The organism is Klebsiella michiganensis (genome assembly GCF_002925905.1).
GTDB lineage: Bacteria > Pseudomonadota > Gammaproteobacteria > Enterobacterales > Enterobacteriaceae > Klebsiella > Klebsiella michiganensis.
On sequence record NZ_PRDB01000002.1, the window covers coordinates 287,632 to 402,974 of the forward strand.

The 115,343-nt window shown below is 56.6% G+C and carries 93 protein-coding genes, 3 pseudogenes and 1 riboswitch (2 of these 97 only partly in view); of the genes and pseudogenes, 51 read left to right on the forward strand and 45 right to left on the reverse strand.

From position 1 onward, the window contains the following. Together prs and dauA are read left to right on the forward strand one after the other, a co-directional pair. Positions 1–64, forward strand: the 3' end of a protein-coding gene (prs, locus tag CDA56_RS08490; RefSeq protein WP_004103157.1) for a ribose-phosphate diphosphokinase. The gene continues 884 nt to the left of window position 1, outside the view; 64 of the gene's 948 nt are visible here — the last part of the coding sequence; its start codon lies beyond the left edge, outside the window; it ends in the stop codon at positions 62–64. 249 nt (positions 65–313) lie between these two features. Further along, positions 314–1,993 (forward strand): C4-dicarboxylic acid transporter DauA, encoded by a 1,680-nt coding sequence (gene dauA, locus CDA56_RS08495; protein ID WP_102803458.1) that lies wholly within the window; start codon positions 314–316, stop codon positions 1,991–1,993. Here dauA and CDA56_RS08500 read toward each other — a convergent pair whose 3' ends face one another. Then, a complete protein-coding gene (locus CDA56_RS08500; RefSeq protein ID WP_049083990.1) occupies positions 1,994–3,040 on the reverse strand; it encodes a MerR family transcriptional regulator in 1,047 nt (348 codons plus the stop codon). A gap of 209 nt (positions 3,041–3,249) precedes the next feature. Then, complete coding sequence (gene ychH, locus CDA56_RS08505) at positions 3,250–3,525, reverse strand: stress-induced protein YchH (RefSeq protein WP_004103160.1); 276 nt, start codon at positions 3,523–3,525, stop codon at positions 3,250–3,252. Positions 3,526–3,797: 272 nt separating this feature from the next. On the opposite strand from ychH, the gene pth reads away from it, so the two are divergent. From pth to CDA56_RS08525, 4 genes are all read left to right on the forward strand, one after another. Next, positions 3,798–4,382: an aminoacyl-tRNA hydrolase gene (gene pth / locus CDA56_RS08510; protein WP_004121831.1), complete on the forward strand. Its 585-nt coding sequence runs from the start codon at positions 3,798–3,800 to the stop codon at positions 4,380–4,382. A gap of 117 nt (positions 4,383–4,499) precedes the next feature. Beyond that, a complete protein-coding gene (gene ychF, locus CDA56_RS08515) occupies positions 4,500–5,594 on the forward strand; it encodes a redox-regulated ATPase YchF (RefSeq protein ID WP_032749933.1) in 1,095 nt (364 codons plus the stop codon). Positions 5,595–5,669: 75 nt separating this feature from the next. Next, entirely contained in the window at positions 5,670–6,677 is a 1,008-nt protein-coding gene (locus CDA56_RS08520; protein WP_102803459.1) for a tyrosine-type recombinase/integrase, read from the forward strand. Positions 6,678–6,845: 168 nt separating this feature from the next. Beyond that, on the forward strand, positions 6,846–7,463 hold the full coding sequence (locus tag CDA56_RS08525; protein ID WP_102803460.1) for a Fic/DOC family protein: 618 nt from the start codon (positions 6,846–6,848) through the stop codon (positions 7,461–7,463). Here CDA56_RS08525 and CDA56_RS30870 read toward each other — a convergent pair. Both CDA56_RS30870 and CDA56_RS08530 read right to left on the reverse strand, forming a co-directional pair. Further along, positions 7,460–7,630 (reverse strand): hypothetical protein, encoded by a 171-nt coding sequence (locus tag CDA56_RS30870; RefSeq protein ID WP_004900141.1) that lies wholly within the window; start codon positions 7,628–7,630, stop codon positions 7,460–7,462. The two genes, CDA56_RS08525 and CDA56_RS30870, sit on opposite strands and share 4 nt — an antisense overlap. Positions 7,631–7,969: 339 nt before the next feature. After that, positions 7,970–9,754: a sigma-54 interaction domain-containing protein gene (locus tag CDA56_RS08530; RefSeq protein ID WP_048262522.1), complete on the reverse strand. Its 1,785-nt coding sequence runs from the start codon at positions 9,752–9,754 to the stop codon at positions 7,970–7,972. Positions 9,755–10,244: 490 nt separating this feature from the next. Between CDA56_RS08530 and ygeW the strand changes: the two genes are divergently transcribed. From ygeW to arcC, 5 genes are all read left to right on the forward strand, one after another. Continuing rightward, positions 10,245–11,432 (forward strand): knotted carbamoyltransferase YgeW, encoded by a 1,188-nt coding sequence (gene ygeW / locus CDA56_RS08540; protein WP_004851903.1) that lies wholly within the window; start codon positions 10,245–10,247, stop codon positions 11,430–11,432. A 64-nt stretch (positions 11,433–11,496) separates the two neighbouring features. Further along, positions 11,497–12,696 carry a diaminopropionate ammonia-lyase gene (gene dpaL / locus CDA56_RS08545; RefSeq protein ID WP_014229762.1) on the forward strand — a complete coding sequence of 400 codons (1,200 nt, stop codon included), beginning with the start codon at positions 11,497–11,499 and terminating at the stop codon, positions 12,694–12,696. 63 nt (positions 12,697–12,759) lie between these two features. Further along, entirely contained in the window at positions 12,760–13,971 is a 1,212-nt protein-coding gene (locus CDA56_RS08550; RefSeq protein ID WP_004851906.1) for a YgeY family selenium metabolism-linked hydrolase, read from the forward strand. 50 nt (positions 13,972–14,021) lie between these two features. Then, positions 14,022–15,428, forward strand: a complete 1,407-nt coding sequence (gene hydA, locus CDA56_RS08555; protein WP_057174092.1) for a dihydropyrimidinase — start codon at positions 14,022–14,024, stop codon at positions 15,426–15,428. 12 nt (positions 15,429–15,440) lie between these two features. Continuing rightward, complete coding sequence (arcC, locus tag CDA56_RS08560; RefSeq protein ID WP_047723613.1) at positions 15,441–16,373, forward strand: carbamate kinase; 933 nt, start codon at positions 15,441–15,443, stop codon at positions 16,371–16,373. A 112-nt stretch (positions 16,374–16,485) separates the two neighbouring features. Here the strand turns inward: arcC and CDA56_RS08565 are convergent. Next, positions 16,486–17,262, reverse strand: a pseudogene (locus CDA56_RS08565) (XdhC family protein); the annotation flags it as partial. A 531-nt stretch (positions 17,263–17,793) separates the two neighbouring features. Between CDA56_RS08565 and ygfK the strand changes: the two are divergent. Both ygfK and ssnA read left to right on the forward strand, forming a co-directional pair. After that, entirely contained in the window at positions 17,794–20,898 is a 3,105-nt protein-coding gene (gene ygfK / locus CDA56_RS08570) for a putative selenate reductase subunit YgfK (protein WP_102803462.1), read from the forward strand. Positions 20,899–20,900: 2 nt separating this feature from the next. Beyond that, positions 20,901–22,232, forward strand: a complete 1,332-nt coding sequence (ssnA, locus tag CDA56_RS08575) for a putative aminohydrolase SsnA (RefSeq protein ID WP_165795099.1) — start codon at positions 20,901–20,903, stop codon at positions 22,230–22,232. A 95-nt stretch (positions 22,233–22,327) separates the two neighbouring features. On the opposite strand, the gene CDA56_RS08580 is transcribed toward ssnA, so the two are convergent. Continuing rightward, entirely contained in the window at positions 22,328–22,804 is a 477-nt protein-coding gene (locus CDA56_RS08580) for a 4Fe-4S dicluster domain-containing protein (protein ID WP_014229768.1), read from the reverse strand. Continuing rightward, on the reverse strand, positions 22,801–24,741 hold the full coding sequence (ygfT, locus tag CDA56_RS08585) for a formate-dependent uric acid utilization protein YgfT (RefSeq protein ID WP_102803464.1): 1,941 nt from the start codon (positions 24,739–24,741) through the stop codon (positions 22,801–22,803). The genes CDA56_RS08580 and ygfT overlap by 4 nt, the downstream gene beginning before the upstream one ends. A gap of 512 nt (positions 24,742–25,253) precedes the next feature. Between ygfT and CDA56_RS08590 the strand changes: the two genes are divergently transcribed. Both CDA56_RS08590 and fdhF read left to right on the forward strand, forming a co-directional pair. After that, complete coding sequence (locus CDA56_RS08590) at positions 25,254–26,726, forward strand: nucleobase:cation symporter-2 family protein (protein WP_103814090.1); 1,473 nt, start codon at positions 25,254–25,256, stop codon at positions 26,724–26,726. Between the two features lie 136 nt (positions 26,727–26,862). Next, on the forward strand, positions 26,863–29,010 hold the full coding sequence (gene fdhF, locus CDA56_RS08595; RefSeq protein WP_102803466.1) for a formate dehydrogenase subunit alpha: 2,148 nt from the start codon (positions 26,863–26,865) through the stop codon (positions 29,008–29,010). Positions 29,011–29,076: 66 nt separating this feature from the next. Here the strand turns inward: fdhF and CDA56_RS08600 are convergent, their stop codons facing one another. The 3 genes and pseudogenes from CDA56_RS08600 to CDA56_RS08610 all read right to left on the reverse strand — a co-directional run bounded on the left by CDA56_RS08600 (position 29,077) and on the right by CDA56_RS08610 (position 33,432). Beyond that, positions 29,077–29,682 (reverse strand): nucleotidyltransferase family protein, encoded by a 606-nt coding sequence (locus CDA56_RS08600; RefSeq protein WP_102803467.1) that lies wholly within the window; start codon positions 29,680–29,682, stop codon positions 29,077–29,079. A gap of 66 nt (positions 29,683–29,748) precedes the next feature. Next, positions 29,749–30,207: a (2Fe-2S)-binding protein gene (locus CDA56_RS08605; protein ID WP_009651983.1), complete on the reverse strand. Its 459-nt coding sequence runs from the start codon at positions 30,205–30,207 to the stop codon at positions 29,749–29,751. 12 nt (positions 30,208–30,219) lie between these two features. Next, a pseudogene (locus CDA56_RS08610) lies at positions 30,220–33,432 on the reverse strand (molybdopterin cofactor-binding domain-containing protein). A gap of 993 nt (positions 33,433–34,425) precedes the next feature. Between CDA56_RS08610 and CDA56_RS08615 the strand changes: the two are divergent. Together CDA56_RS08615 and CDA56_RS08620 are read left to right on the forward strand one after the other, a co-directional pair. After that, a pseudogene (locus CDA56_RS08615) lies at positions 34,426–35,887 on the forward strand (sugar porter family MFS transporter). Further along, the gene (locus tag CDA56_RS08620; RefSeq protein ID WP_025108434.1) at positions 35,862–36,293 is read left to right on the forward strand and encodes a PTS mannitol transporter subunit IIA; all 432 of its coding nucleotides are present in this window, start codon (positions 35,862–35,864) and stop codon (positions 36,291–36,293) included. The pseudogene CDA56_RS08615 and the gene CDA56_RS08620 overlap by 26 nt, the downstream one beginning before the upstream one ends. A 61-nt stretch (positions 36,294–36,354) precedes the next feature. Here the strand turns inward: CDA56_RS08620 and CDA56_RS30875 are convergent, their stop codons facing one another. Continuing rightward, positions 36,355–36,507 carry a hypothetical protein gene (locus CDA56_RS30875; RefSeq protein ID WP_157835624.1) on the reverse strand — a complete coding sequence of 51 codons (153 nt, stop codon included), beginning with the start codon at positions 36,505–36,507 and terminating at the stop codon, positions 36,355–36,357. Between the two features lie 182 nt (positions 36,508–36,689). Here CDA56_RS30875 and CDA56_RS08625 point away from each other — a divergent pair, with 182 nt between their 5' ends. Continuing rightward, a complete protein-coding gene (locus CDA56_RS08625; protein ID WP_102803469.1) occupies positions 36,690–38,135 on the forward strand; it encodes an MFS transporter in 1,446 nt (481 codons plus the stop codon). Positions 38,136–38,216: 81 nt separating this feature from the next. Here the strand turns inward: CDA56_RS08625 and CDA56_RS08630 are convergent, their stop codons facing one another. Further along, positions 38,217–40,268, reverse strand: coding sequence for a helix-turn-helix domain-containing protein (locus CDA56_RS08630; RefSeq protein ID WP_157835623.1), 2,052 nt, complete (start codon positions 40,266–40,268; stop codon positions 38,217–38,219). Between the two features lie 105 nt (positions 40,269–40,373). Between CDA56_RS08630 and CDA56_RS08635 the strand changes: the two genes are divergently transcribed. The 3 genes from CDA56_RS08635 to CDA56_RS08645 are packed head-to-tail and all read left to right on the forward strand — an operon-like array spanning position 40,374 to position 44,172. Next, complete coding sequence (locus CDA56_RS08635) at positions 40,374–41,633, forward strand: MFS transporter (protein WP_103814088.1); 1,260 nt, start codon at positions 40,374–40,376, stop codon at positions 41,631–41,633. A 12-nt stretch (positions 41,634–41,645) separates the two neighbouring features. After that, a complete protein-coding gene (locus CDA56_RS08640) occupies positions 41,646–43,040 on the forward strand; it encodes a M20 family metallopeptidase (protein WP_064375336.1) in 1,395 nt (464 codons plus the stop codon). A gap of 55 nt (positions 43,041–43,095) precedes the next feature. Continuing rightward, positions 43,096–44,172 (forward strand): porin, encoded by a 1,077-nt coding sequence (locus CDA56_RS08645; RefSeq protein WP_048262544.1) that lies wholly within the window; start codon positions 43,096–43,098, stop codon positions 44,170–44,172. Between the two features lie 253 nt (positions 44,173–44,425). Here the strand turns inward: CDA56_RS08645 and uraH are convergent, their stop codons facing one another. Next, positions 44,426–44,836 carry a hydroxyisourate hydrolase gene (gene uraH, locus CDA56_RS08650; protein ID WP_102803470.1) on the reverse strand — a complete coding sequence of 137 codons (411 nt, stop codon included), beginning with the start codon at positions 44,834–44,836 and terminating at the stop codon, positions 44,426–44,428. A gap of 238 nt (positions 44,837–45,074) precedes the next feature. Here uraH and CDA56_RS08655 point away from each other — a divergent pair, with 238 nt between their 5' ends. Beyond that, entirely contained in the window at positions 45,075–45,602 is a 528-nt protein-coding gene (locus CDA56_RS08655; protein ID WP_102803471.1) for a lipocalin family protein, read from the forward strand. A gap of 78 nt (positions 45,603–45,680) precedes the next feature. Here CDA56_RS08655 and CDA56_RS08660 read toward each other — a convergent pair whose 3' ends face one another. After that, positions 45,681–46,175, reverse strand: coding sequence for a hypothetical protein (locus CDA56_RS08660; RefSeq protein WP_014229779.1), 495 nt, complete (start codon positions 46,173–46,175; stop codon positions 45,681–45,683). A gap of 233 nt (positions 46,176–46,408) precedes the next feature. Continuing rightward, complete coding sequence (gene pckA / locus CDA56_RS08665) at positions 46,409–48,049, reverse strand: phosphoenolpyruvate carboxykinase (ATP) (RefSeq protein ID WP_102803472.1); 1,641 nt, start codon at positions 48,047–48,049, stop codon at positions 46,409–46,411. Positions 48,050–48,364: 315 nt separating this feature from the next. On the opposite strand from pckA, the gene CDA56_RS08670 reads away from it, so the two are divergent. The 7 genes from CDA56_RS08670 (at position 48,365) to CDA56_RS08700 (ending at position 54,901) form a co-directional block, all read left to right on the forward strand. Then, positions 48,365–49,258 carry a LysR substrate-binding domain-containing protein gene (locus CDA56_RS08670; protein ID WP_004851947.1) on the forward strand — a complete coding sequence of 298 codons (894 nt, stop codon included), beginning with the start codon at positions 48,365–48,367 and terminating at the stop codon, positions 49,256–49,258. A 59-nt stretch (positions 49,259–49,317) separates the two neighbouring features. After that, complete coding sequence (locus CDA56_RS08675; protein WP_102803473.1) at positions 49,318–50,004, forward strand: RluA family pseudouridine synthase; 687 nt, start codon at positions 49,318–49,320, stop codon at positions 50,002–50,004. A gap of 178 nt (positions 50,005–50,182) precedes the next feature. Further along, positions 50,183–51,271: an ABC transporter ATP-binding protein gene (locus CDA56_RS08680; protein WP_025108425.1), complete on the forward strand. Its 1,089-nt coding sequence runs from the start codon at positions 50,183–50,185 to the stop codon at positions 51,269–51,271. Further along, positions 51,264–51,893, forward strand: a complete 630-nt coding sequence (locus CDA56_RS08685; RefSeq protein WP_025108424.1) for an ABC transporter permease — start codon at positions 51,264–51,266, stop codon at positions 51,891–51,893. Before CDA56_RS08680 ends, CDA56_RS08685 begins: the two co-directional genes overlap by 8 nt. Next, positions 51,893–52,561: an ABC transporter permease gene (locus tag CDA56_RS08690; protein WP_014229784.1), complete on the forward strand. Its 669-nt coding sequence runs from the start codon at positions 51,893–51,895 to the stop codon at positions 52,559–52,561. Before CDA56_RS08685 ends, CDA56_RS08690 begins: the two co-directional genes overlap by 1 nt. A 41-nt stretch (positions 52,562–52,602) precedes the next feature. Then, the gene (locus CDA56_RS08695; RefSeq protein ID WP_025108423.1) at positions 52,603–53,502 is read left to right on the forward strand and encodes an ABC transporter substrate-binding protein; all 900 of its coding nucleotides are present in this window, start codon (positions 52,603–52,605) and stop codon (positions 53,500–53,502) included. A 61-nt stretch (positions 53,503–53,563) separates the two neighbouring features. After that, a complete protein-coding gene (locus CDA56_RS08700; protein ID WP_086073790.1) occupies positions 53,564–54,901 on the forward strand; it encodes an LLM class flavin-dependent oxidoreductase in 1,338 nt (445 codons plus the stop codon). 1,348 nt (positions 54,902–56,249) lie between these two features. On the opposite strand, the gene CDA56_RS08710 is transcribed toward CDA56_RS08700, so the two are convergent. The 3 genes from CDA56_RS08710 to CDA56_RS08720 all read right to left on the reverse strand — a co-directional run bounded on the left by CDA56_RS08710 (position 56,250) and on the right by CDA56_RS08720 (position 59,270). Then, on the reverse strand, positions 56,250–57,050 hold the full coding sequence (locus CDA56_RS08710; RefSeq protein ID WP_103814086.1) for a phosphate/phosphite/phosphonate ABC transporter substrate-binding protein: 801 nt from the start codon (positions 57,048–57,050) through the stop codon (positions 56,250–56,252). Then, positions 57,043–58,026: a fatty acid desaturase gene (locus CDA56_RS08715; protein WP_014229788.1), complete on the reverse strand. Its 984-nt coding sequence runs from the start codon at positions 58,024–58,026 to the stop codon at positions 57,043–57,045. Before CDA56_RS08715 ends, CDA56_RS08710 begins: the two co-directional genes overlap by 8 nt. A gap of 104 nt (positions 58,027–58,130) precedes the next feature. Then, on the reverse strand, positions 58,131–59,270 hold the full coding sequence (locus CDA56_RS08720) for a Bcr/CflA family efflux MFS transporter (RefSeq protein WP_048263753.1): 1,140 nt from the start codon (positions 59,268–59,270) through the stop codon (positions 58,131–58,133). Between the two features lie 94 nt (positions 59,271–59,364). Between CDA56_RS08720 and CDA56_RS08725 the strand changes: the two genes are divergently transcribed. Further along, positions 59,365–60,132: an AraC family transcriptional regulator gene (locus CDA56_RS08725; protein WP_025106160.1), complete on the forward strand. Its 768-nt coding sequence runs from the start codon at positions 59,365–59,367 to the stop codon at positions 60,130–60,132. On the opposite strand, the gene CDA56_RS08730 is transcribed toward CDA56_RS08725, so the two are convergent. The 8 genes from CDA56_RS08730 to CDA56_RS08765 all read right to left on the reverse strand — a co-directional run bounded on the left by CDA56_RS08730 (position 60,117) and on the right by CDA56_RS08765 (position 70,895). Then, positions 60,117–60,869 carry a proteasome-type protease gene (locus CDA56_RS08730; RefSeq protein WP_025106159.1) on the reverse strand — a complete coding sequence of 251 codons (753 nt, stop codon included), beginning with the start codon at positions 60,867–60,869 and terminating at the stop codon, positions 60,117–60,119. The genes CDA56_RS08725 and CDA56_RS08730 overlap by 16 nt on opposite strands. 18 nt (positions 60,870–60,887) lie before the next feature. After that, positions 60,888–61,703: a transglutaminase family protein gene (locus tag CDA56_RS08735; RefSeq protein WP_014229792.1), complete on the reverse strand. Its 816-nt coding sequence runs from the start codon at positions 61,701–61,703 to the stop codon at positions 60,888–60,890. Then, positions 61,700–62,629 carry an alpha-E domain-containing protein gene (locus CDA56_RS08740; protein WP_004103215.1) on the reverse strand — a complete coding sequence of 310 codons (930 nt, stop codon included), beginning with the start codon at positions 62,627–62,629 and terminating at the stop codon, positions 61,700–61,702. Before CDA56_RS08740 ends, CDA56_RS08735 begins: the two co-directional genes overlap by 4 nt. Beyond that, positions 62,623–64,062: a circularly permuted type 2 ATP-grasp protein gene (locus CDA56_RS08745; protein ID WP_014229793.1), complete on the reverse strand. Its 1,440-nt coding sequence runs from the start codon at positions 64,060–64,062 to the stop codon at positions 62,623–62,625. The genes CDA56_RS08740 and CDA56_RS08745 overlap by 7 nt, the downstream gene beginning before the upstream one ends. A gap of 207 nt (positions 64,063–64,269) precedes the next feature. Next, on the reverse strand, positions 64,270–65,160 hold the full coding sequence (locus CDA56_RS08750; protein WP_101869336.1) for an alpha/beta hydrolase: 891 nt from the start codon (positions 65,158–65,160) through the stop codon (positions 64,270–64,272). A gap of 21 nt (positions 65,161–65,181) precedes the next feature. After that, positions 65,182–67,962, reverse strand: coding sequence for a beta-glucosidase (locus tag CDA56_RS08755; protein ID WP_103814084.1), 2,781 nt, complete (start codon positions 67,960–67,962; stop codon positions 65,182–65,184). 83 nt (positions 67,963–68,045) lie between these two features. Beyond that, positions 68,046–69,437 carry a carbohydrate porin gene (locus CDA56_RS08760; RefSeq protein ID WP_103814082.1) on the reverse strand — a complete coding sequence of 464 codons (1,392 nt, stop codon included), beginning with the start codon at positions 69,435–69,437 and terminating at the stop codon, positions 68,046–68,048. 99 nt (positions 69,438–69,536) lie between these two features. Further along, complete coding sequence (locus tag CDA56_RS08765; protein WP_025106155.1) at positions 69,537–70,895, reverse strand: glycoside-pentoside-hexuronide (GPH):cation symporter; 1,359 nt, start codon at positions 70,893–70,895, stop codon at positions 69,537–69,539. Positions 70,896–71,409: 514 nt separating this feature from the next. Here CDA56_RS08765 and CDA56_RS08770 point away from each other — a divergent pair. Continuing rightward, positions 71,410–73,158, forward strand: coding sequence for an alpha,alpha-trehalase (locus CDA56_RS08770; protein ID WP_103814080.1), 1,749 nt, complete (start codon positions 71,410–71,412; stop codon positions 73,156–73,158). A 104-nt stretch (positions 73,159–73,262) separates the two neighbouring features. Here the strand turns inward: CDA56_RS08770 and emtA are convergent, their stop codons facing one another. After that, entirely contained in the window at positions 73,263–73,874 is a 612-nt protein-coding gene (emtA, locus tag CDA56_RS08775) for a membrane-bound lytic murein transglycosylase EmtA (RefSeq protein ID WP_009651970.1), read from the reverse strand. Between the two features lie 95 nt (positions 73,875–73,969). On the opposite strand from emtA, the gene ldcA reads away from it, so the two are divergent. Then, positions 73,970–74,884 (forward strand): muramoyltetrapeptide carboxypeptidase, encoded by a 915-nt coding sequence (ldcA, locus tag CDA56_RS08780; RefSeq protein WP_103814078.1) that lies wholly within the window; start codon positions 73,970–73,972, stop codon positions 74,882–74,884. 92 nt (positions 74,885–74,976) lie between these two features. Beyond that, entirely contained in the window at positions 74,977–76,710 is a 1,734-nt protein-coding gene (locus tag CDA56_RS08785; protein WP_004851981.1) for a potassium/proton antiporter, read from the forward strand. Between the two features lie 16 nt (positions 76,711–76,726). Here the strand turns inward: CDA56_RS08785 and dadX are convergent, their stop codons facing one another. Together dadX and CDA56_RS08795 are read right to left on the reverse strand one after the other, a co-directional pair. Then, the gene (gene dadX / locus CDA56_RS08790; protein ID WP_103814076.1) at positions 76,727–77,797 is read right to left on the reverse strand and encodes a catabolic alanine racemase DadX; all 1,071 of its coding nucleotides are present in this window, start codon (positions 77,795–77,797) and stop codon (positions 76,727–76,729) included. Positions 77,798–77,809: 12 nt separating this feature from the next. Beyond that, positions 77,810–79,108 (reverse strand): D-amino acid dehydrogenase, encoded by a 1,299-nt coding sequence (locus CDA56_RS08795; protein WP_004851984.1) that lies wholly within the window; start codon positions 79,106–79,108, stop codon positions 77,810–77,812. Between the two features lie 321 nt (positions 79,109–79,429). On the opposite strand from CDA56_RS08795, the gene CDA56_RS08800 reads away from it, so the two are divergent. Then, entirely contained in the window at positions 79,430–80,962 is a 1,533-nt protein-coding gene (locus CDA56_RS08800; RefSeq protein ID WP_103814074.1) for a SpoVR family protein, read from the forward strand. 59 nt (positions 80,963–81,021) lie between these two features. Here the strand turns inward: CDA56_RS08800 and fadR are convergent, their stop codons facing one another. Further along, a complete protein-coding gene (fadR, locus tag CDA56_RS08805; protein WP_004851987.1) occupies positions 81,022–81,741 on the reverse strand; it encodes a fatty acid metabolism transcriptional regulator FadR in 720 nt (239 codons plus the stop codon). Between the two features lie 245 nt (positions 81,742–81,986). Between fadR and nhaB the strand changes: the two genes are divergently transcribed. From nhaB to CDA56_RS08820, 3 genes are all read left to right on the forward strand, one after another. After that, a complete protein-coding gene (gene nhaB, locus CDA56_RS08810) occupies positions 81,987–83,540 on the forward strand; it encodes a sodium/proton antiporter NhaB (protein ID WP_103814100.1) in 1,554 nt (517 codons plus the stop codon). Between the two features lie 128 nt (positions 83,541–83,668). Further along, positions 83,669–84,199, forward strand: a complete 531-nt coding sequence (gene dsbB / locus CDA56_RS08815) for a disulfide bond formation protein DsbB (protein WP_025106150.1) — start codon at positions 83,669–83,671, stop codon at positions 84,197–84,199. A gap of 116 nt (positions 84,200–84,315) precedes the next feature. After that, a complete protein-coding gene (locus tag CDA56_RS08820) occupies positions 84,316–84,660 on the forward strand; it encodes a TehB family protein (RefSeq protein ID WP_004103255.1) in 345 nt (114 codons plus the stop codon). Between the two features lie 8 nt (positions 84,661–84,668). Here CDA56_RS08820 and CDA56_RS08825 read toward each other — a convergent pair whose 3' ends face one another. The 3 genes from CDA56_RS08825 to CDA56_RS08835 form a co-directional block, all read right to left on the reverse strand. Beyond that, positions 84,669–85,115, reverse strand: coding sequence for a YcgN family cysteine cluster protein (locus CDA56_RS08825; RefSeq protein ID WP_064375548.1), 447 nt, complete (start codon positions 85,113–85,115; stop codon positions 84,669–84,671). Positions 85,116–85,209: 94 nt separating this feature from the next. Next, complete coding sequence (locus CDA56_RS08830) at positions 85,210–85,869, reverse strand: fumarylacetoacetate hydrolase family protein (protein WP_004851997.1); 660 nt, start codon at positions 85,867–85,869, stop codon at positions 85,210–85,212. 17 nt (positions 85,870–85,886) lie between these two features. Beyond that, positions 85,887–86,168 carry a YcgL domain-containing protein gene (locus tag CDA56_RS08835; RefSeq protein WP_004138522.1) on the reverse strand — a complete coding sequence of 94 codons (282 nt, stop codon included), beginning with the start codon at positions 86,166–86,168 and terminating at the stop codon, positions 85,887–85,889. 126 nt (positions 86,169–86,294) lie between these two features. Between CDA56_RS08835 and minC the strand changes: the two genes are divergently transcribed. From minC to minE, 3 genes are read left to right on the forward strand one after another with little or no spacing between them, the layout of a single operon-like run. Then, entirely contained in the window at positions 86,295–86,993 is a 699-nt protein-coding gene (minC, locus tag CDA56_RS08840) for a septum site-determining protein MinC (protein WP_004852000.1), read from the forward strand. A 23-nt stretch (positions 86,994–87,016) separates the two neighbouring features. Then, positions 87,017–87,829 carry a septum site-determining protein MinD gene (gene minD, locus CDA56_RS08845; protein WP_004103267.1) on the forward strand — a complete coding sequence of 271 codons (813 nt, stop codon included), beginning with the start codon at positions 87,017–87,019 and terminating at the stop codon, positions 87,827–87,829. 3 nt (positions 87,830–87,832) lie between these two features. Next, positions 87,833–88,102 carry a cell division topological specificity factor MinE gene (gene minE / locus CDA56_RS08850; RefSeq protein ID WP_002910902.1) on the forward strand — a complete coding sequence of 90 codons (270 nt, stop codon included), beginning with the start codon at positions 87,833–87,835 and terminating at the stop codon, positions 88,100–88,102. Between the two features lie 64 nt (positions 88,103–88,166). Here minE and rnd read toward each other — a convergent pair whose 3' ends face one another. From rnd to yoaA, 5 genes are all read right to left on the reverse strand, one after another. Beyond that, positions 88,167–89,282, reverse strand: a complete 1,116-nt coding sequence (rnd, locus tag CDA56_RS08855) for a ribonuclease D (protein WP_004852003.1) — start codon at positions 89,280–89,282, stop codon at positions 88,167–88,169. 81 nt (positions 89,283–89,363) lie between these two features. Continuing rightward, a complete protein-coding gene (fadD, locus tag CDA56_RS08860; protein ID WP_014229806.1) occupies positions 89,364–91,049 on the reverse strand; it encodes a long-chain-fatty-acid--CoA ligase FadD in 1,686 nt (561 codons plus the stop codon). Positions 91,050–91,257: 208 nt separating this feature from the next. Continuing rightward, a complete protein-coding gene (locus CDA56_RS08865; RefSeq protein WP_004852007.1) occupies positions 91,258–91,842 on the reverse strand; it encodes a Slp family lipoprotein in 585 nt (194 codons plus the stop codon). A 43-nt stretch (positions 91,843–91,885) separates the two neighbouring features. Continuing rightward, complete coding sequence (gene tsaB, locus CDA56_RS08870) at positions 91,886–92,581, reverse strand: tRNA (adenosine(37)-N6)-threonylcarbamoyltransferase complex dimerization subunit type 1 TsaB (protein WP_004852009.1); 696 nt, start codon at positions 92,579–92,581, stop codon at positions 91,886–91,888. A gap of 67 nt (positions 92,582–92,648) precedes the next feature. Beyond that, positions 92,649–94,559 carry a DNA repair helicase YoaA gene (gene yoaA / locus CDA56_RS08875; protein WP_014229807.1) on the reverse strand — a complete coding sequence of 637 codons (1,911 nt, stop codon included), beginning with the start codon at positions 94,557–94,559 and terminating at the stop codon, positions 92,649–92,651. 132 nt (positions 94,560–94,691) lie between these two features. On the opposite strand from yoaA, the gene CDA56_RS08880 reads away from it, so the two are divergent. Further along, positions 94,692–95,036, forward strand: a complete 345-nt coding sequence (locus tag CDA56_RS08880) for a RidA family protein (protein WP_004113724.1) — start codon at positions 94,692–94,694, stop codon at positions 95,034–95,036. A gap of 170 nt (positions 95,037–95,206) precedes the next feature. Here the strand turns inward: CDA56_RS08880 and CDA56_RS08885 are convergent, their stop codons facing one another. The 5 genes from CDA56_RS08885 to CDA56_RS08905 are packed head-to-tail and all read right to left on the reverse strand — an operon-like array spanning position 95,207 to position 100,550. Then, positions 95,207–96,346 (reverse strand): alginate lyase family protein, encoded by a 1,140-nt coding sequence (locus tag CDA56_RS08885; RefSeq protein ID WP_014229808.1) that lies wholly within the window; start codon positions 96,344–96,346, stop codon positions 95,207–95,209. Between the two features lie 7 nt (positions 96,347–96,353). Next, entirely contained in the window at positions 96,354–97,448 is a 1,095-nt protein-coding gene (locus CDA56_RS08890; RefSeq protein ID WP_014229809.1) for an ABC transporter ATP-binding protein, read from the reverse strand. 10 nt (positions 97,449–97,458) lie between these two features. After that, positions 97,459–98,298 (reverse strand): carbohydrate ABC transporter permease, encoded by an 840-nt coding sequence (locus CDA56_RS08895; RefSeq protein ID WP_009651976.1) that lies wholly within the window; start codon positions 98,296–98,298, stop codon positions 97,459–97,461. A 9-nt stretch (positions 98,299–98,307) separates the two neighbouring features. Beyond that, on the reverse strand, positions 98,308–99,249 hold the full coding sequence (locus tag CDA56_RS08900) for a carbohydrate ABC transporter permease (RefSeq protein ID WP_025106147.1): 942 nt from the start codon (positions 99,247–99,249) through the stop codon (positions 98,308–98,310). A gap of 11 nt (positions 99,250–99,260) precedes the next feature. Next, positions 99,261–100,550, reverse strand: coding sequence for an ABC transporter substrate-binding protein (locus tag CDA56_RS08905; RefSeq protein ID WP_103814071.1), 1,290 nt, complete (start codon positions 100,548–100,550; stop codon positions 99,261–99,263). Positions 100,551–101,075: 525 nt separating this feature from the next. Here CDA56_RS08905 and CDA56_RS08910 point away from each other — a divergent pair. Both CDA56_RS08910 and CDA56_RS08915 read left to right on the forward strand, forming a co-directional pair. Next, on the forward strand, positions 101,076–102,314 hold the full coding sequence (locus CDA56_RS08910) for an alginate lyase family protein (protein WP_025106145.1): 1,239 nt from the start codon (positions 101,076–101,078) through the stop codon (positions 102,312–102,314). Beyond that, positions 102,314–104,326: a heparinase II/III domain-containing protein gene (locus CDA56_RS08915; RefSeq protein ID WP_103814069.1), complete on the forward strand. Its 2,013-nt coding sequence runs from the start codon at positions 102,314–102,316 to the stop codon at positions 104,324–104,326. The genes CDA56_RS08910 and CDA56_RS08915 overlap by 1 nt, the downstream gene beginning before the upstream one ends. A gap of 14 nt (positions 104,327–104,340) precedes the next feature. Here CDA56_RS08915 and CDA56_RS08920 read toward each other — a convergent pair whose 3' ends face one another. Beyond that, the gene (locus CDA56_RS08920; RefSeq protein WP_004103292.1) at positions 104,341–104,520 is read right to left on the reverse strand and encodes a YoaH family protein; all 180 of its coding nucleotides are present in this window, start codon (positions 104,518–104,520) and stop codon (positions 104,341–104,343) included. A 90-nt stretch (positions 104,521–104,610) separates the two neighbouring features. Between CDA56_RS08920 and pabB the strand changes: the two genes are divergently transcribed. From pabB to CDA56_RS08940, 4 genes are all read left to right on the forward strand, one after another. After that, complete coding sequence (pabB, locus tag CDA56_RS08925; RefSeq protein ID WP_104011305.1) at positions 104,611–105,966, forward strand: aminodeoxychorismate synthase component 1; 1,356 nt, start codon at positions 104,611–104,613, stop codon at positions 105,964–105,966. 3 nt (positions 105,967–105,969) lie between these two features. Further along, a complete protein-coding gene (locus CDA56_RS08930; RefSeq protein ID WP_004852034.1) occupies positions 105,970–106,548 on the forward strand; it encodes a CoA pyrophosphatase in 579 nt (192 codons plus the stop codon). 162 nt (positions 106,549–106,710) lie between these two features. Continuing rightward, a complete protein-coding gene (sdaA, locus tag CDA56_RS08935) occupies positions 106,711–108,075 on the forward strand; it encodes an L-serine ammonia-lyase (protein ID WP_102802995.1) in 1,365 nt (454 codons plus the stop codon). A gap of 131 nt (positions 108,076–108,206) precedes the next feature. Then, positions 108,207–109,772: an EAL domain-containing protein gene (locus tag CDA56_RS08940; protein WP_046878459.1), complete on the forward strand. Its 1,566-nt coding sequence runs from the start codon at positions 108,207–108,209 to the stop codon at positions 109,770–109,772. A 38-nt stretch (positions 109,773–109,810) separates the two neighbouring features. Here the strand turns inward: CDA56_RS08940 and yoaE are convergent, their stop codons facing one another. Beyond that, complete coding sequence (gene yoaE, locus CDA56_RS08945; RefSeq protein ID WP_004852040.1) at positions 109,811–111,370, reverse strand: CNNM family cation transport protein YoaE; 1,560 nt, start codon at positions 111,368–111,370, stop codon at positions 109,811–109,813. Between the two features lie 446 nt (positions 111,371–111,816). On the opposite strand from yoaE, the gene manX reads away from it, so the two are divergent. The 4 genes from manX to CDA56_RS08965 are packed head-to-tail and all read left to right on the forward strand — an operon-like array spanning position 111,817 to position 115,022. Beyond that, on the forward strand, positions 111,817–112,785 hold the full coding sequence (gene manX / locus CDA56_RS08950) for a PTS mannose transporter subunit IIAB (protein ID WP_004103303.1): 969 nt from the start codon (positions 111,817–111,819) through the stop codon (positions 112,783–112,785). A gap of 60 nt (positions 112,786–112,845) precedes the next feature. Further along, positions 112,846–113,646, forward strand: a complete 801-nt coding sequence (manY, locus tag CDA56_RS08955) for a PTS mannose transporter subunit IIC (RefSeq protein WP_004103305.1) — start codon at positions 112,846–112,848, stop codon at positions 113,644–113,646. A 12-nt stretch (positions 113,647–113,658) separates the two neighbouring features. Next, positions 113,659–114,510: a PTS mannose transporter subunit IID gene (locus tag CDA56_RS08960; protein WP_004103307.1), complete on the forward strand. Its 852-nt coding sequence runs from the start codon at positions 113,659–113,661 to the stop codon at positions 114,508–114,510. 53 nt (positions 114,511–114,563) lie between these two features. Further along, positions 114,564–115,022 carry a DUF986 family protein gene (locus CDA56_RS08965; RefSeq protein ID WP_004852044.1) on the forward strand — a complete coding sequence of 153 codons (459 nt, stop codon included), beginning with the start codon at positions 114,564–114,566 and terminating at the stop codon, positions 115,020–115,022. A gap of 198 nt (positions 115,023–115,220) precedes the next feature. After that, a riboswitch (yybP-ykoY riboswitch) is annotated at positions 115,221–115,343 on the forward strand (it continues 33 nt past the right edge of the window).

A 115,343-nucleotide genomic window follows, 5' to 3' on the forward strand; every position in this document is an offset into this window, starting at 1 on the left:
GCTGGCCGAAGCGATTCGTCGTATCAGCAACGAAGAATCTATCTCTGCTATGTTCGAACATTAATCGAGCCCGGCTCAAAAACCCGCTGCGGCGGGTTTTTTTGTCTCTGAACCTTTTATTCTCCACAAAATCATTCGGCATGCGTCAAGGCGGCAAGTGAATGAATCTCCGGCAGCGTACAGGCAGTACGAGACCGGGATAAATGAACGCAGCCAACACAGAGGCATCCCGAAGGATGACGTGGAAATGACCGATGCCTCCTTCACCTGCCATTTAGTTGACAGATGATGCGCTCATGGATGAAACATTATTGTGAACAGATTATTTTCCTCACATGTGATGCCTTTCCGCGCCCTCATCGACGCTTGTTGGAAAGAAAAATATACCGCTTCGCGGTTTACTCGTGATGTGATTGCCGGAATTACCGTCGGGATTATCGCTATCCCGCTGGCGATGGCGCTGGCAATTGGCAGCGGGGTGGCGCCGCAGTACGGTCTCTATACCTCCGCGGTGGCGGGGATCGTAATTGCGTTAACCGGCGGCTCGCGCTTCAGCGTGTCCGGGCCAACCGCCGCTTTCGTGGTGATTCTCTACCCGGTCTCGCAGCAGTTCGGGCTCGCCGGGCTGCTGGTCGCCACCTTGATGTCGGGGATCTTCCTGATTCTTTTCGGCCTGGCGCGCTTTGGCCGCCTGATTGAGTATATTCCGCTATCGGTCACCCTCGGCTTCACCTCCGGGATCGGTATCACCATCGGTACCATGCAAATTAAAGATTTTCTCGGTCTGCAGATGGCCCACGTGCCTGAACATTATCTGCAGAAAGTCGGCGCGCTGGCGATGGCGCTGCCGACCATTAACCCCGGCGATGCCGCCATCGGCGTTGTCACGCTGGGCACGCTGATTATCTGGCCGCGTCTGGGGATTCGTCTGCCGGGCCATCTGCCGGCCCTGCTGGCGGGCTGCGCGGTGATGGGCGTGGTCAACCTGCTTGGCGGACACGTCGCCACCATCGGCTCTCAGTTCCACTATATTCTCGCCGACGGCAGCCAGGGCAACGGTATTCCGCAGCTGCTGCCGCAGCTGGTGCTGCCGTGGGATATGCCCGGTTCAGACTTCACCCTCAGCTGGTCCTCGCTGCAGGCGCTGCTGCCGGCGGCGTTTTCCATGGCCATGCTCGGGGCGATTGAGTCCCTGCTGTGCGCCGTGGTGCTGGACGGCATGACCGGCACCAAACACAAGGCCAATAGCGAGCTGATTGGCCAGGGGCTCGGCAATATCGTCGCGCCGTTCTTCGGCGGCATTACCGCCACCGCCGCTATCGCCCGCTCGGCGGCCAACGTTCGCGCCGGGGCGACCTCGCCGGTTTCCGCCGTGATCCACGCGCTGCTGGTGATCATGGCGCTGCTGGTGCTTGCCCCTCTGCTCTCCTGGCTGCCGCTTTCCGCGATGGCGGCGCTGCTGCTGATGGTGGCATGGAATATGAGCGAAGCGCACAAGGTCGTTAACCTGCTGCGCTATGCGCCAAAAGACGACATTATCGTCATGCTGATGTGTATGTCGCTGACCGTCCTGTTTGATATGGTCATCGCTATTAGCGTCGGTATTGTGCTGGCTTCCCTGCTGTTTATGCGCCGGATCGCGCGGATGACCCGCCTCGCGCCGGTCAACGTTGAGGTTCCCGATGACGTACTGGTGCTGCGCGTCATTGGTCCGCTGTTTTTCGCCGCCGCGGAAGGGTTGTTTACCGATCTGGAAACGCGGATTGCTGGCAAGCGTATCGTCGTGCTGAAGTGGGATGCGGTGCCGGTGCTGGATGCCGGCGGGCTGGATGCCTTCCAGCGCTTCGTGAATAAGCTGCCGGAAGGCTGTGAGCTACGCGTGTCGAACCTGGAATTTCAGCCCCTGCGTACCCTGGCGCGGGCAGGCGTTAAGCCGATTCCGGGCCGCCTGAGCTTCTTCCCGGACCGCAGCGCCGCGCTGGCGGATATTTAATTACCCGGCGGCAGGCCCCGGCGCCTGCCGCATCATTACGCCAATCGCCTGCTGAAGCCAGCCAAGCACCTCCGGCGTCATCCACGTTCCCTTCATCAAATGCGGCTCCCGCTCCATGGCATAACGAAACTTCTGCTGCGTGTGCGGATCCTTTCCCGCGTAAGACTGGAACAGCGCCAGCCAGCGCTGCGCCAGCTGCTGACCTTCCGCGGAGGCAGGCTCCCGCTTCTCACGACAGGCCCGATGCAGCTCGGCCACCAGCGCCGGCCACTCCATCAGGCGATCGAAATAGTGCTGCCGTGTAAAAGCCAGCTCTTCGGCGTTCAGATAGCGCGCCCAGATGGCCAGCTTGCTTTCGGCAAAAGCACGGGTAATGAAATCAATCATCTCCGGCGTCACCCCGGTTTGTTCGCGCATCTGCGGTTCGGCGGCGTGCATCTCATTCAGGCGAGTGAGAAACTCCGGCCTGCCGGCGGTATCCTGCTCCAGCTGCGCCATCCAGCGGGTGGCCAGCGCAATCGCCCGAGGCTCATCGGCCGGACAGCGTTCGCCCATAAGCTGCTGCGCTTCACCCACCAGCTCCAGCCATATCTGGTTACGCTGCGCATCCTGCTCTGCGAACGGCAGCACCTGTAATTCCTGTTGACTAAACCAGCGATCGTACATTTTCATCAGCTCCAGCGTTTGTAGCCAGGACTCCAGGTCGGGCTCGTCTCCGCTGTCCAGCTCTTCACGCAGCAGCGCCAGGCGCTGGCGCAGCGTGGAGAGGGTTTGCAGCTGCCGGTCGAGGGTGGCGATCTGCTTGACCAGCAGGTCGGACAGCGAGAAGGCGTCCCGGTCGAGATAGTCCTTGATAGTGGCGAGCTCCAGCCCGGCCTGCGCCAGCGCTTTGATCATATGCAGTCGCTGAACGGCCGCCAGATTATAGAGCCGGTAACCCGCCGCGCTTCTGGCCGAAGGCGTCAGCAGTCCCGTTTGTTCATAGTGATGTAGCGTGCGGACGGTTATGCCGGCGCGCTTCGCCAGTTCACCCACCTGAATTAACATGACTGCTCCTTTCGTTTACCAGTGGCGCCACTCTGCTGCCTGACGTGACGTCAGGGTCAAGCGTTCTGTACAGGAATTGTATTAGGCAGACGGCGGCGAAGAAAGACGAAGAGAGAAAGGAGGATTTGAGACACCAACAGGCGGGCAGCCTGATCGGGCGGCATAAAAACGCACCAGCCGTTCACAACGGCTGGCGGTCTGGAATTCACTCAGCTGTGGCGATGCTGATCGCGGCGGCAGCGTTTATCGTAGTGGCGTACCCACCAGTATCTGTCGCTAACCTGTTCATGACCGCCGATACGGGCGCCAGCCAGCCACAGTACCGCGCCGACAAAGATACTCAAGATCGCGCCGTGTGCGAAAAACTGCGGCAGGTCAAGCTGCGGAAGCTGGTTTAAAATAGAATAACCAACGCCGACAACCATGACGACCAACCCCAACCCCATCAGCACATTACCGAGTAACGAAGCGTTTCTGCGTTTCATATGTCACCTCCGGAACCTTGGGTTGCATGGGAATATCCCCAAATCTTATAAGTGTAGTATAGACAATGGCCAATATAGCGATTGCGTGGACGATCACAGAAGCGAACATCTTGCCAACAAAAGTTTACAAATAACCCACTGAACAACATCAAATTCTAATTATTCAAACCCGTGATTATCTATGGCAGGTGCGTTTCGCTGGCAGAATTTTGTCAACCGCGCGCGCAGACAGTACACTACGCGCCAGAGAACGATCCAAGCAGGATAAAAAAGTGAGCATAAAATTAATTGTCGGCCTGGCGAACCCCGGCGCTGAATACGCAGCGACCCGGCATAACGCCGGCGCCTGGTACGTGGATTTACTGGCTGAACGCCACCGCGCGCCGCTGCGCGAAGAGAGCAAATTCTTCGGCTACACCTCGCGGATTAACCTTGCCGGCGAAGATGTCCGCCTGCTGGTGCCGACCACCTTTATGAACCTGAGCGGCAAAGCCGTCGGCGCGATGGCGACCTTCTTTCGCATCAACCCGGACGAAATCCTGGTCGCCCACGATGAGCTCGACCTACCGCCAGGCGTGGCTAAGTTCAAGCTTGGCGGCGGCCACGGCGGCCATAATGGCCTGAAAGACATCATCAGCAAGCTGGGCAATAACCCGAACTTTCACCGCTTACGCGTGGGAATCGGCCATCCGGGCGATAAAAATAAAGTTGTCGGTTTTGTGCTGGGCAAGCCGCCCGCCAGCGAACAGAAGCTGATTGATGAGGCCGTTGACGAAGCGGCACGCTGCACCGAGGTGTGGCTGAAGGATGGCCTGACCAAGGCGACCAACCGTTTACATGCTTTTAAAGCGCAATAACCGGTCGGCGTGCGGAATTTTTGTCACGCACCGTGTATAATAGGCGAAGCTATTTACTTTTCTGCAATCTGTTCACTGTAACAGGTTGATTATCCAAAGATTAAGGTGATTTAAATCATGGGATTCAAATGCGGTATCGTCGGTTTGCCCAACGTCGGCAAATCCACCCTGTTCAATGCGCTCACTAAAGCGGGTATTGAAGCGGCCAACTTCCCCTTCTGTACCATTGAGCCGAACACCGGTGTCGTGCCGATGCCCGATCCGCGTCTGGACAAACTGGCTGAAATCGTCAAACCACAGCGTATTCTGCCGACCACGATGGAATTCGTTGATATCGCAGGCCTCGTTAAAGGCGCGTCGAAAGGTGAAGGCCTGGGCAACCAGTTCCTGACCAACATCCGCGAAACCGAAGCTATCGGTCACGTAGTGCGCTGCTTCGAAAACGACAACATCATCCACGTTAACAATAAAGTGGATCCGGCTGACGATATTGACGTTATCAACACCGAGCTGGCGCTCTCCGACCTGGACACCTGCGAGCGCGCTATCCACCGCGTGCAGAAGAAAGCCAAAGGCGGCGATAAAGACGCGAAAGCCGAGCTGGCGGCGCTGGAAAAATGCCTGCCGCACCTTGAGAACGCCGGCATGCTGCGTTCGCTGAAGAACCTGACCGAAGAAGACAAAGCGGCGATTAAATACCTGAGCTTCCTGACCCTGAAGCCGACCATGTATATCGCCAACGTCAACGAAGACGGCTTTGAGAACAACCCTTATCTCGATCAAGTTCGCGAAATTGCCGCCGCCGAAGGTTCTGTGGTGGTCGCCGTTTGCGCCGCCGTTGAGTCCGATATCGCCGAGCTGGACGATGCCGACCGCGATGAGTTTATGGCCGAGCTGGGTCTCGAAGAGCCGGGCCTGAACCGCGTTATCCGCGCCGGCTACGAGCTGCTGAACCTGCAGACCTACTTTACCGCAGGGGTGAAGGAAGTGCGCGCCTGGACTATCCCCGTCGGCGCCACTGCTCCGCAGGCCGCGGGTAAAATCCACACCGACTTTGAAAAAGGCTTTATCCGCGCGCAGACCATCGCCTATGAAGACTTTATTACCTATAAAGGCGAACAGGGTGCCAAAGAAGCCGGGAAAATGCGCGCTGAAGGTAAAGACTACATCGTGAAAGATGGCGATGTGATGAACTTCCTGTTCAACGTCTAAATAAAATTTGTTGTCTCATGAGGTTTCATTGAACCTCATGAACATCGAAAAAAACCACAAAATCCACGCAATTGCGTGGATTTTTCATTTCAGCAAGCGCGTAAGCAAGTCGCAGATGGAGTTAGCCCGACACAGGCTCGCCAGTTAGATAAGATCCGCAAGGTCAACGACGTCTCCAACACCTTTAAGCTGATCGCTAAAGAGTGGTTGCAGATGAAAGACTGGGCCGAAATTACCAAAACGCGCCGACTGGATATGCTTGAGCGTGTGGTTTTCCCCGCAATAGGTAAGCTCCCAATCAGAGAGGTCACTCCACACCACATCCTTAGAATTCTTCAAGAAACTGCTAAACGAGGAGCACCGACAGTTGCCGCTGAAGCTCGCCGCACCGTTTCATCAGTTTTTGAGTTAGCAGTTGCAACGCTTAGAGCTGATAGCGATCCTGTACGGCCTGTGCGCAAGGCCCTTCCGGCCAATAAGATACAGCACAAACAAGCACTGAATCCTCAGCAAATCGGAAAGTTATTAAACTGTTTTGATAATAGTCGTGGCTCGTACCAGGTTAACTATTGTATGTGGCTTATGTGGTGGACATTGACGCGTCCTGCAGAAGCCACCGAAGCAGAATGGACAGAATTCGATCTTGATAACGCCCTGTGGACAATTCCGGCAGCGCGAATGAAAGCCCGCAGAGAACACGTTATTCCCCTCCCCTCACAAGCTATCAAAATGCTCAGAACACTACAGGGATTAACCGGGCATCGGCAGCACCTTTTCCCGGGCAGGGATAATCCGTTAGGTCCAATGACATCGCACTCGCTGCGCCAGCTACGTAAAAGCCTCGGCTGGAGTGGTACATATAGCCCACATGCAACCCGAACCACAGGAAGTACCCGTTTAAACGAGATGGGCTATCGACCTGATGCTATTGAGGCCCAACTTGCGCACGCTGATACCAACAATGTTCGTCGCACATACAACCATGCAACTTATCTTGATGAGCGAACGGTTATGATGCAGGACTGGGCAAATAAACTTGAAGAATGGGTAGGAAGCGCGCGCAGCACTATTGATGTTTCGTAAACCATGATGTATTGGTCTGTTAATGCTGATTATTAACGATAATTTCCCATCAGATTATAAAAACTATATTTCAGCCTACGGTTTTGTAACTATCTGATTATACGACCATTGTTACTCTCCTCACCCAGCGTTATAATTTCTTAGCACCCATTAGCGCAGGATGTTCCCATGAGCCGATACCGTGTCTCTGGCAGTGAAGGACAATATGAGAAAAACTCCGATGAGCAAGTTCTGGCAAATAAGCTGGGGATTGCTGATTCTGGTGAGATGGACGAAGCGAAGCTTGTGCTGTTAGAGAAGCTCTATCACTGCATTTTTGAAGAGCAGTTTCCAGCAGGGCAGATCACCATTGCTTTGCTGAAAAGCTGGCATCGCCGCTGGCTGGGAAACATCTATGAGTGGGCCGGGCAAGAAAGGACTGTCAATATCAGCAAAGGGGGCTTTATGTTCGCGCCCTCTGCACAATTGCCAAAACTAATACACGATTTCGACGCTAAATACCTTGCCCGATATACACCATGCACTAACATGAGCGAAGAACAGATCATAGAGGCTATTGCTATAACCCATGTAGAGCTGATACTCATCCATCCATTCCGGGAAGGCAATGGACGTTTATCACGACTTTTAGCTGATGTGATGGCGGTTCAGGGGGGACACAGGCCGCTGGATTATCAAAGCTGGGAGCAAAACAAAGCCGAATATATTTCGGCTATCCACGCAGGTATGTCAATGGACTACGGCCCGATGTGTTATTGGGTCGGTACTGCGTTAAGACGTGATTAAACAGCAAGACGAAGATGGGCGAACTTTTTGCGCGTCGCTTCAAGCGAAGCTTCGATCTTCTCAGAAGACTGCCCCGTCTCAACGGCGGTTGACGTTGCTACCGAGCGAACAATGTCAGCGCGAGACGGTTTAACGTAATACACCTGCGTTTTCTTGTCATTGCTCATCGCGATTCCTCAGCTATCGAATGTGTAATCTGTACTCATTATATCAAGGTTTCGACACGACTTCACATCATCTGTAGCCCGACGTCATCAAGGGGCCATCTAGCTCTGATTTAGCACTGCACTGAATTTGGGTCAGTGTCAGTGGTAACTAGCCTCAGATAGCAGCATCAACTAAAGTGAGTACAGACATGAGTATGAAAATAAAAATCAAAAATAAAAACATTAAATATCAATTCAATAAATATCAAATCACGATTCAACGTCTAAGCATTTCTTCGCCGTGATGCCCTCCACAAAATCCACGCGCTCGCGTGGATTTTTTATTGCCCGCAGTTCCCGTCAGTTCTGACCCGCCGCCAGCGAATATTTCTTTATTTTGCGATACAGCGTGGCGATGCCGATGCCCAGCTCATCCGCCGCCTGCTTTTTATTACTGTAGCGAGAGAGCGCATCGCGGATCATCTGCCGCTCCATCTCCTCCAGCGCCGTCACGTTCTCCTCCTGAGTGAGTGTCGCTGACGCTGAAGCCGACGACGTCGCCTGGCTCGCCGCTTCACCGCTGCTTAACAGATTCGGCGGCAGCAGCGACATATCGATGATTTCTCCCGACGGCACCACGTTAACCAGGTACTCCATCAGGTTGCTGAGTTCACGAATATTGCCCGGCCAGCGATAGCGCTTAAGGAAATCGATCACGTCCTGCGCGACGCCGGGATAAACCAGATTGAGACGACCGGTATGCAGATGCAGGAAATAGTGAATCAGCAGCTCAATGTCCTCCTGACGTTCGCGCAGCGGCGGCAGGCGCAGCGGAATCACGTTCAGACGATAGTAGAGATCTTCGCGGAACTTCCCTTCCGCGATGTACTGTTCCAGGTTTTGATTGGTCGCGGATATGATACGAATATCGACCTGAACCGGATGGCTGGCGCCCACCGGCTGAATCTCACGTGACTCAATGGCCCGCAGCAGCTTGGCCTGCAGAGTGAGCGGCATATCGCCAATTTCGTCAAGAAACAGCGTCCCGCTATTGGCCGCCTGAATCAGGCCGGTCTTACCGTTTGCCGATGCGCCGGTAAACGCCCCCTTCACGTAGCCAAACAGTTCGCTTTCTAACAGCTGCTCGGGTATCGCGGCGCAGTTAATCGCGATAAAGGGCTTCGCGTGGCGATCGCTGAGCTTGTGGATAGCGCGGGCAACCACCTCTTTCCCGGTCCCGCTTTCACCGGCAATCATTACGCTGGAGGGGCTCGGGGCCACGCGGCTGATCAGCTTTTTAAGCTGCCGCATAGGTCGACACTCTCCCACCATCGCCTCAATCTGCGGCCCTTCCTGCCCGCAGCTGAAATCGGCCGAAGAGTGCGACTGATGGAACGCCATTAAAAATAACCACTGATCCTGCACCGCGTGCAGCTGGCCGATAATGAGCTCTTTGCGATCGTCAAAGGAGATAATGTGCTGCATATGGCCGTGCTTGAAATTATCTTCGAAGGTCAACGGCTGAAACTGGATTGACTTACCAATCACCTGTCCCTGAGTGACGCTCATTATTTTCAAAGCGGCCTGGTTGGCAAATTTGACTCTTTGATCGTTGCCCACGACCAGTACGCCCTGATCCATATTTTCGATCATGGTTAAAAATATTTTATGGATATTGTCGCCGACCGCCCGCTCCTGCAAAAAGCGGGAAACGAATATGGTTGAGACATGACGAACATAATCAGAAAACTCCTGGATATTCGCATTTATACGTTCCTGCTGCTCGCGCGTCAGCGCAACCAGGCTAATAACGCCGACGCAGCGGTCGTGATACATCACCGGCGTGCCAAGAAAGGCTTTCTCTTCGCATTTCTCCTTATTGTTACAGTCTTTACACAGGGGGTCGAAGCGGGAATGGGTGACGACCTTCTCGGTCTGTGTTTCAATAATGTAACGCAGAAGCCGTGAATTTGAATTTAATTTATAGCCAATCTGTTTACTATAAGCGCCAGTTCCGGCGACCCGGTATAATTCGTTATCAACAATCTCGACCTCCAGCTGCAGCACGCTGGATAGCATCCTTGCAAACTTTTGAATTGTAGGCTGAATCTGCATTAAAATGGAGGGTGCTTTGGACGGTATCATGTCTATCGGCCTTCTATTATTGCTCACCTGTTCGGCGTCAAGCGAAGCGGCTTTATTTATCTGCGGGGAATGATACCACTCCTTTTAGCCACCCGCGTTGATATAGATAGGGCCAATTCCCCCACCTTATCTTAAATATGCAAGAGCTATCACAGTTTCTTATCATTATGATAAATTTGCAGCGGTTTTTATCATATTGGCGCAATGTGAAGATGATAATCGCATTATTTACGGCGGCAACCCGCGCCTGTCCCGCTGAAATGGACGGCGGGGGGAAAAATTTCACCTTTCCCTTCCCGGGATAACTCGCCTGAATTCGTGACAGACCTGGCATAATCTTAACTATTCAATCCTCTCCGCCGCCTCTCCCGGAGGATTTGGCACGCTTATTGTTAGTGGTAATACAGCGCTGGCAGTCGCTAATTCGGCAACTCTGCATATCCGACCGCACAGCAATCAATAAGCCGTCATTCACGACCAGGATTGAAACATGAAAACTGTTAACGAACTGATTAAGGATATCAATAAACTTAACTCTCATCTCAGTGAGAAAGACTTTCTGCTGACCTGGGAACAATCGCCGGATGAGCTGAAACAGGTGCTGGACGTCGCCGCCGCGCTAAAAACGCTACGCGCTGAAAATATCGCCACCAAAGTGTTTAACAGCGGATTGGGTATTTCCGTGTTCCGCGATAACTCAACCCGCACCCGCTTCTCCTATGCCTCCGCGCTCAACCTGTTAGGTCTGGCGCAACAGGATCTGGATGAGGGGAAATCGCAGATTGCCCACGGCGAAACGGTCCGTGAAACCGCCAACATGATCTCCTTCTGCGCCGACGCCATCGGCATTCGCGATGACATGTTCCTTGGCGCTGGCAACGCCTACATGCGCGAAGTCGGCGAAGCGCTGGACGACGGCCACAAGCAGGGCGTCCTGCCGCAGCGACCGGCGCTGATCAATCTGCAGTGCGATATCGACCACCCGACGCAATCCATGGCCGATCTCGCCTGGCTGCGCGAGCACTTCGGTTCGCTGGAGAATCTGAAAGGTAAGAAGATCGCCATGACCTGGGCCTACTCGCCGAGCTATGGCAAACCCCTCTCGGTGCCGCAGGGCATTATCGGCCTGATGACCCGCTTCGGTATGGACGTCACCCTCGCCCACCCGGAAGGGTACGACCTGATCCCTGACGTTATCGAAGTGGCAAAAAACAATGCCCAGGCCTCCGGCGGCAGCTTCCGCCAGGTGAACAGCATGGAAGAAGCCTTTAAAGACGCCGATATCGTCTATCCGAAATCCTGGGCGCCGTACAAGGTAATGGAAAAACGCACCGAACTGCTGCGCGCAAATGACCATGAAGGTCTGAAGGCGCTGGAGAAAGCCTGCCTTGAGCAGAACGCCGGCCATAAAGACTGGCACTGTACGGAAGAGATGATGAAGCACACCCGCGACGGTGACGCGCTGTATATGCACTGCCTGCCGGCGGATATCACCGGCGTCTCCTGCGACGCGGGCGAAGTCACCGAGGGAGTCTTCGAGAAGTACCGGATCCCGACCTACAAAGAGGCCAGCTGGAAGCCGTATATCATCGCCGCGATGATCGTCTGCCGCAAATACGCGAACCCGGGCAAGGTGCTGGAGCAGCTGCTCAAGGAAGCGCAGAAACGCATCAAATAATCCCCAGGCTGGCCTGCGGGCCAGCCCCACGACTTTCGCATTTCAAAAAGGATAAGGATCGAGTATGTCTGCTTTCTCACTGAAAATGGATATTGCCGAAAACCGTTTTTTTAACGGAGAGATTTCACCGCTTTTTTCACGCCAGCAGGCGCAGCAGGCTCGCCGCTTTCATCAAAAGATCGCCGGCTATCAGCCTACGCCGCTGGTGGCGCTGAACGAACTTTCCGCGCTGTTTGGGGTACAAAAAATCCTCGTTAAAGATGAATCCCGGCGCTTTGGCCTCAACGCCTTCAAAATGCTCGGCGGCTCTTATGCTATCGCCCGACTGCTGTGTGAAAAATATCATTTAGATATCAACGATCTTTCCTTCGAAACGCTCAAATCCAGCATCAAAGAGAAGATGACGTTCGCCACCACGACCGACGGCAACCACGGCCGCGGCGTGGCGTGGGCAGCCCGCCAGTTAGGCCAGAACGCCGTCATCTATATGCCGAAAGGCTCCGCGCAGGAGCGGGTTGACGCCATACTGCGCCTCGGCGCCGAGTGTATCGTCACCGACATGAACTACGACGACACCGTCCGCTTTACCATGCAGACCGCGCAGAAAAACGGCTGGGAGGTGGTGCAGGACACCGCCTGGGAAGGCTACACGAAAATTCCGACCTGGATTATGCAGGGCTACGCCACCCTCGCCGATGAAACGGTAGAACAGCTCTCCTCAATGGGTATCGCCCGTCCGACGCACGTGCTTCTGCAGGGCGGCGTGGGGGCGATGGCGGGCGGCGTGCTGGGCTACCTGGCCGATGTCTACGGCGCGAAGCATCTCCATTCCATTATCGTCGAGCCGGAGCTGGCCGACTGTCTCTACCGCTCTGCGCTAAAGGGCCAGATCGTCAACGTCAGCGGCGATATGGCCACCATTATGGCCGGTCTCGCCTGCGGTGAGCCCAACCCGCTGGGCTGGGAAGTGCTGCGCAACTGCGCCACGCAGTTTGTCTCCTGTCAGGACGCCGTCGCCGCCCTCGGCATGCGGGTGCTGGGAAACCCGGCGGGCCAGGATCCGCGCGTTATTTCCGGCGAATCCGGCGCCGTCGGTCTCGGCCTGCTGGCGGCGATTCATTTCCATCCGCAGCGCGAAGCGCTGATGCACAAGCTCAAGCTGGATAGCGATTCCGTGGTGCTGGTGATTAGCACCGAAGGCGACACCGACGTTAAGCACTATCGCGAAGTCGTCTGGGAAGGCAAACATCCGGCCGCGCAGTAGCCGATTGATCAACATTCCTCCCGCCCGGCGGGACCCCCGTATTCAGAACTGGAGAACATCCTTATGGCTAAGCAAATTCCGTTCAACGCGATCCTGGAAAAATCAAAACAATACGAAAAAGAGATGACCCGCTTCCTGCGCGATATGATCGCCATCCCCAGCGAAAGCAGCGATGAGAAGCGCGTGGTGCACCGTATCAAAGAGGAGATGGAGAAAGTCGGATTCGACAAAGTGGAAATCGATCCGATGGGTAACGTGCTGGGCTACATCGGCCACGGCCCGCGTCTGGTCGCCATGGACGCGCACATTGATACCGTCGGCATTGGCAACATCAAGAACTGGAACTTCGATCCGTACGAAGGTATGGAGACCGATGAGCTGATCGGCGGACGCGGCGCGTCTGACCAGGAGGGCGGAATGGCCTCCATGGTTTACGCCGGTAAAATCATTAAAGATCTGGGCCTGGAAGATGAGTATACCCTGCTGGTGACCGGTACCGTTCAGGAAGAGGATTGCGACGGCCTGTGCTGGCAGTACATTATTGAACAATCCGGTATACGTCCGGAATTCGTGGTCAGCACCGAACCTACCGACTGCCAGATTTACCGCGGCCAGCGCGGGCGTATGGAGATCCGCGTGGAGGTTCAGGGCGTCAGCTGCCACGGCTCCGCCCCGGAGCGCGGCGATAACGCCATCTTCAAAATGGCGCCCGTTCTCACCGAGCTGGAACAGCTTTCGCACAAGCTGGGCGATGACGAGTTCCTCGGCAAAGGCACCCTGACCGTTTCCGAGATTTTCTTCACCTCGCCGAGCCGCTGCGCGGTAGCGGATAGCTGCGCCGTCTCCATTGACCGCCGTCTGACCTGGGGCGAAACCTGGGAAGGCGCGCTGGAAGAGATCCGCGCGCTGCCGGCGGTGAAAAAAGCCGCCGCGGTGGTCTCGATGTACAACTACGAGCGCCCCTCCTGGACCGGCCTGGTCTACCCGACCGAATGCTACTTCCCGACCTGGAAAGTGGAAGAGAACCACTTCACCGTTCGCGCCCTGAGCAACGCCTATGAAGGTCTGTTCGGCAAAGCGCCGGTGGTGGATAAGTGGACCTTCTCCACCAACGGCGTCTCCATTATGGGCCGCCACGGCATTCCGGTTATCGGCTTTGGGCCTGGGAAAGAGCCGGAGGCGCATGCGCCGAATGAGAAAACCTGGAAATCGCATCTGGTAACCTGCGCCGCGATGTATGCCGCTATCCCGCTGAGCTGGCTGGCCACGGAGTAATTGTTCGTCCTGTCTGCCGCCGCGCTCTGCGGCGGTATGTTGAGGTTTCTATGCGCGTACTGATTAAAAATGGCCTCGTCGTCAACGCCGACGGACAGCTAAAGCAGGACCTGCTCATTGAAGATGGCCTCGTCAAGCGCCTTGCCAGTTCTATTGAGGCAGAACAACCCTGCGAAGTGATTGACGCCGAGGGCTGCTACGTGATGCCCGGCGGCGTCGACGTTCATACGCATTTCAATATTGATGTGGGTCTCGCCCGCAGCTGCGATGATTTCTTTACCGGCACCCGGGCCGCGGCCTGCGGCGGTACCACCACCATTGTTGATCATATGGGCTTCGGGCCCGTCGGCTGCCACCTGCGCCACCAGTTCGAGGTCTATCGCGGCTACGCCGCCTATAAAGCCGTTATCGACTACAGTTTTCACGGCGTTATCCAACACGTTAACCACGGCATTCTCGACGAGATCCCGATGATGGTGGATAGCGGCATCAGCAGCTTTAAGCTCTATCTGACCTACCAGTACAAACTCAGCGATGATGAGATATTGCAGGCGATGCGCCACCTGCAGCGCGCCGGCGCGCTGACGACGGTGCATCCGGAAAACGATGCCGCCATCGCCCTGCGCCGGGCGGAATTTATCAACGCCGGTAAAACCGCACCGCGCTATCACGCCCTGAGCCGCCCGCTGGAGTGCGAGGCGGAAGCCATCGCCCGAACGATCAACCTCGCGCAGCTGGCGGGAAACGCGCCGCTGTATATCGTGCATCTTTCCAACGCCCTGGGCCTGGAGTACCTGCGCCTGGCCAGAAGACGCCACCAGCCGGTGTGGGTGGAGACCTGTCCGCAGTATCTGCTGCTGGACGAGCGCTGCTACGAGCGCGAAGACGCGCTTAACTATCTGCTCAGCCCTCCCCTGCGCAACGCCAGCAACAACGATGCGCTATGGCGCGGTATCCATGATGGAGATATTGACACGGTCGCCACCGACCACTGCGCGTTCTCTGCGCAGCAGCGCAGGCAGATCTCCGGCGGCGACTTTAGCCGCTGCCCGAACGGCCTGCCGGGGGTGGAAAACCGGCTGCTGCTGCTGTTCTCGCACGGCGTGATGACCGGGCGCATCACCCCTGAGCGCTTTGTGGCGCTCACCAGCGCCAACCCGGCGAAGCTGTTTGGCCTGTGGCCGCAGAAGGGGCTGCTGGCGCCCGGCGCCGATGGCGACGTGGTTATCATCGATCCGCAGCGTACCACCACCATCCGTCATGCCATGCTACACGACAACGCCGACTATTCACCCTATGAAGGCTTTATCTGTCAGGGCGCGATTCGCCAGACGCTCTCCCACGGCAGAGTGATCTTTGATAACGGCACCTTTACCGGCATCGCCGGACAGGGCCGCTTTTTACGCCGACAACCCTTTTCCACCGCTCACCAGGCCGTCAGCGGAACAGAAACGTAATGAGAGGAAGCTATGAGTAAAAAAATTGTTCTCGCTCTCGGCGGGAATGCGCTGGGCGACGATCTCGCCGGACAGATGCAGGCCGTACGACACACCGCCCGGACGATCGTCGATCTTATCGCCCTTGGCCACCAGGTGGTGGTCACTCACGGCAACGGTCCGCAGGTGGGCATGATCAACCAGGCTTTCGAGGCCGCGGCAAAAACCGAGGCCCATACGCCCATGCTGCCGATGTCGGTCTGCGTGGCCCTGAGCCAGGGCTACATCGGCTACGACCTGCAGAACGCGATTCGTGAAGAACTGCTAACGCGCCAGCTGGATATCCCGGTGGCGACCCTGATAACCCAGGTGGAAGTGGATGCTAACGATAAGGCATTTCTTAATCCGACCAAGCCCATCGGCTCGTTCTTCAGCAAAGAAGAGGCCGAAAAGCTGAGCCAAAACGGCTACATCATGAAAGAGGACGCCGGGCGCGGCTACCGTCGCGTCGTCGCCTCGCCCATGCCGGTAGATATTATCGAGAAACAAACGGTAAAAGCGCTGATGGATGATTGCCACGTGGTGATCACCGTCGGCGGCGGCGGCATTCCGGTGATTCGCGAGGGTCACCATCTGCGCGGCGCCAGCGCGGTTATCGATAAGGACTGGGCCAGCGCGAAGCTGGCGGAGATGATCGACGCCGACCTGCTGATCATTCTCACCGCCGTAGAAAAGGTGGCGATCAACTTCGGTAAACCTGACGAGCAGTGGCTGGATAACCTCTCCCTGCGCGATGCCGAACGCTTTATCGAAGAGGGGCACTTTGCCAAAGGCTCAATGCTGCCAAAAGTGGAAGCCGCCGCCGCCTTCGCCCGCTCAGGGCCGGGGCGTAAAGCGCTGATCACGATGCTGAGCAAAGCCAAAGAGGGGATTGAAGGAAAAACGGGCACCATTATTAGCCAATAAGCTGTACGCCACGGGTTGCCGGGAACCTCCCGGCAACATTTCCCCTCGCAGAAGCTCAGACCTCAACCGCCTCAGCCAGACAATCCGGCTGGCATGCTTGCCTCACCTGGTTCATCAGCCCCCCCGGCGCGCCGTTTTTCACCTGCAGGATCTCCGCCAGCACGCTGATGGCAATCTCGTTTGGCGTCTCGGCGCCGATGTCATAGCCAATCGGCGCCCGCAGACGGCTGATATCCGCCTCCGTTACGCCGTTTTCCCGCATCTGGCGGACAAAGGCCTGCACTTTCCGCCGGCTGGCCAGCAGCCCCAGCCACGCCACCGGCTGGGTTATCAGCCTGTCCAGCGCCTCCCGATCCTGGTTGTTGGTGGCAATCAGCACGAAATCCTGCGGCCTGACCGCCATCGCCTCCACCACGTCCGTAAAGCTGGCAGCGTGCACCAGCCGCGCCGAAAGCGGAAAAGCGTCGGGGCAAAGGCTGGCGGAATAGATATCGCCGACGCAGATGTCAAAATCCACCCGCGCCGCGGCGTGGGCAACCGCGCGGTTGACGTGCCCGGCGCCGACCAACAGCAGGCGCGGGCGCAGGCCGTGCACGCTGATATAAACCGACATCGCGCCGCCGCAGTCGGAGCCCACGGCGTCGCTACCGGTGCGCGCCATGCGGCCGTGGAACATTCGCGACGCCCGTTCGCGCAGCGCCTCCAGCGCCGCATCGATGACTTTACGCTCCACCATCCCGCCGCCAATGGTGCCCACAATCGAACCGTCCTCCCGGATGAGCATCTGAGCGGAGTGTCAGGGGGTAGAGCCCCGGCTTTCGACAATCTGCGCCAGGGCAAAGGGACGGTTCTGCTCCTCAAGTCGTGCAGCTTCTGCAAAAATATTCATACCAACCTCAAAGGCGATGTTTACGGCTCTATTTGATTATCTGCGATATTTCCCCGGGTTCTCAGTTTGAGAGTCTACCCGGCGTTGAAATAGCGTCGCAGCGACCCGTAGCAACTATGCAATATTTATACTTAGCTGCCATTTTTCATCGTAAATTGTGAGTCAGGTCATTTCGTTAGCCCTATTGACGCTGCAACGGGGGTATCTCATCGATTATTTCCTCTGTTACCGCAGCAAAAATAAGCCGCCTGCTAAAATCACCGCCGAATAGCCGACATAAATTATCATTCTGATATTCCGGATCTGATTTTGAGAAATCTCGCCGAATGATAAAGCGTATTGATTTGAGTTCTCATTTACCCGCTGTGGAATTATTCACGCATTCGCGTCGAGTTTCGACCTGGTTCACAAATTAATTATTCTACCGCCGCGGTTTGAATAACTGGTGTGATTGTTGCTCCTCTTTCGTTATCCGTCGGGATGATTACCACCGGCAATGTCGATCTTACAATGATATCTAAGGAGAGGGTTATGGGAGATATAATGCGTCCCGTGCCGTTTGAGGAGCTTTTAACGCGCATTTTCGACGAGTATCAGAGTCAGCGGACTATTTTTGGCATTCCCGAGCAACAGTTTTATACGCCGCAGGCGCAGCGGTCGATCGGCGTATTCGGCGAAAGCTGCGCGACGCCGCTCGGCCCGGCAGCCGGGCCGCATACCCAGTTGGCGCAGAACATTATTACCGCCTGGCTAACCGGCGGGCGGTTTATCGAGCTGAAAACCGTACAGATCCTTGACCGCCTGGAGCTGGAAAAGCCCTGCATCGATGCCGAAGATGAGTGCTTCAACACCGAGTGGTCCACCGAATTTACCCTCAAAAAAGCCTGGGATGAGTACCTGAAAGCCTGGTTCACGCTGCATCTGCTGGAGCAGGTCTTTCCGCTGGGCACCCATAAAGAGAGTAAGTCGTTTATTTTCAATATGAGCGTCGGCTACAACCTTGACGGTATTAAGCAGCCGCCAATGCAGGAATTTATCGACAACATGATGGACGCTTCCGCCCATCCTAAATTCGCCCAGTACCGCGACACCCTGAACCGCTGGCTGCAAAATAGAACCTTTATCGACAGCCTGCCAACCTGCGCGCGCAAAGACGGGCTGGACAATCTGGCCCAGCGCGTGCCGGCCAGGCTGGTTCAGGGCGTCACCCTCTCAACCATGCACGGCTGCCCGCCGGACGAGATCGAAGCCATCTGCCGCTATATGCTGACGGAGAAAAATCTCAATACCTTTGTGAAGCTCAACCCGACCCTGCTCGGCTATCAGCGCGTTCGCCAGATCCTCGACGCCTGCGGCTTCGGCTATATCGGCCTTAGCGAAGCGTCGTTTGACCACGACCTTAAGATCGACCGGGCGCTGGAGATGCTGACGCGCCTGATGGCGCTGGCGAAAGCGCGCAGCCTCGGCTTTGGCGTCAAGCTGACCAACACCCTCGGCACCGTCAACAACAAGGGAACGCTGCCGGGAGATGAAATGTATATGTCAGGCCGCGCGCTATTCCCGCTATCGATCAACGTAGCCGCCCTGCTCTCGCGGGCGTTTGACGGCAAGCTGCCGATCTCCTACTCCGGCGGCGCCAGCCAGCTCAACATTCGCGAGATTTTCGACACCGGCATTCGCCCTATCACCATGGCCACCGACCTGCTGAAGCCGGGAGGATATCTGCGCCTGAGCGAGTGCATGCGCGAGCTGGAGAAAGCCGACGGCTGGAACATGACGCAGATCGACGTCGAGCGCCTCAACGCGCTGGCGGAAAAAGCGGTGAGCATGGACTACACCCAGAAACAGTGGAAGCCGGAAGAGCGCATTGATACCGGCGAGCCGCTGCCGCTGCTGGACTGCTACGTCGCCCCCTGCGTGACGGCCTGCGCCATCAAGCAGGATATTCCGGAATATATCCGCCTGCTGGGCGAGCATCGCTACGCCGACGCGCTGGAGCTGATCTATCAGCGCAACGCGTTGCCGGCCATCACCGGTCATATCTGCGACCACCAGTGCCAGTACAACTGTACGCGTCTGGATTACGACAGCGCGCTCAACATCCGTGAACTGAAAAAAGTGGCGCTGGAGAAAGGCTGGGACGAGTACCACAGCCGCTGGCATAAGCCCGCGGGATCCGGCTCCCGGCACCCGGTAGCGGTGATCGGCGCGGGCCCTGCCGGTCTCGCCGCCGGATACTTCCTCGCCCGCGCCGGGCATCCGGTCACGGTTTTTGAACGCGAAGCCAGCGCCGGGGGCGTGGTGAAGAATATCATTCCGCAGTTCCGCATTCCCGGCGAGCTTATCCAGCACGATATCGATTTTGTCGTCGCCCACGGCGTCAAAATTGAGTACGGCTGCGATCCGCATCTGAGCGTGGAAAAACTGCAGGCGAAAGGTTTTCGTTACGTGCTGGTCGGCACCGGTACCGATAAAAACAGCGGCGTGAAGCTGGGGGGCGATAACCAGAACGTGCATAAGTCGCTGCAGTTCCTGCGCGAGTTTAACCGCGGCGCCGAGCTGAAGCTGGGCAAACGCGTGGCCGTGGTCGGCGCCGGCAACACCGCCATGGACTGCGCCCGCGCGGCGCTGCGCGTACCCGGCGTGCAGAGCGCGACCATCGTCTATCGCCGCTCGCAGCAAGAGATGCCCGCCTGGCGCGAAGAGTACGATGAGGCGCTGCTCGACGGCGTCGACTTCGAGTGGCTATGCAACCCGGAACAGTTTAACGCCGACGGGACGCTCGTCGTACGCGTCATGAAGCTGGGCGAGCCGGATGAGAAAGGCCGCCGCCGCCCGGTGGAAACCGATGAGATTCGCACCCTGCAAGTCGACTCTCTGATTACCGCCATCGGCGAGCAGCAGGACGGCGAAGCGCTGTCGGCAATGGGGATCCCGCTCGACCCGCAGGGCTGGCCGGTGGTCAACGCCGATGGCGAGACCAGCAAACCGAACGTTTTCCTGATCGGCGACGTTCAGCGCGGCCCCTCTTCTATCGTCTCCGCTATCGGCAACGCGCGACGGGCCACGGACGCGATCCTGGCCCGGGAAAATATCGCCAGCAGCTACGGAAACAAAGTCTGGAACAACGTCGATCCGGCGAAGGTATACCAGCGTAAAGGCGCCATCGCCGTCACGCTGGTGGATAAAAACCAGCGCGAGGCTTTTGTCGAGCAGGAAGCCAGCCGCTGCCTGGAGTGCAACTACGTGTGCAGCAAGTGCGTCGACGTCTGTCCGAACCGCGCCAATATTTCCGTGGCCGTGCCGGGCTTCCAGAATCGCTTCCAGACCCTGCATCTGGACGCTTATTGCAACGAATGCGGCAACTGCGCTCAGTTCTGCCCGTGGCAGGGAAAACCGTATAAAGACAAAATCACCGTGTTCAGCCTGGAGCAGGATTTTGTCAACAGCACCAATCCGGGCTTCTTCGTCGCGGGCGCCAGCGTCAAAGTGCGTCAGGACGACCAGACGTGGCAGCTGGAAATTAACGACCGCGGCCAGTTTAACGAGGTACCGGCCCAGCTGGACGCCATGTGCCGCATCATAAGCCATATTCATCAGCACCAAAGCTATCTTCTGGGAGGCGTTGAAGTATGAGTATCCTGATCCTGAAAAATGCCACCGCCGCGCAGATCTATCCGGCGAAAGTGTGGGAGAACGTCGATATCGCCATTGAGAGCGATAAAATTCTCGCTGTCGGCCCCGGCCTGTGCCAGCGCTATCCGCAGGCGCAGGTGAAAGAGATGCGCGGGCAGCTGGTGATGCCCGGCATGGTCTGCTCCCACAATCACTTTTATTCCGGCCTGTCCCGGGGGATTCAGGCCAATATCGCCCCCAGCCCGGACTTTATCTCCACGCTGAAAAACCTGTGGTGGCGCCTTGACCGGGCGCTGGACGAAGAGTCGCTCTACTACAGCGGGCTGATCTGCGCCATGGAGGCCGTGCGCAGCGGCTGCACGGCGGTTGTCGATCATCATGCGTCGCCCCACTATATCGCGGGCTCCCTGAGCCAGCTGCGCAACGCCTTCCTCAAAATCGGGCTGCGCGGGATGACCTGCTTCGAAACCACCGACCGCAACTTTGGCAGCCGCGAGCTGCGCGACAGCGTTGAGGAGAACATTCGCTTCGCCAGAGAGATCGACGCCGCGCGCGAAAAGGGCGACCAGCCTTATCTGGTCGAGGCCCATATCGGCGCCCATGCGCCGTTCACCGTGCCGGATGAAGGTCTGGCGATGCTGCGTGAAGCGCTAAAAGCCACCGGCCGCGGCCTGCATATCCACGCGGCGGAAGACCGCTACGATGTCTCTCACAGCCATCACCTTTACGGCAAGGACCTTCTGGCACGGCTGGCGAAGTTCGACCTTATCAACAGTAAGACGCTGATTGCCCACGGCCTGTACATCTCCGATGCCGACGTCGAGCTGCTCAACGCGCAGGACGGCTTCCTGGTGCACAACGCCCGCTCCAACATGAACAACCACGTCGGCTACAACCCCCGCCTGCCGCAGATGCGCAATCTGGCGCTCGGCACCGACGGCATCGGTTCCGACATGTTCGAGGAGATGAAGTTTGCCTTCTTTAAACACCGCGACGCCGGCGGGCCGCTGTGGCCGGACAGCTTCGCGAAGGCGCTGAGCAACGGCAATGAACTGTTGAATCGCAACTTCAGCGCCCGCTTTGGCCGCCTTGAGGCGGGCTATAAAGCGGACCTCACCATTTGCGACTATATGGCGCCGACGCCGCTTATCGCGGAAAACATCGCCGGACATATCGCCTTCGGTCTGGGGGCAAACAGCGTGCGCAGCGTCATGGTGAACGGCGTGATGATCTACGAGGATCGCCAGTTCAGCTTCGACTGCGAGCCGATATTCCGCGAAGCGCAGAAAGTGGCGAAAAAAATGTGGGCGCGAATGGATGCGCTCCCCGCGTAAAAACGCTAAACCGGCCTGGCAGGCCGGTTTTTTTTGCTGACAGAACGCGGGCGTATGAAATTGCCCGGCAGCTTCCGCGCCGCCGGGCGCGAGGTTTACAGCGACAGCAGCGCGGCGGTGGCGATATTGCGCTGCTTTTGCAGCGCGCTGAGCTGCTCTTCGGTCATGATACTCAGCGCCGCCGTCGGGCAGACATCAACGCAGGCGGGGCCGCGCTCCCGGGTGCCGCAAAGATCGCACTTAACGATAACCGGCGTCACACCGGCCTCCACCTCAATGGTAATCGCCCCAAACGGGCAGGCGACCACGCAGCTCTGGCAGCCAATGCAGCGCCCGCCGTCGGCCTCCACTTTCTCCGCCCCCATGCTCAGCGCCCCGGTCGGGCAGGCGCCCACGCAGGGCGCATTCTCGCACTGATGACACATCACCGGCACGCTAAGCTCGTCGAGGCGCATCACCTTCAGGCGGGGATGAAACTCCGCCCCCGGCGCCACGTGTTCCAGCGCACAGGCTACCTCACAGGTCCTGCAGCCGATGCAGGCCTGCGAACTGGCAACGATAAAACGAGTCATATCTCCTCCCGGGCCGTGAATTGCATCAACATCTCGCTGGCCGCCTGCCGCCCGGCAACCATGGCGGTGACCACCAGGTCCGCGCCGGTCACGGCATCGCCGCCGGCAAAGATTTTGTCATGGCTGGTTTGCGTCGTTCCGCGCCCTTTGCCGCCGGTCACTATCTGCCCCCAGCGGTCCAGCTTTATCCCGTGGCCGCGCAGCCAAGGCATCTCGTGAGCCTGAAAGCCAAACGCCATAATGAGCACATCGGCTTTAAGTTCAAACCCGGAATCCGGGATCGGCTGCGGCCGGCGGCGGCCGTCCGGGCCCGGCTCGCCCATCTTCGTGCGGATCATCTCCACCGCGCAGACCTGCCCCTTGCGGTTGAGCTGAATGCGCTGCGGCTGCACGTTAAACTCAAATTTCACCCCCTCCTCCCGCGCGTTCACCACCTCTTTTTTCGACCCGGGCATGCTCAGCTCATCGCGACGGTAGGCGCAGGTCACGCTCGCTGCGCCGCGGCGAACGGCGGTGCGCAGGCAGTCCATCGCCGTATCTCCCCCGCCAAGCACCACCACCCGTTTCCCCTTAATGTCGGTCAGCGGATACTCGGGGCTCTCTTCGAGCCCCATCACCTCGCGGGTGCTGGCAATCAGGAACGGCAGGGCCTGAATCACGCCGGGGGCGTTCTCTCCCTCCAGGCCGGCGGCCATCAGACCGTAGGTGCCCACGCCAAGGAAGACGGCGTCATAGTTTTTCACCAGATCGGCAAAAGCCACGTCGCGCCCCACCTCCTGGTTGAGATGAAAATTGACGCCCATGGCGCTAAAAATGTCGCGTCGCTTCTCAAGCACGTTTTTATCCAGCTTGAACGGCGGAATACCGAAGGTCAGCAGGCCGCCGATTTCCGGATGACGATCGAAGACGTCAACGTGCACGCCCGCGCGCACGAGAATATCGGCGCAGCCCAGTCCGGCGGGCCCGGCGCCAATCACCGCCACCCGCTCCGGGCGCGGGGCCACTGTGCCGATTGTCGGTCGCCAGCCCATCGCCAGGGCGGTATCGGTGATATAGCGCTCAAGGTTGCCAATGGCGACCGAGCCGCCTTCGTTCTTTAAGGTGCAGGCCCCTTCGCACAGCCTGTCCTGCGGACAGACGCGGCCGCAAATCTCCGGCAGGGAACTGCTCTGATGGCACAGCTCCGCCGCCTCGATAATCTTGCCCTCGCTCACCAGGCGGATGAAATCGGGAATATGATTATGTAAAGGACAGGTCCAGTTGCACCACGCTTTCTGCGCGCAGTAGAGACAGCGTTCGCTCTCATACTCCGCATCGCACTCGCTCAGCGGCTGATAGATTTCGCCGAAGTGCTGCATGCGGTCATCGGCGGGCACTTTTTTCGCGCCCACCCGAGGAGGTTTATTGAGTATCGCGCTGCGTCTGGCGCCGCGAACGGCGCCCAGCGGAGTTTCCAGCGCGGAGCGAATCTGCCGCGCGCTACGCAGCCGGTTAACGGCGGCCTCATCCATCAGTTGCAGCGCCTGGGTTGGACAGCTGGCCACGCACGCCTGCTGACCGGAAGGATGCTGGCTGCAAAGATCGCATTTCTGCGCCAGCTGCGGCGCGTCGTCATCGTTGGCCACCATCTCAATGGCCCCAAAGGGACAGGCGATGACGCAGTTTTTACAGCCGATGCACAGCGCCTCTGTAAACTGAACGCTGTCGTTCGCCACGCGCAGCGCCTGGGTCGGACAGGAGCCGACGCAGGGCGCGTCGTTGCAGTGGCGGCAGGTTGTCGCACTGCTGGCGTTGCGGTGGAAGAACACCCGAATGCGCGGCAGAAAGTCGCTGCGCTGCCGGGGCCAGCTGTCCTGGCGATGAGAGGTGACGCAGGCCACTTCACAGGCGTGGCAGCCAATACAGTTTGCAGAATCGGCAACAATAAATTTATTCATTTGCTTCCCTTTATTATTCCAGGACTCACCGGGAAGCAATGCAATAATCAGGCGCTTTTGTTCAGGGTATTCATATGGTGCTTATTTTTGCGAGCCGTCTCAAAAAAACAGGCCCACTCTCGCTTAGCGGCGCGATATATATCCGCTCTCGCTGAACAAAAATTATTCTCCGCGCTCAGGGTTTAATCATGTTGATAATTCAACCTATCGCGCGTGATACCAAAATGAGACGCTACCTGTCTCAATGTGATAGCGCGCGTTTATTCACCAAGAGATTTATTTGAGAAGTTTCTCAGCGCGTCGATATTCCCGCCTTTTTCTCGTGAGTTATTTCACACAATTCTCCTTCAATTCTCCAGGCGCTTATTTTTGGCACAGCTTACGCATATTACTTCTCGTGCGCGCAACACGCTGATGAACGCATCGGCTCAGGGAGGCAGCGGCCTTCGAATCGTAACTTCGGCTCTGTTCATGTTTATATGGAGTGAAGTCGTACAGGAGATAACAACTTCATGAAAGATATCGCCAATTCCGCCTCACAAAACGGGAACTCGACCGCACCGGTCGATGAAATATTACCCGTTACGCAAATGATTCTTTATGGGCTACAGCACGTGCTGGTGATGTACGCGGGCGCCGTGGCGGTTCCGCTCGTTGTGGGTAATGCGGTAGGACTCCCGCCAGAGCACATTATTTTACTGATTAGCGCCGACCTGTTTATCTGCGGCGCGGCCACCATCGTACAGTCGCTGGGGGTCGGTAAGTGGCTCGGCTGTCGGCTGCCGCTTATCCAGGGCTGTACCTTCGCCGCGCTGATCCCGATGGTGTTGATCGGTAAGGAGTACGGGATCGGCGGTATTTCCGGGGCGGTGATCGTGTCCGGTATTTTTATCCTCTGCTGCGCGCCGTGGATTAGCAAGCTCATCCGCTTCTTTCCCAAGGTGGTGATGGGCAGCATCGTCACGCTTATCGGCATGTCTATTATGCCGGTGGCAGGCGGGTGGATTGGCGGCGGTAGCAGCGAAATGAGCGGCTTTGGCGCCCCCTTCTCGCTGCTGATGGCGGCAATCACGCTGGTGATTATTCTCAATATTTACACCTTTGCCTCCGGCGTCGTGAAAAACACGTCGGTGCTGATCGGCCTTATCATCGGCACCGTACTCTGGAGCTGCTTTAAGCCTCTCGACTTTAGCCTCGTCCACGCCACCCCCTGGCTCCATCTGCCGACCCTGATGCCCTTCGCCAAACCTGAATTTCATATTATCCCCGTCGCCCTGCTGTCGATGGTGATGGTGGTGGTGATGGTGGAAACTATGTCCTCGATGATGGCCACCGGGGATATCGTCGGGAAAAAGGTGGACGCGAAGATGCTGCGCAACGGCCTCAACACCTGCGGTATCGCGACCACTATCTGCGGCTTCTTCAATCTGTTTCCCTACGCCGCGTTCGCGCAGAACGTCGGCCTGATCGGTTTAACCGGGGTGCGCAGCCGTTTTGTGGTGTCGGTCTCCGGCATCATTCTGATTCTGATGGGTGTGTTCTCGAGGATGGCGGCGCTGGTGGTGCTGATACCGAAACCGATCCTCGGCGGCGCGGGCATTGTCATGTTCGGTATGGTGGCGGTGTCCGGTATTCGTACCCTGGGACAGGTCAACTACCGCAACAATAATAACGGTATGGTGGTGGCATTAACGCTCGGCCTCGGCATGATGCCGGTGCTGGTGCCCAATCTGTTTACCCAGTTTCCGCCGATGGTTCAGCTGTTTCTGCACAGCGGGATTACGATTGGCACCCTGACGGCTATCGTTGCCAACCTCACCCTCAACGGCAGCGTGCCCTTCCGCGTTAACCACGAAACGCCGGTCCCCGATCCGGCCCCGCCAAGCTCGGCGGCGCGCAACATGGCCGTCAGAACCGTCAGAATGTGGCTCCTGCTGCGCAAAGTTCAGAAGGGGAGACAGCCTGAAGAAGCGCAGGAGGGGTAATGATGCTCACCAGACTCCTGTTTGCCTTGATCACCCTGCTGCTGCTGGCGATCCCCGTCGTGCAGCAGGGTATCGCGCAGGGCCTGAACGGCCGCTTTAGCTATGCCCTGCTGTTCTAAGTTTAAGGACCACTGCTATGAAAAGAGTCACGACCGTCTGCCCCTACTGCGCCTCCGGCTGCAAAATGCAGCTCACGGTAGAAGAGGGAAAAATTACCCGCGCCGACGCTGCGATGGGGAAAAATAATCAGGGCACCCTGTGCCTGAAGGGCTACTACGGCTGGGATTTTATTGACGACCCGCAGATCCTCACCCCGCGCCTGAAAACGCCGATGATCCGCCGCAGGCGCGGCGGTAAGCTGGAGTCCGTCTCCTGGGAGGAAGCGCTCGATTACGTGGCAAGCCGCCTCAGCGACATAAAAGCGAAGTACGGGCCGGATGCGATTCAGACCACCGGCTCTTCGCGCGCCACCGGCAATGAAACCAACTACATCATGCAAAAATTTGCGCGCGCCGTTATTGGTACCAATAACGTCGACTGCTGCGCACGCGTCTGACACGGCCCGTCGGTTGCAGGTCTGCACCAGTCGGTCGGCAACGGCGCGATGAGTAATGCCATCACCGAGATCGATAATACCGATCTGGTGTTTATTTTCGGCTATAACCCGGCGGATTCGCACCCGATCGTGGCGAATCACATCCTCAATGCCAAACGCAACGGGGCCAAAATCATCGTCTGCGATCCGCGTAAAATCGAAACCGCGCGCATCGCCGACCTGCATCTGGCTCTGAAAAACGGCTCCAACATTGCGCTGCTCAACGCCATCGGGCAGGTAATTATCGAAGAAGATCTCTACGATAAATCCTTCGTCGCCGGGCGTTCCGAAGGCTTCGAAGCGTATCGCAACATCGTCGAAGGCTATACGCCGGAGTCGGTGGAAGCCATCACCGGCATCAGCGCCAGGCAGATTCGCGAATGCGCGCGGCTGTACGCCACCGCCGGAAACGCCATGATTCTGTGGGGGATGGGCGTAACCCAGTTCTGGCAGGGCGTCGAAACGGTGCGTTCCCTGACCAGCCTGGCGATCCTCACCGGGAATCTGGGGAAACCGCACGTCGGCGTCAATCCGGTGCGCGGCCAGAACAACGTCCAGGGCGCCTGCGATATGGGCGCGCTGCCGGACACCTATCCCGGCTATCAGTACGTGAAATTCCCTGAAAACCGGGAGAAGTTCGCCAACGCCTGGGGCGTTGAGAGCCTGCCGGAGAACCCTGGCTATCGCATCAGCGAGCTGCCGCACCGCGTGGCGCACGGCGAAGTGCGGGCGGCGTACATTATGGGGGAAGATCCGCTCCAGACCGACGCCGAGCTTTCCGCCGTACGTCAGGCCTTCGAAGAGATGGAGCTGGTTATTGTCCAGGATATCTTTATGACCAAAACCGCCGCGGCGGCCGATGTGATTCTGCCCTCGACCTCGTGGGGCGAGCATGAGGGCGTCTATACCGCAGCGGACCGCGGCTTCCAGCGCTTTTTCAAGGCGGTGGAGCCGAAGTGGGATCTGAAGACCGACTGGCAAATCATCTGCGAAATCGCCACCCGGATGGGGTATCCAATGAAGTACGACAACACGCAGCAGATCTGGGATGAACTCCGCCATCTGTGCCCCAACTTCTTCGGCGCGACCTACGAGAAGATGGGAGAACTGGGCTACGTGCAGTGGCCGTGCCGCGACGAGTCGGAGGCGGACCAGGGCACTTCGTATCTGTTTGCGGAACGGTTCTCCACGCCGAACGGGCTGGCGCAGTTCTTCACCTGCGAATGGCAGGCGCCGGTCGATAAGCTGAGCGATGCCTATCCGCTGGTGCTCTCCACGGTGCGCGAAGTGGGCCACTACTCCTGCCGTTCGATGACCGGCAACTGCGCTGCGCTGGCCAAACTGGCGGACGAACCGGGCTACATCCAGATCAACACCGCCGACGCCAAACGGCTCGGCATTGAGGACGAAGAGCTGGTGTGGGTTAACTCGCGCAAAGGCAAGGTGATTTCCCGGGCGAAAATCAGCGACAGGCCGAATAAAGGGGCGGTCTACATGACCTATCAGTGGTGGATTGGCGCCTGCAACGAGCTGGTCACCGAGAATCTCAGCCCGATAACCAAAACCCCGGAGTACAAGTACTGCGCCGTTAACGTTGAGCGTATTGCCGATCAGCGCGCCGCCGAACGGTACGTCAGTGAGGAATACAGCCAGTTGAAAGCCCGTCTGCGCGAAAGCGCCGCGGGGTAAAAAATATCGCCCCGGCGCTGTGCGCCCCGGGGCGATTATTGTCTTTTCTTCTTCCTTTCGCCAGCGTTAACCGACGGCGGCCAGATCTTTGCGGCAGCGGCGCGCGACCTCAAGATACTGCTGCGGAGTGTCAACATCCCAGTGAATCCCCTGATTCGCCACGGGGATAACGCGCGCCGCCATCTGACCGATAACGTCCCGCAGGGTGGCCCCTTGCGGCGCGCTACGAATCAGAGAAATCGCCCGCTGGGGCAGAAGAACCGGATGGCCTTTACCGCGATCGTAGGCCGGTATAATGCAGCTCCCGGCGTCGGCGTTGGCCCACAGCCGGCGGTAGACGCCCGGCGTGACCTCCGGCATATCGCCCAGCGCCAGAAAGAAGCGCGAAGCGCGAATATGGCCTACCCCGCACTGAATAGAAGAGAACATACCGTCCTGATATTGCGGGTTAAAGACCACCTCAACGCCCGGATGATCCCGATAGCACGCGGCCAGTTCGTCGCCGCGAAACCCCGTCACCAGCACCACCCGATCGCAGAACGCCAGGGCGCTGGCAAGGGCGCTATCGAGAATCGTTCCCTCGCCCCACGGCATCATCATTTTCCATTTGCCCATCCGGCTGGAGAGCCCGGCGGCCAGCATAACGCACTGTTTATCCATTTTTTTGCTCATCGTCATCCTCCCCCTGAAGACGAATACAACGCCGCCGTCGGCTGGCGACGGCGGCGCTTGCGGCGATCAGGATTTCAGCACCGCTTTAATCGAGGTAATGATCGGCTGATATCCCGTACAGCGGCAGATATTCCCCTCCAGCGCCTCTTTCAGCTCATCGTCGCTGGGGGCCGGGTTGGCATCCAGCAGCGCCTTGGCGCTCATCAACACGCCGGGCGTGCAGAAGCCGCACTGAACGCCGCCGTGACGAATAAAGGCGTTCTGCAATTTTTTACCGACCGGATCGTGATGCAGCGCTTCGACGGTAGTGACCTCCGCCCCGTTGCACTGGGCAGCCAGCAGCAGGCAGGAGCAGACGGATTTGCCGTCCATAATCACGGTGCAGGCTCCGCACTCGCCCACCGAGCAGCCCTCTTTGGTGCCGGTGAGCTTCAGCTCCTCGCGCAGAAAATCGATCAGGCGGACATTGTCTTTCACATCGCGGGCAATGCGGATGCCATTCACTTTTAGCTCAATATGGTTCATGTTCATGGCTCCTTATTTTTTCTGCTCTGTCATAACTTCCTGCAGCATCTGCCGGAACATATCGATAAATACGGGGACTTTATAAGGCGCAGACCAGCGTCCGCCGATGGCTTTTTCTACCTTGTCGTGCAGTACCCCGGCCGCATAGTCAATGGCGGCGGCGTCTAACGCCTTCCCGGTGAGCGCCTGCTCAACCTCAGTCAACCGCTGCGGTTTGGCCATCAGCGCGCCATCCACCAGACGGCACAGGCGAACCACGCCCTTATCGACCATAAACTGCCCGGTTAAGCTCTGGCGCGTAATGTTCAACGCATTGCGCCGGCCAAGCTGCAGATAGCGATTGATCAGCGGCTGCTGCGTCGGCGCCGGCAGGATAAAGCGGACAACCAGCTCATCGGGCTCAAGAAGGGTGCGATAGCCGCCCACGACGAATTCGCTGACCGGCATCCGGCGCGTTCCGCGCGCGCTGCGCAGCTCTACTTCCGCGTCGTAGATAATGAGCGGCGGCATGGAGTCCGCGCACGGGGCGGCGTTGACGATATTGCCGCCGATCGTTGCCCGGTTGCGCAGCTGCAGGGAGCCGACGGTTTTACAGGCCGTAACCAGTAGCGGATAGCGCTGCTGAATCAACGGATGCTTAACCAGGTCGGTAAAGCAGACGCCGGAGCCAATGGAGATCCCGCCCTCAACGTCAAAAATCTCTTTCAGCTCCGCCAGTCCGGCAATGTTGACGAGCGGCACCTCGCCGGACAGCATCCGGGCCTGCACCAGCACATCGGTGCCGCCGGCAATAGGCATTGCCCCCTTCTCGGCCATCAGCGTCAGGGCCTCTTTCAGGGTTTGCGGGACGCTCAGCGATAGGGTGTTGAGGCGGTGAACCTGTTTCTTATCGCCAGACTCCAGCATCTGCTCGCTCTGGCGCTCCGGCTTCTTGAGGTTATAACCCAGGCGAACCTGCTCGAGGGTCAGCGGCAGGATCCGGTTGGGGCGGTCGATGGCGAAGCTCACCGCGTTATTGAGAGCCGCAGCGCCCAGTTCAAGTACCGGTTCGCCGATAACTTTCGCCCCCATCGGGCCCGCTTTATCGTAGTTTTCCACCGCAATGATATCGATGTGCGGCATATCCTTGATGGTCGGCAGCAGATAGGTATCGAAGTTTTCCGATTTCACCACGCCGTGCTCGGTGTTGAAATCCTCCAGCATGCCGTAGCCGATCATCCCCTGCAGCACGCCGCCGTAGACCTGGCCGCTAAAACCAACCGGGTTAATGACTTTACCGACATCGTGGGTGGCGACGACGTTATTGACGGTGATTTTGCCGGTGCGCATATCCACCGCCACGTCGGCCAGCTGGCAGCCGTACACCTAGGTGAAATAGGGGCTGCCGCAGCCCTTCTCTTCATCCCAGTGAATATTCGGCGCCACGTGCCAGCCGTAGGCGGAGAGGTTTGCCCCGGTAGCCCGGGTCATATCGCACACCTGCTGGAAGCTGAGGCTCAGCGCCGGGCTGTGGCGGTTGAACACTTTGCCATTTTGCCAGGCGATATCGTCGATGCTCCGCGCTTTCAGCGTTTCCCTGACGGCGTCCGCCATGCGTTGTTTAATTTTGTTCGCCGCGCTCAGGATCGCCTGCCCGCCCATCAGGGTACCGCGCGAAGCGACCGTTGAGCCGCCGTCGGCGATCATCGCGGTGGCCGGTTCGCTAAACATCACCCGGTCGAGCCCAATACCAAAGGCTTCCGCCGCCAGCAGCGACATGGTGGTCTGCAGCCCCTGCCCGTTCTCGGATACCGAGGTGGAGATGTTCACGCTGGCGTCGGCATTCACCTGAATCAGCGCCGAGGACGCATCCAGCCCCTCGGCCCCCAGAGAGCAGCCGCGATGGCTCAGCGCGAAGCCAATCCCGTAGCGGATCGGGCCGCCTTCCGCGTTAAGCTTTTTGTAGTGTTCGCGTTTGGCCTCGTATTCGGCCTTGAGCAGCGTCTTCTCCAGCACCTCCCGCGCGGAGACGGTGTGCTCGCTGAAGACCTGCCCGGCCATGCTGGTATCGCCCTGCTTGAGAATATTGCGCAAGCGGAATTCAACGGGCGACAGGCCCAGTTCGCCCGCCACGTCATCCATCAGCGATTCGTTGGCGAAAATGACCTGCGGCGCGCCGTAGCCGCGGTAGGCCGAGGTATAGTTGTTGTTGGTGTAAACGCCCACCAGATCGACGCGTACGTTAGGAATGTTGTAGGGGCCCGCCGCCTGCACGGAACTGCGCCAGGTGACAAACACCGTCTGGCCGCAGTAGCTGCCGCCATCGGCGATAATGTCGATTTTAATCGCCTGAATGCGCGCGTCGTCGTCCACGCCAATGCGGTATTTCATCTTATAAGGATGGCGCTTGTAGCTCTCGCGCATCGACTGTTCGCGGTTATAGGAGATCTTAACCGGCCGTCCGGTCAGGTGCACCAGCAGCGCCGCGCGGCAGGAGACGTTATCGATAATGTCATCTTTACCGCCGAAGGAGCCGCCGAGGACGGAGCGCTTAATGTTGACCTTCGCCTGGGGCAGGTCGAGATATTTGGCAATCACCGCCCGGGTGCGGTGAGCGTTCTGAATCGACCCTTCGATGGTCATGATCTGTTCATTATTGTCCAGGTAGGCGGTAATCGATTCCGGCTCAATATAGCCGTGCTCCTGGAACCCCACCTCATACTCACGTTCGAAGATATGGGTGGAGGCGGCAAAACCGGCATCGATATCGCCCTTCGCCGTGTGGTGGCGGTTGATGATATTGCTATCGAGTTCGCTGTGAATAAGGCGCGCCCCGGGCTTCATCGCCTCTTCCGGGGAGGTAATCGGCTCCCACGGGGTGTAGGTGATTTTGATTTTATCGACGGCGATGCAGGCTGCCTCGTAGGTTTCCGCCGCCACCACGGCAACCACGTCGCCGCGGTAGGCGATCTCCTTGTCGATAATCGGCGGATGATCGGGAACAATCGCTCCCAGCTTGCGCTGACCGGGGATATCGTTCCAGGTGGCAATACGCACGACGCCGGGCACTTTTTCCGCCTCCGACAGGTCGAGCGCATCGATGCGCCCGGCAGGAATATCCACGTAGCGACAAACGCCATACAGCATATTGTTCATAATAATGTCATCGCCGTAGACCGCTTTACCCGTCACCTTGGCGAGCCCGTCTACGCGGGGCACCTCACTGCCAACTAGCAATGTATCCATATTTTTCAGTCTCCACTCACAAAGAAAGATAACGGATTAAAGCAATGGCTATGCCACCTATAAATAAAGGGTTATTTCAGGCTGAGTTATGTGAGGCGTATCTAAAAATAGCGGCCGGTTAACGAATAAAAAGCGCATGAGGTCGCCGCTGATTATCAAAACGAGAGCATGAGTATCACTATGATAATTGGCGGTTCTCAATTGTGTTTCCAGGGTGATGCCAGCGGTGCATCCGCAGCTCCTGCCGCCGCCGGGCATTGAGCGCAACCGTCACCCTGCGGCAAAACGCGTATCGAGGTGATGAAGCTTTTTGACGCCCCTCAAATTTCGAATAAAAAATAAAACAAACACAATAATGAAATTTAAATTTCATAAACAAGCATGTTAACAAATGTGATATATATCATAATTTTAACAATTCATTTTCCTGCCATCGGGCTATCTCTCCGTAAACAATCCAAAAAATTGCCATGCATATCAATTAATTATAAAAATAGCCATTCTATACACAAGGCTGTTACACATAACCCACAAAACCAAACCGAAATAAAACTTTCAAAATGTGATCTGTTTGTATTTTTATTTCACTTATAGCGGTAATAATCACCTCTCACTAAACGCACTCTGCCCGCCTTGATGGCGCAGCAGAAATCCTAACCCCCCGGAGGATGCAATGAAGGAAGTGAGATCAGGACTTATCCGAACCGTTTATATTGGCCCGCCCCTTTTCCACCCTCACGCTGCCGGGGACTTTCTGAACGTCAACCACCCCGGAGGCCCCAGCCCCGCATCTACCAATGATTCATCATTAATCAAAAAGAAACCTCTTTGATCGGTTTTATTTAGCGCATAGCAATCGCGCTAAATAGTTGCACTAAGAACAAAAAAACATTTCATCCCGGCCGTGCTTCGCCAGGCGCAAAGGCATGCCGTGACGAGGATGGGATGACACGTTTTTATCTCGTGCCGTTAATCAAAACAAAAGGTATAAAAATGTCTCTTATTATGAATCTGAACCTACAGCAGAGAAAACGATTACACCAGATAACCCTGGTTGCGACATTTGGCGGCCTGCTATTCGGTTATGACACCGGCGTTATTAATGGCGCATTTTCCTCTCTGAAACAATATATGGCCCTGACCCCGACTACAGAAGGTCTGGTCATGAGCGTATTGCTGATCGGCGCCGCGTTAGGCAGCGTATTCGGGGGAAAATTCGCGGACTTCTTTGGCAGAAGAAAGTACCTGCTCTTTTTATCCTTTATCTTTTTCATCGGCGCATTAATGTCCGCTCTGGCGCCGGATATCACCGTACTGCTTATTTCACGTTTCATCCTCGGCTATGCCGTGGGTGGCGCCTCGGTGACCGCCCCCACCTTTATTTCCGAAGTGGCGCCAACCGAAATGCGCGGTAAACTGACCGGCTTAAACGAAGTCGCCATTGTTATCGGGCAGCTCGCCGCATTTGCCATCAACGCCATTATTGGCATCCTCTGGGGCCATCTCCCCGACGTCTGGCGCTATATGCTGATGGTGCAGACCATTCCCGCCATCTGCCTGTTTATCGGTATGCTGCGATCGCCGGAAAGCCCGCGCTGGCTGATCAGTAAAAACCGTCATGAAGAAGCGCTGGAAATATTAAAGCAAATCCGCCCTCTGGAACGCGCAACCAAAGAATTCAACGATATCACCACCTTAATTAAGGCCGAAGCGGACAAAAAGCTCCATTCGCAGAACGCCTTTGTCACCATTCTCCAGACGCCATGGATTTTCAAACTCCTGCTGGTGGGCGTCATTTGGGCGGCGCTGCAGCAGACCACCGGGGTCAACGTCATTATGTACTATGGTACTGAAATCCTCAGCAGCGCCGGATTCTCAGAAAGAACCTCCCTCATCTGCAACGTACTCAATGGCGTGTTCTCCGTCGGCGGCATGCTATTTGGCGTGCTGTACCTCGTCGATCGTTTTAAACGTAAAACCATCATTATTTATGGTTTCGCGATCATGGCTACCCTGCACCTTATCATTGCCGGCGTAGACTACACGCTGGTCGGCGACATCAAAGCCACGGCCATCTGGCTGCTCGGCGCGATGTTCGTTGGCGTTATGCAGGGAACGATGGGCTTTATCACCTGGGTGGTGCTGGCTGAGCTGTTCCCGCTCAAGTTCCGCGGACTGTCGATGGGCATATCGGTATTTTTCATGTGGGTGATGAACGCCATCGTCAGCTATCTGTTCCCATTATTGCAGGCCAAGCTCGGGTTAGGTCCGGTATTCCTGATTTTTGCCGCGATTAACTACCTGGCGATTGTTTTTGTCATCGCGGCGCTGCCTGAAACGTCCAATAAATCGCTGGAACAGCTGGAAGAGGAGCTTTCAGCAAATAAATCTGCAGCGGGATTCAATACGGCCACCAAGGAAAACGGATTATGATCGATACTATTACGCAGGATAATCTCCATCTGTCGTGCCGGGCGAAAAATAAAGCAGAAGTCCTGGCCATGATTGGCGCTGAATTTAAATCTAAAGGCTATGTCAGTGAAGATTGCGTTACTTTTCTTGCTGAAAGAGAGCGCCAGGTCTCCACCTTTTTAGGCAATGGCATTACGCTGCCGCACCTGCCTAAATCAGCAACCAATATCATTGCTAAAACCGGGGTTGAAATTTATCAGTTCCCCGATGGCGTTATCTGGGACAGAAGTAATGTCATGTTCATTGCCATTGGCGTGATTGCCAAAGAAAGTGAGCATATTGATGTACTGAGAGAAGTTGCTTCTATTTTTAGTGATGAAATTATCGCCAAGGCGCTATCATTAATCTCCAGCAAGCAGGATTTCCTGCGGATCCTGCAACAAAACTGAGGGTGGAGGATATATTTGATACGAACAGAAATTGAGTGTCGTAGCCAACCCCAATGATTCATCATCGGTCAAAACGCTTAGTATATCCATGTAATCCCTGTAAAAAGCCTGCTCGCGAGCAGGCTTTTTTACTGACGTTGACCAAACCAAATACGCTTATCAGGGCCATCCCACCCAAAATCATCTTCCGCGCTGAACCGATATCAATATTCATATAATTTACCTTGGTGATGGTAACGGATTGGTATCTATAAAACGCGTACATTCATTGCCCAATATCAAGATTTATATAACAGGGTTTAAAAATGAGTTCTCAGCAAATTTACTTATTTGGTATAACAACTTCCCATCTTGTCACACCTTTACCACGTCGTAGCGAATCGCTGAGGACGGTATATGGCTTTAACAGATTCATCGCGGGACGAAACGCCCCGGCAGGAACGCTCTGGCTCAGGGAGGATTTCGGGGCTAGCGCTGCTGGTTGCCAGCGCATTTTTTATGGAGTTTCTTGATGGAACGGTGATTGCTACTGCTCTGCCGGATATGGCAAAGGCGTTTGGCGTCACAGCGATAGACCTTAATATTGGTATCAGCGCCTATCTATTAACTCTGGCTGTGCTGATCCCGGCCAACGGCTGGGTTGCGGAGCGTTTTGGCGCACGAAACGTCTTTACTCTGGCACTGTGCATTTTTACGCTTTCATCCCTGCTATGCGGTCTGACCCATAATGTGACTGAGTTCGTTCTGATGCGTATCCTTCAGGGGATTGGCGGCGCGATGATGGTTCCTGTAGGACGTCTGGTCGTTCTGCGCACCACCCCGAAAGATCGGCTTATTAAGGCCATTGCCACGCTAACCTGGCCCGCGCTGGTGGCCCCCATCATTGGGCCGCCGCTTGGTGGATTTATTACCACCTACGCCAGCTGGCACTGGATCTTCTTTCTCAACGTCCCCCTGGGGCTGATCGCCATTGTACTATCATTGCAGATGATGCCAAACCAATCGGCTAGCGAACGCAGACCGTTTGATTTTACAGGATTTGTCGCCACTGGCGTAACGATGCTGTGCCTGGTTGCAGGGCTGGAAATGCTCAGCCAACAAAACGTTAGCCTGATCGGGGCAGCAGTAACCATTACTGTTGGCTTCGCTACCCTGGTCTGGAGTATTCATCATCTTTTGACCAGTAAAACGCCGCTGATTGGCCTGTCATCGCTCTCAGTCCCCTCATTTCGCATCAGCATGCGCGGAGGATTTATCCTTCGTGCGACGATTAGCTCAGCCCCCTTTATGCTGCCTCTGATGTTTCAGGTTGGTTTCGGAATGAACGCGTTTGAAGCCGGCTCGATGGTACTGGCCGTTTTTGCAGGCAACCTGGCGATGAAACCCGCTACAACGCCGCTAATTCGCTATTTTGGCTTCCGTAAGCTGCTTATCGGTAACGGTGTCGCCTGCGTATTGACGCTGTTACTCTGCGCACTGCTAACGCCTGACTCGCCGCATCTGATAACGCTGGTGCTGTTGTTCCTCGGCGGATTAAGCCGTTCCATGCAGTTCACCGGTATCAGTTCACTGGCCTTCGCTGAAGTTCCGTCACAGGAGATGAGCTCAGCCAATACCCTGTTCAGTACTTCACTTCAGCTCGCCAGCGGACTGGGAGTGACAATGGGAGCGCTAAGTATTCGCATGGGCAGCATCCTCAGTGAGGATCTTGGTTACGCCACTGTTCCTGGAATGGGGTTTCGCCTGGGATTTGTCGTCATCGCGATTATCACTGCGCTCGGAGTGTATGATATGACGCGGCTTGCGCCGAATGCGGGTATCAACGTCTCACAGAAAAAATAGCTTAACGCCGGTCAGCCGATTGCTTTTCATTGCGTGCTCGCTCAACGACAGGATGCATGACAATCAGTTACCGGCTACCATTTAACTAAGATAAAACCGACTCATATGGCACGTCAGGGCAATCATAATAAATTCGTCTGCATTATTGAGGCTTAAACCGGTTAGCGTTTCGAACTTCTTAATCCGTTGATACAGCGTATTGACGTGAATGCCCATCTCCTCTGCAGTATTCACTGCGGACTGCCTGTTTTTTAAAAAACAGATAATCGTCACCAACAATATACCAGGTTTGTTATTCTCTTCCAGCACAGGTGAAAACAGATCCAGGATAAAGTCTTTTAGTTCCTCAGGGGTATGTTTTATAAACAAGCGATCAATACCTGAATGACGAAAACTCATTACGCCACTTTTATTTCTGGTTTTAAGAACATCAAGCGCAGTATTAGCTTGTTTAATGCTGGTGATAACCTCCTGGCGTCGCAGAACTGAACTCACCCCCACTTTATAAAGCTTGTCCTGCTGATAGCGCGCGATTACTTTTTCCTCAAGAGCGAAAAGCTTTTGCTCATTCATATCAAATATGATTAACGTTATCACGTCAGCGTCAAAATAATGAAAAACGTTTTTCAATGCGAAGTCTCTGGTGAGAACGTTGATTGTCGACAAATAGTGTATTTCATCGCTGGTCACTTGTGGTGCTGTTAGCTTAATGCACAGTACTGATTTATGCAGAACGATGCCCCTGCGGGCAAATGATATTTCACTTTCTGCCGTCAATCCAATCACCATAATCTCAGCGATAAGATCCAGATTCTTTTTATTCTCCAGCGCAACAGAACCCGCCTGCTTGACGATCTCCATTATCACAAACTCTTTTAGTCTGGAGATAATCGATGATACATGTTCATTTAAGTCCGGGTTTCGCATGATAAAAAAGGCGAGCAAGCGCCCCTCATTTTCAAGAGGAAGCAGACAATAGTCTCTACCGCCCACAATGATTGTCGACACATTTTTTTCGCCAGCAGAGGCGCGCAAGTGACTCCACGTCAATGCACTAAGCGATTCACTTAAACTCTGGTTTCCCAGTACATCCAGATAGTTAAGATCCAAAGAGAGATGTGAAGCGATCGCCGCGATAAAATCACCTAGTCTATTGTATTTAATAGACAATGAGACCATCAAATTATAAAAATCCACGCTCGCGTTCAGCAACGTGTTTTGCGCCTGCAGCTGATTGCGTAGGTCTTCAACGACTCGCAGACTTTCCGTGCGTTCATCATAGAGACGGGCATTGCGCCAGGCCAGCGCCACCTGCGATGAATAGGTTTCGAGTAGCGATTTTGCTAAAGAGTTAAATACAAACTGTCGGCTAAATGAAAGCATAGTCAATGTGCCATAGCATGCCGACTGATCGTATACCGGGACGCAAATAAGCGAAGTTGCCAGCGGGTTATCTTTAAGTATTTCATCACGCAAGGAAGAGCTTGCCGTAAAGCTGTGGTTAATTTCTTCCCGTGAGTTTAAGACCGCCGTCTGCATTGATTTAAACACTTTACCGGATATCGATTCATGCAGACCTACAATATAATCATAATAATTATTTTTAAATCCTGTCATTGCAACCGGAACCAGCCGGTCGCTTTTATCATCATAAATACGAAAGATTGCCGCATCGCTATATGCAATAGTCTTCAGCGCGCCGTCAATAACATGCTGCGTAACAACCTCATGCGAAAGCCCGGAGGCGAGATGCCAGGTATTGTCGCTAATCTTCGTGAACATCGTATTTTGATAATTAATTACTTCAGTTAAAAGTAGTATTTTCACTTCACTGAGAAATACTCTGACATTTTCTTCACTTAGTAGCGCGTGTTCCGTCCGGATGGCAATACGCAATGATTCAATATGCAGGCAAATAATATTAATCACCATGCAATCACCATCCCTTTCACGAATTAATATGTACGATTCATTTTTATCTTCAAAACCGGACGTATCTCCCGCCATTAGCGAGTCGTAACGTAAATCGGAATGTTCAATATGCACATTCGACTGTGGAAAATACCGTACAGACACAACACTCAAGGATTTACGTAATGAGTCAGAATTATTATCAAATGTAGGATTGTACATAAAAATCATCTCTTGAGTGTATGGTTACACATAGATATTTATCATCACTTCTGTAAGGGTAGCAAGGACAAAATCACATCATCTCATGTCTTATGAGGGAACTTTATGCTCAGTGCTACATTCAAGAATAAAAACAATTTGATAATCCTGATATTGTTTCTGTGTTGGGTCGTAGGGTTTATCGATAAAGCCGCTATTAATATTGCGATCATTCCAATTTCTGCTGATTTTGGACTGGGAAGTGAACAAACCGGTATGGTCATCAGCGGTTTTTTCCTTGCCTATTCGCTCACCCAGCTTATTGGCGGCTACCTTGTTGACCGGATGGGCAGTAAAACCATCTTAACCGGTGCGGTTGCCCTGTGGTCCGTTGCCACCGCTATGGGCGGAATGGCAAGCAGCGTTTTCACGCTGGCAGTTACGCGTTTTTTTGTCGGAATGGGGGAAGCGGTTTTCCCTGCAGGAAGCTCCGTTGTCATCGCCCAAAGGTTTGAAAGAAGCAAAATGGCGCGCGCTAAATCATTTCTGCAATCTGGCGCATCGGTCGGGTTCGCCGTTGGCTCGGTGGTCGTATCTACGCTGATTACCTGGTACAACTGGCGAATCATGTTCTTTGTTTTGGGTATCGCTGGACTGATTCTGGCTTTCTGCCTGTGGTGCGTCCTGCGCTCCAGCGCCCCGGACACCTCTGGCGTTACGATGCCACAGCCATCCGCAGCGCACGGTAGCATCCCCGAAAAGCAGCGTTTGTTGAATATTATTCGCCGCCCATTAACATGGCAAATCGCCGCCTGCTACTTCTTTACCAATATTGTATTCTGGGGTTTGCAGTCCTGGCTGCCATCCTATTGGGTGAAAGTCAAAGGGATGAGCATGGTATCCATGGGCGCATGGTCAATGCTGCCGCCGGCCCTGGGCTTTGCCTCATTTTTGTTTTGTGGGTGGCTGCTCGACAGGTATTTTCAGGGTCGCGAAAAATACCTGATTGCGATTGGCTCTTCTGTCTCAGCGCTGTTCATCTGGCTGATGTTTAACGCCTCTTCCGTGCCGATTGCCTTTGCCTGGCTTTCGCTATCTAACATATTCCTTAACGCCATCAGCATCAGCGTGTTCGTTACCATCATCAAACAATTTCCAAAGGCCTCAGTAGGTACCGCAACGGGGTTTATTAACTCAATTGCGCAGATAGGTTCCTTCTTATCGCCGCTTATGATCGGATACTTACTGAAGCTGACCCAACAAAACTACGCCACCGCTTTCCTGTCGATCATTGCCTGCGCGGTCATCACCTGCCTGATCGCACTGTCCATTACTCATTCTACTGGCGCGGCTCAGGCCGAAGCGACATCTAATGTATCCCAATAAAAGAGAGAAACGATGAACTACTTATCGATTATTGAACGTACGATTGAACAACAACGTGAACGTATTACCGCCGTTAGCGACAAGATCTGGGAATTTGCCGAAGTGCGCTATGAAGAAGCGCAGTCTGCTGAACTGATGGCGCAAGCGCTTGAAGACAATGGCTTTCAGGTCACACGAAAGGCTGGCGGCATCGATACGGCGTTTGTCGCCACCTACGGCAGCGGCGAACCGGTCATTGCTTTTCTCGGCGAATATGACGCCCTGCCCTCATTAAGCCAGCAGGCCAATTGCGATATTTTTTCTCCCGTCGTCGCTGCGGGAAACGGCCACGGCTGCGGGCATAACCTTCTTGGCGCAGGTGCGCTGGCAGCTGCGCTAGCGACCAAAGCCTGTATGCAAGAACTCGGCCTGGCGGGAACGGTGAAATACTTTGGCTGCCCGGCTGAAGAAGGCGGCGGTGGCAAGGCCTATATGGCGCGTGCCGGGCTGTTTGACGGTGTTGACATCGCGTTCACCTGGCACCCGTGGGACGAGAATCTGGCCTACAACGCCAGAATGCTTGCGACTAACCAGGTGAAATATCTGTTTAAAGGCAAAAGCACCCACGCAGCATTCAGTCCGCACATGGGGCGCAGCGCGCTTGACGGCGTTGAGCTGATGAACGTTGGGGCCAATTTCCTGCGTGAACATATTATTCCTGAAGCGCGGCTCCACTACGCCATCACCAACGCGGGTGGCAACGCGCCAAACGTGGTGCAGTCTGAGGCCCATGTTCTGTACAAAGTACGCTCACCCAAAATGCAGGAAGTTCGAGAAATCACTCAGCGCGTTGACGATGTCGCTCGCGGCGCGGCGCTGATGACCGGAACGGAAGTCACCATTGAATTTGATGCGGCCTCGGCCGATCTTATCCCTAACGTCACCCTCGCCAGCGTAATGAACGAAGAGTTGCTCAAAACTGGCCCGGTCACCTTTAGCCCTGAAGAAAAAGCCTTCGCCCAGGCGATACAAGAGACCTTTTCTGAGGAAGAAAAGCGCAAAGTCGCCAAAAGGGGCCGCACGCTATCCGAAGACATCACGCCGTTTCGCCAGGAACCTGATTTCCTCAATGGCTCAACGGACGTTGGTGACGTGAGCTGGCTGCTGCCTGTCGGCCAGGTCTATATCACCACCTGCGCCTGGGGCACACCACCGCACTCATGGCAGATGGTTACCCAGGGAAAAACCTCCTACGCCCACAAGGGGCTGCTGCTGGCTGGTCGTGTGATGGCCGCCTCGGCAATTCGCGTTCTCACCACCCCAGCGATCATTTCACAAGCGAAGGAAGAACACCTTGAGCAAAGAGACCACGAAGAGTACCGCTCGCTAATTCCTCAAGACGCAAGGCCACGCTCACTAAACAGATAACTAATGCAAAGGCGGTTCCATACCGCCTTTATTCTAAAATGATGAGGCGCTAAAAATGAAAATGTATAAAAACACACTGCTTGCGGTGGTTATTCTTACGTCCGCAGCAGCCCCTGCGGCAGAAATATATAATAAGGATGGCAATAAATTAGATCTATATGGTAGCATTCGTGCTCGCCACTATTTTAGCGATGATACAACCATTGATGGCGATAATACCTATTTCAGATTAGGTATTAAGGGCATGACTAAAATTAATGACGAGCTCACCGGCTTTGGTCAATGGGAATATAATATTCAGGGAAATCGCGCGGAATCTGACGGTTCAGACGGTACCAAAACCCGCTATGCTTATGCCGGGTTAAAATACGCTGACCTGGGTTCCATCGACTATGGAAGAAATTCCGGCGTGCTCTATGACGTCGCCAGCATAACCGACTATGCGCCAATCTTTGACATCATGACCGATAGCTATACCGATGGCTTTCTTACGGGCAGAGCCAACGGGCTGTTAACCTGGCGCAACACCAACTTCTTCGGCCTGAACGATAACCTTAAATTCGCTCTGCAATATCAGGGAAAGAACGGATCCGGGAGTAACAATAGCAGCCGTTCAGTCTATGGTTCTAACGGTGATGGCGCAGGCGCATCGGTTAGCTACGATTTCGACTGGGGCGGCTCTCTGCTGGCCGCTTACGGCAACTCACGACGCACGGCGGAACAGGAGGCTTTGGCCTACGGTGGTGGTAAGCACGCGGAAATGTGGGCTACCGGTTTTAAATACGATTCTGGCAGTCTTTATGCGGCGGTAAAATATTCTCAAGGATATAATATTACACCTATCAAAAATTATGGCTATGCGAATAAAAGTGAAAACTTCGAAGTTTATACCCGCTATGTTTTTGATAACGGCATTATTCCCGGCATTGGTTGGTTCCAGTCGCGAGGAAAAGATATCGAGAATAGCGGTGATATCTATTTAATGAAATATCTCGATATTAACCTGTCCTGGTTCCTGAACAAGAATTTCTTTACCTATGTCGATTACAAAATAAATCAGCTGGATAAAAATACGCCTTTCAGTATTTCGACCGACGACACTTTTGGCGTTGGCATGACCTGGCAGTTTTAATATCCAGCCGCCACGCAAGCAGGTCCGGTCAACGAGCCCAGACCTGTTTCTGGTTTTTAATGTGCAAGGTCTTCTGCGCCATAATCCCCGACAGGGGATGCGGTTGATAGCACGCTTCCAGATAATAATCCAGAGAAGAGGATTTTTTAAGGATCCTCCAGCAGAATCACTAAGCACGGCTATCTCCCGATAGTCGCCCGAAAAAAGCCTGCTTGCGCGCAGGCTTTTTGCTTATTCAGGATGGACGTAGCGATTAGCTGCCTTTGTAGGTGGAGTAACCATACTGGCTGAGCAGCAGTGGAATATGCAGCTTTTCATTGGTGCGCGTGACGGTGAAGAGAACCGAGATCTCCGGGAAAAACGAGGCCAGTTTCTGTTTGCTGAAGTCATCGCCGGTTTTGAAGGTCACTTTATAAATCCCCGGCTGCATATCCCCTTCAGCTGGATAGAGCGATTTAATACGACCATCGTTGTCGGTGACGCCGGTGGCCAGCGCTGTCCATTTATTCGCCTGCTGTTTTTCAAGGGTGACCGTCACGCCCGATGAAGGCAGACCCGTCTGCTGATTGAGAATATGTACGCTGAGCGTCCCGACGGGGGCGCTAAATGCGGCTGGAGCGACAGACATAGCAGATAACAGAATCAGACTGGATAATTTTTTCACGATGTTTTCCCGTTGTGAATAATAACGTTCAAACGTTAGCACCCGGGCCGCGAAAATATATTCAACTTTTTGTGATAATCGCCTTAACGGAAGCAGGACGAGGAAAATAGCGAGCAGGGCAACAGCCCATTCGAAGTGATAGAATTATCTGAATATAAGGGGCATCCCTGGGGCGTGAATAAAGGCCCGCTCGCTTGCGCTATACTTATTTTCCTCCGCGTTCACAAAAGGAATTCACATGAAGATATGGCCAGTTCTGACGGGTGTGGCTATCGCCCTGACGCTTGTCGCCTGTAAATCCCCCACTCCTCCCAAGGGGGTCCAGCCGATAAATAACTTTGACGCAAGCCGCTATCTGGGGAAATGGTATGAGGTTGCCCGGCTCGAAAATCGTTTTGAACGCGGCCTTGAGCGGGTTACCGCAACGTATGGTCAGCGCAGCGATGGCGGCATCAGCGTGGTTAACCGCGGTTACGATCCGCGGAAACAGAAATGGAGCGAGAGCGAAGGTAAAGCGTATTTTACCGCGGCGCCGACCACCGCCGCGCTAAAAGTCTCCTTCTTTGGCCCGTTTTACGGCGGCTACAACGTGATCGCCCTGGATAGCCAGTATCAGTATGCGCTGGTCAGCGGTCCCGATCGCGGCTATCTGTGGATCCTGTCGCGCACGCCGACCATCCCGGAATCCATTAAGCAGGAGTATCTGCGCATCGCGCGGGAACTCGGCTTCCCGGTAGAAAAATTAGTCTGGGTGAACCACGGGTAACAAGCTGAATCCACACTATCTTCAGCGAACCAACGAGCTGAAGATAGTGTGGCGATAAGGCCGGAAGAGGATAAATAATTAGTGCGATGACGGCTGGCTGGAGTCGGCCGCCTCTTCTGCGGTTTTAGCGGGAGCGATACTCTCTTTAATCTCTTTGGTTTTATTCGCCGCATCGTTGGCCAGGTTATTGGCATCAACAATCGCGCTGTCTTTAATTTTTCCCGCTTCCTGCACGATTTGGTCGCTTTTCTGCCGGGCATCCTGCTTAACGGCATCAGCCTGGGCCTGGGCTTGCTGAGCAATAGCTTCCGCTTTTTTATCCGCTTCCGCCTTGATGCTGGAGGCCTGGCTGCTGAGATTGTTCGCCTCGTCCGCCGCCTGTTTTTTTATCGCATCAATGTGTTTATCCGCTTCATCCTTAATTGCTTCGGCTTTATCGGACGCCGCCTCTTTAATTTGCTGCGCGTTATCTTTTGCTTTATCCAGATTTGCATCAACTTTTGATGAATCATCACAGCCGGCGAGAATTAAGCAAACGGCAGAAGCGATCAGCGTTTTACTCCAGAGTTTCATAGTCATTCCTTTATTTATTAATATCAGCGTATCGGGGGAGTCATCGCCGCAGGGTTGCCAGGATAATTCTCATAACAATGATGTCATGAAATTATTTAGCCCCAATACTTAGCCCTGCATCCCTTTATTTATAATCGCTAACCAGGCAGAGTCAAGTTCCTGCGCCACTCCCCCGGCGAGGGCTGACGTAAAAAACCCGGGCGGCTGCCCGGGTTGGTCACTGAAAAAAGAGTTTAGGCGGTGACGGCTGATTTTGTCAGCGTTGGGCCGGCTAACGCCAGCCGGGCGCCGGCATCGGTATCGGTATATTGCTTAAAGTTATCCATAAACAGTTGCGCCAGACTCTCGGCCTTCTCCTGCCATTTGTCGGCAGAAGGCCAGCCGCTACGCGGGTCAAGCAGCGCGCTGTCCACGCCAGGCACGCTTTGCGGGATAGCGAGACCGAATACCGGTACCGTTTCTTCGCGCAGCTCGCCGGTGGTCCCGTTTAAAATCGCGCTGATGATATTGCGCGTGTCGCGGAGCGAAAGGCGCTTGCCTTCGCCGTTCCAGCCGGTGTTAACCAGCCAGGCCTCGGCGCCGGCCTCCGCCATTTTGGCCGCCAGAACGCTGGCGTACTGCGTCGGGTGCAGTAGCAGGAACGCCGCGCCGTAGCAGGCGGAGAACGTTGGCGTGGGCTGAGTGATACCGCGTTCGGTACCGGCCAGCTTCGAGGTAAAGCCAGACAGGAAGTGATACTGCATCTGCTCGGTCGTCAGACGGGATACCGGCGGCAGGACGCCAAAGGCATCGGCGGCAAGGAAAATCACCTTCGACGGATGGCCCTCGCGCGACACCGGTTTCACGATGTTTTCAATATGCGATAGTGGATAAGAGACGCGGGTATTTTCGGTCTTGCTGCCATCGGCGTAATCCACGCTGCCATCGGCTCTGACCACCACGTTTTCCAGCAGCGCGTTACGACGAATCGCGCGATAGATTTCCGGCTCGGCCTGCGGGTCAAGATTAATCGTCTTGGCATAGCAGCCGCCTTCGAAGTTGAACACGCCGTCATCATCCCAGCCGTGTTCGTCATCACCGATCAGCTGACGCAGCGGATCGGTGGAAAGCGTGGTCTTACCGGTGCCGGAAAGACCGAAGAACAGGGCCACGTCCCCCGCTTCACCGCGGTTCGCCGAGCAGTGCATCGAGGCGATGCCCTGCTGCGGGAGCAGGTAGTTCATCACCGAGAAGAGGCCTTTTTTCATCTCGCCGCCGTACCAGGTGCCGCCGATCAGCTGAATTTTTTCGCTCAGGTTAAACGCGACAAAGTTCTCGGAGTTGAGCCCCTGCTCCTGCCATTTATCGTTGGTGCAGCCCGCGCCGTTGAGGACGACGAAGTCCGGCGTAAATTCAGCCAGCTCCTCTGCGCTCGGCGCAATAAACATGTTTTTGACAAAGTGCGCCTGCCAGGCCACTTCGGTGACGAAGCGGACGCCCAGGCGCGTTGCCGGGCTGGCGCCGCACCACGCATCAACGACATATAATTTCTTGCCGCTCAGCTGTCCGGCGACCAGCGCCTTCAGATCTGCCCATATCTCGGTGGATAGCGGCTTATTGTCGTTGCGGCCAAGGCCGGAGTCGGCCCACCAGACGGTGTCACGCGTCAGATCGTCCCTGACAATATATTTGTCGCGCGGCGAGCGCCCGGTAAAGATCCCGGTATCCACGGCAACGGCCCCGGACTCGGTCATGACGCCGCGCGCCGCGCCGGTTAATTCCGGGCTGGTTTCATGCGCAATCAGCAAGTCGTAATCGGGGTTATAAAACAGCTCGCTGCTCTCCTGAATACCGAGCGAAAGAAGAGCGTCTTTTACTGATTCAATACGTGACATGGCACTCCTGACAAACTATTGGCTGGATAAGATGCTATTAGGGTATTTCAACCTGTCAGCTAAGCGGATGGATTTATTTTAATAAAAAAACCATCGTGAAATTAAATAAACAGGATGAACAGACCAGAGCCGGCGATGTAAAATCGTGCTCGTGTAGGGTGTCGCCTGAACTTTAGAAATATCGTTTGCACGAATAAGTCATAAGCTAACTCTGCAAAAAATGTTAACACCTGTAGATAATTATGTTAATTGCATAGTTTCTATGCATCATGCTAAAATTGCATAGCTATTATTGCAGGGCAGAGGAACGGATCGGTGCTGGCGAATCTTGAAGTAAAATGGCTTTACGATGTGATTGCCCTTGAGGAATCCAGAAGCTTTACCCTGGCGGCAAAAAGCCGCAATATTTCCCAGTCCTCCTTCAGCCGCCGCATCCAGGCGCTCGAGGCGTCGCTGGGCTTCAGCATCTTCGACCGTTCGGCAAACCCGCTGCAGCTGACCAACCGCGGGAAGATTTTTGTCGGCTATGCGCGAAATATGCTCGACGACATGGACTTCCAGATTAGCCGAATTAAAGGGCTGAACAACACCACCCAGAAAATAAGAATCGACGCGGCGCCGTCGCTTTCCGTTTTATTACTTCCGGAAATCATCGCCGGTTATACCGACCGAAAGAATAAAACTTTTCATGTTGAATCGATTAACGTCAACGATGCAGTGTTCAACCTGAAAGAAGGCAAAAGTGATTTTATCCTGTCGTTTTATAATGAAGAGCTGATGAACTATCCGTTTATCAATCACAAAATTTTTGACTCGGCGCTGCACCTCGTTTCTCCCTGCGATAAACACGGCAGGCCGCTTTTTCATTTACACCGCGGGGTGCTGCCGCTGATGAAATACGCCAACGACAGCTACATGGGGCGCCAGGTGAATCAGGTGATCGACCGCAAGCCGGAGATCACCTTCTCGCTGACCTTTGTCTCCTCGATGAGCGAGCTGTTAAAACGCATGATCCTCAACGGCGACGGCGTGGGCTGGCTGCCGCAGTACTCTATCAAGCGCGAGCTTGAGGAGGGCCGACTGACGATTATGGATGAGAGCCTGTCGCTGCCGATCGGCGCCTATATTTACCGCTCCGGCGCGCGGCTCAACCAGTCAGCCGAGCGCTTCTGGCAGCATATTAAGTCTATGAATACCGTGACCGCATAACTCGCATGGCGGCGGGAAATTCGCTATCATCCGCATCCACTCTCTCTCCGTGCAGCCTGATGTCTACGATTATCGATACCTTTATCGCCCCGCCGTGCCACGCTGAAATCGACATCCTCTACGAGGATGACCATCTGCTGCTGATCGATAAACCCTCAGGCCTGCTGAGTCTGTCGGGGAAAAATCCGCGTAATCTCGACTCGGTGCATTATCGGCTGGTACAGCGGTTTCCCGGCTGCACTCTGGCGCATCGTCTTGATTTCGGCACCTCCGGACTGATGGTGATTGCGCGCAACAAGGCCATCAACGCCGCGCTCTGCCAGCAGTTCAGCCAGCGTGCGGTGAGCAAAGTCTACAGCGCGCTGCTGTGCGGGCATCTGGCGGATGATGAAGGAACCGTTGACGCTCCGATAGCCAAAGATCCGGCGCTGTTTCCGCTGATGACGATTTGCCCGCGCCGCGGCAAGCCTGCCCGCTCCGGCTATCGGGTGGTTGAGCGCCTGCGCTATCAAGGTAGCGTGCCGGTGACGCGGGTCCATCTGACGCCGGAAACCGGCCGCACCCATCAGTTGCGTATCCACTGCCAGTGGCTTGGCCACCCTATTCTGGGCTGCGATCTGTACGGCGGTCTGTTGCTTGCGGGAACAAAACAGGCGCCGCGTCTGATGCTGCACGCCAGCGAACTGCATTTCGTGCATCCGGTTAGCGGAGAGCGGATCGATGCGATAAGCCCCAGCGGGTTTTAACTCGCCCGCTCACCAGCCCTTTTACCGAATCTCTCCCGCACGCTGATTGACGTCGCCGCTTTAATTCGAATCGCGGCATTGCAAATGCAAATATCATATTTGCTCGTTAATCACCGCCTCTGTAGCTTGTGCTCTATTCATGCTTTTCATGAAAGAACATTCAGGGCGCAACGGCTTTATGATTAAACTCGATAATATTCGCAAGACCTACCCCGGCAGCGCGCATGCGGCTATTCGCGGCCTTAATCTGGTGATTAATAGCGGCGAACTGTGCACTTTCGTTGGCCCCAGCGGGTGCGGAAAAACAACCATTCTGCGGATGATTAATCAGCTGGATATTCCTGACGCCGGTGACGTATACGTTCAGGGCGTTAAGCTTGCCGCTGCCGATATTATTCAGGTGCGCCGCCAAATTGGCTTTGTCATGCAAAGCGCCGCCCTCTTTCCGCATCGTACTGTCGCGCAAAATATAGCCACGGTTCCGCGCCTTCTCGGCTGGAGCAAAAAGCATATCCAGGCGCGCATCGACGAATTAGTGGATTTGATGTCTCTCGACCGCAACGTCCTGCCCCGCTATCCGCACCAGCTTTCCGGCGGCCAGCAGGGGCGCGTGGCGATCGCCAGAGCGCTGGCCGCCGATCCGCCTATTCTCCTGATGGACGAACCTTTCGCCGCCATCGACCCGGTGGTTCGCGAGCGCCTGCAGGACGAGCTGCTGTTGCTGCAACAGCGCCTGCGCAAAACGATCGTCCTGGTGACCCATGATATCAATGAAGCTATTCGCCTTGGCGATAGAATCGCTATCTTCCAGGAGGGCGGCGAGCTGGCGCAGTTCGCCACGCCTGACCATATTTTGTCGCATCCGGCCAGCGACTTTGTGCGCCGTTTTATCGGCCCCGAACCGAATCTGCAGCGGCTGGGGAGAATTCAGGTCGGACAGCTCCCGCGTCATGACGTGCCGCTTATTGATGAGAGCCTCTCCCCCATCGCCAGCCCGCATCCGCCGGTCGCCAGTCCGCTGCGCCTGGTGCTGGACAAAAAACGGCGTCCGCTGAACTGGTTCGATCCGGTTAAGCGCCGGACGCTGCCGGTCGACGCGCCGCTGGCGGCCATCAACACGCTGCGCTTTGCCTACAGCGCGCTGCTGGATGCGCCCGGCGGCGTAGTGGTTCATGTCGATACCGACGGTGAATATCAGGGCAGCATCTCCCACGCTCTGCTGCAGAACGTGCTGGAAGGCCACGTGGATCTTCGCCGCTATGATTGACTGGCCGTGGATCCTCGACAACAAAATCATGATCGGTGAACTGCTCTGGCAGCATGTACAGCTGGTGATCGTTTCGCTGTTTTTCGGCACCCTCTTCACCGGCGTATTGATTAGCCTGACGCTGCGCTGGCCCGCGGCCGCCCAGCCGCTGATCTACCTGTGCGGGATACTGTTCACCATCCCGTCTCTGGCGCTGTTTATTCTATTACTGCCGTTTACCGGACTGTCGCTGATGACCTCAATCATCGGCCTGACGCTCTACTCGCTGCTGATCCTGCTGCGCAACGTTATCGCCGGAATAGAGAAACTCCCGGCGACGGTGCTGGAGTCGGCGCGCGCGCTGGGCTATACCCGCTGGTTTCGTTTTGTCGATATAGAGCTGCATCTGCTGCTGCCCTCGCTGTTCGCCGGGTTACGCATCGCTTCGGTGACGCTGGTCGGGCTGGTGACGGTCACCGCCTTAATTGGCCAGGGCGGTCTCGGGCAGCTTCTGTTAGCCGGGTTTAACCAGAACTTTGTCACGCCTATCGCGGTCAGCCTGGTGCTCAGCGTTGTGCTATCTCTGCTGTTGGATTCGCTGATTGCCCGCGTCGGCTATTGGCTAACGCCGTGGGCCCGCTAATGGATATCCTGCAAGCAACATTTCACTGGTTATTACAACCGCAGCACTGGACAGGCGACGCGGGAATATTACTTCGCCTGCGCGAGCATCTTTATTATGTGCTGATTAGCATCGTCGTTGCCTCGGCGATTGCGCTGCCGCTGGGGATTATTCTCGGCTACTGGCGCAAGGGCGCGTTTGTGATTATTAATCTGTTTAATATTGGTCGCGCCATTCCCTCTTTAGGTTTAATTCTTTTATGCATTATTGTGTTTGGCTTTAATGATATTCCGGTCTTTACCGCGCTGGTGGCGATGTCGATTCCGCCGATCCTCACCAACGCCTGGGTTGGCATTTATCATGCCGACCGTCAGCTGTGCGATGCGGCAAAAGCGCTGGGCATGACGCCACTCCAGAGCCTGTGGCAGCTGCGGATACCGCTCGCCGCGCCGCTGATACTCGCCGGCCTGCGGACCGCGCTGGTACAGCTGATCGCGACCGCCGTCGTCGCCGCCTACGCCGGCCTTGGCGGCCTCGGGCGCTTTCTGATCGACGGACTTGGCCAGCGCGATATTCCCCAGGTCATTGCCGGTTCGCTAGTGGTATCGCTGCTGGCCATCGGCTGCGAGCTGCTTTTTTCATTACTCTCCCGGCGCATCGTTCCGGCGCCGGTCACGCAAATAAATTAATTTCCCAACAACAAAAAACCACCTGCAGGTAAAGAGGTATTATGAAGCAGCTATTTAGCATTTCCGCGCATCGTCGCCGCTTGCGTCTTTCGGTATTCACCGCGGGATTATTAAGCTTAAGTTTTAACGCCCTGGCGCAGGACGTCACCATTGGCGGAGCGAATTTCACCGAAAGTTCAATCCTTGCCAATATTTACGCCAGCGCGCTAAAGAAAAACGATATTGCGGTGAAAACCCGTCTTAATCTCGGTAATCGCGAGATTATTATTCCGGCGCTGCAGAGCGGCGAAATTGATATTGTTCCGGAATATCTCGGTGCCCTGCTGAACTATTATGACGGCAAAACGCTGGCTACCAGCCAGAGCGACGTTAGCGCTGAGTTAGCTAAAGCGCTGCCGGCGGACTTTACGCTGCTCACCCCCTCCCCGGCCTCGTCCATTACCGCCTGGGCCGTGCGCGCGGAAACGGCAAAAAAATATCACCTCAGCAAGCTTTCCGACCTGCAGCCCGTGGCCCATCAGCTGACTATCGGCGGCCCGCCGGAATTCCCGGTACGCGCCCTGGGCCTGCCGGGTCTTAAGCGCGTCTACGGGCTTGAATTTAAGGCGGTGAAATCTCTGGATATGGGCGGGCCGCTGACCCGTCTGGCGCTGAACTCCGGCAAAATCGACGTCGCCACGGTCGTCTCTACTCAGGGCAACCTCGCGAAAGAGGATTGGGTGGTCCTGGAGGATGATAAGCATGAGCAGCCGAGCCAGAACGTGGTGCCGCTGGTGCGCAAAGCCAGCCTGACGCCGAAAATCAGCGAAGTGCTCAATGAGGTCTCCGGCAAGCTGAACAACGCCGCGCTGATCGAACTTAACCAGCAGGTCGATCTGCAGCATAAAGATCCGGCGGCGGTGGCCGAACAGTGGGTCAAAACGCACCTCAACGGCAACTGATTGCCGCCATGCCAGGGAAGGCATCACCTCCAACTGAGCCGAGAAAATGCCAAATAATCCTATGATCCTGAACCTTTTCTTCTTCAATCCCCAGGGTGACTACCGCTTTTCCTGGCGTCACCCGCAGGCGCCGGAGAAGGAAATTTTCAGCCTCAAGTACTATGCCGATCTGGCCCGTAAAGCGGAGGCCGCGACGCTCGACGCCATTTTTATTGCCGACCATATCGCTATCTGGGACACGGTGCCCAGCGGCTTAACCCACTACGCTAACGCCCGGCTGGAGCCCATCACTCTCCTCTCGGCGCTGGCGGCGGTGACGGAACATATCGGCCTGATGGGCACGGCTTCCACCTCTTATAACGAGCCCTATAATCTCGCCCGCTATTTTGCCTCCCTCGATTTTCTCAGCAACGGGCGGGCCAGCTGGAATATCGTCACTTCATGGCTGGAGGAGGAGGCGGCCAACTTCGGCCTTGACCACCTGCCGCAGCACGGCAGCCGCTACCAGCGCGCCGGTGAGTTTATTGATGTGGTCACTCAGCTGTGGGACTCGTGGGAAGACGGCGCGGTGCGCTATGACAAAGCCAGCGGGCTGTTTGCCGATTCCAGCAAGGTGCATCATCTTGATTTCGCGGGCGAGTTCTTCCGCGTGCGCGGGCCGCTGAACGTCCCTCGCCCGCCGCAGGGGCATCCGGTCCTGGTACAGGCCGGCTCGTCGGAGGCGGGTAAAAACCTCGCCGCCGCCTGGTCAGATATGCATTTTGTGTTTATCAAATCTATCGCTGAGGGGCTGGCCTACCGCGAAGAGATGAACCAGCGTTTGCGCAGCCACGGCCGGGATCCGGCGCATTTCAAAATCATCGCCGGCGTTTTACCGGTGGTGGTGAATTCAAACGCGGAAAAGGAAGAGCGCCAGCGGCTTAACGAGCAGCTAATGAGCGACCAGATGGCCATCGACCTGCTCTCTTCCTATCTGCGCATGGATTTATCCGCATATCCCGTCGACCAACCGCTGCCGCCGCTGCCGGAGGAAGAGACCTTTGATGGGATCCGCACCGCCCTCAGGCTGATTCGTGATTACGATCCGCAGTTGACGATCCTGGCGTTGGGCAAGCTGCTGTTGCAAAGCTCCGATAGCTGGCTGCTCATCGGCAGCGCCGAGGAGATCGCCAGCGCGCTGACGGAAACCTGGCGCGCCGGCGCCGCCGATGGTTTTAACCTGATGTTCCCGCTGCTGCCGGGGGACTTCGACCGCTTCGTTGAGCAGGTAGTGCCGATTCTGCAGCGCAGCGGCGCGATGCGGGATCGCTATCCGACCGGCACGCTGCGCGAGAAGCTGGGCCTGCCGGTCGTCGAAAACCGCTTCGCCCGCGGGGATGGCAAACCGCTGGCTTCATAGCGCGGCTGTTCCCCGGCTTGCGCTGCGCTTAGCCGGGCTACGGGTTCACAACCGTCTGCGGATCGGTAGCCCGAACAGGCGCAACGCGCCGCCTCCGGGGAAGGTGCTGTGCCTGAAACCTCGGTGCGGTTTCTTCCCGGCTTGCGCTACGCTTAGCCGGGCTACGGGTTCACCGCCGTCTGCGGATCGGTAGCCCGGACAGGCGCAATGCGCCGCCTCCGGAGAAGGTGCGCTGCCGGATGCCTTGCTGCGGTTTTCTTCCCGGCTTGCGCTGCGCTTAGCCGGGCTACGGGTTCACAACCGCCTGCGGATCGGTTGCCCGGACAGGCGCAACGCGCCGCCTCCGGGGAAGGTGCGCTGCCTGATGCCTTGCTGCACTTTTCTTCCCGGTGGCGCTGCGCTGACCGGGCTACGGGTTCACAACCGTCTGCGGATCGGTAGCCCGGACAGGCGCAACGCGCCGCCTCCGGGAAAGGTGCGCTGCCGGATGCTTTGCTGCGGTTTTCCTCCCGGTGGCGCTGCGCTGACCGGGCTACGGGTTCACAACCGTCTGCGGATCGGTAGCCCGGACAGGCGCAACGCGCCGCCTCCGGGGAAGGTGCTGTGTCTGAAACCTCGGTGCGGTTTCTCCCCAGCTTGCGCTGCGCTGACCGGGCTACGGGTTCACAACCGCCTGCGATCGGGTAGCCCGGACAGGCGCAACGCGCCGCCTCCGGGAAAGGTGCGCTGCCGGATGCTTTGCTGCGGTTTTCCTCCCGGTGGCGCTGCGCTGACCGGGCTACGGGTTCACAACCGCCTGCGATCGGGTAGCCCGGACAGGCGCAACGCGCCGCCTCCGGGGAAGGTGCGATGCCGGGTGCCTTGCTGCGGTTTTCTTCCCGGCTTGCGCTGCGCTTAGTCGGGCTACGGGTTCACAACCGTCTGCGGATCGGTAGCCCGGACAGGCGCAACGCGCCGCCTCCGGGGAAGGTGCGCTGCCTGGTGCCTTGCTGCGGTTTTCTTCCCGGCTTGCGCTGCGCTTAGCCGGGCTACGGGTTCACACCGTCTGCGGATCGGTAACCCGGACAGGCGCAACGCGCCGCCTCCGGGAAAGGTGCGCTGCCGGATGCTTTGCTGCGGTTTTCTTCCCGGTGGCGCTGCGCTGACCGGGCTACGGGTTCACAACCGCCTGCGGATCGGTAGCCCGGACAGGCGCAACGCGTCGCCTCCGGGGAAGGTGCGATGCCGGGTGCCTTGCTGCGGTTTTCTTCCCGGTGGCGCTGCGCTTAGCCGCGCTACGGGTTCACAACCGCCTGCGATCGGGTAGCCCGGGCAAGGCGCTTGCGCCGCGGCCCGGGGAAATTGCCGCCTACAGCCGCACGACGCCCCTGGCCGCCGCCTCATCACGCCACGCCAGCAGCGGCTGATAGTCCGCGCGCCGCATATCGCTGTAGCCGCAGATAAACAGCGCTTCGCAAAGCGGCCGGTAGCGTTCATCGCTCACCAGCTGCTGCAATGCCTCTCTCAGCAGCCCCAGCGTCGCCGCGGACGTCGTCGCCGACGTAATCAGCGGCAGACCCGGGGCGAGCGGGCTGCGCGCAATCACCGCCAGCCCCGCCAGCGCCTCCGGCTGATGACGCTGCAGCAGCGCCCAGGTCACGCAATCAATGGCGGCAATATCCGCCGTCCCCTGCTGAAGTTCACGCAGCGACTGGCGATGGCTGCCGCTAAACGCGACCGCCGAGAAGAAACGCCCATCGCGCGACAGCGGCGCGACCATGTTTAACAGCACGTTATAGCCGGACTGGGAATCCGGCGAATTGCACACGACCCGACGCCCGCGAAAATCCGCCAGCGTCTGACCACCGTCCGCCTCACGTACCGCCAGCAGGCTGCGGTAGTTCCGCCCTTCGCATCCGGGCGCGGAATAGTGAAAACAGCCGACCGTTTGCACTGCCGGCAGCCGCATCATCAGCGGATAACCGCAGGTCTGGCTCAACAGCAGCGCCGGATGGCGCCAGTGCGTCAGCAGATCCTCAGGTACCTGATACGACAGCATATCCTCCTCCACCACGCCGCGGGCCGCCAGCAGCTGCCGCACCGCCCGCCAGAGCGCCTGAGTATCCTCGTCATTCACCGCGTACATCGGAAACGCCAGCCTTTCACTCATGCTCTTCATCCGCCTTACCCTGCTGGTTGAACCCGGGATGGGCATTCACCGCCACCGGCCTGGCAAAAAAATGCCGCAGCCATTCACCGTAGCCGCGCACCACAAACCCGGCGTTGCGCCGCTGATACTCCGCCTGATTATGCAGATAGATTTTTCGCAGCCCGTACCACGGTACCCCCGGCAAATCGTGATGCACTGAATGGTAGTTGAGATTGAGGAACAGCACCCGCCAGACCAGCCCCGCCTCGTTAATCACCGAACGGGCCAGCGGATCGTCCGCGGCGCGGTGTTCAAGGAAAGAGCGCACTTTGGTCAACGCCAGCGCCGGGTAGCTGATAGCCAGCACGAAGTAAAGCGGCGAAAAGCCGAGGTGATTCATCCACGCGAACAGCGCCGCCAGCAGCAGGCCGTGAACCAGCCACATCGCTATTGTGTTCACCCGCCGGTGTCGAAATGCCGCCAGCGCGCTGCCGAGCGTCTGGGCAATATCCAGCAGCGGCGCCACCAGCAGCCTGCCGATAAACGTATTGCGCAGATGAATAAGGCTACGCTGCCAGGGGGCAAAACGCTGCCAGCTCTGCGGCGTAAAATAGTAGGATTCCGGATCGTCAACCGGCTGCGTCAGCAAATGATGATGATGGTGCGCCAGGTGCGAGTCGCGGTACAGCCCGTAGGGATACCAGACCGCCAGCGGCAGGGTCCCCAGCAGCTGGTTAAACCATGGTCGCGACGTGGGGTGACCGTGAATAAGCTCATGCTGCAATGACATATACCAGGCGGTGAACCAGATGAGCAGCAGCGTGGCGGGGAAAATGCCCAGCTCGCGCCACCAGGCCAGCGAGGCAAACCAGCCGCCGTAGACGGCAACGATCAGTAGCCAGGTGGGCAGCTCGCTGCGCCACAGCCAGCTACGGGAAAACTGATGAATCCGCTCGCGCTGCTGCGGATGCAGATAGACCGACCTGCTTTTTGCCATTCCTGCCACTGCCTTTTCGCGTTATCGTTTGATCCTCCGAAGATGTGAGATAACGCGTTAAATAACAAAGAATTTAAATCGCTTAGCTTTGCCAGAAAATCACCTTAGCCCTCGTTGAGCACGATGATATAACGCCACCCGGCGAGCATGCTCACGCCCGCGCACGCCAGCAGCGACGCACCCAGCGATTGCCCCCACCCGGCCGCCAGCAGACCGGCGCCAATCAGGACATAATAAAACAGGCCGAAAAAGGCGCCGGCGGTGCCCCGACAGTCGCCGTAGGCGCTCAGCGCCGACCCCAGCACCAGCGGGATCGCCATGGCCCAGGCAAGGGTGACCAGCGCAACCGGCGCCACAAACCAGATTGATTCCCGCAGCACGTACACCGCGACGCCGCCGACTAAGTGCAGAATGCAGGCGATGGCGAGAATCCGCCCCAGCGAGACATTCCGACGCAGCAGCCGGTGGTTAAGCAGCGCGCCGAGCAGCGAACCCGCGGCAAGCGCCATGCCGCTGTAGCCAAACGTCAGGGCATCAAGATCGAATCGGGCGAACAGAAACGGAGCCAGGCTGTAGTAGCTGAACAGGCTGACGTTAAATGCCGCCACCAGGATTGCCGCCAGGGCGATACGCGTATCGCCCACCATCCGCCGCAGCACGTGAAGAAACGGCCCTCTCCTGAGGTTTTGCGGACGCGTTTCCGGCATCAATGCCAGGCAGCCCAGCAGAAGCGCGGCGGCCAAAAGCGCCAGCGCGCTGAATACGCCGCGCATCCCCCAGAGGGCGGTCAACCCGCCGCCGATATAGACCCCGACGGCCGGGCTCACCGCCAGCGCCAGGCCGATAAACGAAAAAATTCCCGCCAGCTGCCGCCCGCGATAGCAGTCCCGCAGGACCGTCTGCGTCACCACTGAACCGGTTGCCGCGCCAGCGGCCGTGACGATCCGTGCCGCCAGCAGCAGCGAAAAATCCGTCGCCCACAGCGCCATCAGGCACCCCAATGCGTAAACCCCTAACCCCGCCAGCAGGGCCGGACGCCGGCCGTAGCGATCGCTGAATCCGCCCCACAGCAAAACGCCGACGGCAAAACCGATAAAGTACACGGAAAGGGTTAGCGCCGCCTGCGGCGCGCTCACGGAAAAACGGGCGCTGATATCGGTCAGCGCCGGGCTATAAATCGTTTCCGCTATTTGCGGAAACATCAGTAGCGCGGTCACCAGCACCAGCGCGGCACGTCCCAACATATCCACCTCCTGATTAACAAGAGGCGCTATTGTAGGGAAGCCGTTTATCGAACATTATAAACATAATGACTTTAAATATCGGAAATCAGACATTATGGCCTGGCTTGACGCTGACGCGGCATTCGATCCGGATGCGTTGAAAAGTAGCCTGATTGGCGTGCAGTCGGCGCTCGGTAACCACGACTCCGGCAGCCACCGGCATAAGATGGCGCAGATCCTGTTTACCCGTCAGGGATGCGTGCGTTTAACGCTCGACGATGGCGCCCTGCTGTGCCTGCTGCCGCCGGGGCGCGCGGCGTGGATCCCCGCTGAAGTCAGCCATCGCGCGGAGATGAAAAACATTGTCGACTATCGTTCCGTCTGGTTTCAGCCGCAGCGTTACCCTCAGTTGCCAACGCAGTCGGCGATACTCAACGTGGTGCCGCTGCTGCGCGAACTATTAGAGCGCATCAGCGCCAGCCCCTGGGATACCGACTGGGAGGCCGAGCCGGCACGGCATCTCGCCGCCCTGTGCCAGGCGGAAATTCGCGCCGCCGCGCGGGAGCCGATGATGCTCGCGCTGCCGCAGGATAAACGGCTGGCGATGGTTTGCGGCGACGCGCTGCCGCCGCCGCTTGGGACGCTCGCTGCCCGCTGCGGCGCCAGCGAAAAAACCATCAGCCGACTGTTTCGCCGCGATACCGGGATGTCCTACCAGCAGTGGCGTCAACAGTGGCGATTAATGAAAGCGGTCGAGATGCTGGCAACCGGGGAGCGGATTACCGATACGGCGCAGGCGCTCGACTTCGCCAGCGACAGCGCCTTTATCTACTTCTTCCGCACCATGACCGGCATGACGCCGGGGCGTTATTTTTCCGCCTGATGGTGGCCGCCCGGCGTGAACGGCGGCAGCTTCAGAAAGGTGCTCTGCAGCCCTTCGGACCACGCTTTGCGAATGGTATTGAAATAGGGATCGTTTTCGGTGATCCGATGCTGTTCGGCGCTGCTCAGGCTACCGCTGCGGTACAGCAGGGTGTCCAGCGGCAGCCCCACCGAAAGATTGCTGCGCAGGGTGGAGTCGATCGAAATCAGCGCGCAGCACATCGCCTGCTCCAGGGGAGTATCGATGGTCAGAACCCGGTCGATAATCGGCTTGCCGTATTTGCTCTCGCCAATCTGGAAATAGGGCGTGTCGCGCGTGGCTTCAATAAAGTTGCCTTCCGGATAGATATGAAACAGCCGGTGCGTTTCGCCGGCGATCTGCCCACCGAGCAGCAGGTTGCAGTTGAAGTTGGTATTGCCGCAGTTCTGCTGATTGCTGCTGTCGCGCTGAATCACCTCCTGTAAGGTTTTGCCGATCAGCATCGCCGCGTCGTATAGCGAGGTCACCTGCATCAGGTTAGGCTCCTGCTGGGTGCGAATGCGGGCGCTGAGCAGGCTAATCACGCTCTGAGTGGTGGCCAGGTTGCCCGCCGACTGCAGGACCATGACCCGTTCGCCATCCTGATGGAAAACGTGCAGTTTTTTAAACGTTGCAATATGGTCCACTCCCGCGTTGGTGCGGGAGTCTGAGGCAAATACCAGTCCATCTGACAAACACATGGCCACACAGTAGGTCATCGTTTTTTGTTCCTGCCGTTATTGCTGCTGCGCCTGCTGCGAATGCTCGCGCACTTCAGCGTTAGTTAACATGATTTCCCCCCCGCCGCCGAGGCGGGTGCCGCGTACCGGGCACGCATCAAGATAGTCCAGCCCGGTCGCCAGCCGCAAATGTTGATTCAGGCTGCGCGTGTTATTGGTGATATCAAACGACTGCCAGCGCTCGTTGAGCCACACTTCGGCCCAGGCGTGCATGGCGACGTGCTCGGCGTTATCGCTGTAAACGTAGCCGCTGACGTAGCGCGCCGGGATCTCCAGCGCCCGGCAGCAGGCGAGAAACACGTGGGTGTGATCCTGGCAAACCCCTTTCGCGCGCGCAAAGGCATCGGCGGCGGAGTCCTGCACCTGGGTGGCGCCCGGCGAATAGGGCATTCTCAGCAGCAGCTCGGCCATTAACCGGTTCAGGCTCTCCTCCTGCGCCTCCGGCTGATACCAGCGCTGAGCGAATTCGCGGATCGGGCCGTCAGCGCGGGTGAGCGGCGTACAGCGCAAGAAAACCAGCGGCGACAGCAGCTCCTGCGGCTCCGCGCCGATGTCGTCCCCCTCTTCGGCGATATCGACGATCCCGCTGGCGCGGATGGTAATCTCTTTATGCGGATTATCCAGCGTCAGCACGTGCAGCACGTTGCCCCAGGCGTCGGTGGTGGCGACGGCGGAACCGTCCGGCAGGGTTAACGTCCAGGCGGTGATCTTCTGCCGACCGCTGCTGCGCGGCGTCAGGCGCAGATACTGGGTCGAAAACTTTACTTCTTCATCGTAGCCGTAGCGGGTCAGGTGATCGATAACCAGTTTCATAACGCCTCCAGATAGGTTTGTCTGATGCTGTCGGAAAGCGCGTTAATCCGCGCCAGCAGTGCATTAAGGGTGACCTGTAAATCGGCCTGCGCCAGATCGTCGCGGGTGCTGAAACGCAGGTCGACGTTGAGCTGGTGCGCCAGCCGCAGCGGCAAGTGCGAGCGGTCGTTGGCAATCTGTTCCAGCTGCCCGACGAGGTCGGAAATACTCGCTCTCAGCGATCTCGGCACATCGTTGCGCAGGATCAGCAGCTCCATCACCGTTTCGCGGCTGACCGGCTGGCGGTAAATGCTGTTGTAGGCCTCGCGGGCGCTGACCGCATTAAGTAGCGTATCCAGCCGGTAGTACTCGCGTACCGGATCGGGATCGCTGTTCAACTGCTGATCCTTAATCAACAGCAGCTGCGCGGTGGCGGATGCCCGCTCGATCAGCGTCCCGATCCCGATAAAGCTCAGGGCGTCGTTACGCAGCAGCGTGCCGAGGATCGCCCCGCGAAACAGATGTACCCGCTCTTTTACCCACTCAAAGAAAGCGTCGTTGCCCAGCTCGCCGATCCCCTGCTGGCGCAGCTTTCGCAGCTCAATGCGCGTGGCGTTGATGCTTTCCCACACCTCCGCCGACAGGCTGCCGCGCACCGCATGGGCGTTGTTCCACGCCATCTCGACGCAGCTGAAAATGCTGTACGGGTTGTTGCCGTCGAGCGCGAAAAAATTAAGCAGGTTGCTCATAGTGAAACGCGCGTGCCGCGCCTGAAACAGCTCATGGGTCAGCGACAGATTCAGCGGCAAGGCTAAATCCCGCGACTGCTGGCTGTGGCGGGGGATCATCGACAGCTTCCAGGTCACGTCCAGCACCCGGGCATAGCTTTCCGCGCGCTCAAGGTAGCGCGCCATCCAGAAGAGTTCACTCGCTGTGCGGCTTAACATGATTCATCATCCTCCATCACCCAGGTATCCTTGGTGCCGCCGCCCTGCGACGAGTTCACCACCAGCGAGCCTTCGGTTAGCGCCACCCGCGTCAGCCCGCCGGGAACCAGGCGGATCTCCTGGCCGGAAAGGACGAAGGGACGTAAATCGATATGGCGGGGCGCCAGCCCCTCGTCGACAAAGGTTGGGCAGGTCGACAGCGCCAGGGTGTCCTGGGCGATATAGTTGGCCGGATTCGCCAGCAGGCGCTGGCGAAACGCATCGCGCTCCTCTTTGGTCGAGCGCGGGCCAACCAGCATGCCGTAGCCGCCCGCGCCGTGAACCTCTTTCACGACCATCAGTTCAAGATTGCTCAGCACGTAGCTGAGATCCTCCGCCTTACGACACTGCCAGGTGGGAATATTGCTCAGGATCGGTTGCTCGCCCAGATAGAAGCGGATCATCTCCGGTACGAAGGGGTAGATCGATTTATCGTCGGCGACGCCGGTACCGATGGCGTTGGCCAGCACCACGCCCCCGGCGCGATACACCGATAGCAGCCCCGGAACGCCTAGCATGGAGTCGGCGCGGAAGGCCAGCGGGTCAAGGTATGCGTCGTCGATACGCCGGTAAATGACGTCCACGCGCCGCGGTCCTTCGGTGGTGCGCATGTACACCGCCCCGGTTTTAATAAACAGATCCGCGCTTTCCACCAGCTCAACGCCCATCTGCTGGGCCAAAAAGCTGTGTTCAAAATAGGCGCTGTTAAACCGCCCCGGGGTCATCACCACCACGCACGGATCGTCCACCGGCGAGCTTTCGCGCAGCGTTTGCAGCAGATAGCTGGGGTAGCGTTCTACCGGCGCAATATGGTGCTGTTCGAACATTTCGGGATACAGCCGCATCATCATTTTGCGGTTTTCCAGCATGTAGGAGACGCCGGAGGGGGTGCGCAGATTATCCTCCAGCACGTAATACTGGCCGTCGCTGTTGCGCACCATATCGACTCCGGTGATATGGGCGTAGGTGTTATTGGGTAAATTTATCCCCTGCATACAGGGTTGATACTGTTCGTTCGCCAGCACCTGTTCGGCCGGGATCAGCCCCGCGCGAAGGATATTTTGATCGTGGTAGATATCGTAAAGAAAAGCGTTGAGCGCTTTCACCCGCTGGCGGATGCCGCGGTCAATCCGCTGCCACTCGCCGGCGGGAATAATACGCGGCACGCTGTCGAAAGGGATCAGTCGTTCGGTGCCCTCATCCTCGCCGTAGACGTTAAAGGTGATGCCGATGCGGTGAAAGAGCAGCTCCGCCTGCTCTTTCTTCTGCCGGATAGAGAATTGATCGGTACTGCGAAACCATTGCCACCAGGCGTTATAGTGCTGACGCTGCTCTCCCTGTGCGGTAAGCATCTCATCATAATAATGCCCGTCAGGAAGCGTTATTTTTATCATGGCCGTCTCCTCCGGTTGTACTCACTTTGAGGTAATCCCGGTAAGAGATAAGCATTAATTATGCCAGGTAACGCAGCGCGGCGGCGCGGCGTTACGCTGTTATGCCATGACGCTGAATTGAATAAAAAACAATCAGACGCTTTGCTTATTTATGGCCTGTTTTTCGCTTAAAGCGCACCAATTTGGGGCATGTCGATTCACGCGATGCTAACGCGCCGCGAGCCACGCTGCGTAGCGCTCGGGCCACTCGACGCTGGGCGTACCGGCCCGGCCCAGCGCAAAACCGTGACCGCCGCTGGCGTAACGATACAGGCTGACCGGGACCTGATGCTGACGGCAGGCGGCGGCCATTATCAACGTATTGTGCGGATCGGAGACATTATCGTCCTCCGCCTGAACCAGAAAACAGGGCGGCGTCCGCCCGCTGACCCAGGTTTGTACCGACCAGGCGCGATCGACCTCCTCCGCGGCGTGAGGCCCGGCGAGGAGCCGATGGGTGGCGGTATGGGTGTACGGAGGTTCGAGGGAAATCACCGGATAAATCAGCGCGGCGCCGTCGGCCCGGGGCGGGGTGTCGTCCACGCCGTCGATCGGCGGGTAAGAGGCAAAATCAGCGCGACAGGCAGCCATTCCCGACAAATGTCCGCCGGCGGAAAACCCCAGAAGGCTGACTTTGGCTTCCCGCTGACGAATCAGGCGCAGCGCCCGCTGAGCGTCCTGCAGCGGAGCAAGGCCGCCCGCTTGCCACCCCTCCCCGGGAAGACGATAGGTCAGCACGTACGCGGTATAGCCGCGCATCGTTAGCCAGCGCGCGGCGGGCCAGGCCTCCTTCGCCATTTCAATGCGTCGATAGCCGCCGCCGGCAGCAATTAATACGCCGTGGCCGCGTGGCGCTGCGGGACGCCATACCGTCAGTTCAGGCTGGGCGATATGGCTTAGCGCGCCGCGTGCCGATAAGCGAACGGGGCCGTCCGGTCCGCCGCCGCCGGGAGGCACGCCAGGCCACAGGCGGATCGTTTGCTGGCTTTCAGCGGCGCGAAGACGACCGCCCGCCAGCAGCGCGGCGGCGCTTAAAAACAAAAAATGGCGTCGGTTCATCGGCGGCTCCTGAGACGGAAATTAGTCATTAACGAGCTTGAGTTCCAGCCAGTCCACCACCAGACCCGGCTTGATAAAATCAAAGCCTACACGATATTTCCCCGACTGTAGCTCAATCCGACACAGCTTCTGCACAATCTCACGACCGAACGTACCGTTGGTCTGGATCGTCGCCACAAATTGTTCATTAAGCAGCAGGTTGCAGGCGGTTTGTGCGAGCGGCGCACCGTTAGCGTGAACGCTCACCAGCACGTCATAAACCGCTGTTCGCTCAACGCTCAGCACCAGTTCCTCGTCGTAGCGCAGCCGCGACTGCTCGGCGATTTTAATTGCGCCAGGACAGGCCCCATCGCACGCAGGATCCGCCGCCAGGCGAATAATCCCCGCCCGCGGCATCTCCCCGCGCTTAAAGACCTGCGTCTGCATCATAAAGTCGAGGATGTTTATCGCGCAGCGCTGAAGCTCACCGAGCGTTAGCTCGCCTGTCGCCAGCGCCGCCAGGGTATTATCTCCCCCCGCATTAACTTCCGCGCCGTTATTATTGACCACCATATAAAGGTCGTTCTGCGCGCGGATCATCGCCGCGGTGTTGTGAGTGCTCGCCGCGCCGCCATCGATGGGATCGTTCATCGTTGCCCACCAGTCGGTCATCACGATCCCGCGAAAGCCCCACTCCTCGCGCAGTACGGTGGTGGTGAGATCGTAGTTGGATGCGGCATGGTGGCCGTTGACCGGGTTATAAGCGGTCATTACCGCATTTGCGCCGCCGGATTTCACCGCATACTCAAAACCTTTGAGATAGATTTCACGCAGCGCGCGCTCTGACACCACCGAATCCGCTTTGGCTCTGGCGAACTCCTGATTGTTGCAGGCAAAGTGCTTGAGGGTGGCAATCCCGCCGCCGCTGCGAATGCCGCGAACCACCGCCGCCGCCATCATCCCGGTGAGCAGCGGATCTTCGGAAAAGTACTCAAAATTACGCCCGTTCAGCGGATGGCGCTGGATGTTCATCCCCGGCCCTAACAGCAGGTCGATACCGTTGCGCAGCAGCTCTTTGCCTTCCATTACGTATAAGCGTTCCACGAGGATCGGGTCCCAGCTGGAGGCCAATAATGTACCACTGGGAAGCAAAGTGGCCTTCGCGCCGTTATCCATGCGAATCCCGGATGGGCCGTCGGCGGTCGATGCCAGAGGAATACCTTTTTCCAGCAGGCTGTCGGCTACGCCGCCAAAAGCCGACGCGACGCCGGGCGTCACTTTGTGGCTACACATGCCTTCTCCGCGCACCAGGCAGGCCAGCTCCTCAACAGACAGCTGAGCAACAAAGGCATTCATCGTGGTACGCCCTTCAGCCACGTCGTTGAGGGTCAGTCCCTGGTTGCCGGTAAGGGTGATAGCCTCTGGCAAACGCTCCTCAATGCGCGCGCGCAGATTAATCTCCCGCCGCGGCACGTCCTCCCACTCGATCTGATAGCGCCCATCATCGCCGTCCGCGACCGGTTTTATACGTACGAAAGGCACCGTCGGCGCCAGCACCTGCTGATGGCAGGAGAGGACTCGCAGCACCTTTTGCGAATACCCCGCCTCGCCGTCAACCGGCAGCGGCTGTAGATCGCGCACGCTGTTACCAAGCAGCAAGCGATAAAGCCCTGGCTCCATTACATAACAGTGTGGATGCCCGGTCGCCCCGCTATCGTCCAGAGAAGCAAAGCGTTCCAGCGGAATTGATAACGTTAAGGTCTCGCTTTCCCCCGGTTGCAACAGGCGAGTTTTGGCAAAAGCCACCAGCACTTTGGCCGGTTTGCCGAGCGCGCCCTGCGGCGCCTGGAGGTAGATTTGCACCACTTCTTTGCCCGCGAAGCGCTCCCCGCGATTGGTCACGGTGACGGTCGCCTTGATCAGGTCGCCAAAGGTCTCCGCCCGCGCCGATTGCAGGGTGAAAGAGGTGTATGAGAGACCAAAGCCAAAGGGGAACTGCAGGCTCTGCGCAGAGAAGGTTTCGAAATAGCGATAGCCAACGTAGATATCTTCCTGGTAGAGATTTTTTTCTTCCGCACCCCAGCAGGGGGATGCCGGATGATCGTCCAGCGATATCACAATGCTGCCAACCAGCTTACCTGAAGGGGTCACATCGCCGTATAGCAACGAGGCTGCGGCCTGTGCGCCGTGCGCGCCACCGTGCCAGACATACAGAAGCGCGCGAATGCGTTGACGCAGCAGCGGATCGTCAGCCCATGAGAGATCGATAAGCCCGGCGGTATTCAACACGACTGCCACTTCATCAAACTCTCGGCATACCTGGTGTAGCATGTGCTTCTCATCGGCCGTGAGCCGGTACCCGCCTTCAACATCGGCATTATCCTGATCTTCACCCGCGGTACGACCGAGGACAATAACAGCCTGGGTCGAGACGGCGCGGGCCTGACGAATCTGCTCATCGCTCAGCGGCATCTCCTGCTGGTACCAGGGTTCCGCTGCCCAGCCCCCTCCGCCGTTGTCGAAGGGATGTTGTTCAATCCAGCTTTCGTAAAGCGCAGCCAGTTGCTCATTGAGCCTGCCCCTGCTTCGCTCCCGCATCGCCTGCAGCAAGGTTGTGCTGCTCACCACGTTAACCGCCCCGCCGGAACCGGTACCGCTGCGATAGTAGTCAATCTGCGTACGGCCAAATAGTGAAACCGGCTGCAGAGGATTAAGTGGGAGCATTCCGCGATCGTTTCTCAGCAATACCGCGCCTTCGGCGGCAGCGGCAGTGGCAAATTCGGCAAACCCTTCCAGCGGAGTGCCCGCTTTACTGTCAAACATGGTGTAGTCCTGTTAACTCGAGCCTCCGCAGGAGGCGTAATGGCATAATGAACAGAGCCCGCACAATGCGGGCTCTGCTTTGATCAGAAGAAATATTTGAAACGTAGACGGCCGCCGTAGCGGGAGTCTTCATGTTTGTCGCCATCCGTTGGTTTCGCTTCAATCCACGAGGCGTAAGCGCCAAGGTAGATGTTGAAGTTCTTCATATCCATGACATTGGGGAACAGGTACGATGCGTGAATGGTGTGGATATCGTAGTCACCCACGTTGGAGATCCAGCAGCCATCGTCGCAGGTAGAGACATAATTAGCCGAGTTAAACTTGTCGATTTTGTTGTGGGCGTAGATGTAACCCAGTTCAAAACGATGCCAGAGGGAGTTGATAGCTGCGGTGAAATCCTTCTCATCGGAGGCATCCATATAGGCCACGTTCAGGTTAGTGGTGACCCCATCTTCCGGATCGGTTTTTTGTCCATTCCATGACATCGTCAAGCCATAGCCGGTACGGTCCGACTGGTCGACCCAACTGCCGCGATTGTCGTAATAACCGTAAGCATTCTTCACGACGTTCTTTTCCATCGCTACTGCGGTAGAGAAGCGACCGCTATTCCACGCAATCACCGGACGTAAATAGGCGACGTTTTTCTCATTTTCCAGGGTATTGCCGTGATAGCTGGAGTCCTGGAACAGCGTACTGCCGTTTTCCACCAGGTTATTAAGTTCGAAATACCAGTTATCTATCGTTTTACTGAGCAGGAAGTTGCCGCCGCTGCTGCTACGGCCGCGGCCCTCTTTCATCATGTAAATATAGCCGTAGCCATCGCTATAGAGGTCGTTAGCCGTGTTGCCGGAATATTCGACAAACGTATCCTGATTCAGCGGGAACATATCGTAGGCCTCGAAACGACCAACTTTCACCTTCCAGTCATCTTCCCTGCCAAAGAAGAATACCGCATCATCAAGGTTCATTTTACCGGTCATATCAGCCAGCGGCTGGGCGGAGAAACCGGCAAAATTGCCGTTATCCATTTTGCGCATACCATCGAAGCCCAGCAGAATACGGCCGTTAATATCCCAACGTTCTTTAGTACCCGGCGCCCAGTTTTTACTCGAAGAGGTTTTTACCGACGTCAGGCTACCGCTACCGCTGGCGCCATCCATATTGAATTCCACATCGCCATAAAACTTCAGGTCGCCATAGCCAGAGAGCGTAAGCTTCGTGGGCGTCGCGCCGGGAGCGACCGGGTCAGCGGCATCGACTTTCACCGCCGGCGCGGTTTTTGCTGCCGTTGTTTGCTGTTGTTTAAGCGTTTGTATCTGCGCTTCCGCGTCGGCGGCGCGCTGTTCAGCGTTAATTAATCTTTGCTCCAGTTGCGCAAGGCGCTGGTCAATATCGGCAGAGGTATTATTTTTTGCTGCTATCACATTAGAGGACATAATGGCGCCAATAGCCAAAGCCATATATTTTATTTTCATTTGAATATCCCTAAATTAATTATTGTTTATTTCATTCAGGATACACCTGTGGCTATGTGAAGATGAATTCACAACGCCACAAGTGTTATTCTGTTATTTTCAGGACTCGGCAAAAGTTCCTTTTTTCAAATCATCAACAATGCCATTCATTCTATTTTCTGTTAAGCCATAGAATTTAATAGAGACTGCGGTAAGAACATAGAAAATTGACGGTACCAGGGTGAACAATAGCACTACGCCATGTACCGCAGAGGCTGGTTGCACCGTGGTGTTAGCCGCGTAATGGTAGTAAGCCAGCACCCATCCAAGAATCGCACCACCAACGGCTACACCGAGCTTAATCACAAAAATATTCGCCGCGACGTTCATTCCAGTGATACGACGCTGGGTTTTCCATTCACCATAGTTATTAACGTCGGTTATCATTGACCACTGTAGCGCGCCGTTGCCGCCCTGAATAATGGAGATCAGAATATGCACGCCGAGCACCAGCACCCAATATTGTACCGGCACCATAAAGCATACGACGCCCAGCGCAGCGGTGACGAGATTAATCCAGAAAGAGAGTCTGACCTTACAGAAACGCGTACCAAACGGTTTTGCCAGCACCGAACCCAGCATGGAGGCAAACATCCCGCCGAGCATGAATATTGTAATAACGTCCGCACCTTTATTCAGTACGCTATTGACGTAATATACCACCGCCCCGCCGCGAATCACCACGGCAACCAGCATCATAAAGTTGTAAACGGAGAGAATACGCCACTGATCGTTGCGGAAAAGAATTTTCACATCGCGGGCAATATTCAGATTTTCTTCTTTGATCGGCTGGACGCGCTCTTTAGTGGTCGCGAAACAGACGACAAACATCAGGCAGCCGATAACGCCAAATATCGCCATGGAGACCTGAATACCCGTCGCCCGATCGCCAGGATAAAGAAGATCAGCCAGCGGTAAAATAAACGCGGTACCCAGCGCGCCGCCAATCGGCGTGATGGCAAAACGCCAGGATTGCAGAGAGAGGCTTTCACGCGGATCGGAAGTCAGCGCCGCACCCAGTGAGCAGTAAGGAATATTAATGGCGGTGTACATCAATGTCATAAATATATATGCCGCAACCGCATAAACCACTTTCCCCGAGTCGGAGAAAGACGGTATGGAGTAAACCAGCACGCAGCTCACGGCAAAAGGTACGCAGATAGCCAGCAGCCACGGACGGAAGCGCCCCCAGCGGGTTGAGGTGGCATCCGCAATCGCCCCCATAATCGGATCGGTAATCGCATCCAGCAGACGAACCAGCAAAAACATCGTCCCCATCACGGCGGGCGGTAGACCATAAATATCGGTATAGAAGTAGGCTAAGATGGCAACGGAGGAGTCAAATACAATATGGCTCGCTGCGTCCCCCAGGCTGTAACCTACTTTTTCTCTGACAGAAATTTTGTCGCCAGCAGACATACATCACTCCTTTACGAAAAAATGAAACCGGTTTCTGTAATGTCTGCATTTTTTACTTTTCTCTCCTACAGATGCCATTATGTTTTTTTATTAATTATTTATGTTTTTTTATTTATGTGATCCTGTCAGCCTTCAATGGTATTAGAACCCGTTTTTTTGTTTGGCAGATCACATGTTTTAATACTTCGCTAACTTTTTTCAGGCGACAGGGATGAGCAGATAAAAATGCCATATAGGAATACCATGCCGCTTGTCTATTTATTTTTCTTATTCGCGGATTATGTTTTTTATCAATTGCCAGATATTCAGCGAAAATATCCCCCGAAGTACCCTACAAGACAGCGCTGTTTTAACCGCCAATATTTTGTCGGTGCGGAACAGAGCAGTGCCCGGTAAATACTCTGTTTTCACTTAAAATGTTACCTCGGACACGCGCAGCGGCGGATATTCGTCTAAGGTTTTCTGATGGCCGAATGCAGTGGCACATAGTCTGCAATGATAAGGAGAACAATCTATGACGAGTCCCGTTTCCCGTCGCCCCGCTACCCTGCCTTTTGCTCTTCGTCTGGCGCTAGGGGGCGCGTTTGTCGCCCTGGCGACGTTGACGGCTCAGGCTGAAGAAACCCGTCCCACCCCGCAATCACCCGATATCCTGCTCGGTCCGCTATTTAACGATGTGCAAAGCGCGAAACTTTTTTCTGACCAGAAAACGTTTGCTGACGCCATTCCGAACGGCGACCCGCTGATGATCCTTGCCGATTATCGTATGCAGAAAAGCCAGACCGGCTTTGATTTGCGGCACTTCGTCGAACTCAACTTTACCCTGCCTCGCGAAAACGACCAGTACGTTCCGCCAAAAGGACAAACGCTGCGCCAGCATATCAACGGATTATGGCCCGTACTGACCCGCAGTACCGTCGACGTCGAAAAATGGGATTCGCTGCTGCCGCTGCCAAAGCCCTACGTGGTGCCCGGCGGACGCTTTCGCGAAGTCTATTACTGGGACAGCTACTTCACCATGCTCGGTCTCGCTGAGAGCGGCCACTGGGATAAAATTGAAGATATGGTGACCAACTTCGCCGCGGAGATCGACGCCTGGGGCCATATTCCCAACGGCAACCGCACCTACTATCTGAGCCGCTCGCAGCCGCCGTTCTTCCCGTTTATGGTTGAACTGCTGGCCACGCACGAGGGCGATGAGGCGCTCAAAAAATGGCTGCCGCAGATGGAGAAAGAGTACCAGTACTGGATGGATGGCGCTGAGGCGCTTGAGCCCGGCAGCGCCAGTAAGCGCGTGGTGCGAATGGCCGACGGTGCCCTGCTCAACCGCTACTGGGACGATAACGACACGCCGCGTCCGGAATCCTGGCTGGACGACGTCACAACCGCCAAAAACAATCCCAACCGCCCGGCCACTGAAATCTACCGCGATCTGCGCTCCGCCGCGGCATCCGGCTGGGACTTCAGCTCCCGCTGGATGGATAACCCGCAGCAGCTCGGCACCATCCGCACCACCTCGATTGTTCCGGTCGATCTGAACTCGCTGATGTTCCACATGGAAAAAACCATCGCCCGCGCCAGTAAAGCGGCAGGGGATAGCGCTAAATCCGCGCAGTATGACGCATTAGCCAACGCCCGTCAGAAAGCGCTGGAGAAATATCTGTGGAACGATAAAGAGGGCTGGTACGCCGATTACGATCTGAAAAGTCATAAGGTGCGCAATCAGCTGACCGCCGCGGCGCTGTTCCCGCTGTACGTCAACGCCGCCTCCAGCGAACGCGCCGCGAAGGTCGCCGCCGCCACCGAAGCGCGACTGCTCAAGCCCGGCGGCCTGACCACCACGACCGTCAATAGCGGCCAGCAGTGGGATGCGCCGAACGGCTGGGCGCCGCTGCAGTGGGTTGCCGCTGAAGGCCTGCAAAAGTATGGCCAGCAGAAAATCGCAATGGAGGTGAGCTGGCGGTTCCTCAGCAACGTTCAGCACACCTACAACAGCGAACAGAAGCTGGTGGAAAAATATGATGTCAGCTCGACCGGAACAGGCGGCGGTGGCGGAGAGTATCCGCTACAGGACGGCTTTGGCTGGACCAACGGCGTCACCCTGAAGATGCTGGACCTGGTGTGTCCGAAAGAGAAGCCGTGTGACTCCGTCCCCACCGCGCGCCCGGCGGCGAATGACGACAACGGCAAAGCGGCGGACGTCTCGGCGCAGCCTGCCGCTCAGCAGCCGGCTGCGGTAGAGGAGAAAAAAGTCGCGCCGTAAACCTCCGCGCGGCGGGGGCCCGCCGCGCGTCTTTATCAATGTGCAGTTCCAGAATCGGCCGGGCCGATGGCTCCCCGGCAAGCTGAGCCTGCGGGGAGCGCCCTTTACATGGCGTCCAGCGCCTTCTGCAGCTTCCAGATATAGCGCGGCGCCTGCGGTGCCGGGTGCTTTTTCACCACGTGCTCAAAGAAATCATCGGCGTCCATATCGTTAATCTCTTCAATCGCATCCTGGCGATTGGACGAGAACGTCCGCAGCAGCGCGCCCGCGCCGTTGGCATAGGACACCACCACCGCATAGCGCATCACCTGCGGGTCTTTAATCCCCGCCAGCGGACCGTTTTCGAGGATGCTGAGGTAGGCCGCCCCCATCGAAATATTGCGCTCGGGATTCTTCAGCTCGCTCACCGAAGGATCCCCGCTCCAGCCCATCCGCCGGTAAACATCGCGACCGGAGGTCGAGGGCTTCAGCTGCATCAGGCCAACCGCGCCGGATTTGCTGACCACCGTCGGGTTACCGCCGGACTCAATGGCGATGATGGCGGTAATCAGCTGGGGATCGACGCCCCACGCCGCACCGGCTTTTTCGCTGATTGGCATCCACTGCATCGCCCGCTTAACCGGGACTTCCGGGTTCCACGGCGGGTTACGATAATCGTGTTTTGAACTACAACCGGCCAACAATACACATAAAAAAACACACCATCTCAATTTCACACATCTATCCTTATTGGCTGAAGTTTGCCGCACGGAGATGACAATAAACGCTCCAGGCGGCATGATAACCCTTTCATTCTTAGCAAGGAATTGTCATGTCTCAGTTTTATCTCGTCGCCCCTTCCGGTTACTGCATCAACCAAGAGGCGGCGTATCGCGGCGTGCAGCGTCTGCAGGAGGCCGGGCACCAGGTCGCGCACCAGGAAGTCATTCCCCGCCGGGCGCTGCGCTTTGCCGGAACTGAGAATGAACGCCTTGCCGATATCAACCAGCTCGCCGCCCTCGCCGGTAAAAACCGCATCGTGCTGGCGGTACGCGGCGGCTACGGCGCGACTCGCCTGCTGCCGCAGATTGACTGGCAGGCGCTGATCGCCCGCCAGCAGCAGGATCCGCTGCTTATTTGCGGCCACAGCGATTTCACCGCCATCCAGCTGGGGCTGCTGGCAAAGGGTAGCATAATCACTTTTAGCGGGCCGATGCTGGCGGGAAACTTCGGCGCTGAAACGCTGAACGAATTTACCGAGCACCATTTCTGGCAGGCGCTGCGCAACCCGGCGTTTACGCTCGAATGGCACGGTGAAGGCCCGGACTGTCGCGCCGACGGCACGCTGTGGGGCGGCAACCTGGCGATGCTGACTTCGCTTATTGGCACTCCGTGGATGCCGCAGATTAGCGACGGAATTCTGGTGGTGGAAGATATTAACGAACACCCGTTCCGCGTCGAACGCATGCTATTACAGCTACTCAACAGCGGTATTCTCGCGCGCCAGCGGGCGATTATCCTCGGCAGTTTTACCGGCGCAAACGCCAACGACTACGATGCCGGATACGATCTGCCGATGGTATACGACTACCTTCGCCAGCAGCTTAACATTCCGGTCATCAGCGGCCTGGATTTCGGTCACGAGCAGCGTACGGTCACCCTGCCGCTTGGCGCCAGAGCATTGCTGGTCAACAACGCATCCATCACCACGTTAAGCATCAGCGACCACCCGGTTCTGGCGGAATAAAAATTCCTCTAACGCATATCCCGATCGGCGTCAGATTGTTAAAATGGTGTAGTTTTTAATTTATCTTCACGCCGGTAAGGAGTACGTCAACATTGGACGCCGCTGCGGTCATCAGTCTGTTTATCCTGGGTTCTGTTTTAGTAACCTGTAGTATTTTATTAAGTTCCTTTTCCTCACGCCTCGGCATCCCGATTCTGGTTATCTTCCTGGCGATTGGGATGCTGGCGGGCATTGACGGTATCGGCGGCATTCCGTTTGACAACTACCCTTTCGCCTACATGGTGAGCAACCTGGCGCTGGCGGTTATCCTGCTTGACGGCGGGATGCGCACTCAGGCCAGCTCTTTTCGCGTGGCGCTGTGGCCCGCCCTCTCGCTCGCCACGGTCGGGGTGCTGATCACCTCGGCTCTGACCGGACTGATGGCGGCCTGGCTGTTTCATCTCAACCTGATTGAAGGGCTGCTGATCGGCGCTATCGTCGGCTCAACCGATGCCGCGGCGGTGTTCTCACTCCTCGGCGGTAAAGGGCTGAACGAACGTGTCGGCTCGACGCTGGAAATTGAATCCGGCAGCAACGATCCGATGGCGGTGTTCCTGACCATTACCCTTATCGAGATGATTCAGCAGCACGAGACCGGCCTGAGCTGGATGTTCGCGGTGCATATCGTGCAGCAATTCGGGTTGGGTATCGCTATCGGCCTCGGCGGCGGCTATCTGCTGCTGCAGATGATTAATCGCATTGTGCTGCCGGCCGGGCTTTATCCTCTGCTGGCGCTGAGCGGCGGGATCATGATTTTCGCCGCCACCACCTCGCTGGACGGCAGCGGCATCCTCGCGGTCTACCTGTGCGGATTCCTGCTCGGCAACCGGCCGATTCGCAACCGCCACGGTATCCTGCAAAACTTCGACGGCCTGGCGTGGCTGGCGCAGATCGCCATGTTCCTGGTGCTCGGCCTGCTGGTCACCCCGTCCGACCTGTGGCCTATCGCCATCCCGGCGCTCATTCTGTCGATGTGGATGATCTTTATCGCCCGTCCGCTGTCGGTGTTTGCCGGTCTGCTGCCGTTTCGCGGCTTCAACCTGCGCGAGCGGATATTTATCAGCTGGGTGGGCCTGCGCGGCGCGGTGCCGATTATTCTCGCCGTCTTCCCGATGATGGCGGGCCTGGAGAATGCGCGGTTGTTCTTTAACGTGGCCTTCTTCGTGGTGCTGGTCTCGCTGCTGTTACAGGGGACCTCACTCTCCTGGGCGGCGAAGAAAGCCAAAGTGGTGGTGCCGCCGGTCGGCTCGCCCATCTCCCGCGTCGGGCTGGATATCCATCCGGAAAACCCGTGGGAGCAGTTCGTGTACCAGCTTAGCGCCGAAAAATGGTGCGTCGGCGCGGCGCTGCGCGACCTGCATATGCCGCCGGAGACGCGGATTGCCGCGCTGTTTCGCGACAACGTACTCCTGCACCCTACCGGCAGTACCCGGCTGCTGGAAGGCGATATTCTCTGCGTGATTGGCCGCGAACGTGACCTGCCCGCGCTGGGTAAACTGTTCAGCCAGTCGCCGCCGGTGGCGCTGGATCAGCGCTTCTTCGGTGATTTTATTCTCGATGCCAGTGCCAGATTTGCCGACGTCGCGCAGATTTACGGCATTGACGGGGGAGAAGAGTTTCGCGATCGCCAGCAGTCGCTGGGTGACGTCATACAGCACCTGTTAGGCGCCGCCCCGGTGGTCGGCGACCAGGTGGAATTTGCCGGGATGGTGTGGACGGTGGCGGAAAAAGAAGAGGATCACGTACTGCGGGTTGGCGTACGGATGGCGGAAGATGAGGCGGAGTGATCCGCCTCAGGCTAAGTTACACCGTCACAACCGGTACGCGCGGCGCGAGCGCGCACATTAATTCATATCCGACGGTGCCGCAGGCGGCCGCGACATCGTCAATTTTGATCTCTTTGCCCCACAGCTCAACCGGCGCGCCGATCCCTGCCTGCGGGCATGGGGTCAAATCCACGGTCAGCATATCCATTGAGATGCGCCCGACCGTCACGGTGCGTATGCCGTCAACCAGCACCGGCGTACCGCTCGGCGCCAGCCGCGGGTAACCATCAGCATAGCCGCAGGCAACGATGCCGATACGCCGCTCCTCCGCCGTGCGCCAGGTTGCGCCGTAGCCGACCGCTTCACCGGCTTTCAGGTTCTGTACGGCAATAATTTCGCTGCTTAGCGTCATCACCGGTTTCAGCCCGGTGTTGGCCACGTCCTGCCACAGGCCGGAAGGCGAGGCGCCGTACAGCACGATCCCCGGCCTCACCCAGTTAAAATGCGACTCCGGATGCCACAAGGTTGCCGCCGAGTTCGCCAGCGAGCGCGGGCAATCCAGCCCTTCCGCCGCCTGCTCAATGCGCCGCATCGGCTCGACAATGCCGTCCGGGTTTTCCGCTTCGGCGAAATGCGACATTAACGTCATTTCGCTGACGTTACCGAGCGCTCGCAGCTGCTGCCAGACGATGTGCAAACGGTCCGGCATAAAACCCAGCCGATTCATCCCGCTATTCACCTTGACGTAAATATCGAGGGGCGCGTGCAGCTTCGCCTGCTGCAGCGCCTTGATTTGCCAGTTACTGTGCACGCTGGTAGTCAATCGGTATTTATCAAACAGCGCCAGCTCATCGGCATGGAAGAAACCTTCCAGCATCAGTATCGGCCCTTTCCAGCCGAGCTCGCGCAGCAGGATCGCCTCTTCAAGATTGAGCATCGCGAAACCGTCCGCGGCGCTCAGCGCGTTCCAGACCCTTGCCAGGCCGTGGCCATAAGCATTGGCTTTGACCACCGCCCACAGGCGCGAGCCGGGCGCCGCGCGACGAACAATGTGTTGATTCTGGCGTAAGGCTGACATATCAATGCTGGCCTTTACAGGACGAGACATGAAAGCTCCTTGTTAATTGTGAACGCCATGCAGATGCTGAGCGCGGGCCGGCGTAAAGCCGCGGCCGTAGCGGGCGACGGCAAGATCGTCATACGGGATCGCCGGCGTACGCCCGGAGATCAGATCGCTGATCAGCTGGCCTGAACCGCAGGCCATGGTCCATCCCAGCGTGCCGTGGCCGGTGTTGAGCCACAGATTTTTATACGCCGTGCGGCCCACCACCGGCGTACCGTCCGGGGTCATCGGACGCAGTCCGGTCCAGAAGGTTGCCTGTTCAACGTGGCCGCCGCGCGGGAACAGATCGCGCACCACCATCTCCAGGGTTTCACGCCGCGGCTGCAGCAGTTCTTTATTAAATCCAACAATTTCCGCCATTCCGCCAACGCGAATACGCCTGTCGAAACGGGTGATGGCGATTTTGTAGGTTTCATCAAGGATAGTCGAAACCGGCGCGCCGTCTTCTTCCGCGATCGGAATCGTTAGCGAATAGCCTTTCAGCGGGTAGACCGGAATATCCACCAGCCCTTTCAGCATGGCCGTCGAATATGATCCGAATGCCATCACGTAAGCGTCGGCTTTGATGATTTCAGCGCCGCACTTCACGCCGGAGATGAGATCCCCTTCATAGAGCAGTTCATCCACCGGTGTATTAAAACGGAAAGTCACGCCCGCCTGTTCCGCCATCAGGGCCAGACGCGTGGTGAAAAGCTGGCAGTCGCCGGTTTCATCATTAGGTAAACGTAAACCGCCCGTCAGTTTATGGCTCACTTCCGCCAGCGCCGGTTCAACGTCCAGCAGGCGGTTTGCCTCCAGCAGCTGGTAAGGCACGCCCGCCTCCTGCAGTACCGCGATATCGCGGGTCGCGTTTTCGAACTGCTTGTCGGTGCGGAAAAGCTGCAGCGTGCCGCCCTGCCGGCCTTCATACTGGATACCGGTGCTCTCGCGCAGCGCCTTCAGGCAGTCGCGGCTGTACTCCGCCAGGCGCACCATACGCCCTTTGTTTTCCATATAGTGGCGAGTGTCGCAGTTGCGCAGCATCTGCCACATCCATTTCAGCTGGAACGGCGTGCCATCCAGCCCGATAGCCAGCGGCGCGTGGCGCTGGAACATCCACTTAATCGCCTTCAACGGTACTCCCGGCGCCGCCCACGGCGCAGCGTAGCCGGGAGAGATCTGCCCGGCGTTAGCGGCGCTGGTCTCTTCGGCTGGCCCCGGCTGACGATCGATAACCGTCACTTCATGTCCTGCCTGGCTTAAGTACCAGGCGCTAGCGACTCCAACTACCCCACTTCCCAGTATGACGACGCGCATAGCGGCTCCGTAATCGTTAAAGAACAATCATCTGATTACAAATTGATAACTCAGATGAAAATATTATTCAACATACGCTTTATTTATGGTGACTTATCTCACAGGGTTCTGCGCCAGCACTGCCCCCGTCGGTTTACCATCTCCTGCTGCGCCTCATTTTTCTACAGAATAAAATCCTGTTTAAACCGTAAAACAACGCCTTTAAGATTGTGAAATCGCGAAGAAAAGAAAATGCGGATGCACGCAGTTTGCGACGCCGTGTTCTATGCTTGTTAAGAGGTTTTCCGTACAGAGAGAACCATCAACAACGAGGGCGCGCTAATGGCTACGATTGATTCCATGAACAAGGACACAACCCGTTTAAGCGATGGACCCGACTGGACTTTTGAGCTGCTGGAGACCTATCTGGCAGAAGTCGATCGGGTGGCGAAGCTGTATCGTCTTGACACCTATCCGCACCAAATCGAAGTCATTACTTCCGAACAGATGATGGATGCCTACTCCAGCGTCGGGATGCCGATTAACTATCCGCACTGGTCGTTTGGTAAAAAATTCATTGAGACCGAACAGGCCTATAAGCACGGGCAACAGGGGCTGGCCTATGAAATCGTCATTAACTCCAACCCCTGTATCGCCTATTTGATGGAAGAGAACACCATCACCATGCAGGCGCTGGTGATGGCGCACGCCTGCTATGGGCACAACTCGTTTTTCAAAAATAACTACCTCTTTCGCAGCTGGACCGACGCCAGCTCCATCATCGACTATCTCATCTTCGCGCGTAAATACATCACCGAATGTGAAGAGCGCTACGGCGTTGATGAAGTCGAGAAGCTGCTCGACTCCTGCCACGCCTTGATGAACTACGGCGTTGACCGCTATAAACGCCCGCAGAAAATCTCGCTGCAGGAGGAAAAGGCGCGGCAAAAAAGCCGGGAAGAGTATCTGCAAAGCCAGGTGAATATGCTGTGGCGCACCCTGCCGAAGCGCGAAGAGGAAAAGACCATTGAAGCGGCACGCCGCTATCCCTCTGAGCCGCAGGAAAACCTGCTCTACTTTATGGAGAAAAACGCGCCCCTGCTGGAGCCATGGCAGCGTGAGATCCTGCGTATCGTGCGTAAGGTCAGCCAGTATTTTTATCCACAGAAGCAGACTCAGGTGATGAACGAAGGCTGGGCGACCTTCTGGCACTACACCATCCTGAATCATCTTTATGATGAAGGAAAAGTCACCGAGCGCTTTATGCTGGAGTTTCTGCACAGCCACACCAACGTGGTGTTCCAGCCGCCCTATAACAGCAAGTGGTATAGCGGCATTAACCCCTATGCGCTGGGTTTCGCCATGTTCCAGGATATCAAACGTATTTGTCAGTCGCCGACGGAAGAGGACAGGTACTGGTTCCCGGATATTGCCGGATCCGACTGGCTCGAAACCCTGCACTTCGCCATGCGCGATTTCAAGGATGAAAGCTTTATCAGCCAGTTCCTGTCGCCGAAAATCATGCGCGATTTCCGCTTCTTTACCGTGCTCGATGACGATCACAACAACTATCTGGAAATATCCGCCATTCATAATGAAGAGGGATATCGTGAGATTCGTTCGAAGCTTTCAGCGCAGTACAACCTGAGCAACCTCGAGCCGAACATTCAGGTATGGAATGTGGATCTGCGCGGCGACCGTTCGCTCACCCTGCGCTACGTGCCGCACAACCGCGTGCCGCTGGATAAAGGACGCCGCGAGGTGCTGAAGCACGTCCACCGCCTGTGGGGATTTGACGTTCTTCTGGAGCAGCAAAACGCCGATGGTAGCGTTGAGCTGCTGGAACGTACGCCGCCGCGGCCCAATCCGCTGTAGCGCGTAAACAGCAAAACGCCCGGTGACAGCACCGGGCGTTGTTTATTCGTGGGCGGGGTCTAGCGCATATTAATCGCCAGGTCACCCGGCAAATTCTTCTGCATACGATGCCAAATCTCCCCGCTGTCATGCCCGTAGCGGCGAACGATTTCATAAACCTGTTCATGAAGCCCTTCTTCACATACTTTCGCCAGCTGATGATAGAAGCCGAGCGCCAGGCTACGCGCTTCCGGGTTGGCAAAATAGTGACGACCTATGCGGGTGTACAGACCTTTCATCCCGTTGAGGATCAGGCCGTAGATAGGGTTACCTGAAGCAAAGGCCAGACCGCGGAAGATATTATAATCCAGCTCGGCAAACGCATCGGCGTGGTCTTCAATTTCACGCGCGCTCGCCAGAACCTCCAGCGCCTTATCCGGGTGCTGACGGAAAGCGGTGCGGATAAAAATAGTCGAAATATTGGTACGCACGGACAGCAGATTATCAATCAGCTGCGGAACGCTGTCGTGATCGAGACGCGCGAGGGTTTCGAGAATATTCAGACCTGACGTTTCCCAGAAGTTGTTCACTTTGGTAGGCTTACCGTGCTGAATGGTTAACCAGCCATCGCGGGCCAGACGCTGCAACACTTCACGTAAGGTTGTACGGGTAACACCAATCAGTTCAGAAAGTTCACGTTCAGCGGGAAGAATTGAACCAGGAGGGAAGCGGTTATTCCAGATACTTTCAATGATGTACTCTTCAGCGAAACCCGCAGGGCTTTGCGCCTTAATGACCATAATAAGATTTCCATTACACAGCGTTGCTATTCGACTCATCATACCAGAGCGGCCATAAGGCAGATAGCGCCAGAAAGTAATTAAAAAGGGATCGCCGTTTCATTTTCAACTTTTCATTTCACACTTTCTGTGGCTAAAGAACGTGATGCGAAGAAAGTTGCGTCTCGTTTTGCGCAACTGGTAATCTTGCGTATAGTTACGCATAAAATCATGTTTCAGAATTTGACGGAGAAAGGATGTCTGTCGTGGAAATGTCGTATGGCCGCGCCCTGTGGCGCAACTTTCTTGGTCAGTCCCCGGACTGGTACAAACTCACTCTCATCATTTTCCTGATCGTTAATCCGCTGGTCTTTTATCTTCATCCGTTTATTGCCGGATGGCTGCTGGTTATCGAATTTATCTTCACCCTGGCGATGGCGCTTAAATGTTATCCGCTGCTGCCGGGCGGCCTGCTGGCTATTGAAGCGGTATTTATCGGTATGACCACGCCCGAGCATATTCGCGAAGAAGTGGCCAGTAATCTTGAAGTCCTGCTGCTGCTGATGTTTATGGTGGCGGGTATCTACTTCATGAAGCAGCTGCTGCTGTTCATCTTCACCCGTTTGCTGCTCGGCATTCGCAGCAAGATGCTGCTGTCGCTGGCGTTTTGCGTCGCGTCCGCTTTCCTCTCCGCCTTTCTCGACGCGTTGACCGTTGTCGCCGTCGTGATCAGCGTGGCCGTTGGCTTCTACGGTATTTATCACAAAGCCGCTTCGGCGCGGCCGGACGATGACAACATGCTCGACGACAGCCATATCGAGCAGCACTATCGCGATGTTCTGGAGCAGTTTCGCGGCTTCTTGCGCAGCCTGATGATGCACGCCGGGGTCGGCACCGCGCTCGGCGGCGTAATGACGATGGTCGGCGAGCCGCAGAACCTGATTATCGCCAAAGCCGCGGGCTGGCACTTCGGTGAATTCTTCATACGCATGCTGCCGGTAAGCTTACCGGTGCTGGTATGCGGCCTGCTCACCTGCCTGCTGCTGGAGAAATTCCGCCTGTTTGGCTACGGCGAACCGCTGCCGCCTACGGTGCGCAAAGTGCTACAGGATTTCGACGATCGTAGCCGTCAGAGCCGCAGCCGTCAGGATCGCCTGCGCCTTATCGCTCAGGGGGTTATTGGCGTCTGGCTGATCGTTGCGCTGGCGCTGCATCTGGCGGAAGTCGGCCTGATTGGCCTGTCGGTCATCATTCTGGCAACGACTTTTTCCGGCGTCACCGACGAACACGCCATCGGCAAAGCGTTTACCGAAGCGCTGCCGTTTACCGCGCTGCTGACGGTCTTTTTTGCCGTCGTGGCGGTGATCATCGATCAGCACCTGTTTGCCCCGGTGATCGAATTTGTTCTCCAGGCCTCGCCGCACGCCCAGCTATCGCTGTTCTATCTGTTTAACGGCCTGCTATCGTCGATTTCGGATAACGTCTTCGTTGGCACCGTGTACATCAACGAAGTGAAGACGGCCCTGGAGCATGGGACGATCGGCCTGCCGCAGTTTGAGCTGCTGGCGGTGGCCATTAATACCGGTACTAACCTGCCATCCGTCGCCACGCCGAACGGTCAGGCCGCGTTTCTGTTCCTGCTCACCTCCGCGCTGGCCCCGCTGATTCGCCTCTCCTATGGCCGTATGGTGTGGATGGCGCTGCCGTATACTCTCGTCCTGACCCTGGTGGGCCTGGCGTGCGTCGAGTTTACCTTGATGCCGGCGACCCAGTGGATGCTGGAGCAGGGTTGGCTGGTGACGCCTCAGCTGCTGAAGTAAAAAGCAATACCCGGATCAAAAATCCGGGTATTCCATATTCGCTTACGTAATATTTTCAGACTAGCTGCTGGCGTCGCTTCGGTTTTCGTTTACACTGCCATGATTTAGCATGTTCCAGGGAAATGATTATGTTGCGATATTTAAACCAGTGCTCAAGGGGACGCGGTGCCTGGCTCCTGATGGCGCTTACCGCGTTTGTTCTTGAATTGGTTGCTTTGTGGTTCCAGCACGTCATGCTGCTGCAACCCTGCGTACTCTGTATTTACGAACGCTGCGCGCTTTTTGGCATTATGGGTGCCGGTATTGTCGGCGCCATCGCGCCAAAATCGCCTCTGCGCTATGTGGCGATCCTTATCTGGCTCTACAGCGCCCTGCGCGGGCTGCAGCTGGCATGGGAACACACCATGATTCAGCTTCACCCTTCCCCCTTCCAGACCTGCGATTTCGCCGCTCGTTTCCCCACGTGGCTGCCGCTGGATAAATGGCTGCCTCAGGTATTTGTCGCAACCGGTGACTGCTCCGTACGCCAGTGGGAATTCCTGACGCTGGAAATGCCGCAGTGGCTGGTCGGGATCTTCGCCGCCTATCTGGTTGTCGGCGCGCTGGTGCTTATCGCACAGCCGTTTAAACCTAAAAAGCGCGATCTGTTTGGTCGCTAAGAACGATTGCTGATAAAGCGCTCCTCCGGGAGCGTTTTTTTTGCCTGCACGTTGACGTCGGTCACATAAAGTTGCATATTAAATGCAACTTATCGATGTTAACTAAGGAGCACATGATGTCTCATTTGCGTATTCCCGCTAGCTGGAAGGTAAAACGCTCCACTCCATTCTTTACCAAACAGAACGTCCCTGCCGCTCTGCTGACGCACCACAACACCGCTGCGGGTGTTTTCGGCCAGCTTTGCGTGATGGAAGGTACGGTAACCTATTATGGTTTCGCCGACGAACAGGCGACAGAGCCTGAAGCAAAGGTCGTTATCAACGCCGGACAGTTCGCGACCAGCCCGCCGCAGTACTGGCACCGCATTGAGCTTAGCGACGACGCGCAGTTCAATATTAACTTTTGGGTTGCAGATGACGCCGACGGTGAAAGCGGGCTATTCCACGCGAAGAAAGGCTAACTGAGCGCCTACTGCGCCCAGTCTGGTTTATTCAGGATATGATCCTGCCAGTCAACCACCGTGGATTCTTTCACAGCAATATGGCGAACCGAGATGCGTTCGCCATGCATCGCCGCCTTCGAACCGGTTAACAGCGGGTGCCAGTGCGGCAGCGGTTGACCTTCCGCCAGCAGACGATAGGCGCAGGTCGGCGGCAGCCATTCAAACGTAGGCAGGTTGTCGCGGGTGAGCTTAATGCAGTCCGGTTCATATTCGAAACGGCGCTCATAGTTACGGCACTGGCAGGTTTTGATATTAAGCTGACGGCAGGCTACGTTGGTGAAGTAGATTTCGTCGGTATCCTCATCCATCAGCTTATGCAGGCAGCACTGTCCGCAGCCGTCGCAAAGTGATTCCCACTCCGCATCGCTCATTTCATCCAGTGTTTTGTATTGCCAGAAAGGTTGTTCGCTCATTGGGATGTCCGTCATTGCAGTTCAGGGTGCACCTTATAACCAGTCTGGCACGCCGATGCAAGTTTTGCCGCCCGGAGAAGGCGGCAAGCGGTCGTTACAGCACGCGGGTGGTCAGCGAAAACCCGTTAAAACCGACTTCCAGCTCGTCGCCGCTGGCGAGCGGCCCCACGCCTTCCGGGGTGCCGGTCAGCACCACATCACCGGCTTTCAGGGTGAAGAAGCGCGACATATAGGCGATCAGCGGCACAATTTTATGAATCATGTCGGCCGTCGTGCCCTGCTGGCGCACCTCGCCGTTTACCTTCAGGCTCAGCGGCGTATTCTGCGCGTCGCCGTGAAATTCGCCGGCGGGAATAAACCCCGAAATCGGGCAGGAGTTATCAAAGCCTTTCGCCTTTTCCCACGGCTGCCCGGCTTTTTTCATTTTGCCCTGCAGATCGCGCAGGGTGAGGTCCAGCGCCACGCCATAGCCGGCGATGGCTTTGAGCACATGATCGTCCGTCGCCTGACGCAGCGTGCCGCCAATCAGCACCGCCAGCTCAACCTCGTGGTGCACCGACCCCAGCCCCTCAGGAAGCACCAACGGCTGGCGGATGTCGCATAGCGCCGTCTCAGGTTTAATAAACAGCACCGGCTCTTCCGGCGTCGCACTGCCCATCTCCTTGATGTGTTTTGCGTAGTTGCTGCCCACGCACACCACTTTGCTTACCGGATAATCCAGTAGCGCACCCTGCCAGTTATGATGTTGGTACATTGTTTTCCCTCTGTGGGTTAATCAGATTTATTCCCCTGTTCCGCCAGGTGTTTCTTGAGTAAATTTTCAGACGGAGGAGGGAGCTGAAGGTAATAGCCCTGATCGGCCAGCGCCTGTTTCACTTTATCCAAATCGGCGTGGATGAGTTTTTTTCGCCCATCAAGCGGTAAAATCATTGCCAGTTTGGGCGTACCGAAGCTATACATTAATTCGTCAGGAACGCGGGAGAAATCGTCCTTTTTTTCGACATATAAATAGGTTTGCTCACGTTTAGTACTTCGATAGATCACACAAAACATAGTTTTACTCGGAATTAGACCTGTGGTCACTTGCCTCTATATATGAGTGACTATAACATGCCTTTTAGTCTTCGGAATATCACCGCACTTCAGCGAGTGATAAACAGCAAATTGAGTAAGGCCAGGATGTCAAATACGCCAATCGAACTTAAGGGCAGTAGCTTCACCTTATCTGTGATTCATTTGCACGATGCAAATCCCGAGGTTATTCGTCAGGCGTTAGAAGACAAAATCGCCCAGGCTCCCGCCTTTTTACGTCATGCCCCCGTGGTGGTGAATATCAGCAGCATTGAAGATGACGTCGACTGGCGCCCTCTTCATGAGGCTATCGCGGCTACCGGTCTGCGTATTATGGGCGTAAGCGGATGTAAACTTCCTCGGCTGAAAACCGAAATTGACCGCGCCGGGATCCCTTTATTAACCGAAGGGAAAGAAAAAATTACCCGTCAGGCCGCGCCAGAACCCGTTGCCCCGCCGCCAGCTGTTAATCAGATCACAAAAACGCGCTTGATCGATCAGCCGGTACGTTCCGGTCAGCGTATTTATGCGCCACACTGTGATCTAATTGTTACAAACCATGTGAGTGCCGGGGCTGAACTTATTGCCGATGGTAATATCCATGTATATGGCATGATGCGGGGACGTGCGCTTGCCGGCGCCGGCGGCGACAGAGACGCCCAAATATTTTGCAGCAACCTCTCGGCGGAACTGGTTTCCATCGCCGGGGAATACTGGCTGAGTGATAACATTCCGGCCGAATTTTATGGCAAAGCGGCCCGTCTACGTTTAGACGACAGCGCTTTGACGATTCAATCGTTGAATTAATCCCTTTTTAACAAGGAATTTCTATGGCACGCATTATTGTTGTGACTTCGGGTAAAGGAGGCGTTGGCAAGACCACCTCCAGCGCGGCCATCGCTACTGGTTTGGCCCAGAAGGGAAAGAAAACGGTCGTTATCGACTTCGACATCGGCCTGCGTAACCTCGATCTGATCATGGGCTGTGAACGCCGGGTCGTTTATGACTTCGTCAACGTCATCCAGGGCGATGCCACGTTGAACCAGGCGCTGATTAAAGACAAGCGCACGGAGAACCTCTACATCCTTCCGGCCTCCCAGACGCGTGACAAAGACGCCCTGACCCGCGAAGGCGTAGACAAAGTTCTCGAAGAACTGAAAAAAATGGATTTTGATTTTATCGTCTGTGACTCCCCTGCAGGCATCGAAACCGGTGCGCTGATGGCGCTGTACTTCGCTGATGAAGCCATCATCACCACCAACCCGGAAGTCTCCTCCGTTCGCGACTCCGACCGTATCCTTGGCATCCTGGCCTCCAAATCCCGCCGCGCAGAAAGGGGCGAAGATCCGATTAAAGAGCATCTGCTGCTGACGCGCTATAACCCAGGCCGCGTGAACAAAGGTGACATGCTGAGCATGGAAGACGTGCTGGAAATTCTGCGCATCAATCTGGTGGGCGTGATTCCGGAAGATCAGTCCGTGCTGCGCGCGTCTAACCAGGGCGAACCGGTTATTCTGGATGACGCCTCGGATGCGGGTAAAGCCTATGCCGATACCGTTGAACGTCTGCTCGGAGAAGAACGCCCTTTCCGCTTCGTAGAAGAAGAGAAGAAAGGTTTCCTCAAACGCCTGTTCGGAGGATAAATTATGGCATTACTCGACTTTTTTCTCTCGCGGAAAAAGAACACGGCCAACATTGCGAAAGAGCGCCTGCAAATTATCGTCGCGGAGCGCCGCCGCGGCGACGCTGAACCGCACTATCTTCCGCAGCTGCGCAAAGACATTCTCGAAGTGATTTGCAAGTATGTGCAAATCGACCCGGAAATGGTCAGCGTACAGCTGGAGCAGAGGGACGGTGATATTTCGATTCTGGAGCTGAACGTGACCCTGCCGGAAACTGAAGAGTCGAAGTCCTGAGCCTGAAGGTATAAAAAAACCGGCAACGCTGCGCGAAGCCGGTTTTTCACTATGCCGTTCGGCGCTAGCGCGGGTAGTCGCTCAATAGCGCATTCAGGCGATCGGCCATCAATTCTCCGCGCCAGCCGGAAACCAGTTCAGGCTGCCCGTTGCCGTTTTTAAGCCCCCAGTGCCAGTTCAGCAGCTGGTTAATCTGTCTTCTTGAGGCCAGCAGCTCCGCGCTGACGCCCTTCTCGGCGCTCACGGTCTGCACAAGCGCTTTGATATCCTTAAACAGCTTGCGATAGCCCGGCATGTCGATCAGGTTCTGCAGCGGCTCTGGCAGCGCCTCTTCCGGCAGCGCCTGCGCTTTCTCGACGAGGCCGATCAGCGTCTTGCCGTGGAAACGAATTTCGCTGCCCGAGAGTCCGAGGCTGTCAAGCTCCCCGAGGCTGGTGGGCATATAGCGCGCCACGTTCCACAAATGCTCTTCCCGGATCACAAAGTTGACGGCCAGATCGCGCTCACGCGCTTTGCGCAGACGCCACTCCGCCAGCAGCTGCAGGCAGCCCAGCTGACGAGTACGCAGCTGCCAGGCATTACCGATATCGCGCCACGCCTCGGCGGGATCCTGAATCTCCTGACGCCGCTGCTGCATCAGCTGACATTCATCCAGGGCGGCGGAGAGCCAGCCTGCGCTGTCGGTTTCAGCCATCAGCTTTCCGGCAATCGGCAGCAGGTACCAGACGTCGGCGGCAGCATAAATGCACTGGCGTTCGGTCAGCGGGCGCGCCAGCCAGTCGGTGCGGGACTCGCTCTTGTCCAGCGCCACGCCGGTAAACTCTTCCACCATCGACGCAAAGCCCCACGACATCGGGCGACCGCAAAAAGCGGCGAGAATTTGCGTGTCGATCAGCGGCTGCGGCATCAAATGAAAAGCATTGAGGAATACTTCCAGATCTTCACTGCCGGCGTGCAGAAATTTGGTCACATCTTTATTCAGCAGCAGTTCACGCATCGGTTCCCAGTCGGTGATGACCAGCGGGTCAATCAGCGAAACCTGGCTGCCGTCGAACAGCTGGAGCAGACCGAGCTGCGGGTAGTAGGTACGAGTACGGACAAATTCCGTATCCAGCGCGATGGCGGAAACCGCGCTTGCCGCGTCGCAGACGGCGCGAAGGCCATCGTTGGTGGTGATCATCTGATAGTTCAAATCATACTCTCTTAACTTGCGCCCATAAAAAACGCCGGCTTAGCCGGCGTCTGGCGATTCACTCTTAGCTCAGGCTTTATTGTCTACTTTAGCACGGGCTTCGTCACGCAGTTCTCGACGTAAAATTTTCCCGACGTTGGATTTCGGCAGCTCATCACGAAACTCCACCAGCTTCGGCACCTTGTAGCCGGTTAGCTGGCGACGGCAGAAAGCGATCAGCATCTCTTCCGTCAGCGCCGGATCTTTCTTGACCACGAAAATCTTCACCGCTTCACCGCTGCTGCCGGACGGCACGCCGACCGCGGCCACTTCCTGAACCCCGGCGTGCTGCATCACCACATCTTCGATTTCATTCGGATAGACGTTGAAGCCCGAGACAAGAATCATATCTTTTTTGCGATCGACGATACGCAGGAAGCCCTCTTCATCCATCACCGCGATATCGCCGGTATGCAGCCAGCCGTCCTTGATAATTTCAGCGGTCGCGTCCGGACGCTGCCAGTAGCCCAGCATCACCTGCGGCCCTTTCACGCACAGCTCCCCCGGTTCTCCCGGCGCGACTTCATTATCGTCATCATCCACCAGCTTCGCTTCGGTGGAGGGCACCGGCAGGCCGATACTGCCGCTGTGATAGTCAATATCGTGCGGATTGACGCTCACCAGCGGCGCGCACTCCGTCAGGCCATAGCCTTCCAGCAGATACTGCCCGGTCAGCTTAACCCAGCGCTCCGCCACCACCTGCTGTACCGGCATTCCGCCGCCGGCGGAGAGATGCAGTGAAGAGAAATCGAGCTGCTGAAACTCTTTGTTATTGAGCAGCGCGTTAAACAGGGTGTTGACCCCGGTCATCGCGGTGAAGGGATATTTCGCCAGCTCTTTGACCAGGCCTGGAATATCGCGCGGATTGGTGATCAGCAGGTTCTGCCCGCCCAGCTCTATAAACAGCAGACAGTTCATGGTCAGGGCAAAAATGTGGTACAGCGGTAGCGCGGTAACAACCAGCTCTTTACCGCGGTGCAGCAGCGGCCCGTAGGTGCCGTTGACCTGCTCAAGGTTCGCCAGCATATTACGATGGGTCAGCATCGCCCCCTTCGCCACGCCGGTGGTCCCGCCGGTGTACTGGAGAAAAGCGAGATCCTGGGAGACGATTTCCGGCTTAATGTACTGCATACGGTAGCCGTGCTGCAGCGCGCTGCGAAACGAGATGGCGTCCGGCAGATGATATTTTGGCACCAGCCGTTTGATGTACTTCACCACAAAGTTAACCAGCGTCCCTTTCGCCGTGGAAAGCTGATCGCCCATGCGGGTTAAGATCACGTGCTTGACCTGGGTTTTATCAACCACCTTTTCCAGGGTATGCGCGAAGTTGGAAACGATCACAATGGCGGCGGCGCCGCTGTCGTTGAGCTGGTGCTCCAGTTCGCGCGGGGTGTAGAGCGGATTAACGTTCACCACGATCATGCCGGCGCGCAGAATACCAAACAGCGCCACCGGATACTGCAGCAGGTTAGGCATCATCAGGGCGACGCGGTCGCCTTTTTGCAGTCCTAACCCTTCCTGTAGATAAGCGGCGAACGCCCGACTGCGCTCCTCCAGCTTACGGTAGGTCATCACCTCGCCCATATTGATAAAGGCCGGCTGATCGGCATAGCGGCGGACGGCGTGTTCAAACAGTTCAACCAGGGATTGATAGCGGTCAGGGTTTATCTCCGCAGGAACGTCCGCGGGATAACGGTTTAGCCAAACCTTTTTCACTGCATCACCTCTGAAATAGTTATTCGTCGTCATCACAGCCCCTGATCAACAAACATTTTGTTAACATTATATTAACTCAGCGTACCAGTTTATTAATTAGCCGTTGTACAGGTTGCGAAGCGCGTCACTATTTATTTTTCTTATTTGACTGAAAACGAAGAAACAGCGGACCAGCCGCTGTTTCTTTTTGCTTACAAAGACTACAAAATCATTCGGTTACAACGTTTCTGACTTCGGCAGGACCGGGGTTATACCAGCCCCAGCCGCCGTACCCATAGCCCCACGGACGCGGGCCGAACATCCACGGGTCCATCATCGGCTGCGGCGGCATGACCACCTGCTGGACTACGTTCCAGCGTTTGTAGCCAGTGGCGTTCATCAGCATGAATTTATACGGCGTATTGCCCACTTTACCGTCGACGACGCCGACGATCGGGCCAACCACGGTAACCAGCTGTCCGCGAAAATCCACCGGGTCGATAAAGCCGTTCACGTCGGCAAAAATACGCCCGCGCGACGCTTCGCCCAGCTCCGGACGCGCGGCGTCGTCAAGCTGAACGGTGGCAATTTCCAGGCGAGTTTTACCCTGCTGATTCTGCACGCTGACGACCTTACCGCCAAAACGCGCTTCCTGGCCGACATACAGCTGCGGCGCGTTCATCACGCGGACTAAATCCTGCTGCGGCGTCGGGGTGGTGCCCTTAATGGCATCCGGCACCGAAGCGCACCCGCTCAGCGCAGCAACGACTGCTGCCGCGACTAACCAACGCACTACCCTTTTTTGACCCGCCATGACGCGACTCCTTCCTTCTTCTCAGACATATAGTTACTGAGATTCACTCGCGGCCAGGAAGTTTCTTCCACGCCACTTCATTACGTAAATAAACTGGCTCAGCGTGTTCGACGGCCACGGTTTTTCCCGCCGTAAACAGGTGGCAGGCCAGCGGCAGCATATCCTGCGCTTCAGGCAGCTGAATGTCGCCATCGACGAGCGTTAAACCGCAGTCGCGAGCCATATCCGGCCACGCCTGCCAGCCGGTGCCCACGGTGGCCCACTCGCCTTCCAGCCGCTGAAGCCGCTCGCGAACCGCTTCCGGCTTCAGCACCGCCTCGCTCTCTTCGCCGTGCCAGACGCCCTGTTCATCGCGCTGATATTCCGCCCAGTAGACTTCGCCCATCCTGGCGTCGATGGCCGCCAGCACGCGGGTGGCGCCGTTTTTCCGCCACGCGCCCTGCGCCATGGTCGCCAGCGTAGATACGCCGATCATCGGCAGCCCGGCCCCCAGCGCCAGCCCCTGCGCGATACCGATGCCGATACGCACGCCGGTGAAGCTCCCCGGCCCGCGGCCAAAGGCCAGCGCATCAAGCTCGGTCAATAGCGTTCCGCTTTCATTGAGGACATCCTGCACCAGGGGCAGGATACGTTGGGTATGTTCACGGGGGCAGATTTCAAAATGAGCACTGAGGGTGCCATCATTCCACAGCGCCGCGGAGCAGGCCTCCGTGGCGGTATCGATAGCTAAAATTCGCATGGGTTGTCGCGCTCTCGCTCTAGCAGATTGACAAAATGGCGCGCAGCTTACCACATTTTGCGCCGGATTACCTCGCCGGCGGCACCGCAAGAAAACGCACCGCCCGGCGGATATCGCGCGTGCGCGGCGCAGGCGGAAGGCTCGCGAGGAAGACCGCGCCGTAGGGACGCATCACCAGACGGTTGTCGCAGATAACCAGTACCCCGCGATCGTCGATGTCGCGAATCAGGCGCCCCACGCCCTGTTTAAGGGTAATCACCGCGTCCGGTAGCTGGACCTCGTCAAAAGGATCGCCGCCGCGCAGGCGACAATCTTCCATCCGCGCTTTGAGTAGCGGATCGTCCGGCGAGGTGAACGGCAGTTTGTCGATAATCACCAGCGAAAGCGCATCGCCGCGCACGTCCACCCCTTCCCAGAAGCTGCTGGTCGCCACCAGCAGCGCATTTCCGGCGCTGACGAACTGCTGCAAAAGCTGACCTTTGCTGGTTTCTCCCTGCAGGAGCACCGGCAGCGTCATGGTGGCGCGGAACTGTTCCGCCAGATCGCGCATCATGGCGTGCGAGGTGCAGAGCATAAAGCAGCGCCCGTCGTTGGCCTCAATCAGCGGTTTGAGCATCGCCGCCAGATGGCGCGCCGCGCCGGGCTGGTTCGGCAAAGGTAAATTGCGCGGTACGCACAGCAGCGCCTGATGGGCATAATCAAAGGGGCTGGGCAGCAGCAAGGTTTGCGCTTCGCCAATCCCCAGGCGATCGGTAAAGTGGTGCAAATCGTCATTGACCGAGAGCGTCGCCGAGGTAAAAATCCAGCTCCCCGATTTTTGCGCCATCACCTCTTTAAACTTATCCGCCACCGTCAGCGGAGTCAGCGCCAGAGTAAAATTACGCGAAGTGCACTCATACCAGTAGCTAAAGCCGGGCTGGTTGGTCTCTTTAAGCCGCTTCAGGCGGCCGCGGTAGACGGTGGCCCGCTCAAAGGCGGCGTCGAGCAGCGCCGAGCGGCCCAGCGACAGCTTTGCCACGTCGTAACAGAGTTCGAGCGCATCATCAAGCAGCAGCAGCGCGCGCTGAATGTTGTTATCCGCCAGCAGCTCGCGCAGGTTGCCGCGATAGCCGGGTTCCCCCAGCTGCAGGCGAAAATCCTGCGCGCTCTGGGCCAGGCGGTCGGCGCATTTCTGCAGCTGCTGGGTGTCTTTGAGTTCGGTGCGATAAGCAATGGTGATATCTTTCGCCAGGTCCAGCAGCTGGCGGCTGGAGAGCGACTGGCCGAAGTACTGGCTGGCGATGTCCGGTAGCTGATGCGCTTCGTCGAAGATCATCACTTCCGCTTCGGGAATCAGCTCAGCAAATCCGCTCTCTTTGACCACCATATCGGCGAGGAACAGATGGTGGTTGACGACGACCACGTCAGCATCCATCGCCTTTTTCCGCGCCTTCACCACAAAACAGTCTTTATATAACGGGCAGTCGCTGCCGAGGCAGTTATCGTTGGTACTGGTGACCAGCGGCCAGGCCTGGGAATCTTCGGCCACGCTAACGCAGGTGCTGATATCGCCATCAACGGTCTGGTTAGACCACGAACGCAGCAGAATGACATCGCTGAGGGTTTGCACCGGCAGGTCGCCGCCGGCGAGCGCCTGCTGTTCCAGCCGCTCAAGGCACAGGTAGTTCGAACGCCCTTTCAGCAGGGCCAGCTTACCGGTGTATTTCAGCGCTTTGGCGACAGTGGGTAAATCCCGACTGTAGAGCTGATCCTGTAGCGCTTTCGAGCCGGTGGAGATAATGACTTTCTTATTGGCGCGGAGCGCAGGCGCCAGGTAGGCGTAGGTTTTCCCGGTCCCGGTCCCCGCCTCAACCACCAGCGGACGGGTTTCTTCAATCGCGCTGGCGACGGCGAAAGCCATCTGACGCTGCGGCTCGCGTGGTTTAAATCCCGCAATCGCGCTGGCCAGCTGGCCGTCTGCTGCAAAATCGTCGATCACATTACCCCCTGGTTATTTGGACAGTGATTATGTCAGGGTGGAGTCGTTTTCGCCAGTGCGGGTAGTGACGCAGGTGAAACATTATGGCAGTCTTGCCGCAGCTTAATGAACCGGAACAAAGAGGAAATAAACATGACCATTACGCGTATTGATGCCGAAGCCCGCTGGTCTGATGTGGTGATTCACAACCAGACGCTGTACTACACCGGCGTGCCGTCCAACCTTGACGCCGATGCCTGCGCGCAAACCGCCGATACCCTGGCGCAGATTGACGCCGTGCTGGAGAAACAGGGCAGCAGCAAGTCGCGTATTCTTGATGCGACGATTTTTCTTGCCGACGGCGCAGACTTTGCGGCGATGAACCAGGCCTGGGATGCGTGGGTCGTCGCCGGTCATGCCCCGGTGCGCTGTACGGTGCAGGCGAAGCTGATGAATCCGAAGTACAAAGTCGAGATTAAAATCATCGCCGCCGTGTAAGACAGCGTGGCCCCGTAGCCCAGGCAAGCGTAGCGCCGCCCGGGAAGAAGCCGCGCCAAAGCCGTTATCCGGCGCATTCCCCGGATAGCGGCGTAAACGCCTTATCCGGGCTACATAGCAGCCAGGCCGATCGGGCACAGCGCCGTCGCGAGGCAAGAAGCATTGTTCTATCAGCCCGGACACCACATCAGCTGTTCCTTCAACTGCAGAGTCTCCTGCGGCACACATTTCAGCGCTTCACGATAGCTGGCAGATTGTTTTGCATAGCCCCGCACTGACTGCAGCAGCACGCGCAGCGCGCTATCCCACACGATTCCCTGCAGGTCGCTGTAGGGCCAGAGATCCGGTTCCCGGATAAACGGCACCAGGTAATCAATCCCCTGCTTCACGCCTCGCCCATCGCGGATGGCGTTCCAGCGATCGAACTCAACGTGTTCGGCGTAGCGGTTGAGCAGCAGATGCGCCTCCAGATTAAACAGCGAGTAGTGGAACGGAATGGTACGTTCCAGCTCCATCGTCTGCCTGCCGTCCTGGTCAATCTGCGCCGCCATCCGCTGGGTGATCCCCTGCTCGATGATCCGCGCCGCCAGCCCTTTATCGCCATAAAATAGCGCGTTAACCGTCCGCTGAGCGTCGTACCAGGTGCCGTGGTTGTTGTGCCAGACGTACTCAGAGTGGCCGATGTCGCTGTAGTACATCCAGTGGTTAAAGTCGCGGAACCACTGGTGCAGGCCGATGATATCGTCGGTATCAAGCACGCTCGCCGCGTTAATCAAACCGATGGTGTCCACCACCATCCACATTAAGCGGGTATCGATAAGCCCGGTACCGCGACCGGAAACAATCCCCGGGATCGCCTGGCCATAGTTCAGATGCGGGTTCATCCGCGTTTCCGCATCAAGGAACCAGCAGCGGATCTGCGCAGCCGCCGCCTGCGCGTACTGGCGCTGACCGGTGAAGTACCACGCCAGCCCGAGGGTCAGGCACCGTTCGCACATGCGGATAATGCGCGAGGTATCCGTGTCGTTGTTCTCACACTGCGGATTAATATGCCCGTCGCGGCGAATATAGGGCAGCCCGTTGGGCCGCCGCGGGTTTGGCCACCAGTAGGTCCCCAGGCTGTAGTAATCGTGCGCGTCGCCGCTCGCCGGGCGCAGCTTTTTATGTACCACGCTTTCCGGCGCTTCCCGACGCAGGATATCCGCCTCCGATACCAGCTTGCTTAGCGCCAGCTGCAGCGGCGAGAAGGGCTGCTTCAGGCCCGCCCGGGCGTTTTCCAGGCAGGTTTCGTCAAGGGTGTACAGCTTCATCGCCACCTTAATTTCCCTCCCGGCAGGCTATGCGCTGGCCGCTTTGCGCATCGAACAGGTGCACGCCGGCGAGCTTCGGCTGCAGCCAGATCTTATCGCCCTCTTTTACGGCCAGACGCTGTTTGAACACCGATGTAAACGCCCCGCCGCCGGTATCGCAGAAGAGCTGCATATCCGAGCCGGTGTTCTCCACCGCCGTCACCTTCGCCGCCAGCGCATCGTCCCGCGCTTCATGAACCACGTTGACCTGTTCGGGGCGAATGGCGTACACCACCTGCTGGCCGTCGGTGACCCGTAAACCGGCGGGCAAAGCCAGCAGGGAGCCATCTTTCAGACGCAGGCTGGTGGCGCTACCGTTCAAGACCACGACGCCCGGCAGCTGGTTAATCTCCGGCGAGCCGATAAACCCGGCGACAAACAGATTCGCCGGCCGGTCGTACAGTTCCAGCGGGGTCCCCGCCTGCTCTATTCGCCCGTCGCGCAGCACCACAATCATCTGCCCCATGGTCATGGCTTCAATCTGATCGTGGGTGACGTACACCGAGGTGGTTTTCAGCCGACGATGCAGTTCGCGGATCTCACCGCGTACCTGGGTTCGCAGCTTGGCGTCGAGGTTGGAGAGCGGTTCATCGAACAAGAACACCTGCGGCTTACGCACGATCGCCCGCCCCATCGCCACGCGCTGGCGCTGGCCGCCGGAGAGATCTTTGGGCAGGCGCTCCAGCAGCGGCTCCAGCCCGAGTAGCGCCGCCGCTTCATTCACCTTCTGGCTGATTTCCGCTTTCGGCAGCTTAGCCATCTTCAGGGCAAAGCCCATATTTTCACGCACCGTCATCTGCGGGTAGAGCGCATAGCTCTGGAACACCATCGCAATGTCGCGCAGCTTCGGCTCCACCTCGGTGACGTTACGCTCGTTGATATGTACTTCGCCGCCGGAGATCTCCTCCAGCCCGGCAATCATGCGCAGCAGCGTGGATTTGCCGCAGCCGCTGGGGCCAACGAGGACGCAGAACTCGCCGTCCGGAATCGTCAGCGACACATCTTTAATGACGTGGGCATCCCCGTATGATTTGCGCACGCTATTTAATACAACCGATCCCATCGTTAACCCCTTATCCTTTGACCGCGCCGGACATAATCCCGCGATTGAAATGTTTTTGCAGACCCAGATAGACGATGATGCTGGGCAGCATCGCCAGCAGCGTAATGGCGATAAAAATGTTCGGCGTGATGCTCTCATCGGTACGCAGCGTGCCGAGGATCACCGGAATGGTATTCAGGCTGTCCTGGTTGACCACAATCAGCGGCAGCAGGTACTGATCCCAAATCATAATAAAGCCAAAGGTCACCACCGTGCCGAGCGCCGGTTTTACCAGCGGCAGAATGACGTGGAAGAAAATCTGCCATTCATTCGCGCCGTCAATCCGCGCAGCCTCCTCCAGCTCTTTCGGTATCGCTGACATAAATTCGGTCAGGACAAAGATGGAGAACGCCCAGCCGACGACCGGTAAAATCATTCCGAGATAGCTGTTGTAGAGCGAGGCGTCGATCAGCGGCAGCCGCCAGTTGATAATCATGTACAGCGGAATGGCGATGACCTCTTCCGGCAGCATCATGGTGGACAAAATCACCAGGCTCACCAGCGCTACGCCGCGAAACTTCTTCCGCGCCAGGGCGTACGCCGCCAGCGCGCTGACCGACACCTGCAGAACGGTGCCGAAGAACACCACCAGAATGGAGTTCAGCAGATACTGCCAGACGCCGATATCCATCCACGCGAAGATGAAGTTTTCCAACGAGAACTGATGCGGCCAGGCCAGCAGCTCGCCCGGCTTCACCGGCGCGCCGCTGAATGCCGTGGCGACGATGCCCCAGAACGGCCCGACAAAGACAATCAGCAGCAGCGCGTAGATGCACCAGCGCCCTGCTGTATCCCAACGTTTGCTTAACATCGCGGCTCCTTAGTAACGGGCGATACGTTTTTTCAGCGTCAGATGACAGAGGGTTAAGATAACCGTGAAGGTGAACAGCAGGAACGACACCGCCGAAGCGTAGCCATAGTCAAACTGCTCAAAGCCCAGCTTGTAGATGTGGGTCATGACCATTTCCGTGGCGTTAGAAGGTCCCCCGCCGGTGGTGGCGTACACCTCGGCAAACACGCGGAAACCGCGAATGAAGGAGAGCATCAGTACCACCGAGAGCGCCGGGATCATGCCGGGCAGCGTGACGTAGCGCAGGCGGTTCCACCAGCTGGCGCCGTCGACGTTCGCCGCATCGTATAAATCGCGGCTGATTCCCGCCAGGCCGGCAATAAAGATCACCATGTTGTAGGGCACCGCTTTCCAGATATGCAGCAGCATGATGACGCCCAGCGCCTGATCGGAGCTGGCAAGAAAGCCCTGGTCGGCGACGCCAAACCAGCTGAGGATGTGGTTAACCACGCCGTTGGGCGTCGGGTTAAACAAAATGCGCCACATTTCGGCGACGATCGCCGCGCTGGTAACCGCCGGTAAAAAGATGGCGGTTCGAATAAAGCGCAGATGGCGCGCCGGGCCTTCCAGCAGCATGGCGAGGAAAAACGCCAGGATAGCCGCGGCGAACATCGTTACCACCACGTAAAGCAGGGTATTCACCACCGCCGCGTGCAGCTCTGCGTCGGCAAAAGCGCGGGTGAAGTTATCGAGCCCCACCCACTCGTTGGGCTGATTAAAGTTAACCTTGTAAAAGCTCATCACCAGACCCTGAATCATCGGGATAAACTTAAACCAGCTAAAAATAATCAGCGCAGGCGCTAAAAACAGCCACGGGATCAGCGCCCGCTTACGCTTTGCGCTCAGCCATCCGGTCGAGTCAGGCGAAGCGGCCTGCTTTATCGGCGAGGACTTCGTCTCATGCAGCGTCATAACCTATGTCCTCAGTTAGCCAGCACATTTTGTTTTTTCAGCTCAGCGTTCACCTTGCCGTCGAGCGTCTTCAGCTCGCCGGGAATATCGCTGCCGCAGTCGGCAAAAATCCGGTTAAAACCGTCGGCAACCACCTGGCGCACCGGCGTCCAGTTGGGGATTTGCGGCACGTAGCGTCCCTGTTCGTTGTAAAGTCTGGCGAAAGTTTCCCAGCGCGCGTCCTGATACACGGCTTTGACGTCGACGTTCTTATTCACCGGCAGACGCACTACCGGAATATGCTGGCTGCCTTTACCCATGCCGATCTCCTGGCCTTCCGCAGAGATCATAAATTCGATAAATTTTCGCGCCGCCTCTTTCTGTATGCTGCTCTTCATCATAAAGACCGTGGTGCCCTCGGCGAGGGTGGCTTCGCCTTTCGGCCCCGCCACCGGGATCACTTCGAAGTTGTCTTTACCGGGGTCTTTATCGAACAGCGCGATATGGTACGGCCCGCTAAAGAACATGCCGCTTTGCCCGGAGCGGAAGGAGGGAATAACGTCGGCGGTGGTGGCGTTAATCGCGCCCGGCTGGGTGACTTTGTCGCACATCATGGTGCGCATAAAGGTCATCGCCTGAGCCACTTCCGGCGTATTGAGCGAAGCGCTGAATTTTCCGCTCTCTTCTTTAACGAAATCACCACCCGCCTGCCAGATAAAGCTGCTCATAAACCAGCTGGCGTAGCCGCGCGTCGTGGAAGCGGGAACGATAAAGCCGTAGGTATCATTTTTGCCGTTACCATCGGGATCCTGAGTGGTGAAGGCTTTCGCCAGCGTCTGGATATCATCCCAGTTCTTAGGCTGCGGCAGCCCCAGTTTTTCACGCCAGTCTTTACGCAAGAAGAGCGCGAAAGTTTGCGCCGAGGTCGGCACGCCGTAATACTTACCGTCGATATAGCGGGTACTCTTCCAAGCCGTCTGGAATAGCTGGTCGCCGCCCGCGATCGCCTGCGGGTCAATTTCTTCGGCAATACCCAGCTGGATGAACTGCCCCAGCGACGCCGCATCGTTAAAAATCAAATCGGGTAAGGCGTTGCCCGCCGTGGCGCGCGCCAGCCGCTGTTCAAAGTCGGTGGTGGCGTTGAAATACGCGATTTTGATACCGGTTTTTTCTTCAAATTTTTCCGCCTCCTGTTTGTAGATATTCTTCGAGTCATTGCTGGCGCGGATCCAGACGTTGAGAGTGGTGGCGGCGTAACTTTGACTAACGCCGAGCCCGAGTGCGGTGAGAAGTAACAGTGAACGTAATTTACAGGCAGACATGATGGCATATCCTTTATTGTAGGGCACAAAGGTAATTAAATTCTCAATTAATACACGTAAAAGAATTTGAATATCGCTCAGGCGTTAATACAGCTGGCGCAAGAATTATTTCCATTCATTAGATAGAAATGTATTTCCCAATACAACCGTATAAAAAAGAAATTGCGTTTCAAAAACAAGAAAATTGAGACAGATCACACAGAGAAGTGACAAAAAAAGTGACAAAAAATAAATAATCATATAAATCAATTGATTATAATTTTACTGATTTTGTTAAAAGATTCAAAAAATAGAGAAAAACGGCAAAAAACGTGATGTACACTGCATTAAAAGCGTCATTATTTATCCAAAACGTTAAACTTGAAGGACATCACAAAAAAAATCACTTTGTCTTTTACACTGCTCGCCATCGAATATTTAAATATATTGTTTTTAATTACACCGCCTGTTTCACGCGTTCTTTAAATACGCGTCAGGTATAATTCTGTTGTTATCTTTTCTCATATTTGCAGAAGGGTTATCACGATGAACTCAATACCTCGCCGAGGTTTGTTAGGCATTGCGCTGTTTTGTTCCGGCCTGAGCGCCGCCTCGTATGCCGCCGAGCCGTACACGCTAGACGGAAAGGATTTAGCCTTTAGCCGGCAGCAGATCGCCGCGAAAGATCCGCTATTTGTTCAGGCGCAAGCGGCGCTGCTAAAAAAAGCCGATCTGGCGCTCAATCATCCGCTGTTCTCGGTGATGGATAAAACGCTGGTCGCCGCCAGCGGCAATAAGCACGACTACTACAGCTTTCCGCCTTACTGGTGGCCGAATCCCGATACCAAAGACGGGCTTCCTTATATTCGCAAAGATGGGCAAACCAACCCTGACGCCAATAGCGACGCCACCGATAAGAACCGGCTGGTGAAGATGAGTAACGACGTGTCAACGCTGGCGCTGGCGTGGTACTTCTCTCACGACGATCGCTACGCGCAAAAGGCGGCGGCGCAGTTAAAGACCTGGTTCCTCGATCCCAAAACGCGCATGACCCCCAACCTGCAGCATGCCCAGGCCATTCCCGGCATCAATACCGGACGCGGTATCGGCATTATTGATAGCCGCGCGCTGGTTGACGTCGTTGACGCCATCGCCCTGCTGCAATCCTCCGATGCGCTGAGCGAAAACGACGTTAGCGCATTGAAGCAGTGGTTTGGTGACTATTATCACTGGATGACCACCAGCCAGAACGGCTTTGAAGAAGAGAACTGGCATAACAATCACGGCAGCTATTTCGATATGCAGGCCGCCGCCTTCGCCCTGTTCAGCGGGAAAATCGACGAGGCGAAAAAGCGCCTGTACATCACCCAGCTGCGGCGTATTGCGGGACAATTTGATATTGAAGGCCGCCAGATGGCCGAACTGGAGCGCACGCGCCCGTGGCACTACAGCAATTTTAACCTTGAAGCCTACAACCGCCTGGGAAGGCTCGGCGAGAAGGCGGGCGTCGATATCTGGAACTTCACCCTCGACGACCATAGCCTGCGCAAAGGCTATCAGTACATCGCCGGGTTTATTAACAGCGATACGCCGTGGCCCTGGAAGGACCTGGATAAAATGGATGACAAGAAAGCGCTGCGCAATATCGCCACCGCCGCGCACGCCTGGCCGGAAGATCCGCTGTTCCGTGACAAAGCGCAGTGGCTGCGGGCGAAATACCCCGACGATATCACTACGCTCATCGCCCCGCTTTCCGCATCGTCAGAGGTCAGGGATAACCGCTAATGAAACAATTCTCCGGGCTCTGGCCCGACATTGTCGGACGTGCAGCCGCGAATAGCGGACTGCTTGAACGGCTGGTGAAGGATGCTCAGCCGGTATTAGATGCAGCGGTTCGCATTCCGCAGTCAGGGATCGCCAGCTGGAATCTCTACTACTTTTGTCCGCACCACGGCGTGCGCCTGGCGTGGCGGGCGGATACGCCCCACCAGCATGCCTGCCCGGTCGATGGGGAAATATTTAGCGGTGAACCGTGGGATGGCGCATGGTGGCGCGAGATGAATGGCCGTAACGCCAGCGCCTGTCAGCAGCTTGGCCTGTTATGGCGGCTGACAGGCGAAACGGCGTATCGCGATAAAGTTCGCACGCTGCTGATGGGCTACGCGGATGTCTATCCCGGCTATGAGATCCACGGCGATATTCCCAACAACGGACCGGGCAAGATGAACGCCCAGACGCTGTGCGAAGCCAACTGCATTCTGGAAATGGCGCTGGGTTATGACTTCATTCGCGACAGCCTGGCGCCCGGCGAGCAGCGGCACATCAGTGAAAACCTGCTGCGCTGCGCGGCAGCGTTTTTGCGCGACCATCGTAGTCCGCAGATCCATAACCATGAGGTTAAAATCAGCGCGGCGCTTGGCGTACTGGGTTTCATCCTCGAAGATGAGACGCTGCTGGAGTTTGCCGTGAACCAGCCGTACGGCCTGCGCTGGCAGCTGGAAAATGGCCTGCTGGCGGAGGGGCTATGGTTTGAAGGCTCCGTTCACTATCACTACTACGCGCTGCAGGGCTTTCTGGCGTTTGAGAAGCTGGCGCGCGGCACCCGCTGGAGCCTGCTGGACGGCCCGTGGTATCAGGCGATGCTGACGTTCCCGCTGTCGCTGCTGCTGCCGGACGGCACCTTCCCGCGGCTTAATGACTGCCTCGCCGGGCAGGAGAAGCTCAACCATCGGGATCTTTACGAGTTCGCTTGGTTTATCTGGCGTGACCCGCAGTACGCCGCGGTGCTGCAGTTTACCGAAACGACGCCCGACGAGCGTGAAACCTTACTGTGGCGCGAACCCCCCCTGCCGGAAACGCCCCTGCCGCTGATCCCGCAGCAGTCGCTGTTTGCGCCCGGCGCCGGCCTGACGTTATGGCGGCGACCGCAGCAGGCGCTGCTGATTAAGCACAGCCCCTGGGGCGGCGAGCACGACCATTACGACAGGCTGGGACTGATGCTCTGGCATCGCGACGGCTGGCTGCTCACGGATATGGGCACCACCGGCTACGGTGCGAAAATGCACTATGACTATTACAAAAACAGCGCCACCCACAATACGCTTTCGGTCAATCAGACCAACCAGCCTCCGGCCAATCCGCAGGTGCTAGGCTGGCATATGGGTAGCGACTCTCTGTGGCTGGATAGCGAGGTTGACTGGGGGAAGCCGCCGCCGGAGCTCAACAGCCATAGCCGCATCGAGTGGGACGCGGCGGCCTGGCGAGGCGTGCGCTTTCGCCGTCGCCTGCTGTGGCTTGAAGAGGTACTGATCGATCTCTCTACCGTGGAAAATCCGCATCGCCAGCAGCTTGACTGGACCCTGCACCTGGCGGCGCGGGCGCTGGACCAGAGCGGTACGCCGCAGCCTTTTTCGCTCAGCGGACCGCTGCGGCACATGGCCAATGCCACCATGACCCCGCTGAACGGCTGCCAGCCGCGCCACTTTGCGCGCGACAAAGACACCGTTGCGCTCTGGCTTTCCGGCGATGGTGAACTCTGGCAAGGGCTGGCGCCCGATAACCCGGCGATTCGCGATCTCAGCTATCTGGTAATGCGCAATCACCTGCCGCAGGCGCGTTTCGTCTGCCTGTGGGATTTCGCTAACCGCGCGCCGCTGACGGAGGTGAATGTGCATCATACGCCAGCCGGTACGCACATTACCTTCTGGCGCGGCGATCGCGTCACGCACGTAACGCTGTACGACGATCCCGGGAAACGACCTGATGCGATCCTTCCGCTCCCGGAAAGCGGCATCTGATCGCAACGGGGGATTTACTCGTCTTCATCCTCAAAGCGCGCCACAATCCGATCCCCGGTATGCGAGGCGCGCAGTTCATCCGCCACTAAAGCAATCGCCTGGCCGCTGCTCATGCCCTGCGACATCAGCTCCTGAATTCGTTCCACTGCTTTTTGCTGCTGCTCGTGGCTCAGCGAAGGTAAACCTGCAAACATGACTGACTCCTGCTACATTGTGGGGCGTAATTATTTCACGCCGTCCGCGCGTATACCAGCGGACGGTAACGATCAGGATTGAAGAAGACGATGTTGTCCCCCGCAATGATTTCCCTGCCCTGGCGTCCGGATGCCGCTGAATACTATTTTAGCCCGTTAAGTTCGCAGCCCTGGGCGATGCTGCTGCATTCCGGTTTTGCCGAACATGCGCATAACCGTTTTGATATCATTGTCGCCCAGCCGCGCGCCACGCTGGTGACTCACGGTCAACTAACCACCCTACGCGAAGGGGAAACCGTCTCAACCTCCGCCGCCGATCCGCTTACGCTGGTGCATCAGCAGCTGGCGCACTGTAACCTGCAGCCGCAGCCTCATCCGCATCTGCCGTTTCTCGGCGGCGCGCTGGGACTGTTCGGCTACGATTTGGGTCGTCGTTTTGAACATCTGCCGGCGCGGGCCGACGCGGATATCGAACTGCCGGATATGGCGGTAGGTATTTATGACTGGGCGTTAATCGTCGATCATCAGCGCCGGGAGGTGTCGTTATTCAGCTATGACGATCCGCAGGCGCGCCTGGCGTGGCTGGAAGCACAGACAGCGCCTGTCGCTGCAACCTTTACCCTGACCTCAGCGTGGCGCGCTAATATGAGCCGCGAGGAGTATGGCGAGAAGTTCCGCCAGATTCAGGCTTATCTGCACAGCGGCGACTGCTATCAGGTCAACCTGGCGCAGCGGTTTACGGCGAGCTATCGCGGGGATGAGTGGCAGGCCTTTCGCCAGCTTAACCGCGCCAATCGCGCGCCGTTCAGCGCCTTTATTCGCCTGGATGAAGGGGCCGTATTAAGCCTGTCGCCCGAGCGTTTTATTCAGCTCCGGCAAGGCGAAATTCAGACCCGCCCCATCAAGGGGACATTACCCAGGCTGGCCGACCCTGAGCAGGACGCGCTGCAGGCGCAAAAGCTGGCGAACTCGCCAAAAGACCGCGCCGAAAATCTGATGATCGTCGATTTAATGCGTAACGATATTGGCCGGGTTGCGGTACCCGGTAGCGTTCGCGTTCCTGAGCTGTTTGTGGTGGAGCCCTTCCCCGCCGTGCATCATCTGGTGAGCACCGTCACCGCCAGGCTGCCCGCTCATCTGCACGCCGCCGACCTGCTGCGCGCGGCCTTTCCCGGCGGCTCAATCACTGGCGCGCCGAAGGTCAGAGCGATGGAGATCATCGATGAACTGGAACCGCAGCGGCGCAACGCGTGGTGCGGCAGCATCGGCTATCTCAGCTTCTGCGGCAACATGGATACCAGTATCACTATCCGTACGCTGACGGCCTGGCAGGGACACCTCTACTGCTCCGCCGGCGGCGGAATTGTGGCCGATAGCGAAGAGGCAGCGGAATATCAGGAAACTTTTGATAAAGTTAATCGTATCCTGCATCAACTGGAGAGCTAGAACATGGCGGACAGCGCCCTCGAACTTGACGATTTCCTCTCGCGTTTTCAGCTTCTGCGTCCGCAGCCCACGCGCCACGCGCTCAACCAGCGCCAGGCCGCGGTGCTGGTACCGATAGTTCGTCGCCCGCAGCCGGGGCTGCTGCTGACCCAGCGTTCGCCGCTGATGCGCAAGCATGCGGGTCAGGTGGCCTTCCCCGGCGGCGCGGTAGATAACAGCGATGCAACGCTAATCGCCGCCGCGCTGCGTGAAGCGCAGGAAGAGGTGGCGATCCCGCCGGAGTCGGTTGAGGTGATTGGCGTTCTGCCGCCGGTCGATAGCGTGACCGGCTTTCAGGTTACTCCGGTGGTAGGGATTATCCCCCCCAATTTGCACTATCACGCCAGCCAGGATGAAGTGGCCGCGGTCTTCGAAATGCCGCTGGCCGAAGCGCTGCGCCTGGGGCGCTACCATCCGCTGGATATCCATCGCCGCGGCAATTCGCATCGCGTCTGGCTCTCCTGGTACCAGCATTATTTTGTCTGGGGAATGACCGCCGGCATTATTCGCGAGCTGGCGCTACAGATAGGCGCCCGTCCTTAGCTATACTCAAACTGAGACGGCGTTCTCAGCATTAGTAAATCCGGGGTTATCCATTAGTTTAATTCATGTGAATAGATAAGCTGATGACCCGGTTCCCTCTTACACTATGCGCAGTGATTACATCGTTGTCGCACCCGCGACAACCCTGTCAGGAGTGTTAGCGTGATTAGTATATTCGACATGTTCAAGGTGGGGATCGGCCCCTCATCTTCCCATACTGTAGGGCCGATGAAGGCCGGTAAACAGTTCGTCGATGACCTGGTCGAAAAGGGATTGCTTAATGAAGTGACGCAAGTGGCGGTTGACGTCTACGGCTCACTGTCATTAACCGGCAAAGGCCACCATACGGATATCGCCATTATTATGGGACTGGCGGGCAATCAGCCCGATACGGTCGATATTGACGCGATACCGGCATTTATCCGCGACGTTGAAACGCGCGGTCGCCTGCTGCTGGCCCAGGGGCAGCATGAGGTCGACTTCCCGCAGAATGACGGCATGCGTTTTCGCAGCGACAACCTGCCGCTGCATGAAAACGGCATGACCATTCATGCCTGGGCTGGCGAGAAAGAAATCTACAGCAAAACCTATTACTCCATCGGCGGCGGTTTTATCGTCGATGAAGAGCATTTCGGCAAAGAGAGCGCCAGCGAACTCGCCGTACCCTATCCGTTTAAATCCGCTCAGGAAATGCTGGGCTACTGTAAAGAGACCGGCATGTCGCTCTCCGGCATGGTGATGCAGAATGAGCTGGCGCTGCACAGCAAAAAAGAGATTGAAGACTATTTTGCCAATATCTGGCAGACCATGCGCGCCTGTATCGATCGCGGAATGAATACCGAAGGCGTTCTGCCCGGCCCGCTGCGCGTGCCTCGTCGCGCCTCGGCGCTGCGGCGGATGCTGGTTGCCAGCGATAAGCTCTCCCACGATCCGATGAACGTGGTGGACTGGGTCAACATGTTCGCGCTGGCGGTCAACGAAGAAAACGCCGCCGGTGGACGCGTGGTGACGGCACCGACGAACGGCGCCTGCGGCATCGTGCCGGCGGTGCTGGCTTACTACGACCACTTTATCGAGTCCGTCAGCCCGGATATCTATATTCGTTACTTCCTGGCGTCAGGGGCTATCGGCACGCTGTATAAAATGAACGCGTCCATTTCCGGCGCGGAGGTGGGCTGTCAGGGCGAAGTGGGCGTGGCCTGCTCGATGGCTGCTGCGGGCCTGGCGGAAATCCTTGGCGCCAGCCCCGAGCAGGTCTGCGTGGCGGCGGAAATCGGCATGGAGCACAATCTTGGCCTCACCTGCGACCCGGTGGCCGGCCAGGTACAGGTGCCGTGCATCGAACGTAACGCCATTGCCTCCGTCAAAGCGATCAACGCCAGCCGGATGGCCATGCGCCGCACCAGCGAGCCGCGCGTCTCGCTCGATAAAGTCATTGAGACCATGTACGAGACCGGTAAAGACATGAACGCCAAATACCGGGAAACGTCGCGCGGCGGCCTGGCGATTAAAGTTCAGTGCGACTAATCCGTGTCCTACAGAATGCGCCCCCGGGCGCATTCTTCTTTTTCCACGCTATATTATTATCTGCGCCCACTACACTTGCTCTATAACGGCTGTTACTCTCATTAACACTTTTAGCCGACAGGGCGTCGCGCATGCAGACTGCACAAAAAGTTATCACAACCTACCGCAGGAAACGTATCCTGGTTTGCTTGCTGGTCGCGCTACTGACCCTGACGACAACATTAGTGATACGATTTATTTCGCAGCGTAGCTTAAATCAGCAGCGCGTCCAGCTCAGCACCAATAAAATGGTGGCCGCGATGGATAATATTCTGCGGCCCCTGGCGGCCCAGCACGCCACGCTGCTGCAACTTGTGAACCATCCCTGTCAGGACGTCCACCTCACGTTACGTAAACTGGCGGCATCGCTGCAAACGGTACGTTCCATCGCGCTGGTCCAGTCTGACCTGCTCTATTGTTCGAGTATTTTTGGCCAACGAAATATTCCGGTTCACCAGTTACAGCCGGCGCTCCCCGCCAATCACGCCCTGCTCACCTTCAGCTACGACGCATCGCTGCTTAAAGGGACGCCGGTGCTTATCCAGTGGTATCCCGCTTCGCTTAGCGGCGCCGACGGCGTGCTGCTGGTGATCAATATCGAGCTGCTGGGCGAGTTAATTTTTAACGCAAAATCGCCATTAATTACCGGAATTGGCCTCAGCATTGGCGATAAAAGCTTTATTAGCGGTTCCGGGCTGATTAAACAGGAATCCTTGCCGGGCGAGCAAATCATCTACCGCCAGTCGTCGACGCAGTTTCCCTTCACCATTAACGTCAGCGGGCCGGGCGCCTCAGCGGTGGCCCTCAATGAGCTACCGGCCGAACTGCCGCTGGCGCTGATAATCAGCCTGTTAATGACCGGCATCGCCTGGCTGGCGACCGCGGGAAGAATGAGCTTTTCCCGGGAAATTAATCTCGGTATTGCCGCCCACGAGTTTACGCTTTGGTGCCAGCCCCTGCAGGACTTGCGCACCCGTCAGTGCTGCGGCGTGGAGATACTGCTGCGGTGGAATAATCCACGCAGAGGCGCTATTTCGCCGGAGGTATTTATCCCCATAGCCGAAGGTTATAATCTGATCGTTCCCCTCACCCGCTATGTCATCTCCCAGACGGCCCACAAATTAGCCCTTTTTCCGCAGGACAAACATTTTCACATCAGCATCAACGTCGCCGCCCGCCATTTCGCCAACGGCGAACTGCTGCGCGATCTGCATCACTACTGGTTCAGCGCCCATCCGGTACAGCAGCTGGTGGTGGAGCTCACCGAACGCGACGTACTTCAGGATGGCGACCACCATATGGCCGAGCATCTGCATTTCAAAGGGGTGCAGCTGGCTATCGATGATTTCGGCACCGGCAACAGCTCCCTTTCCTGGCTGGAAAAGCTGCGTCCTGATGTATTGAAGATCGATAAATCCTTCACCAGCGCAATTGGGATTGATAGCGTCAACGCAACGGTGACCGACATGATCATTGCTCTCGCCCATCGGCTGAAGATTGTGACGGTCGCGGAAGGAGTAGAGACCCGGGATCAGGAAGAGTATCTGCGCGGCAACGGCGTCGATTTATTGCAGGGATTTTACTACGCCCGGCCGATGCCGGTAGAGGACTTTCCGCAGTGGCTGGCGGCGGAAAAGCGTCGGGAGCTGAACGCTTAAAAATGCCCGGCGGCCCGAGGGCCGACGGGCATCAGCCGTTACTCTTCTTCGTCGTTATACTGTCGCAGCTTGACGACGCGTACCAGATCGACGCGATAGTCGTTGGCTTCAACAATCGTGAACTGCAGAGGTGACAGTTCAAGCACGTCGCCCGGACGCGGAATATGGCCGTTGACGGCAATCACCAGGCCGGCAACCGTGGCAATATCTTCGTCCTCATCGACCAGATCGTCTACCCCCAACGCCTGCTGCAACGCATGCACGTCGGTTGAACCTTTCACCAGCCAGCCGTCGCCGTCGATGACAATTTCCGGCGTTTCGTCAGCGTCCGGGAACTCGCCGGCAATCGCCTCCAGTACGTCCAGCGGCGTAACCAGCCCCTGTACGACGCCAAACTCGTTAGTCACGATGACAAAGCTACCGCGGGCGCGGCGCAGCACGCCCAGCAGATTGATCGGGTCCAGCGTTTCCGGGACCACAATCGCCGGCGAGGCGGAAGCCAGAGCGGCAACATTGTCACCCGCTTCCAGCGCCACCAGCATCTCTTTCGCCCGCACGATACCGATGATTTCATCCAGCTCGCCGCGGCAGACCGGGAACAGGCTGTGCGGTGAAGAGAGCAGCTGACGGCGAATTTCCTCTTCGCTTTGCTCGGCGTTTACCCAGCTAATTTCCCCGCGCGGGGTCATAATGCTGCGCAACGAACGCTGGGCCAGGGTCAGCACGCCGTTAATCATATAGCGTTCTTCTTCCGCAAACGCGCCTTCGGGGATCGGCACGACCGACGCGCTATCGCTATCATGCGCCGCGGCGCTTTGCTTACGCCCGCCCATCAGACGGAGGATCGCATCGGCAGTGCGCGCGCGTAGAGGCAGGGTCGATTGATGACGAATAAAGTTACGGCGCGCAATCTGGTTAAAGAACTCGATGGTTATCGAGAAGCCAATCGCGGCGTACAGGTAACCTTTCGGTATATGGAAACCAAAACCTTCAGCCACCAGGCTCAGACCGATCATCAGCAGGAAGCTCAGACAGAGCACTACCACCGTCGGATGCTGGTTGACAAAATTAGTCAACGGCTTCGAAGCCAGCAGCATCACCGCCATCGCGATCACCACCGCCGCCATCATCACCGGCAGGTGGTTAACCATCCCGACCGCGGTAATCACGGCGTCCAGCGAGAACACGGCGTCCAGTACCACGATTTGTAGTACCACCACCCAGAAGCTGGCATAGCCTTTACCATGACCGGAGTCATGCTGGCGGTTCTCCAGCCGTTCATGCAGTTCGGTGGTCGCCTTAAACAGCAGGAATATCCCCCCGAGCAGCATGATCAGGTCGCGTCCGGAAAACGAGAAATCGGCAACGCTGAAAAGCGGTTTCGTCAGGGTCACCATCCACGAAATAACCGACAGCAGACCCAGGCGCATAAACAGCGCCAGCGAGAGGCCGATCAGGCGCGCCTTGTCCCGCTGCTTTGGCGGCAGCTTGTCGGCAAGGATGGCGATAAACACCAGGTTGTCGATACCCAGTACGATTTCAAGGACGACAAGCGTCAGCAAACCGGCCCAAATAGAGGGATCCATTAAGAATTCCATGAGCAGCTCCAGTTAACGACAGGCGTAGTCATCGCTGTGTCATGCACAGACGAGACACTTGTTGCTGGTGAAAAGACGTAGCAGGTGGCGGCGGCAAACGCGTGCCGGAAGGTGAAAAGACGTCGGTGACGGTCCATATAGCGGGCTATGCCCTATACTCCTGAGTAATTAAACGGAACGTAAACATAGCAAAATATAGAGCATAATTGGAAAAAATTTACCTGTCTTTGCAATAGCTAAGACTATTTTTTGCGCTGCAAAATAATTACCAACAGATGCATAATTAGCGGAGCTTCATCACATTAATTATTTTTTCACTGTCTAAAATAATTCGCTGTAGTAATTACTTTATATCTTACACCCTTACTGAATCGATTTTGTTCGCAAGAGTGATTCAGGATGTATCAGAACAGATGATGCATTCACGATTATAAAGGAGGTAGCAAGTGACGATTGCTATTGTAATAGGCACACATGGTTGGGCTGCAGAACAGCTGTTAAAAACGGCAGAAATGCTGCTGGGCGAACAGGAAAACGTTGGCTGGATTGATTTCGTCCCTGGCGAAAACGCAGAAACGTTAATCGAAAAGTACAACGCTCAGCTGGCAAAGCTGGATACAGCAAAAGGCGTGTTATTTCTCGTCGATACATGGGGAGGCAGCCCGTTTAACGCGGCCAGCCGCATTGTCGTCGATAAAGAACATTATGAAGTCATCGCGGGCGTTAATATTCCGATGCTGGTTGAAACGCTGATGGCGCGTGACGACAACCCGTCGTTCGATGAGCTGGTTGCCCTGGCGGTAGAAACCGGTCGCGAGGGCGTTAAGGCGCTGAAAGCGAAGCCGGTGGAAAAGGCCGCCCCTGCTCCGGTTCAGGCGGCTGCCCCGAAAGCGGCTGCGCCATTGAAACCAATGGGTCCAAACGACTACATGGTTATCGGGCTTGCGCGTATCGATGACCGTTTAATCCACGGCCAGGTCGCCACTCGCTGGACTAAAGAAACCAACGTTTCCCGCATTATCGTCGTCAGCGACGAAGTTGCGGCGGATACCGTACGTAAAACGCTGCTGACTCAGGTTGCTCCTCCGGGCGTTACCGCCCACGTTGTAGACGTCGCGAAAATGATCCGCGTCTATAACAATCCCAAATACGCAGGCGAGCGCATTATGCTGCTGTTCACTAACCCAACGGACGTTGAACGCGTGGTTGAAGGCGGTGTGAAAATCACCAGCGTCAACATCGGCGGCATGGCTTTCCGCCAGGGTAAAACGCAGGTGAACAACGCCATTTCGGTCGATGAGAAAGATATCGAAGCGTTCAAAAAGCTGAATGCCCGCGGTATCGAACTGGAGGCCCGCAAAGTTTCCACCGACCAGAAACTGAAAATGATGGATCTGATCGCCAAGGTGAAATAAGTCACCCCGCGGATCGCAACGCAATTTTCAACTTAAGACTTAATCAACAGGAGAAGTACAATGGAGATTACCTTTCTTCAGATTGTGCTGGTGTTCATCGTCGCGTGTATTGCGGGTATGGAGTCGGTACTTGATGAATTTCAGTTCCACCGTCCTCTGGTGGCCTGTACGCTGATTGGCGCCGTTCTCGGGGATATGAAAACCGGTATTATTATCGGTGGTACCCTGGAAATGATCGCCCTGGGCTGGATGAACATCGGTGCGGCCGTTGCGCCGGATGCCGCCCTTGCTTCTATCATCTCTACCGTTCTGGTTATCGCCGGCCATCAAAGCATCGGTGCCGGTATCGCGCTGGCAATCCCGCTGGCAGCGGCAGGCCAGGTTCTGACCATTATCGTTCGTACCATCACCGTTGCCTTCCAGCACGCGGCGGATAAGGCCGCGGAGAATGGAAACCTGACGGCCATATCCTGGCTGCACGTTTCATCGCTGTTCCTGCAGGCCATGCGTATCGCTATCCCTGCCGTTATCGTGGCGATTTCCGTCGGCACCAGCGAAGTACAGGGTATGCTGAACGCCATTCCAGAAGTGGTTACCGGCGGTCTGAACATCGCGGGCGGCATGATCGTGGTCGTCGGTTACGCGATGGTCATCAACATGATGCGCGCAGGCTACCTGATGCCGTTCTTCTACCTGGGCTTTGTGACCGCCGCGTTCACCGATTTCAACCTGGTTGCTCTGGGTGTAATTGGTACCGTGATGGCGGTGCTCTACATCCAGCTGAGCCCGAAATACAACCGCGTAGCGGGTGCGCCTGTGCAGGCTGCTGGTAATAACGATCTCGACAACGAACTGGACTAACAGGTGAGCGAAATGGTTGATATGACTAAAAATACCACCGAGAAAAAACTGACTCAGAGTGATATTCGTGGCGTGTTCATTCGTTCTAACCTGTTCCAGGGTTCATGGAACTTCGAACGTATGCAGGCGCTGGGCTTCTGCTTCTCCATGGTGCCGGCTATTCGTCGCCTGTATCCGGAGAACAACGATGCGCGTAAACAGGCGATTAAGCGTCACCTTGAGTTCTTTAACACCCATCCCTACGTTGCGGCGCCGGTTCTCGGCGTAACGCTGGCGATGGAAGAGCAGCGTGCTAACGGCGCAGAGATCGACGATGGTGCTATCAACGGTATCAAAGTTGGTCTGATGGGCCCGCTGGCCGGCGTGGGCGACCCTATCTTCTGGGGTACCGTTCGTCCGGTGTTCGCCGCGCTGGGCGCAGGTATCGCCATGAGCGGCAGTCTGCTCGGGCCTCTGCTGTTCTTTATCCTGTTTAACGCGGTGCGTCTGCTGACCCGTTATTACGGCGTAGCGTACGGTTACCGTAAAGGTATCGATATCGTTAAAGATATGGGCGGCGGCTTCCTGCAGAAACTGACCGAGGGGGCGTCAATTCTCGGCCTGTTTGTCATGGGGGCATTGGTTAACAAGTGGACGCACGTGAACATCCCGCTGGTGGTTTCCACCATCACCGGTCAGGATGGCCAGACGCGCGTAACCACCGTGCAGACTATCCTTGACCAGCTGATGCCGGGCCTGGTGCCGCTGCTGCTGACCTTCGCCTGTATGTGGCTGCTGCGCAAGAAAGTTAACGCCCTGTGGATCATCGTTGGCTTCTTCGTCATCGGTATCGCGGGCTACGCTGTCGGCCTGCTGGGCCAGTAATCTACACGCTGTGCGCCGGGGGCTTGCCCCCGGCTTTTTTATTTGGAGGATGGATGACAATCACGGACCTGGTGTTAATCCTGTTTATTCTCGTTCTGCTCGCGTTTGCGATTTACGATCAGTTCATCATGCCGCGCCGCAATGGCCCCGTTTTGCTGGCTATCCCCCTGCTCCGCCGCAATCGCGTCGATGGCATTATCTTCGTCGGCCTCATTGCTATCCTGATTTATAACAATATTGCCAGCCAGGGCGAACTTATCACCACCTGGCTATTATCTGCCCTGGCCTTGATGGGGTTATATCTTTTCTGGATCCGTTCACCCAAAATCATCTTCAAAAAAGAAGGCTTTTTTTTCGCCAATATCTGGATCGAATATAAGCGTATTAAAGAGATGAATTTATCGGAAGATGGCGTGCTGGTCATGCAATTAGAGCAGCGTCGCCTGCTAATTCGCGTACAAAATATCGACGACCTGGAAAAAATATACAAACTTCTCATTTCAACTCAATGAGTTAAAAATATAGCCTGCGCTATATTTTGTCATTCCCCGGCGAATGGAATATAGCCGCGGCTATATTCCATTCGTTTAATTCGCTGATATTTATTAACGAATTATTCACTTCTGAATTTAAATGAAAATCGTTATCATTTGGTTAGCAAAATAACCTGACTCTGTTATTGTTTTATATTCTAAAATTATGTTAAGGTTGCGCCCGTCGTTGGGGAGTAGCCAATTTTCTGCCTGCCAGAAAATGTACGTGTCAACATACTCGTTGCAAAACGTGGCACGTACGGGTTGAAGAAGAACGTCTTCAATCAGGCGAGACCATAG

Coding starts and splice junctions, on each gene's coding strand:
- CDA56_RS08500 (WP_049083990.1), bottom strand. CDS start 3,040: ATGTTAATTCAGGTGGGTGAACTGGCGAAGCGCGCCGGCATAACCGTC.
- ychH (WP_004103160.1), bottom strand. CDS start 3,525: ATGAAACGCAGAAACGCTTCGTTACTCGGTAATGTGCTGATGGGGTTG.
- ychF (WP_032749933.1), top strand. CDS start 4,500: ATGGGATTCAAATGCGGTATCGTCGGTTTGCCCAACGTCGGCAAATCC.
- CDA56_RS08525 (WP_102803460.1), top strand. CDS start 6,846: ATGAGCCGATACCGTGTCTCTGGCAGTGAAGGACAATATGAGAAAAAC.
- CDA56_RS30870 (WP_004900141.1), bottom strand. CDS start 7,630: ATGAGCAATGACAAGAAAACGCAGGTGTATTACGTTAAACCGTCTCGC.
- CDA56_RS08530 (WP_048262522.1), bottom strand. CDS start 9,754: ATGATACCGTCCAAAGCACCCTCCATTTTAATGCAGATTCAGCCTACA.
- ygeW (WP_004851903.1), top strand. CDS start 10,245: ATGAAAACTGTTAACGAACTGATTAAGGATATCAATAAACTTAACTCT.
- dpaL (WP_014229762.1), top strand. CDS start 11,497: ATGTCTGCTTTCTCACTGAAAATGGATATTGCCGAAAACCGTTTTTTT.
- CDA56_RS08550 (WP_004851906.1), top strand. CDS start 12,760: ATGGCTAAGCAAATTCCGTTCAACGCGATCCTGGAAAAATCAAAACAA.
- hydA (WP_057174092.1), top strand. CDS start 14,022: ATGCGCGTACTGATTAAAAATGGCCTCGTCGTCAACGCCGACGGACAG.
- arcC (WP_047723613.1), top strand. CDS start 15,441: ATGAGTAAAAAAATTGTTCTCGCTCTCGGCGGGAATGCGCTGGGCGAC.
- ygfK (WP_102803462.1), top strand. CDS start 17,794: ATGGGAGATATAATGCGTCCCGTGCCGTTTGAGGAGCTTTTAACGCGC.
- CDA56_RS08580 (WP_014229768.1), bottom strand. CDS start 22,804: ATGACTCGTTTTATCGTTGCCAGTTCGCAGGCCTGCATCGGCTGCAGG.
- ygfT (WP_102803464.1), bottom strand. CDS start 24,741: ATGAATAAATTTATTGTTGCCGATTCTGCAAACTGTATTGGCTGCCAC.
- CDA56_RS08590 (WP_103814090.1), top strand. CDS start 25,254: ATGAAAGATATCGCCAATTCCGCCTCACAAAACGGGAACTCGACCGCA.
- CDA56_RS08600 (WP_102803467.1), bottom strand. CDS start 29,682: ATGAGCAAAAAAATGGATAAACAGTGCGTTATGCTGGCCGCCGGGCTC.
- CDA56_RS08605 (WP_009651983.1), bottom strand. CDS start 30,207: ATGAACCATATTGAGCTAAAAGTGAATGGCATCCGCATTGCCCGCGAT.
- CDA56_RS08620 (WP_025108434.1), top strand. CDS start 35,862: ATGATCGATACTATTACGCAGGATAATCTCCATCTGTCGTGCCGGGCG.
- CDA56_RS30875 (WP_157835624.1), bottom strand. CDS start 36,507: ATGAATATTGATATCGGTTCAGCGCGGAAGATGATTTTGGGTGGGATG.
- CDA56_RS08625 (WP_102803469.1), top strand. CDS start 36,690: ATGGCTTTAACAGATTCATCGCGGGACGAAACGCCCCGGCAGGAACGC.
- CDA56_RS08630 (WP_157835623.1), bottom strand. CDS start 40,268: ATGTACAATCCTACATTTGATAATAATTCTGACTCATTACGTAAATCC.
- CDA56_RS08635 (WP_103814088.1), top strand. CDS start 40,374: ATGCTCAGTGCTACATTCAAGAATAAAAACAATTTGATAATCCTGATA.
- CDA56_RS08640 (WP_064375336.1), top strand. CDS start 41,646: ATGAACTACTTATCGATTATTGAACGTACGATTGAACAACAACGTGAA.
- CDA56_RS08645 (WP_048262544.1), top strand. CDS start 43,096: ATGAAAATGTATAAAAACACACTGCTTGCGGTGGTTATTCTTACGTCC.
- CDA56_RS08655 (WP_102803471.1), top strand. CDS start 45,075: ATGAAGATATGGCCAGTTCTGACGGGTGTGGCTATCGCCCTGACGCTT.
- CDA56_RS08660 (WP_014229779.1), bottom strand. CDS start 46,175: ATGAAACTCTGGAGTAAAACGCTGATCGCTTCTGCCGTTTGCTTAATT.
- pckA (WP_102803472.1), bottom strand. CDS start 48,049: ATGTCACGTATTGAATCAGTAAAAGACGCTCTTCTTTCGCTCGGTATT.
- CDA56_RS08675 (WP_102803473.1), top strand. CDS start 49,318: ATGTCTACGATTATCGATACCTTTATCGCCCCGCCGTGCCACGCTGAA.
- CDA56_RS08680 (WP_025108425.1), top strand. CDS start 50,183: ATGATTAAACTCGATAATATTCGCAAGACCTACCCCGGCAGCGCGCAT.
- CDA56_RS08685 (WP_025108424.1), top strand. CDS start 51,264: ATGATTGACTGGCCGTGGATCCTCGACAACAAAATCATGATCGGTGAA.
- CDA56_RS08690 (WP_014229784.1), top strand. CDS start 51,893: ATGGATATCCTGCAAGCAACATTTCACTGGTTATTACAACCGCAGCAC.
- CDA56_RS08695 (WP_025108423.1), top strand. CDS start 52,603: ATGAAGCAGCTATTTAGCATTTCCGCGCATCGTCGCCGCTTGCGTCTT.
- CDA56_RS08700 (WP_086073790.1), top strand. CDS start 53,564: ATGATCCTGAACCTTTTCTTCTTCAATCCCCAGGGTGACTACCGCTTT.
- CDA56_RS08710 (WP_103814086.1), bottom strand. CDS start 57,050: ATGAGTGAAAGGCTGGCGTTTCCGATGTACGCGGTGAATGACGAGGAT.
- CDA56_RS08715 (WP_014229788.1), bottom strand. CDS start 58,026: ATGGCAAAAAGCAGGTCGGTCTATCTGCATCCGCAGCAGCGCGAGCGG.
- CDA56_RS08720 (WP_048263753.1), bottom strand. CDS start 59,270: ATGTTGGGACGTGCCGCGCTGGTGCTGGTGACCGCGCTACTGATGTTT.
- CDA56_RS08725 (WP_025106160.1), top strand. CDS start 59,365: ATGGCCTGGCTTGACGCTGACGCGGCATTCGATCCGGATGCGTTGAAA.
- CDA56_RS08730 (WP_025106159.1), bottom strand. CDS start 60,869: ATGACCTACTGTGTGGCCATGTGTTTGTCAGATGGACTGGTATTTGCC.
- CDA56_RS08735 (WP_014229792.1), bottom strand. CDS start 61,703: ATGAAACTGGTTATCGATCACCTGACCCGCTACGGCTACGATGAAGAA.
- CDA56_RS08740 (WP_004103215.1), bottom strand. CDS start 62,629: ATGTTAAGCCGCACAGCGAGTGAACTCTTCTGGATGGCGCGCTACCTT.
- CDA56_RS08745 (WP_014229793.1), bottom strand. CDS start 64,062: ATGATAAAAATAACGCTTCCTGACGGGCATTATTATGATGAGATGCTT.
- CDA56_RS08750 (WP_101869336.1), bottom strand. CDS start 65,160: ATGAACCGACGCCATTTTTTGTTTTTAAGCGCCGCCGCGCTGCTGGCG.
- CDA56_RS08755 (WP_103814084.1), bottom strand. CDS start 67,962: ATGTTTGACAGTAAAGCGGGCACTCCGCTGGAAGGGTTTGCCGAATTT.
- CDA56_RS08760 (WP_103814082.1), bottom strand. CDS start 69,437: ATGAAAATAAAATATATGGCTTTGGCTATTGGCGCCATTATGTCCTCT.
- CDA56_RS08765 (WP_025106155.1), bottom strand. CDS start 70,895: ATGTCTGCTGGCGACAAAATTTCTGTCAGAGAAAAAGTAGGTTACAGC.
- CDA56_RS08770 (WP_103814080.1), top strand. CDS start 71,410: ATGACGAGTCCCGTTTCCCGTCGCCCCGCTACCCTGCCTTTTGCTCTT.
- ldcA (WP_103814078.1), top strand. CDS start 73,970: ATGTCTCAGTTTTATCTCGTCGCCCCTTCCGGTTACTGCATCAACCAA.
- dadX (WP_103814076.1), bottom strand. CDS start 77,797: ATGTCTCGTCCTGTAAAGGCCAGCATTGATATGTCAGCCTTACGCCAG.
- CDA56_RS08795 (WP_004851984.1), bottom strand. CDS start 79,108: ATGCGCGTCGTCATACTGGGAAGTGGGGTAGTTGGAGTCGCTAGCGCC.
- CDA56_RS08800 (WP_103814074.1), top strand. CDS start 79,430: ATGGCTACGATTGATTCCATGAACAAGGACACAACCCGTTTAAGCGAT.
- fadR (WP_004851987.1), bottom strand. CDS start 81,741: ATGGTCATTAAGGCGCAAAGCCCTGCGGGTTTCGCTGAAGAGTACATC.
- dsbB (WP_025106150.1), top strand. CDS start 83,669: ATGTTGCGATATTTAAACCAGTGCTCAAGGGGACGCGGTGCCTGGCTC.
- CDA56_RS08820 (WP_004103255.1), top strand. CDS start 84,316: ATGTCTCATTTGCGTATTCCCGCTAGCTGGAAGGTAAAACGCTCCACT.
- CDA56_RS08825 (WP_064375548.1), bottom strand. CDS start 85,115: ATGAGCGAACAACCTTTCTGGCAATACAAAACACTGGATGAAATGAGC.
- CDA56_RS08830 (WP_004851997.1), bottom strand. CDS start 85,869: ATGTACCAACATCATAACTGGCAGGGTGCGCTACTGGATTATCCGGTA.
- CDA56_RS08835 (WP_004138522.1), bottom strand. CDS start 86,168: ATGTTTTGTGTGATCTATCGAAGTACTAAACGTGAGCAAACCTATTTA.
- minC (WP_004852000.1), top strand. CDS start 86,295: ATGTCAAATACGCCAATCGAACTTAAGGGCAGTAGCTTCACCTTATCT.
- minD (WP_004103267.1), top strand. CDS start 87,017: ATGGCACGCATTATTGTTGTGACTTCGGGTAAAGGAGGCGTTGGCAAG.
- minE (WP_002910902.1), top strand. CDS start 87,833: ATGGCATTACTCGACTTTTTTCTCTCGCGGAAAAAGAACACGGCCAAC.
- rnd (WP_004852003.1), bottom strand. CDS start 89,282: ATGATCACCACCAACGATGGCCTTCGCGCCGTCTGCGACGCGGCAAGC.
- CDA56_RS08865 (WP_004852007.1), bottom strand. CDS start 91,842: ATGGCGGGTCAAAAAAGGGTAGTGCGTTGGTTAGTCGCGGCAGCAGTC.
- tsaB (WP_004852009.1), bottom strand. CDS start 92,581: ATGCGAATTTTAGCTATCGATACCGCCACGGAGGCCTGCTCCGCGGCG.
- CDA56_RS08880 (WP_004113724.1), top strand. CDS start 94,692: ATGACCATTACGCGTATTGATGCCGAAGCCCGCTGGTCTGATGTGGTG.
- CDA56_RS08885 (WP_014229808.1), bottom strand. CDS start 96,346: ATGAAGCTGTACACCCTTGACGAAACCTGCCTGGAAAACGCCCGGGCG.
- CDA56_RS08890 (WP_014229809.1), bottom strand. CDS start 97,448: ATGGGATCGGTTGTATTAAATAGCGTGCGCAAATCATACGGGGATGCC.
- CDA56_RS08895 (WP_009651976.1), bottom strand. CDS start 98,298: ATGTTAAGCAAACGTTGGGATACAGCAGGGCGCTGGTGCATCTACGCG.
- CDA56_RS08900 (WP_025106147.1), bottom strand. CDS start 99,249: ATGACGCTGCATGAGACGAAGTCCTCGCCGATAAAGCAGGCCGCTTCG.
- CDA56_RS08905 (WP_103814071.1), bottom strand. CDS start 100,550: ATGTCTGCCTGTAAATTACGTTCACTGTTACTTCTCACCGCACTCGGG.
- CDA56_RS08910 (WP_025106145.1), top strand. CDS start 101,076: ATGAACTCAATACCTCGCCGAGGTTTGTTAGGCATTGCGCTGTTTTGT.
- CDA56_RS08915 (WP_103814069.1), top strand. CDS start 102,314: ATGAAACAATTCTCCGGGCTCTGGCCCGACATTGTCGGACGTGCAGCC.
- CDA56_RS08920 (WP_004103292.1), bottom strand. CDS start 104,520: ATGTTTGCAGGTTTACCTTCGCTGAGCCACGAGCAGCAGCAAAAAGCA.
- pabB (WP_104011305.1), top strand. CDS start 104,611: ATGTTGTCCCCCGCAATGATTTCCCTGCCCTGGCGTCCGGATGCCGCT.
- CDA56_RS08930 (WP_004852034.1), top strand. CDS start 105,970: ATGGCGGACAGCGCCCTCGAACTTGACGATTTCCTCTCGCGTTTTCAG.
- CDA56_RS08940 (WP_046878459.1), top strand. CDS start 108,207: ATGCAGACTGCACAAAAAGTTATCACAACCTACCGCAGGAAACGTATC.
- yoaE (WP_004852040.1), bottom strand. CDS start 111,370: ATGGAATTCTTAATGGATCCCTCTATTTGGGCCGGTTTGCTGACGCTT.
- manY (WP_004103305.1), top strand. CDS start 112,846: ATGGAGATTACCTTTCTTCAGATTGTGCTGGTGTTCATCGTCGCGTGT.
- CDA56_RS08960 (WP_004103307.1), top strand. CDS start 113,659: ATGGTTGATATGACTAAAAATACCACCGAGAAAAAACTGACTCAGAGT.
- CDA56_RS08965 (WP_004852044.1), top strand. CDS start 114,564: ATGACAATCACGGACCTGGTGTTAATCCTGTTTATTCTCGTTCTGCTC.